The organism is Labilibaculum manganireducens (assembly GCF_002843385.1).
Lineage (GTDB): Bacteria > Bacteroidota > Bacteroidia > Bacteroidales > Marinifilaceae > Labilibaculum > Labilibaculum manganireducens.
In genome coordinates this window covers 1-89,879 of record NZ_MVDE01000021.1, presented here as the reverse complement: position 1 = coordinate 89,879, position 89,879 = coordinate 1, and the positions used below count along the sequence as shown (strand labels likewise).

The window sequence follows — 89,879 nt, the reverse complement described above, 5'->3', positions numbered from 1 at the left end:
CCAAATACCGATTCGTATTAATAAAAGCTGCGGTGCGCTGCACCTTTTTTAAAATCCAGCTTGTAATTTCTACAAATACTTCGCAGCGCTGCTGCTTTTCCCTTTCCTTGAATATTTTTTGAATACAAATTACCGCACGAGAATAAAGTGAAGAGCACCATGGTATTTGAGACGCAGATCTTTATGATTTTATAGGATCGGCACTGATTATAAAACATGAGAAATAAAGGTGCAGAGCACCGTGGTATTTGTAGCAACAGCCATTTTTATGATTTTTAGGTACAGAGTACCGTGGCATTATCTGTAAATACCAGTAAGAGCATGGCCAAATACCGATTCGTATTAATAAAAGCTGCGGTGCGCTGCACCTTTTTTAAAATCCAGCTTGTAATTTCTACAAATACTTCGCAGCGCTGCTGCTTTTCCCTTTCCTTGAATATTTTTTGAATACAAATTACCGCACGAGAATAAAGTGAAGAGCACCATAGTATTTGTAGCAACAGCCATTTTTATGATTTTTAGGTACAGAGTACCGTGGCATTATCTGTAAATACTAGTCATACCCTGACAAGAACGGCTTGCTTATAGTCAGAGCATGACGAAATACCAAATTCCCCATAATTAGCTATGCACAAAAAAGCACAGCCCAATTGTTGATTTCAATTTTTGGGCTGTGCTTTAATCTTAGTTTTTTTTAAACTTAGCTTTTAACCAAAACACCTAACACTTCGAGGCGTTGTGGTGTGTCGTAAAGGGCAAGTTTTGCAAGGATATCGAAATCTTCCATCCAATCGCTCAATTCGTGCAGCGCAGCATTCTTCGATTCGGTTGCAACCTGAGACTCTCCCATTTCTTTGTCGAACCCGGATCGAAGAACAAGCAGCGCATCGAGTTCTGCCAGACAGGTTGCAGCCAGCTCAGGAGTCAACTTAATTACTGCAAATTTTTCTTGAATAAGTGCATTGGCTGCAAGTGTTGTGTAGAACAATTTTACCTTATCGAAAAACTCGTTGTATTTTGATGGAAAATACCCTGTTACACCCAACCTTACTTGCGTATCAGGATCTTTGGTGCAGAGAATCCGGGTTAAATTGCGATGCCTTCTAAACTTTGCTTCCAACTCCCCATACGCGGTATTGTAAGCGTTTGAGGCAACACTTGTTTCTGCAACTTCTTTTGCATTTAATTCCCAAACGCTTTTGGCTTTGTTGTACACCGCCCAACCTTCGGCGAATTTTGCATCATCGATACCAAAAGGAATCAAAGCAGCTTTAATATCTGGATGCAATTCGGCATTGCTTAACGCGATACGTGAACGTTCTAAAAATTTTGATTCTGATCTAATAAAAGTCATTGATTTTAGTTTTTAAATTTATTTAAGTTTAATTAATCCGGCATTGAAACTACATAACAATAATTAAAAATCAAACTATTAAGTAAGATTAATTTAAATTAATACTGGAATACCAAATAACGCAACTCCTACTTTATAGTAAAACTGCAGGATGCAGACTAAAACAAGCGTTATGAACGCTGTAATACTTTCTGCATCATTATAAATGAACTTTGTATGCGTAAAAATGGGCTCTGCACACTCAAAATGCACATTGCAGAACTCTTAATGAACGTTGCAGGACTTAGAACGGACTTTGCAGGACTCCAAATAGGCTCTGCAAGCCTTAAAGTGAGCATTGCACGACTTGCAATGGATTATGTACAGGTAATTTTCACCATTGCAAAGCTTCTGCCTGTACTATTACCACTCGTGTTATGTAGAGCAGTTCTTTTTTAGAGAGGCAAAGTGCTTTCTCTGCCTAATTACTACTGTTTAGTGCATTTATTGCTTATTTTTAATGGCCTTTAGAGAAAGTTGTTGTTCTTCTGACTTATTGAAGGGATGGCAATAGTGCGGTTGCAAGGCACAAGACATACCATAAGACAATGTATTGTGCACCTTCCTACTGGCATATTAAAAATAAGTGCACTGGTGCATATTCTAACAAGTTATGGGCAAACATAAAAAACCAATTACGAACATATGATGATACTAAAATTACTTGCTCCAATAATTCTTTTTGCAATAGCCATTTTACAAGGGCTATTTGCTGAAAAGATTAATAAAATTAAGTGGCTAAAGATCACATTGATTTGCTTGCTTTTAGGTTCACTGACAGTCGGATTAATTATTATTTCACTAGATGAAAAAAATGCAAATAATTTTTCAAAACAACAAAAAGACAATATTGATTCTTTAAGAATTGAAAATGCTCAACTTAAAAATAATTTGGATAGTTTGCATAGAGCATTGACAAAAGGAATGGATGATAGAAGTTTGCAGGAAATTGAGCTTAATAAAAAAGTTAGCGAACTAAATATAAAATTAGAACCATTTGTAAAATTAGCATTAACAAAATATCCTGCATATGATTTGCAATCTGCCTTAAACAAAATCGCTCAAGATATTGAGAATGCAAAAAAGCTTGCAGAACCCCCGATTTTAATTCCAAATGCCCAAGAAATAAGTAGGGACAAAACTGGACTAAATATGCTACTTCAATTTAAATTATCAAAAAATCAATCATTAGGTCAAATAATTTTTTACGCCGAGATTGAAGATGGAAGCACTGCAAAAATTGTTGAATTTTGGCCATCTACAAAAGGAGGTGCTTTTAATTCTGGCCCAGACTCAAAAATGATTGCTCCAGATGGGAAATCTAGTAGGTTAATATATTCCTTAATTGGAGCAGGTAATCCAACTTTTGATTTAAAAGTTACAAAAGCGGTAACTGTCAGGATCACTAGCAATTACTTACCTGAACCTTTTATTACAAAGATTGAATAATAAAAGGTCAGACCATAACAAAAGCAACCGTTGCACAAGCAAATAATATTTCTTAAAAAATAAGATGGGAGCTTTAAAAGTTTGCTGCTTAGCGGGCTTTTAAAGCTTCTTTTTTTAGCTTAATAATCCCGAAGCTTTACATTAATGAAGGAGTAGAATGATGCTAAAGCAAAAGGCTAGGAATATTTTAAATTCAGTTGGCTAAAGCCAAACTGCAATAAATAACACACACTATTTACTGTTGTAAGTAGAAAATTAGAGTGTTTATTGCACTTATTTTCAGGCAACAGAGAATAGAAATGTAAATGATTGAAATGAAACGAATGCAAAACATCTATTGCAGTTTGGCTTTAGCCAACTGACCTTGTCAAATTAACAGAAAGGCTTTAGCCACATATAATAATTTGCATTTCATATTTTGAAGGTGTTTTCAATTTTTATGTATGCTTAAAACCGCTATATTTAAACCTTATTTGAGCAGTTTGATGAGTTTTTAGACAGACTGCCGTTATAGCTCATTCACCACATCAGCGTAACCAATTAATTACTGTTGCTAACGTCAAAAATAGTGAGGAAAAAAGAAGCTGAAATTATGAGTTTGCAGATTTTTTAAAACACTGAATATTAATAACAAAATTTGACGTTAGTCAGAATTAAAAAAAAGACACTACATGAAACGGGATCTCGACCTTGTAAAAAAAGTATTAGAGTACTTCGAAGAAAAAAATGCTTGGGGACATGAAAAAGACATGGAAATTAATGGTTTTGACAAAGATCAAGTCTCGTATCATCTAATCATATTATTTGAAGCAAACCTAATTGCTGGTGAATCGATCACCACAAATACAGGAAGAATTTATGACATAATTCCATTTAGATTAACATGGAGTGGACACGAATTTTTAGATAATATACGGGACAATAATAGGTGGAGTAAAATAAAACAAATAATTAAGGCAAAAGGAGGAAGCTTCAGTATGAGTCTAATAACAAAGCTTGCTACAAAATTAGCCGAGGATCAGTTATTTAGTTAAATAAAAATAATTTTCTAAGTCAATGGTTTAAGGATCGATGATTTACCGTATTATTCTAACAACTAATTGTAGGTAAATAAAAAAGAGCTATAACAAAGCTAAATTATCATGGGCGTTGACGAGATGTTTGAAAGTTTAGTACAATAAAGAAACCCCGCTAGTGTGCGATTGTATCGCGTTCTTCGATAAAAAGATAAAAGCCACACGAAAGGATTCGTGCAGTAGCGGGGCGATTTCAACTAAATTCATAATTTAAGAAAGAGACTTATCATATGGAATACTTGGGTTCTTGTTTATGCAAAGGAATTAAATTTAAAGTTATAGGTGACTTTGAGAGTTTTTATTTATGCCATTGCAGATATTGCAGGAAAGACACAGGGGCTGCTCATGCTGCTAATTTGTTTTCCACAACAGCTAAACTAGAATGGATAAAAACACAAACTGAAATTAAAATATTTCAACCACCTAAGAGTAATCATGTGAAAGCCTTTTGTACAAATTGTGGATCAGCTCTGCCCAATATACAAATGGACGGTAAACTTTTAGTTGTTCCAGCAGGATGTTTAGATACTAAATTAGAAAAACGACCCAATGCACATATTTTTATCTCAAATAAAGCAAGTTGGGATGAGTCGTTGGAAGAAATAAAGAAATTTGGACGTTTCCCTGAATAAGAAAAAAATACAAAGAAATTTGCTCCTGTTTTTTTGATATAAATAGACATCGAGAAACAACTTAAAGTAGTAATATCAAGGGTTGTATCCCACTTCAACTGCAATTAATAAATTTTAAAATTAAAAAAATGCCAAACACAAATGATCACTTTATTACAACTCTTAAAAGAGCCCATTTAGAATGGGGTTCACACCGACATACTTCTACAAGAGGTATTATTTATGGAGAGGGTTATTTACAAATTTCTGCACGTAATGCCAGAAATTTAAATCTAACAAATAGTAACTCTACCAATAACAATATTTATACTTGCAATTCAAGTGACGGTTTTCTTGTTAATGTTCAACTAAAATCAACAGGTAGTTCTAGAGCAGGTGCAATACATGCAAAGCAATTTAGCGGAAGAAGAAATCTTCGGTTATTAGGTAACTGGTTCACTCATGTTGATGCCAGAATTGGTGATCGAGTAGAAATTAGATTCATTAGTCCAACAGATATTCTTTTGACCAAATTATAATATCCATAAAATTTGAAATAGCAGATAACAAAAAAAAAGATGTTGCCAATTCGCAATATCAATTTTTATGTATCCTTAAAACCGATATATTTAACACTTAATTAAGCAGTTTGTTGAGTTTTTAAACAGACTGCCGTTAGTCGGAATGATAAAAAAACATCGTGCTAATCCACAAACTTCAGTCATTTATCCGATTTGGCTGATACAAAGATAGATTTGACTACATAACTATTGTTTAACTGTTTCACCTTTGTACTTCACCTAAAGAAATGGAAAATGAAACAAATATTAGTTACTGGTGCTACTGGAGAATTGGGGACTACAGTTATTGAAACCTTACTTAAAACGATGAAAGCTGAAAATATTTCGGTTCTCACAAGAAAAGAAGGCAGAAAAACCGAATTCGAACAAAAAGGATTAAAAACTTTTATTGGTCAATATAGTGATGTTGAATCGCTTGAAAAAGCGATGGAGAACGTAGATACCGTTTTACTAATCTCTTCGGGAGACCAAGGCGATAGAATGCAAGAACATAAAAACGTTATTGATACTGCAAAAAAGAAAGGTGTTCAGAACATTGCCTATACAAGTCGTTCCTTAAAAGACAAAAACACGTTAGTAAATAAACTAATGATAGAACATTTCCTGACAGAAGACTATATTAAACAAAGCGGATTGAAATATATCATTTTTAGAAATGCGTTGTATATGGATGTTTTGCCTCTTTTTGTTGGCAAAAACGTATTTGAGAAAGGGATATTACAACCTACCGGAAATGGAAAAGCTGCCTATGTTTTAAAAGCTGAACAAGCCGAGGCAATAGCTAATGTTTTAATGAAAGAAAATTTCGAAAATCAAACATTAAATTTTACGGGTTCTGATGCATATTCTTTTTATGATGTTGCAACTGCACTTACTGAACTTTCGAGCAAACAGGTAAATTACAAATCTATAGAAGTTGAGCCATTCAAAAAAATAATGTTAGAAAATGGAGTTCCTGAACCAATGGTCAAAAAGATAGTAGGTTTTAATCTTGATATTAAAAACGGACAAGAGGAAACGGTTACAAATGAATTGCAACAATATCTCGGACGTAAACCAAAAAGCCTAAAAGAAGGCTTAAAAATATTATTCAATTTATAAAAACAAACAAAATGAAAAACGAAATAAAAATTGCTTTAGTAACTGGTGGAAGTCGTGGATTAGGAAAAAATATGGCTTTGGAATTAGCAAAAAAAGGACTTCATATAATTTTAACTTATAACACCAACAAAGAAAAAGCTAATGAGGTTATCAAAGAAATTGAGCGTTTAGGACAACAAGCTATTGCGGTTCAATTAAATGTAACAGATTTCCAAAGTTTTGAAACATTCTTTGATACTGTTAAAAAGTCAATTAAATACAAATTCGGAGTTGATAAAATTGACTATCTCGTAAATAATGCAGGAATTGGAATAAACGCACCATTTGCAAAAACAACCGAAGAACAATTGGATACGCTTTATAATATTCAGTTTAAAGGCACCTATTTATTAACTCAAAGAGCATTGAACATTCTAAACGATGGTGGAGGAATTGTAAATGTATCAACGGGACTTACTCGTTTTGCCTTAAACGGATTTTCAGTTTATGCATCTATGAAAAGTGCTATTGAAACCTTAACTAAGTATCAGGCAAAAGAATTAGGTGAAAGAGGAATTCGGTCAAATGTGATCGCACCAGGAGCTATCGAGACAGATTTTGGCGGTGGTGCAGTTAGAGATAATGAAAAAATGAATAATTTTATTGCATCTAACACCGTTTTAGGGCGTGTTGGATTACCAGATGATATAGGTAGTGTCGTTGCCTTTTTATGTACCGACGATGCAAAATGGATAAATGCACAACGCATAGAAGTGTCTGGAGGACAAATGATTTAAAACAAAAAAAATGTCTATACTTCACATAAAAAATATCACCGAATACCATAGATTAATGCAGTTACCAAAACCACAGCATCCTTTGGTTAGCGTAATTAATTTTGCCGATATTAAAAGGAAAGAAAATATAACGGTTTCAAGGTTTACTCACGGTTTTTATTCAATTGCCTTAAAACAGGTGTTTAATGGTAAAATGAAATATGGACAACAGGAATACGACTTTGACGAAGGCGTATTAGCTTTTATAGCACCTAATCAAGTAATGCGTATTGAAGTAGAAGATGAACAAAAATTAAATCATTCGGGTTGGTTACTTATTTTCCATCCCGATTTTTTATGGCATACATCTTTGGCTAAAAAAATTGAGAAATATGACTTTTTTGGTTACGAACTAACCGAAGCACTGCATCTTTCGGACAAGGAACAAAATATGTTAACTGATTTGATGCAAAATATTAATCACGAATATAATTCAACTATTGATAAATTCAGTCAAGATGTTATCATTTCGCAATTGGAATTATTACTCACTTATTCAGAACGGTTTTATCAACGTCAATTTATCACTCGAAAAAAATCGAACCATAGAATACTTGAGCAATTCGAAACACTTTTAAATAATTATTTTAAAAGCAAAGACCTACAGGAAAATGGATTGCCAACAGTTAATTATCTGTCTGCTTCATTGAACTTATCACCCAATTATTTAAGCAGATTATTAAAAACACTATCGGGAAAAAGCACTCAAGAATTTATTCACGAAAAACTAATGCAATTAGCTAAAGAGAAACTTTCAACTACAGAGTTATCGGTAAATGAAATTGCATTCAGTTTAGGATTTGAACACCCTCAATCTTTCGGTAAATTATTCAAGAAAAAAACGGAATTGACCCCATTGGAATTTCGAAAATTATATAATTAAAAAAGAATTTAGGAAACCACTACAGCTAGTCAAGTATGCCAGGGGAATTTGACTTCGTCGATTTTCAATTCACCCCTAACTTCTCACAGAACCGTATCCCGAAAAAAAATCGGGACAGGCAGTGAATCTCTCAATTCATACGGCTCTTATTATGCAGTCAATTCAATTTTAGGTCAACTGATAATCCAATGTACAATGATAAAATAGATTGAGATAACAATTACAGATATGCCTTAACCATTTCACAGCTTTCATTTTGCTGCCCCGCTAGTGTGCGATTGTATCGCGTTCTTCGATAAAAAAAAATACCAGTTTAAAATATATGGAGATCCCAAAATAGATCATGCCCCAGCTTTATTTACAGTTCCATTTCAAATACAATTAAATCGCCTTTATCCGTTAATCTTGTGGCACTAATTGCTACAAAATTCCCATCAGCAGCTGTTAAATCGTTTAGTTTAATTCCTTGTGGTAAACTAAATTCTTTTTCTGATTGAATAATCCCTGTTTCATCGATATGGACTAGTTTGATTTTGTGATTAAATGTTCCTGCAATCACAAAACTATTATCCGGTAAAGTGATAATTTGTTCTATAGTTCCATTTCCAGAAGCAGGAATAGGAGATTCCCAAATTTTTTCCCCATTTGTATTATAGGCACTTGCAAACGCTCCAATAGTATTTATACCCGCAAAAACCAGTGTATTGTTCCCATTAATACCAACAGCGGTCGATTTTACATCTTGATCCAACAAAATATCCCATTGTAAATAACCTGCCTGGTTAACAGCAAATATCCAGTTGCCGGCAGCAGCATAAGTAATACCTGAGGTATCACCAGCTAAATTATAAACCTTGCCCTTGCTTGAGTAGGCACGTGACCACAACATTTTACCATTGGCATTGAGTTTTACCAAACCAGGCGTAAAAGTGGAATCTTTTGCGTTTTTGCTATAGCCTGCAACTAAAATTTTATTGTCGGGATCAACTACAAAATCAATTACTTCATCCATATCAATTCTCTGATTAAATATATTTTTACCATTGGCATCAAGCTTATAAAGCCAGGCTTGCCCCGCCACACTATCAACTATGGCATCAGTAATACCGGCAACATAAATTTCGTTCTCAGCACTTATGCTCACTTTATTTACAAGATCATCGAAACGGTTGCCCAACATCTTATTCCAAATCATTTTTCCACTGGTATCCAGGCCTAAAAGCCAAGAGTCATACATCTCTCCTTCTGCTTTGCGCGACGATGCAGCTACTACAAACTCTCCATTTGGGCGTTTGGCAATTCCACCACCAAAATCGTTAAACTGCTGGTTATCGAACCCTTTTACAAACTGGTAATTTTCCATCGGAAAATCCGTAAGGATCTTTTCTCCCAATACACTGGCTTTTAGGTTAAAAATATCGACGTAACGACTGCCTTCTGGGAATGCAGACACAAATTTGTTGTAAGCCTCTAAGCTATTTACACTTTTAGCCCATTCAAAAAGCAATTTCTGTTTTACAGCTTTAGCTTCCGACATTTTTGATGAATTGGGAAATTCTACCATAAAATGCTCAATAGCTTCAAGTGTATTTTTATCGTGTGCTTCTTTAAAAGCCATTCCTTCCATTAATTTCTTAATCTCTTCAACTTGAGCCGCCTCAGGATATGTTTCAACAAAATTCCGGAAACCAGCTAATGATCCCTCATTTACAGCAATTTTACAGGCTAATTGATTGCGCATCTTTATTGCGATATCAGCTTGAGCTGATTCGGGATAATCCTTTAAGAACTGATTAAATGCAGCAAGCGTATTTTTATTCTCGGCTTCACGAAACAGGATGTAATTCAAAATATGTGAAACATTGGTATAGTATTTCGAATCGGGAAATTCTTTTAAAAACCGCTTGGCATAATCTGTATTATTTTCCTCCCGCACATATTTAATCAACTTATCTTCCACTTGCTGACGCTGCCAGTCCATGTTTTTAATTACAGTTCTATTGCTGCGCTTTTTATCTTGTTTGGAAAACAAATCATTTAAAACATCGTAATCGTCTGCAGTAAACTGAGATTGTGCTTCATAAGCTTTCTGAAAGTATCCCCAGGCTTTAAAATAATCTTTGTCAGAATATTCATCATAGGAGTAAACAATGGCTAGTCCTAAATTAGCCATTGCTGATTCTGGTTCTTCCAGTAAAACTTTATCGAAATCTTCTTTAGCCTTACCAAGTTCTTTGTCAATATCGGCCTTTGCACTTGCCTCCATGCCTTTGAACAGATAATTATTGTATATTTTTTTAGGCTTCTGTGCTAAACTAATAAATGATAGCAGCAGTGAAATGATTAGTATATTTATTTTTCTTGAATTCATAAGTAAGAGTTTATTTTTTGAGTACTAAAAATTCCACACGACGATTCTTTGATCGTCCGACTTCTGTTTTATTGGTATCTAAAAACTTAGATTCTCCATACCCAACACCTTTGATTATTTGAGAATTGATTCCTCTGTCAACAAGATAGGTAACCACAGACTCTGCCCGTTGCTGACTTAAACTTTGATTTAATTCATCAGAACCCACATCATCAGTGTGCCCGCTAATCTCAATCAAACTAACTGTTCCTTCTTTTAAAAAACCGACTACTTTATCGAGTTCTTCGAATGAAGTTGGCAAAAGCGTACTTTTACCCGTTTCAAAGAAAATATTATTTAAAATAAGGGCACCTCCTTCTTCAATATTTCTTAATCCCTCGGTAAAAGCATCTTTAGGCAGCAGCGGCTCTTTAAAAACAACAGTACCCTCAGAGTGGCAATTGTTTTGATCACTTACATGATAAGTATATGTACCTGCTTTTAGGTTTTGAATTTTTTGTACATTTTTTGTTCCGTTACTCCAATCGATAGTATAAGGAGCTTCTCCTCCTGATATTTTTAAGCTAATAACACCATCATTTATTATTTTACTAATTTGACCTGTAACCGGATTCAGACCTCCTGTGTAAGAAGAATCAATAATCACGCTTGCTAAATCTTTAGGAACGGATGCACACATTTTACAATCAACCAGCGGACGAATCTCAAAATCGTCGAAAAAGTAGTAAGCATATGTCTTGCCTTTTTTATTCTTAGTATCACGACCAGTAACTACATAGTTTGTGTTATCATAGTTATTAAAGTTACCTACAACAAAGTATTCCTCACCTCCTTTAGCTGTATATACCTGACAGAACTGGATCCATTCTTCTGTATTGTCTAAAAATAAACCTTCTTTGTTCGTTAAATGCGCCTTTAAGTTTAAAAATGTTTTATTATCATTCGTTATTTCTGAATCTGTAAAATGCATGCTCAACTGATCAACAGCAAATTTACTTCCTGATGCTAATTTGTACCAAAATGAAACACAATATTTTTGACCTGCAAGCATAGAGCTGCTTAAGGTACCTTGAATGTATTCTCTGAAATCGCGGTTACTTCCACTTAAAATAGCTCCCACGTAAGCTTTACCAGATTTAGCCTTGCTGTATCCTGCAAAATTATCTGGTACTTTTACTTCATTAGAGCCACACTCATTGAAATAATCGGGAGTAGTTGCTGTTGGATAGGTCCAGTTAGGTATTAATTTATGTGTGTGGTCCATAAAAGTGTAACTTTCAGGACATTTTTCATACACTTCGAAACCAGGGTTAAGTACCATATTCTGAACTTGGGCATAGGATCCAAACCATGTGAAAATAACACTCAATGCCATGAGATATTTTAGGTAGATATTTTTCATTATAAAATGGAATTATGTTTGTGTTGCGTAAAAATAAATAAATATATTGAATTGGTACGTTTAATGATGAAACCGCAACATAAATTATAGTTTTTGCTAAACGATTTATTTTTTAATTTATTTTCTTTAAAAACTTACTAATGAGATACATTGTATTTATAATTATACTATTTCAGCATGGATAATAAACGGTTAAAACATGAAATTAAATAAATTAACCCCTCAGGAAAAATATCTTATAATTATCTGGTGTGCTCCCTCCCACTAAATGGGAACAGTTCACCCATTTGGTGTAGAGTCTGCTCTTTACCTTTTGCAAAGGATGTGCCTTAACGGGCAATGCGAAAATCACACAGAGAAAAGAATATCAGGCACAAAAGATGGGATTTGATTTTATAGTATCATCTTTGCATACAAGGTGAAAAAATATGCAGATGAACAAATATCTATATTCCTTTAATTGTGATAGCACCGAAAGGGAGTTGTGCACGCTCGAATCGAGATACATTTTTAATAAGGAAGAAAAGAACAAGCTGCTTTTTTCCGATATAAAAGTAGATCCTTCAAGCAGTGCTTTCATTAAAAACAGACTTGACATTATTTCCTATTCTGAAGATTACCCGACTTTACTAAATGAAATCGAAAAAGAATATATACGCGTTGAAGGTTTCAAAATTGAATATTTAGTTGTTTACGGTGATGCAACTGAGTATACTGACAGGCTAAATAAGTTAAGAGATATTGGCTACCGCATTGAAGGTGTTCATGATTATTACAACCCAACAATAACTTATGCTTTGTGTTGTTACGAGGACATTTGGTATTTTGGTGTTTCGGTTAAAAACAACATAGCCTGGCACAAACACAAGCAAAAACCATGCTCGTTCAGCAACTCAATAGGTGTAAATGTTGCCAAAGCTCTTGTTAATATTGCTGCAAAGGCAAATAAAGAGAAAATGATACTGGATGCATGTTGTGGTGTTGGCACAATCATGTTGGAAGCCTGTTTTGCAGGAAATAACATTGAGGGCTGCGACATTAACGGAAAGACATGTAAGAATGCCCGAAAAAATCTTTCTCATTTCAACTATACTGCAAATGTTTATCATTCGGACATTAAAGACATTAGCAAAAGGTATGAGGCTGCCATTATCGATCTGCCCTATAATTTGTTCACCAATGCAACAGATACTGATATCTTACACATTATTGAGTCGACAGCAGAAATCACAGACCGGCTTGTTATCGTATCTACCTCGGATATTACAAAGGTAATCAGCAGCACAGGATTCAGAATATCAGATCATTGCAGCGTTAGTAAAAATAGAAAGGGAAATTTCGCCCGAAAAATATGGGTTTGTGAAAAGAATTAAGAGGATAAAGCTCCTGCGCAGAGTGCAAGCTTCGTTAAAATAAAAAGAGGATGTCCGAAAAGTAAAGTTTCACTTAGAAACATCTGTTATTCAAATATACAGATTCTTCGTCCCGATTCTTCGGGATCAGAATGACAATAAAATTGAACTTTTCGGACACCCTCTTTCTTATGCTTTAGTTTTTGCTACAATCCAAAAAAGCTTGTGAATACTTTACGGATGTACACATTGTCTTTAACGCCACCCGTTTCGCGAACCGAGTGCATAGCAAACATGGGATTTCCGATGTCTACTGTGCGGATATCTACCTGACCGGTTGAAACGTTGCCAAGAGTGCTGCCTCCCACTAAATCGGAACGGTTCACAAACTTTTGGTAAGGAATATCTGCATTCTTACACAAGGTTTCGAATACGGTTCCCGAATCGCCGTCGGTAGTATATTTTTGGTTGGCGTGAATCTTAATTACCGGTCCTTTGTTGATGTACGGACGGTTGGTTGGATCGTGCTTTTCCGTACCATTTGGATGTACGGCATGAGCCATATCTGCCGAAATCATGAAAGAATTATAAACTGCCCGGTGAAAGGCTTCCATGTCTTTCCCCAATTTAAAAACAATGCGCTGCAGCAAATGGCGCAACACCGGCGATCCTGCTCCCTGCTTGGTTAAACTACCCACTTCTTCGTTGTCGAAAATAGCCAGCATTCGCGTTTTCTTCGATTCGCCTGAGGCCAATAACGCTTTTAATCCGGCATGCGACATGGCCAAATCGTCTAATTTGGGTGCAGAAATAAACTCCTCATTCAGACCCAGAATACAGCCTTTTTCCACTTCGAATAAATTAATATCAAAATCGATAATGGCTTCTGCATCAATCTTCAACTCCTCAGCCATCAGGTTTACCAAACAATTGTCCTTTTCCATTTCATCGGTGATCATGGCCAGCAATGGAAGCATGTCCTTTTGTTTGTTTAATGCACCACCTTCGTTCACCTCACGATTCATGTGAATGGCCAAATTCGGAATCACCATCAAGGGGCGGTCAATCTTCACATACAAATGCTCCGGATTCAACGGATCGTTTGATTTTACAGATACTCTGCCGGCAATGGAAAGCGGACGATCCATCCAGGTTCGTAAAATCGGGCCGCCATATACTTCTGTATTCAGCTTCAGATAATTTCCTTCTACTGCTATCTCCGGATTTGGTTTGATTTTAAATCCGGGCGCATCAGAGTGTGCACAAATCAATTGGAAACCTTCTTCTTCAATTTCCCCCTTACCAATTACAAAAGCAAAAAGAGCCGAACCATTTTTTGTTGTAAAGTACTTCCCTCCTTTTTCAAGAGTCCATTCTTCACGAAGATCCAATTCCTGAAATCCTGCTTCGTTTAATTCTTTACGGATATTATTTACAGCATGGTAAGTACTCGGGCTTTCATGAATAAAATCAATCAGTTCCTGTGCTTGTTGTTTGTCAAGGTTCATAAGTGTTTTTTTATTTTGTGTTTTCTATTTCTGAGTCTCAAAACTACATTATTTTTAAGAATTAGGAATTATAAATGATGAGTTATTAATGCACTTACATGTATACTTAAATTCATAATTTCTCATTCATAACTCATAATTCCCGTCATAATTTCTTCAATAATATTATATTTGTTACCAATCAAAAAAACTAAGCCAAATCAACCCATGACAAGCGACTCGATACTGGAACTTTACAAGCATCAATTTGCCGTTATTTCACTGGAAACTACCGGTATTTCACCTCAACACGGCGATCATTTAATCGAACTGGCCATTCAAACTGTAAATTGGAACGGCGAGCTTCTCGATAGTTACGAAACATTAGTTCACCCCGGAAAAGATATTGAAGGCTTCCAGATTCATGGCATTACGGATGAAATGGTAAAAAATGCACCTTCCATTTCGGAAATTGCACCAGATATTTTATCCCGTTTAAACGGCAAAACACTGGTTGCACATGACCTTGATTTTGCCATCCGTTTTTTACAACCTGCATTAAATGGAGAACTTGCTGATTTTAAAGGCATCTGCACCCTAAAATTGGCTAATTTGGTTGCTCCTGAATCCGGCTTGCGCCGCCTGGAACAGCTATGTACTTATTACGACATCGATTTATCTGCACGGCATACCGCTAAGGCTGATTCATTGGCAACAGCAAAGCTTTTCTCTATTCTTAAAAACCTGTACAACCAGCAATTTGAAATAGAGGATTTTGTAAAAGATTTTCTATATGTTAATACTATTGAAGATTGTCCGAAAGAACGGAACCTGTTTATTAAGCGCAAAGAGGCAAGAAACATTGCAAACATTCAAAAAACACGACTTTACGACTTATTAAACCGATTGACATCCAATGCCGGAGATTCGGTGCCTGTACGTCAATATTTGAATGTTCTGGACCGTGCTCTTGCCGATCGTATTCTTAGCGAAAGAGAAATCGTTTCACTGGTAGAACTGGCTTCGGATTACAAGCTATCCAAAGATCAGGTTATGGAAATTCATGAGGAATATTTGCGAAAGTTAATTCGCATTTACCTGCTCGATGAGATTTTGACCAATTCTGAAATGGAAGATATAAATCTGGTTTCTGAATTGCTGTGCATTCTGCCAAAAGATCTGAAATTGTTGATAGAATATGAACGGACTAAGATCCAAATCACTACTCCGGGCGTTCAAAAGCAGCTAAAATCATTAAAAGGAAAAAGTGTTTGTTTCTCTGGTCATTTAAATTGCAAAATAAACGGACAACGTATCGATCGGGAATTGGCTCAGCAACTGGTAAAAGAGCGTGGTTTGATCTTAAAACGGGTAGTTTCCAAAAATGTTGATTACCTGATTACCGCTCAGGTGGATTCTTTCTCGGCAAAAGGCCGCAAGAACCGAAAAGCCATGGAATATCATGTAAATGTAATGGATGAAAAGATTTTTTGGGAGATGATTGGAGTGGCTGTAGATAATGAATAAATAAAAATGAACAATTACTAAAATATGAAGGTGCGATTAATCACGCCTTTTTTTATACTACAAAAGAGGCAAATTAAACGCACCCTTTCGCCTGTCGGCACTTTCCCTTTTAAGGGAAAGATTCAATAATTAAGCAGATTTTCATAAAATAAGTTCAAAAGTATGATTCTCCCTTTTCAGGGGAGATGTCCGAAGGACAGAGGGGTGAGTTCTGTGAATACTTATAGATTCCAAATAGTATTTTGACAGGTTGAACAAACGCTGTCAGGTCTTTTCTGAAAAAGCTTCTTCTTTTTCCTTTTGAAAGGCTAAGGATTCCAATGCCTCTTTTAGTGCAGATCCGGCAAATACCAAAGGATACATATCCTCGAAATACCAAAGGGAAGCAAAATAAAGTCCGATAGGTGTGGCTTTAATTTCTGATAAATCTTTGGGTAAGTTTTGCTGCAGCCAATTAATCCCCTTGCTTATTTGCTGCCAGTTATCTGTACCACTCAAGGCTCTAATTGCCAGCGAAGTTTCTTCAATTGTTGAGATCAGAGAAGTATTTCCGCCCCATCCACCATCCTCATTCTGAGTTGAAAGAAGAAAATCAGCTGCTTTAATTTTCACTTCACCTGATCCAAATATACATACTGATTCAATGCAGGTTAAGGAATACAAAACAATGGAAGTTCCATACACAGGATTGTGATGTTTCGCATCATCTTCGTTCCCAAACCACAGTGGCAGCCAGGAACCATCCACTTGTTGTGTTGACTTTATATACCGCCAGGCTTTTCTGAAACAGGCGTGAATTTTTGCTCTTACTTCCGGATCCATTTCCTTGTTCCAAAAACTAATTGCTTTCATGGCATGAGCCGTAATATCAGGACAAGAGCAATCAAATGGCAATTTTCCCCAGCCTTTGCAGAATGTAGGCATTCCGCCATCCGAATTTTGCAATTTCAGCAGCCAGTTTATTCCCTCTTCAACCACTTTCTTTGGAATCTCCTGAAACCCTTTCAGTCGATGTAAGGCAACCAGTACCCCCGAAGTATCATCCGCATCCGGCACTCCCCCCTGCAGGTGTGTCCAGGCCCAACCGCCAGGTTCTGCTTTGGTAAAGGGATGTACTGCTTTCAATTGCTGATCGAGTAAACAGCTTACAGTCTTTTCTATTTCAGGCAAGCTTGCTAAATTGTCGTCATCCAATGCATTTACCGACAAGGAAGTCACCCAGGTGGCTAAATGTGTATCAATCGGCCAGCTTCCATCCTCCCGAATCGATTTACTCAAGAAATCAGACGCTTTAGAGCAAACCTCAAGCTCTTTCTCTCCCGATCCAACCAAACTCATGAGAACGAATCCCGTTAGCGGTGCGGCCTCTAAAAAGCCTCCGTTATCAGGTTGTTTTTCTGCCAGTACCTTCAACACCTTTGCTTTTACCGATTTATTTAAAGTCGCAATGGGTTTGCTTGCTTTGGTATTTACTGATTTCACCAATCCAATAGCTATCAAAGCCGGAATGGCATAACTTACTACAGAAAGGTTCAGCAATTTGAACAGTCGATCGGGAAAAACCGCCATCTGAAAAGGCAGTTGCGGCACCAAATCCCAGCCTTTTTCTCCCAGTTTGCCGGATAATGCACACATGGCCAAAATAGGAACCGAAAAGGTCTGATCTTTCTGATAATGATTGAGAATAGCGGTACTTATTGATTCCGGATCCAGTTTTTTCAATCGATCAGTCAACCAATTTTCAGCATTGTGAATGCAATCTGCATAAGTAGGATCATTTTTCACAATGGCAAAACAAGCCCAGGTTAAAAGTGTTGTGCTCAAGTTACTTTTGCTTCGAATGGTATCTCCCCATCCGCCATCCAAATTGGAATTGTTCGCCAACCAGTGTAATCCTTTTTGGATATGGAAATTGTATTTCTTTGGATCGTACTTCCACAATGCAAATACCGCAATTGCCGTTGACAGCGCACTGCTTGACAATCTGCCATCCCAGAATCCCTTCTCATTCCGAAGAGAAATGATGTAAGCATCCAATTTTTGTTTTAGGGATTGTATGTTGTCGTAGTTTGGCGTCATTTTTTAAATAAATATCAAGTAATAAGAATCTCTTCAAATTCAGCAGATTCCTTAGGACGGCTGTAAAACCCATAACTTATAATTCCTAACTCATAACTCATAAGTGCATCATCCTGAACAAAGTGAAGAATCTCTCCCTATTCAACAGATCCTCCGGTTCCTTGGGATGACAATGAAATCCGCAACTCATAACTCATAACTCATAACTCATAACTCATAACTTAAGAAAGTACTCCTAAACCCAAAAGCGCATAGTAGGTATATTCCACATCACAGGTCATATCCGCAATACTGCCAAAGAATCCACCGGACTCATCCCAGTGCAGATTGATGAAATTTACGGAATTTTCAGCATAATCCTGCATATTTTCTCCTGTTACCTGCAAAGCAAGAAGCGCTGTTGAAGTAGACAACAGATCAGCAAGAGGAACACCTTCTGCGGCTTTGAATCCCCCGCGTTTGGTTAGCATTTGTTTCAGCCATTCCTTTGTTTTCACCATTTCTTCCAACCCACTGTTTGAACTCATGATCAATCCTGCCGCAGTTGACGAAGTAACACCGTCAATGCTGTTCTCTTCATTGGCAAATGATCCGTTTTCAGCTCTTAATGATGTATTTGCATCTGTAATCTCATCCAAAACGTCCTGCTCGGTTTGCAAGTCCTGATAAAGTGTCCACATCAGATAATTTGCGTAAATGGTAGATTTGGATGCACCTTTTTTGTTGTGATTGTATCCGTTGTCGCTTGCTATATATTCCTCCAACTCCCATAACAATGCAGAGCAATTAATTCTCAATGATTTCACTACTTTTCCAAGAATTAGATCTTTAGCAAAACTAATGCTAAGGAATTTAGAAGCAGACAATCTGGATTTTTGCCGCAAATCAATCAGATGCAGCAAGAAATCGCATCGGACAAAACAAATTGAATGTACAAAATCAAGTTTCCCTTCCTGTTTTATCCTTTTTAGAAATTTTCGTTCTTCCAAAACATCCAGTTTAACATCTAAAATCAGAGCCAGAGTATAACCAAACACCGAATAGTATAAATCAGCATTTCCTGCCCGATCCATAAATCCTCCGTCATCACATTTCTGAGAAGCTAAAAAAGATTTGATCTGATTTTGTGCTTCATCGCTTAGTACTTCTATTGATTTTAAAAGTGCTTCGAGTATGGATTGATTGCAGCTTTTAGTGATTTGCTTATTTTGGAACATCTACTTGTAATATGGTTTAACTTTATTGTCCTCAAGCCGGACTGGCTTCTACTTTTTTCTACTTACCCCTAAATCCCCTGAAGGGGACTTTAAAAAACAATTTGTATATCATTAGACCCCATAAGGAGTTGGGGATTATTGATTCTCCGGAACAATTCGATTCACCAGCCGCGTCAATAATATTTTCAATGTTGGATTAATTAATGATCGTAAGGCTTTTAAAGCATTTCGCTTGTAAATATTCAGCATTTCTTCAGCCTCCTTCATTGCCTGTTTGGTCTCCGGCCATTGTAAAAACTCTGTAGTGATGCTTTCATCCCCATTCTTTGTTCGCTCGAACCATTCCTGCATCTTTTCCGGATGCTTTTGGTTCAAAAGAGTTGAAACCAAAGATGGCTGAACAGTATTAAATCCACTGACAATCCTTTTTTGCTTAAAATCATCCAAATCATCATTAATTTGATATGCAATACCCAAAGCCTTGCTATACTCCGATATGATATTTAAAACAGCTTCATCAGCATCTGCTAAAATTGCGCCAAATTGCAGTGCCACCTCAAATGCGGGAGATGTTTTGTTGCTAAAAATACGCAGGATCTCTTCCTTTGTAAGTAATCTCTTATTGTTTCTCCACAAGAGCTCCTCACCTTGTCCAAGCGACAAATCCCGATGTCCGTAAACGGCAATTTTCAATAATTTTCGAATGTGTTTTGCCTCCGATTCAGCGATTAACTGATAACCAAAGCCTAACAATAAATCTCCCACATTTAAGGCAACAGGAATATTATATTCTTTATGAAGAGCTGGTTTTCCATATCTCTCATCATCTTCATCAGCAATATCATCATGAATCAAGGAAGCTTTGTGAAAACATTCTATGGAAACAGCCAATTTTTTAATCGTTTCGTCATATTCACAGTTCTCTCCGCTTAAAGCATCGAAAACCGCAAGCATGATAATCGGCCGCCAGCGTTTTCCATCAGTCTCCATCCAACGAACTGCAATATCCACAGTATCATCATCCTGTCCAAAAAGAGACTTTAATTGAGCCGTTGAAAACCAATCTTTTACTACTGATTTTATGGAATCCAGATCAATCCATCCTTTCCAATTTGTTTCACTGCGCATGGAAAGCACTTCATCCAACCAAATTTTATCCACTTTAGAATCCTTACAATCATTATTATACAAAGGAATTGCAAGAGATGGAACAGCCTCTTTTACCGCCAAAGGAAACGAACGTTCAAAGGAATGCAGGCAACCTACACCAATCACACATTCTACCTGACCTGAAGACAAAAGCAAACTTGCCGAAGTAGTTCCTTCAGTAACAATGGTGTGATAGGCCAATTCATCGGCCTGAGAAATGATTTCAGCCAAATCGCAGCGACCGCATTGCTCACAAAGCAATCCGAGTTCATCGTACTTTGCCGGGCATTGAGTAGAATGACTAATGCACTTAGGCAATAAAAGAATTCTGCGGTTAAAAGGAATTCCGGCAACAATATGACTCCATGCATAATTGTTAATCATCACAGCCAAAAGCTTTTGGTACAAAAACAACTCGGGATGCTTGCTGATCAATTCACCGGAATGAAAAATGACTTCCTCTTCCTGCAAAGGCGGTATCAATTCGCATTCGGCAGCGTAATCTCTGATCAAATCACGAATCTGCTTCAACTTTTCAGGATGCTGAGGCAAATCGTTTCCGAAGCTTATATTTGGCTGGTTGTTTCTTACAATCATTTTTTACAATTAACAGTGATCAGTTAACAATTAGCAAGGTTTAGAACCTCATCTTAAATCTCTCTCCTAAAGCTACTCTTTATACCCAAATATTTACTTTCCCAGGCAATAGTTTGATTATAAACCTAAGCACCCTTCTGTTCTTCGAACATCTCCCCTTAAAATGGGAGAATCGTTCACAAACAGAATCTTCCCTTCTTGAGGGGAAGTGCCGACAGGCAAAAGGGTGTTGATTCCTGATATTATCCTTTTATACTTCTTGTTGGTTGAAAAAAATCAAGAGCAACAAGATTTGTATAAAGAGTAGCTCCTAAAGGAGAAGTACTTTAAAAACTGCAACATTTTTAATTCGTAATTATTAATTCCTAATTCTCTTATCCGTATGCTCCAAAGCCAAAGAAAGAATGCTTTTTGGCAAAGCGATAAACCCAACTTTTTTCAGGAATCTCTTTTCCCGGAATATGATGACCTGCGCAAGGCTTCATTTTATTTAATTCTTTAAATGAGGCATTCCTTTTAGATGAATCATAAGCACTTACATCTTTTAAGATCGTATGCAATTCCTGTGGATTATCTAATAAAATACATCCTTGAGTACACTCGTTGATGCCTTTTCGCAAGCCTCCAATGAATTTTGAATTCTCGATGATATTGGCAATATCAGAGCCATCGCCAACTGTTTCGCCTGCAAATTGAATTGGCGGACAAAATTCGATATCTCCATAAGGGTTGATGTGATGCGACAAGCCCAAAGCTCCGGGACATATGGCTTGTCCTTTCTCGTCCCAGTATGTATCGATAATCATTAAAGGAGCTTTCACCCGGATATCAACCATAAATTGCCGCAATTCCAAAATCTCTTCCTCAGATAAAGCCAAATCGGTATTTGGACGTTCACCTACAGGACGATAAATGTAAAACCACAGGTAGTGAATTCCTTTTTTGATGCAGGAATTCACAAATTCCTCGTTCACCAAATCCTTAAAATTGGACTTGCATACGCTTGTAGCAACACCAGTGAACAATTTATTCTTGGTAGAAGCCTCAATTCCATTCATGGTTCTGCCATATACATTGTTGGCACCTCTGCGGATATCACTCACATCCTGCAAACCTTCCACACTAATTAATGGCGATACATTGCCAAGTTTTCGAAGCTTTTGCGCCACTTCATCCGTCAGCAAAGTCCCGTTGGTGAACATCTGAAAATAACAATCGGGATGTTGTTCAATTACCTCCATTAAATGAGGATACATCAAGGGTTCTCCTCCCAATAAGCCAAAGAAATAAGAACCTTTCTTTTTACTGGAAACAATGATATTATTCAAAGTTTCCATATCCATTCCTTTGGATTGATTGTTGATGGTTACCCAACAGCCCTGACAATTTAGATTGCAGTTGTCTGTTACCGAAATCATCATAAAAGCAGGATACAACTCACCGTTTTTCAGACGTTTCTTGTGTTTCGAAACCGCTTTCATTCCCTTCCAGCCCAAATTATAGCCAAGTTTCCAAAGCAATCGGGCATCCACCTGTTTTAGTATTCTTGTTCCGAGAGAAAATATCATTTTTTTAGTAATTAGTACTGAGTAGTTAGTATTTAGTACTGAGTAAATAGTACACAGTAACTGGTACTGAGTAATTAGTACACAGCAATTAGTACACAGTAATTAGTACAATGTAATTAGTATTACTTGAAACTCATTTCAAGCTAAAGACTAGTTACCAATAACTAACTACTAGTTACTTTTTTTTTAACAACAGCTCGAGTTTGAATCACCATCTTTGCAATCGCAGTTACTTTCCGAATCATCCTTACAATTGCAGTCACAGTCACATTTCTCAGCTTTCTTTTCTTCTTCTTTTTTATCAGCTCCGCTGCAGCAAGCCCGGCGCTCCTCTTCAGCCATCTTAAACTGATCTTTTTTCAGTAAAGAAACCTGAAAATTCTTTCTTCTGGCACTTAAAACAGAATAAACATCATCGTTCTGAATTTGTTCCAAAATATCTGTCTTTTCATTTTCGGTACCATCACCTTCGCCACCATCTATTGGACTTTCGGCGTGCTTTGGGAAAATAATTGCATTCTGAGGACAAACACGGGCACAGGCAGGACACATGTCCTTACAATTCGCCGAAGCTGAAACCACAACAGTTCCGTCATCCTCAACAGAATAAACACTAAACAAACAAAAGTTCAGGCATTTGCGGCATCCGTTGCAACGCTCGTAATCAATTACCGGATACCATGGTTTCCAAGAATCGGAATATTTAATTTTTAAAGGTGCTCCGGTGTTCGATTCCAATGCAGAAATAAGCTCATCCCTACCTTCTTCCTCCACATGATGATATTCTGTGCCATTCCCATCTGCTTTTCGTCCTGAGTTGTCCACTAAATGTTGCATCGCACGAGTCTGACAACCAAAAACAATAGCATCTTTTGCATTGTACAAACTTTCCAAATCATCCGGATTCTTCAAAATTGTACCACACATGTCCTCAATATAGGTATAAGCTATATTTTTCTCCTCCAAAGTGCTCATTAGCTTCTGAACCGAAGATTTTTCGATCTTTCCATCCTTCTCGCACCCGCAAATAAATATTTGTTTGCTCATTTTTTTAGTATTTAGTACGTCGTAAGTTAGTACGCAGCTCTTAATTTACTAAACACTAATAGCTGGTTACTAATTACCTTTTTATTGATTCTCCCAATCAATTATTTAATTCTTAATTGCCTTAATATCATATGCCAGCAGAGCATCTCCATGACGGATGTATAAAACACCATTGTTGATTACCGGCTGAGCAAAATGCTCTTTGGTTCCTTTGGTCACTTTAAATTTACTTACCAACTCCATACTTTCAGGTGTTACCTTTACCAAGCCAACCTGACCTCTTTCGTTGTAACAGTACAACATTCCATCGGCAGCAATAGTTGATCCACGACCAAAACTTAATGTATCCCGAGTCTCTCCGGTCTCAGCATCAACACTCTTCCAAACCTTCTTGCGATGACCTGATGCGATGATTTTGCCATTTAATTTTACAGCACCCCCCATAATATTGTCTAAATCTTTATTTCTCCACACTTCCGTGATTTGACTTCCGTCTTCAGAAACTTTCATTTTTACGGTTCCATTACCACATCCGGTAACGTAATACAGGTAACCATCTTCAAAAATTGGTGTGTTTCCATTGATATCGCAAAGCGTATCCTGCAGTTCTGTCCACAATAGTTTTCCTGTTTGCGATTCGATACCCATTAAAGCATTGTCTGAGAAAGTTACCAAAACTTTTCGAGATGGAAATTCCAGTAATAATGGAGAACAATAAGCAGAAATCTCACCAACTCCCGGGTTAGTCCAAACCATTTCGCCGGTAAATCTATTTAAGGCAATAATATTGTTTTCGGCTCCGCCAGGTGCAGCAAACACCAAATCACCATCTACCAATAAAGATTGAGAATATCCAAAACGAGTATTCTTGCCTTCATATTTTTCCAACATATTTACTTTCCACTTCAATTCACCCGATTCAGCATGAATACAGGCAATATCACCCATTCCTGAGGCAACATATACCAAATCATCAACCACAGTTGGAGCTGAACGACTTCCAATAAAGTTTTCCATCCAATCTGTTCCAAATTCAGTTTCCCAAAGTATATTTCCCTGCAAATCAAGAGATATCAGGTAAGCAAGGCTATCAATTTCACCATTTAAATACATTGTATTCTCACAAATTACCGGTGAACCATAGCCATTGCCAACACTATCAATAGACCAAAGCAATTCCGGACCATCAGCAGGCCATTCTTTCAGTAAATTGGTTTCGTTATAAGTTCCGGAACGGTTCACACCTCTCCATTCACTCACTTTTTTCTGTTTGGCGTTACAAGCAAACAAGAGTACGGCAATAATTAGGATGCTTAAATTTTTCATGTGTTTATAATTTTAAGTTTTTGCCACATGGAACTTATCATGCTGGAATAATCATCTTCCTGTGTGCTATAATTACCTGGCATGGACGTTTCATTGGGTTAGTTTTAGTATGATAGTTTAGTTTTATTCATTCTTTAATGCTTCAACAATATTGTATTTTTTGATTTGTCGTGCAGGAATCCAAATCCAGATCAATCCACTGATTAAAATACCAAACAGCAATGTCAGGATATATCCTACCGGCATATGAAATGACGGAGATAACAGTGATGGAAGCACTCCAATTAATGCTGCACCCAGTCCACAAGCCAATCCGGCAAGCAATAGAAATAGATTCTCGTAAAACAGCAATTTGAAAATACTATTTTGCTGATAACCGATTGCAGAAAGCAAAGCCAACTCCTTTTTACGTTCCATGATGTTTCGCATCAGAACAATTCCTAATCCTATGGTTCCGATGATTACACCCAAGCCTCCCAAGAACATAAACATGCTTAAGTAGGTATTTTCAACCGAATAAAAAGCGGCCAAACGATCGGATGTTTTCATTCCTGAAACACCCAAGTCCTGAAGGTTATTTTCAAACTTTTGCATCAATTGGCCATCACTATCTTTCTGTGAATCAATCAACAATACTTTTGATCCGCTAATTGATGGAAAGTGTTTTTGAAACTGATTATCAGAGATTAAGATGTTCCCCTGAAAGATGGAATTGTTCAAACCTCCCATAAGAATCAATTTGATGTCTTTTCCGAATTCGTTTTGATAGATCAAGGTATCGCCAACTGCTTTTTTCAAGCCCCAAACAATAACTGTCTGATCGGCATAGGCAGGAATCACATTTTCTCCTAAATCTTTATTCAAGACTTGCCATGGATGCTCAGAATCGACATCGCCGGTGAGTTTTGCAAACGAAAAAGCACCTTTTCGATCCAGCAGCAAAGGATCGAATCCCAATATTTTTGGTTTCTGCACCTGATTTAGATTCAAACAACTGGCATCATCTCCTTCCAAGGCTCTGAACTGTACAAATTGTGTGGTGGAATCGAGATCGCCTTTCCAAAATCCGGCTTTCTCAAGTCCTTCTTCAGTATTTAGATCAAATAAAACAGGCATCGTGCTTTCTATCCAGTATTCATAACCACCTGTACCCGATTTGTCCGCATTTTCGGTATCAAAAAATGTTTTGCGGTTGGCTCCCGTAATCAGAACAGAGAATGTGCCCAGAGCCAATAATGCTACACTTGCTAAACTTCTCCTGCGGTTTCGTGCACTATTCTTTATTGCCAGCTGCAATAAAGAAGGTGTTTTACTACTTCTGGTTGAACTCAATTTTTGCAAGTACATGTAAACAAAAGCACAGGCTCCAATCATAAACAAGCCTCCGGCAGACAGCAATAATTCAGCATTTTGATCCAGAGAGGATGCAAATGCATAGGCAATCATACCGGCAGTACCTATCATTGATAAAATCCCTATTACTAAAGAAATCCGATTGCTTTTAGCAGAACTGTTTTCATCAATGGTATTTTGAATGAGCGCGCTTGCTGTTTTCTTTAGCTTTTTACGTGTAAGCCACCAAATACAAAGCACAGCCACCACCAAGCCAATTGCAAAACCTGCAAACAATGTCGTTCCGCGCAGATGAACACTCAGCATGTTGGTACGAACCACATCAGTCCACACCGAATTTAAAGCTTTTAACAGCAGGTGGTTGTATAAAACACCACCAAAAACGCCAACCAATCCTCCAACAACTACAGTCACTAATGATTCGTAAATTCTGATTCGCAGTATTTGAGATTTAGGGAAACCCAAACTCAGGAGAATCCCATTTTCCTGACTTCTGCTATCGAGATTTAAAGAATAAATTAGGATGGTTAACAATACTCCTGCAAAAATGATGAAGAAGCTGAGACTTAGGAACAACTCACCAAAATCGACCATATTATTTGCCGCCGAAACACCTTCACTATGAACATATACGAAGCTCAAATTAAGCAAGTTAGGACTCATCACCGAAAGCATGAGTTTCTCTAAATCGTTCTGATTCAATTCCTTTTCATTAAATCGGAACGCAGTATATTTTCCATATTTATTGCTCCACAATTCAACTGCTTTTGCCGGTGAAATAAATGCTTTGGGAGTTCCCTTGTACTGCTTCCAGTAGTCTTCGTCTTTCGGACGGATTTTGGAAAAATCAACAGGAACACCGGCTTCCCACTCGTTACAGCTGCCTGCATCTGATAATCCCGGAAAGGATGGCATCATGGATTGATCCAGCAAATCACTATCCAAAGGCAAAATTTCCTTGACCACAAATGTCTGCTTCTGTTCTTCCAGAGCTCTCAAGGCTCCTATCATAAAGTAATCGAGAGATATGGTATCTCCTGCTTTGGCATCCAGATCGTCAGCCAACCATTGATTGATAATCATTTCCCCATCAGACAGATTCGACAAGCGTGAATCACCATTGATGGCAGACACAAACGAGTAAGGAGTTTCTTTCTCCTTACTGCTGATGCGGTTCACAAAGTAAGTCAAGAGCGATTGCTGATCAATTGCGATTTTCTCTATTTCATCTGAAATTGGAGTATCGATAAACACACGATCCGAAATCAATTCCAACTGATCTTTTCTTGTAACAGAACGGATTTCAAGACCAGCATCTTGCAATCGCCAATGTCTTTTCAGGCATTCTTGAATTTCATTTTGCGTGTGATCGGATTTTCCTAAAAGAAGAAGATTTGCTTTTCCTTCCAATTCCATTTCTTTGTCCAGATAATCTCTTGAAAGAAAAACATTGTAGGGTGCAAGCTGATTATTTTTTAAGCTAAAGCGACCCAATTCCTGATTTTCTGCAATGGATTTTACCTTTACCCGCAAAGCGATTGTCTGATCTTCATCAGAAACAAAAGGAGCATTGGCGGGAATCAAACTGCCTTTTTCAACCCGCAGCAGAAACTCATCCCCAATTTTCAGGCTCATTTTATCTGCCAGATTCGAACTGACGGATGCTTCCCCATCTTTCAGGTCTGTTTGCTGAGCAGAAGAGAATTTCCAAAATTCCTGATCAACCCCATAAACCTGAATATTGTTCGTTCGAGTATTATTTTCTGGTTGAATTGCAATTCCTTTTACCTGTAAAAGGGCAGTAGCATTCCCATTTAAATCTGCCTGTATCTCTTTTGCCAATTCAGCACGAACATATCTGTCGCCGGTAGGCATGGCATATTCCACCTTACCCAAACGAAGGTTTACCAGATCGTGCAAGCTGTATTTTACCGAATCACCAATAATTAGCGCACCAGTAAGAACGGCAGTACTCACAATTGTTCCCAAAAAAACAGCAAAATGCTGCTTTCTGAAGAACCAAAGGCTTTTAATGATGTATTTAAAGATATTCATGTAATATCAATTAGTAATTAAGAATGAGAAATGAATAATTATTGTCTTTAATAAACCTCAATTTCTTTTATTAATTATTCATTACCAATTGTTAATTGTTTTAAACTTCCTTCTTCCAATTGATAAATCTTCTTCATCTTTTTTGCCAAATCCATTGAGTGAGTGACTACAACTACCGAAACACCTTGTTTCTGATTGATGCTCACCAATAAATCGCCCAATTGCTCTGCAGCTATTTTATCCAGCGAACCTGTTGGCTCATCGGCAAGAAGCAGATTTGGCTCGTGAATTAAGGCACGAACTACCGCTGCACGCTGGCACTCTCCACCCGACATTTGTCCCGGACGCTGGTAAATCAATTCTGATAATCCAACAAAATCCAGCAGTTCTAATGCTCTTTTTTCAGCTTCCTGCTTCTGCTTTTTATCCTTTACAGGGATAAATGGCAGCAAAACATTCTCAATCAGATTCAACTGAGGCAGCAAGTGATGCGACTGAAAGACAAAACCCAAATTCTGATTGCGAAAATTGGCCAATTCCTTCTCATTCTTCTTCGATAAATCTTCCCCGTCGAAAATCACACTGCCCGAATTGACTGTATCCAAAGAACTAATCACATTCAGCAAGGTACTTTTCCCCGATCCTGACGGACCAACAATAGCAATGCTATCCCCCTTTTCAACAGCCAAACCAAGATCATCCAATATGATTCTCTTTTTATCGCTACCTGAGTTTTGGTAGTATTTACTGATGTTCTTTAGTTCTACAATCATATCATTTTCCTAATTAAATTCCAGACCTGACAGGTTTTTAAAACCTGTCAGGTCTCAAAATATCAATATTTGCTCTTAATGGAGCATTTTTTCGTTCTATGCAGTTCCTGCTTCGTTAAAATCAGCCTGTCCTTCGATGTATTTTACCGTCCATCGGGAAAAATTGCCTTCCATCGCATAAAACAGACTCCCATCGGGGGAATTCCATCGTCCATCGGGCAAAACAGTCTCCCATCGCCTAAAGTAAGCCTCCCATCGGGAAAAATTGCCTTCCATCGGGTAAAACGGTCTCCTATCGCTTAATTCGGTCTCCCATCGGGGTAAGTAGCCAACCATCGCAAGGCTTTCAGCGTTTTTACTTTTCTCCAAAAGCATAAACACTTCCATCCATGCAGGCAACAACAATCATCCCTTCCACCACAGCAGGCGTTCCTACAATGGCTCTTCCAAGTTCGTAAGCCCAAACTTGTGTGCCCGTTTTTCGATCCAACACATATATTCTGCCATCTCCCGAACCAATAACAACCGAATTACCAGCAATTACAGGCGATGCTTCAATTTTATTTTTGCTTTTGAATTGCCATTGAATGTTCCCGTTTTCTTTATCGAAACAGTAAACCTGTCTGTTTTCAGCGCCAATAATTACCTGATCGGCAGATACCGAGGGAGAAGCCAGATAGGAAACCGCTCCCTCTTTCTTCCATTTCACTTGGTTTTTTGCATAATCCACACAGAAAAATTCACCATCGTGATTTCCGAAATAAGCCTGATTTCCATCCAAAGCAACCGATGAGGCAATGTAAGTGGCGATATCCAATTTGTTTTTTGCCTTCCCTGTTTTCACATCCACTTGATGCAGAAAACCATCGCAACCGCCAAACACGGCAATTTCACCATTGCAGGAAGCGGCTCCGTTGATGTAATTATCAGATTCATACTTCCACTGCAGTTGGCCTGATTTTGCATCAACACAGTGCAAATTAAAATCGTAGCTTCCGAATAAAATTTTCTTTTGTTTGCTCGATTTATCGGTAAACCAACTTGCCGATCCCGAAATCTGACCATCGGTCGTATATTTCCACTTCAACTCACCGGTTGTTGCATTTAAACAATAAAAAATTCCTTCCAGGGAACCAAAATAAACGTTTCCATCCAGATACAATGGCGATGCTTCCACCGATGTTTTGGCATCGAACTTCCATTTTAGTTCGCCGTTTTTTGAAATTGCGTACAATTTCCCATCATTAGAGCCAACAAATATGTTTCCGTTACTGATAATGGGTGATGATTTAATGGCATCGCCTGTTTTGAAGCTCCACAATAATTTAGGCGCTTTGAGTGCATTGGCTTCTGTTATCCCGCTAAGGCTTGAATTGCCACGGAAAGACAGCCAATTGTGCTTGTTTTGTCCGAATGAGGAGGCTGATGCACAAATAATCAAAACCAGCTGGAATAATAGCCTTTTAACCCGTCGATTGACAAGATGTGAGATGTGAGATATGAGATTTGAGAATTTCATAATTTCTAATTGTAATCACCTGACTCTTACAGGTTCAATAACGCTGTCAGGTCTTTCTTTTTAATTATAAATTGATAATTCGTAATTAATAATTTCTTTTAACCTCATCCCCCAGCCCCTTCTCCTAAAGGCAAAGGGGAGTTTAGCATTGAAAACAATTTCATGTTCCTCATCCTATTTTAATATTCTAAATTTCCCTCTCCTCGAGGAGAGGAATTAAGGGTGAGGTTTTAACTATTAATTCCTAATTTGTGCGAAGCGATATCGCCCCCGTAGGACAAGCCACTGCGCACTCTTTGGCTGCAATAGTCAATGCTTTATTAATATCTTGATTAAAAGGTACCGATACTTTAACGGTAAAACCCCGTCCGATATTGGTCAATCCTGTTTCTTCCTTGTGTTTACCGGCAATTTCGATGCAAAGTCCACACTTAATGCACTTTTCAGGCTCGTAAATAATACTCTCATGATTGCAATATTTCACCACATTATTTCGCTCACCAAATGAAAATCTTCTGCGATCGGCATTGTGTATGTCTGCACAAACACGAAGCTTACAATTGTCCAGTTTGCGGCAATCGCAATGCAAACATCTGGCAGCTTCCTGCATGGCCTCCTCTTTCGTAAATCCCTTTTCGGATTTTGCCTCCACACGATCACCCGAAACCGATTCTTTCAAATACTCACTCATCTCTTCTTTTCGCAGTGTTCCAAATCGTGAATTGAAAGTTCGTTTTGTTGCTTTTCCTTCTCCATTTCGTAAAAATTCATCGACTGACCATGCTGTTTCTTTTCCCATTGCCACGGCTTTCACAGCCATTTTTTGAGTACGGATTGCGCTGCCTGTTGCAAAAATTCCTATTTGATCGGTAGCGAAAGTGTCATTGTCTACCCATAAGCCAGTCTTCGCTGATTTTAAATCCAAATCTTCAATATTTTCAAGTGCACTTCCTGTTGCCAGAATTACAGCATCAAAACCGGATTTAATCTGTTCCCAGTTCTCTTTTTCAATTTTTTGATTGATATGAAAAACGACACCAAATTGTTTCAATATTTCTATTTCCTTTGTCAGGATACTTTCAGGCAACTCTCCTTTTTCGATGGCTTCAAGCAAACTTCCTCCCAAGCGGTTTTCTTTCTCGAATAGCTCGCAAGTATGTCCCTCTTTTACCAAATGATAGGCTGCCGATAATCCGGCCGGACCGGAACCAATAACCGCAACCTTTTTGCCACTTGCCTCTCTCTTCTCTGGCAAATAGAAAGACTCCTCTTCATCTGCAGAAATTCGTTTCAACAGGCAAATGGAAACTGCCTGATCGACATCCTTACGTCGGCAAACTTTCTCGCAGGGAGCGGAACAAACATGTCCTAAAATCCCCGGAAGGGCAATTTCCTCTTTTACAATCTTCAAAGCCTCATCGAATTTACCCGCAGCAATGAATCGGTTCATTTTCGGTATGTCCATATATGCCGGACAAGCCACCCGACAAGGAGCCTCGCAATCTCCAACATGATCGCTCAATAACAATTCAACAGCCTCCTTGCGTGCTTCAAACACCTCAGCATCATTACTGGCCAAATTCATTCCTTCGGTTACAATGGTAGCACAGGAAGGAAGCATTTGCTGATTCTTGTTGTTTCGCACCATACAAACCATGCAGGTTGGATGATTGCTGCATCCCTCCAAATAACACATACTGGGAATCTCAATCCCGATGGAACGTGCGGCATTCAAAACGGTCGTTCCTTCGGGAACATTAATGGCTATATTGTCTATTGTTAGTTTTGGCATTTTGTATCGTAATTCCTAATTGATAATTCGTAATTAGTATTCATCAATTCAAGACGCTGACAGGATCTTCGAGCGCTGTCAGGTCATCTCTTCTGCTTACTTTATCTCCACAGCATCTACCGGACAAATTTGTTTGCAGATATCGCATTTAATGCACAATTCATTGTCGACCTCGTGCAATTCGTAAGGTTTTGCTTTGATTGCATCTACAGGACAGCGTTGTGCACATTTAGTGCAACCTGTACAATTGTCGTTTATTTCGTAGCGAATTAAGTCCTCGCATTTCCCAGACGGGCATTTGCCATTAATATGCGCTTCGTACTCGTGCCGGAAATACTTTAAGGTTGATAATACTGGATTAGGAGCTGTTCTTCCCAAACCACAAATACTTCCTTTTTGAGTATTTATGGCCAACTGTTCCAGCAGATCCAAATCGCTCAATTTTCCTTTTCCTGTCTTTATCTTTTGCAGGATTTCCAACATACGTTGTGTGCCAATTCTACAGAATGTGCAACGTCCGCAAGATTCTTCCTGAGTAAAGGATAAAAAATAGTGAGCAATATCCACCATACAGTCCGATTCGTCCAAAACGATCAATCCTCCTGAGCCCATCATGGCTCCCACTTCTTTCAAAGAATCAAAGTCGATTGCTGTATCGGACATGGAAACAGGAATGCAGCCACCAGAAGGTCCACCAATCTGAACCGCCTTAAATTGTTTTCCATTGGCAATTCCTCCGCCAATTTCTTCTACAATTTGCTTGATCGTAATTCCCATAGGAACTTCAATCAATCCTCCTCTGTTAATTTTTCCTGCCAAGGCAAACACTTTTGTTCCCTTGCTTTTCTCTGTTCCGATTTTACTAAATGCTTCCGCACCATTTCTAATAATGTATGGAATCAAAGAAAAAGTTTCTGTATTGTTGATTAGAGTGGGTTGATCCCACAATCCTTTCTCTGCCGGATACGGTGGCCGCAGCTGCGGAATTCCCCGTTTTCCTTCAATAGATGCAATTAAGGCAGTCTCTTCACCACATACAAAAGCTCCCGCTCCTTCGAATACTTTCAATTCAAAAGAAAAATCAGAGCCTAAAATGTTTTTCCCTAACAATCCTTTACTTTTGCAGATCTCCAGACCTTCCTTAATCCGCTTTACCGCCAGTGGATATTCTGCTCGAATGTACAAACGACCTTCGGTCGCACCCACTGCATACGCACCAATTAGTATTCCTTCAATAATTCGAAACGGATAAGATTCCAATAACATTCGATCCATAAAAGCACCCGGATCTCCCTCATCACCGTTACAAATAATATATTTTAGATCAGACTTTGCATTCTGAACCATTTTCCATTTGATTGCCGAAGGAAAACCGGCACCACCTCGACCTTTTAACCCACTTTGCTCAATTTGAGAAATAATTTCATCCGCCGAAAGTTCATTTAAACATTTTTCTAAGGCTGTAAAACCTTCTTTTGCTTTGTATTCATCAAAATCGGAAGGCATAATTTCTCCACGATATTCTGTTGCTATATTAACCTGTCCTTTCAGGAACTCTGCAATTGGTGTATGTTCTTCATTCACATTGTATCGATTCGTACTTTTAGGAATATCAGAAAATGTAAGGTTTTCAGCATAATTGTAAAAGCGGTTTTTAAATCGACTCATCCAATTCTCCGATCGAAAATGCTTTTCAATGATTTCACCAACTTCATTTGCATTGATTTTCGTGTAGTAGGCTGCTTCTTCCCCATTTTTATGGATTTCCATCATGGGAACCTGATTGCAAACACCAACACAGCCAACCTGTTTCACATCTACTTTAATCTTGTTCTCAGCCAATGTCTTTTCCAGTTCCTCTTTTACTCCCGAACTACCGCTTGCAATGCAACAGGAACCTAAACCAATTCTAATTTCACCCTGAGAGATCCCTTCTTCAGTTACTTCTCTCACAATTTTTTCTTCGCTTGGCGCCAGATTTTTAAAATCCTCTATAATTTCAGCTACTTTGCCAGTTTCAACATGACCGTAAGTAACCGCATCAATCTGAACCACTGGTGCGAGTGTACAACACCCCAAACAGGCAACTTCTTCAACCGTAAAAAGCTTCTGAGAATCAGTATCCACACCTTTTTCCAAACCCAATTCGCGGCGAAAACCATCGTAAACCTGTTTGGCTCCTTTTACATGACAAGCTGTACCAACACAAACCCGAATAATATGTTTCCCCACCGGCTGATGACGAAACTGCGAGTAGAAAGTTGAAATCCCGGTGATTTGAGCTTCTGTAATGCTTGTAATTTCACAAACTCTTTTTAAAGCAGATTCGGGTAAATAGTTAAATTTCCCCTGAATTGCCTGCAAAATTGGAATTACCTTATCCGGCTTTTTTCCAATATCAGCAACAACTCCATCAACAAAATCGATCATCTTCTCCATATCTATTTCCCTATGCAATAAAGATTTTTCTCTCCACGAATGTACACTCTGCCATCTGCGAAAGCTGGCGATGCGTCAGATTTTTCGCCCAAAGCTGATGCTGCAATTTCCACATATTCCTTCTCTGCCTTAAAAATGTGCATTACTCCTTTTCTATCCATCAAATAGATTTTACCATCTGCCAATATAGGTGATGCATAAAATCCACCATCAAACTCCTTTTCCCAAAGTATTTCACCCGCTTTGGCATTGTAACAGGCAACAGCACCGTAACTGGTTACCACAAACAATAAATCGTTGTAAGCAATCGGACTCGGAACATCGGAAAGATAATCATATGCTTCCCAAAGTATCTCAGGCTTTTCTCCCGGTTTTATTGCCACCAAACTGGCGTATTCGTTTAAGGCAAATACAATTCCGTTTGCATAAGCAACCGAAGGGCCAACCTCACCCGTTATGCAATCTATTTTCCACAATTCCTTTCCTGTATGCACATCGTAAGAAGCAATGCAAGGATCAGCCGCGAGTATTATCTCAACTTGTCCTCCGTTATTTACAATCACAGGAGATGACCACGAAACTCTTACCTTACGCACTGTGCTCCACACTTCTTCTCCACTTGAGGTTGACAAAGCCATTACTTTCGAGTTTTTTTTCTGATCGTACTGAACAATCAGCTTGTCTTCAAAAACAATCAAAGATGATGAATGTCCGTAATGATTATCAGGGACACCTAAATTTTTCGCCCATTGCTTTTTCCCATTCATATCTACTGCAATCAGATCGCCATTTGAGAATATGGCAAAAACCGAGTTTCCATCTGTAGTTACCGTCGATGCAGCATGACCGGTATCCGGAGTAACTTCCGGTGGATTTGCCGGCGATCCTGAAATTTGATCCGCCTTAGCAGTCCAAAGTAATTTACCGTTGTTTCTATCGTAGCAATAAACTTCACGACTTGTTGCATTTGCTCCGGAAAGGAACAATTTGTTTCCCCATATTACAGGTGAATTATAAGCATGGATAGGAACTGGCTGTTTCCACAGGATATTTTTCCCGCTTGCTCCATCCCACTCATTTGGGATATTTTTTTGATAAGCAATTGCATTTCCTCCCGGTCCTCGAAAAGATGGAAAGTTTGCCATCATTTCTTTCGTTGGATATGTTCCTTTGTATGAATTGGTTTTCGCTTTTTCTGCTGCAACTTCTTCCTTCTTAGCAGCCGGAACAACAGTTTCCTCTTTTGGAGTCTCTTCCTTAAACTCTTCTTCAACTTTCTCTTCAACAACAGGCTCTGCTATTTCTTCTTTTACAACAACCTCAACAACAGTTGCATCCGCTTGATTCGTTTCAACTTGCTTGGCTTTCGTGATTGCAGTAGCCTCGGTAAATTGATTTCCCAACTCCTTATGTGTCAAAAACGCAAATATCATTGTGATTCCAACCATTCCAGAACCACCAATCACAATCCATTTCCTTGCTTTTTCTCGAAATAGAATGATATTCTCTTCTTCCTCTTCGGATATCTGAGGTAACTGTTGCTTCCCTGCATAAAATAACTGCAAAGCGATGGCTGTAACAATAATGCCAAACAGAAATAAATATCCTCCGGCTTTTACCTGCCACTGATTTGTGAAATAGGCTTTGCGCACCAACAAATCCATTTCACGGATTTGCTCCCGCAGTTGATCATCATTAGGATTATCATTCAGGCGATCAACCAAACTGTTAATCACTTCGGTATTTACCGGATCAATTCTGTTGATCTGAATGTAATTCACCAAAACCAACATGCAAATTATGAAGGAGAATGTTCCTGCCACCATTGCAATGCCTTTCCACAGAGATAGGTTGGTACGATTTATTTTAAATTTGTCAGTCATAGATCAATTTTTTACCACAAAATCTTATCATTCAATTAAACACTTACAGGTCTTCGACTCTGTCAGGTTTCTCTACCTGATTAATTCTTCTTTTTACTTTGTGCTGCTTAGTGCTATCCTTTGTTTTTCTTTGTGGTTAATCCTTCTTTTCACCACAAAATCTTATCATTCAATTAAACGCTTACAGGTCTTCGACTCTGTCAGGTTTTACCTATTATTTTTCTACAGGACAATATTTCAAACAGCGTGCACAACTCACACAAGCCCCTTTATCAGGCGAATAATCTTCACGATATTGGTATCTTGATAATCCGGATAAGGCCAAACCAATAACCAAACCAATAAAAGCGCCAAGAATCCAACCGCCGTAATAAAACTGCTTTACGATTTCGGCAGCTTCCAAATACAGTTGCTCAACTGGCTTTCCTGAAGTTCTGAATCCTTCAATTTCCAGACTTTCTTTCATCGTTTTTGAATCGAAATGAAGCATTTCATCTGCCAAACGAACTTTAGAATTTACTTTTGCCAGATTTTCATGAAAATTTGCACCTGTCCATCCGCCAACAATCATTAATGCAGGAATAATTAAACTCAATAGAATAAACCTTCGCGTAGCAGATCTCTTGTCTTCCATTTGTTTCACCACAACAGGTTTGTTGATGGCATCCAAAGGACATGAGTTCTCACAAAGTTTGCATTGAATGCAATTAGAAGGTGTTATGGTCAAATGATTTTTGGAAACTCTGCTCACTAAATTCAAAAGCACACCATATGGACAAAAAAACCGACAATAAGGTCTTGCTATAAAAATGCTGATTAGTAAAAAAGCTGCTCCTATAGCAAACATGAAAAATGTTGCATTAAATCTGAAAATCCCCACGAATGGGTCGTACCTGCAAATGATAAAATCGGTTGCTGTAGCTGCATATAAAACCGATAATCCCAAATAGATGAATGGAATTAAACCCAATGCTTTCTGCAACCACTTTTTCAAAGTTACAGGACGCATCAAAAAGACATCTTGCACTGCTCCGAGCGGACAAACACCGGCACAAAATGTTCTGCCAAAAAAAAGCGTATAAGCTAAAGGAATCACAAAAAAAGCCAAGGCAGATAAAGGAATGTGATAACCAGGATTGAATAAGGCCAGAACAACATTCTGAACAGAACCCACAGAACAGACACATCCTTCCCTGAAAAAACCAAAATATAAAATGGAAAAAATGGATACTGCAACGACTCCGGTTCTTGATCTTTTCTTTAAGATAAACCAGGTAATCAGACTAAGTACTGCAATTAACACCAATACATCCAATAAAGCAAACATTCCATCACGTGGCACCGGCATTGATGTAACCGGCTGTGCATAACCCGATTCAAATTCGGGTTTAGGGAAACGCTGCTGTTGTGAAAAGGCTGCAAATTCCATTCCCACAAAAAATATCAGTAAAGAGATAAAGGCTAAGCTTTTCTTCATTGTGATCGATTATATTTTTTTATTTGTTTTAAAACCGGCAAACTTATAAGCTTGTTCAATTGGCACTCTTGAAAATGCATCGGAAGGACAATCTCTGGCAATGGCGCACTGATTGCAATTCACACAAAGATCGTGACTAACCTGAAGCTGCAATGAACCGTTTCCAAATGCACCACAGCCCTTCACACATTTTCCGCAACCAATACACAGCTCATCAATAATTTCATATTTGAAAAACGGATCTTCCACATAAGATCGTTTGATTGCTCCGGTAGGACAAAGCTGATTTTCGGCACCGGTTGATAAATTCTTTACATTTGGACGAAAATATCCTCCACACAAATCACAATATCCGCACATATCGTAAACATGAATGCATTTCACTGCCGATGGTGTCACCACACAACTAGTAGCACAACGTCCGCATTGCGTGCATTTTGCAGGATCTAACTGCCAAAGAAAATCTCCTTTTTGGCTTTTTACTGCCAAAACTCCTGCAACACCCACAATACCAGCTCCCGCCACAAAACGAAAACAGGTATTGAGAAAGTCTCTTCTGTCTTTTTTCATCTTTTATTCAAAATCAAGTAACAAAACATTATTTGTCGCTCACACGACTCTGACAGTTTTTTTTTAACTCTGTCAGGTCTATTTGGATTCTTTAAATTTTACACCTTCCGGAAGTCGGCAAGCTTTTAGCTTATCGCAGCCTTTGCATAGAAAATCAAAATCGCAAGAAGCTTCTTCACCTCCGTAATTTCGAAGAATCAGAGTTCCGCTCATCACAGCCAAACTTCCTAAAAGCAAGCCTCTAAATCCATTTCTTAAAAATTCTCTTCTGTTGATCATCGTTTATTTTGCTTCAAATATTCGTATCATTTTCTGTACAGGATCCAAAACCAGAATCCTATCCTTAGAATCAACTGCAAGGTCAATACCAACTGTTCCTATTTCAAATAATTCAGGAGCTGCAACAACCGATTTAAAATCACCGGAAGGCAAATGAATTTTCACTCTTTCCAGCCCTTTCTCTGCCGTTACAAATGAACCATCAGAAAGCATTGCTGCATTGGAAGGATTGCAACAACCACTAAAACCATCCAAACTCATAGAAGTTCGTTCCCATGAGGAAATTTGCACTCCGCTGGAATTGTAGGCTTCGAAAGCATGTCTGCCCGGATTTACAACCCAAAGCTCACCTTGTCTGCCCATCAATAAATCAAAATACGGACTTGGAATTACAAAACCTTTGATTCCTGCCTCTGGATTTTTTCCACCAATTTCGTTTATTTTCTCTCCTTCAATATTGTAATGATGTACAATCTTTTGTCCTGCATCAGCTACGTAAACATTGTCTCCATCAATAGCAATTGAAGTAATGAATGCTTTTTCACCTGCAACTATAAAACTGTTTCGAAAACTTCCATCCGGTTTTCTGATATCGACACGATTGCCCAGACCAACCAAAATATTTCCATTTTCCGCTACCGTTAGGCATCGGGCATTTCCTTTCATTTTTAATGAGTTGATTTGTTTTCCATCTGAATCTAAAACCAATATATTTTCATCAGTAGTCACATAAATCTGATCTTTGCCATCAACTGCAATCCCATGAAGTTCATTGGCCTGAATCTTAATTTGTTTTACTTCTTTATGACTAATTTTTGATGAATCAACCTTTCGTAATTCTTTCAAATCGTATTCATAAACATTTTCCTGTGGTTTATTTTGACTGACAAACAAATCTTTTGCCATAATAGCAACAACAACAAGTAGTAAAACTACCAAAAGCCATAATATCAATTTATTTTTCATTGTAGTTCTATTTAATTTGCTCTAACATCAATACACAAAAGATGCTTGGAATCCCGCATTAACAATCTTCCATCGGTAACAACCAAAGGTCCCCAGGCATCGTGCCCATCCAAAACTTTCGTTTTATCCAACAGTTCAAACTTTTCAGTGCTTGCTTTGGCTATAGTCAAAGTACCATCATCTTTCAGAATAAAGAACTTACCATCAGCAACAATATAAGGTCCCAAACCAAAGCGATCATTCGTTCCGCTTGTCCATATAATTTTAGTGCAATCATTTGGATCACAGCAGACAAATCGATTTCTCATTCCTCCGGCATCCTTAGGTAAGATAGCAAACATACGATCTTTGTAAACGATAGGTGTTTGCTGCTCGGAGGCAACACCATCTTTCGGTTTGAATTTTTGAAGCGCAGCCACTTTATATGAATTTCCATTCTTTTTGACCTGAAATAGAATTGAGCCTGCACCATAACCAGCAGTCATGAATATTTTGCCGTTTTTCAGTACAACAGGCGATGGAGCAACTACGGATGGAGAAAAATCTTTTGTTTTCCACAGAATTTGTCCTGCATCATCGCCTTCGGCTGAAACACCAACAATTCCTCCAACAGCAGCATAAACCCACATCTTTTTCCCATCAAAAGTCATCGGCATAACCGATGAATGAGACATTTGCCAATTATCGGGGTTGGGTGTTTCCCAAAGCACTTTTCCTGTGGCACAATCGACAGCAATAAGCAGTGATTTTCCACCCGGAGCCAGAATAACAGTATTGTCATCCAAAATAGGACACTGACCTGTATACCAAAAAGGAATCTCTGACATATATTCTTTTACCAGATCGAGTCCCCATAGGAACTCACCTGTATTAGGATCGGTGCACATAACATGACAACGCGGTCCCATGGTAACAATATATTTATCATTGATTGCAGGAACCGTTCTTGACATTCCGTGATTTCGCTTGATATGAACCCGATACCATCTGCGCCAAAGCTCCACTCCTGTCTCCAGAGAAAAACAACGCAAGGCATCAGCCTTTTTCACTTCATCGTAATCAAGAACATAAACCTTTCCATTATACACAACTGGTGCAGCATGTCCTTCGCCCAATTCAACCTGCCAATCAACTTTTGGACCAGCTCCCCAATTATTAATTAGTTTTGTTTTATCAGTCGAAATGTTATCCGATTTTGCTCCTCGAAATTGAGTCCATTTCCCAGTTAAATCTGAAGAATATTCAGAATAAAAGTCAAATCCTTCTCCTATCAAAATTCTTTCAGAAGATTCACTCTGTGCAGGGCGATTATCCATTCCAGGGATATTGGCATGAATATCCTTTACAGGATTGTAAGCCAACCAACACACAAACAATATCCCTGCTACAACAACAGACAAGAGAATTAATCCTTTTTCGCTTCTTTTCGACAGCATATTCAGTTATAATATCAATTTGTTTTTTCGCAGATTCCATCAACATCTGCCAAAGTAAATTACGCCTTTTAGGTATCAGGTATTCACTATCGAATACACATACATTCCATTGGCATATCTAATATACATCTTCCCTTCTTTAATAACAGGATGAGCAATATGATCCCTCTTCACCCCCGGGACATGGAAACGACTCACTACCTCAAAACCATTCGCCATAGGTTGAATTAAAGCCAACTCGCCAGAATAAGCGTAACAATAAATCATACCGTCGGCAGCAATCACGGTACCAGGTGCCAGATCTTTCACAGTTTTCTTCACCTCACCGGTTTTCATATCAACACAAGAAAAACTCTTCGTCGTATAATCTGTTCCAAATAAATTCTCATCAATCAAAACTGCACCGCCATGCTCTAAATCGAATAAACCACTTGTCCAAACCTCTTCTACCGCTTGTCCATCGTCTTTTATCTTTAGCATTACGCTTCCAAATCCCCAACCATTCATAGTAAATACATAGTCATCCTTATAAATCGGCGTATTACCATGAATACCATGAGGATACTTTAATTCATAACTCCACATTAATTTGCCATTATCCGGATCGATGGATATCAATGACTTCGCAGTATTGGTAATCAAGTATTTTTTTTCTTTATGCGTGATTATCAAAGGAGAACAATAAGCACTTTTCTCACCCACTCCTGCACTCTTCCAGATAAGATCACCAGTATCTTTATTCAATGCAATTACATTTGCGTCAAGGCCGCCAGGCGTACAAATTAACTTGTCGTCATCAATTAATAAGTTCTCAGTAATTCCATAGAAAACATTTTGCCCGTCGAAATCACGAAACAAATCCTTGGTCCAAATAAAATCGCCCTTTTCTGCATCAAAGCAGATGAGTTTTCCTAATCCGGTCAGTAAATATCCTTTTCCATCATAAATCTGAGGTGTTGAACGTCCACCGGGGAAATTCTCTGACCATTCTTTACCATATTCCTTTTTCCAGATTAAATTACCACTTAAACCGAAAGAGAAAATATAGCTCATACTATCGATGGTTCCTGAAGTATATACCTTATCATCTGTAACAGCCGCGGAAGAATAACCTAATCCTAAATCCTCGAACTTCCACAAAAGCTCAGGCCCATTTTCAGGCCAAACTTTAAGAAGATTAGTTTCCGTATAAATTCCATTTCTATCCGGACCACGCCATTCGCTTTGCTGAGCTGCATTCTTACACTGAACTAGTAATAAAGAACTAAACGCGACAAAAAAAATATTTATAAGTTTCATGAGACTTGGGTTAGGGTTTACTATATTTTACTTTTCTTTAATAGAATATGCCATTATAGCAGTGGCATGACGAACATATAATACGCCATCATTAATTACCATGTGAGCCCAATATGGACCTTTTCCATATGGTACTTTAAACGAACTTATTACTTTAAATTCTTTCGGGTCTGCTTTTACCAGGGCTACATTACCATCTTTCTCATCATAGCAATAAAGCATTCCTTCAGCCGAAATGATTGAACCTTTATTTTCCCACTCAGTCTCATACATTTTCTTACCTGTTTCCCATTCCATGCAAACCCAATATCCATTTCTATTATTGATCCAATTTGCACCGTATATATAACCATCCCGCAGAACAGCGCCTCCATGATGAACATCCAATAATGAATCTACATACGAAAGTTCAACCTCCGAGGCTTCTTCATTTAAATCAAGCATTACTGAATGATGGTCATAACCATTGGTTATAAATATTTTTCCGTTTTTGTACAATGGTGTATTGGTATTGATATTGGCTTTCCATTCTCCGGCAGCATAACTGCCGTAATCAAATTGCCAGTCAATATTTCCATTTTCTGGATTAACGCCTATTGCATTGTTTTCTGTTACAGTTACGATTTGTTTCTTGCCATTTCTATCAATTAAAAGAGGAGAAACATAGGCGGATTTATCATCTAAACTTTTCGATTCCCAAACGGTTTCTCCGGTCATTTTATTCAACGCAATCATCGTTGTTTTCTTTCCGCAAGGAGTATAAAAAACCAAATCCTTATATAGAAGCAATGATTCAGAAATCCCCCATTCCCCGCACTCTCCTTCAAATATTTCATTGGCCTTTTTCTGCCAAATCATCTCTCCGGAAAGAGCATTTACACAGGCTAAATCCCCTCTTCCGCTCGACAGATAAATTCTTTCATCCTCAATAGTTGGAGTACAACGGGAATCAACAAATGATGCATCCCATCCACGGCCATAAGGAATTTGCCATTTTAATTTTCCTTCCATATTAATGGCCACCAAGTAATCCATAGAGTCCTTTAATCCGGTAAGGTAAACAGTATTATGAGCGATTGCAGCTGAAGAATAACCTGTAGGAATACCATCCAGATGCCAAAGCATTTTAGGGCCTTCCTCCGGCCATTCCTTTAGCAATCCAGTTTCAGCATAAACGCCAGATCGATTTGGGCCACGCCATTCGCTTTTTTGTATTTCTGTTTTGCACTGAGTCAGAACACTTATTAATGCAATACTGACAAGTAGTAGTCGATTCATACGTTTGATAGGTTTTGTATTGTTCTTAGTTTGCTTTAATTGAATAGGCCATCAAGGAACTTCCATGACGAACATATAGTCTTTTATTATTAATCACTAAATGAGCCCAATGTTGTTTTTCACCAAAAGGAACCCGAAACGAACTCACTTTTTCAAAACTTCCATTGCTAACATCAACAAGAGCAACTTCTCCGCTATCGCCGTAACAATACAATTTGCCATCAGCATAAACTACGTTCCCATTGCTTAACATTTTAGCTGAATGCAATACTTCACCAGTTTTCCAATCCAAACAAAACCATTCACGATTAGTGTGCCCGGAACCATATATCTTACCATCAAGCAGAACAGCTCCTCCCATCTGATTATCCATCAACTCATTTCGCCAAACCTCTTTTACGCCAGCTCCATCTTCAACGAGTTCAAGCATTACTCCTCCTTTACCATATCCACTAAAACAAAACAGATACCCATCTTTATACAAAGGAGTGTTTGGATGAATTGAATATTTATTGGGATGATCAAACGACCAAAGTAAAGTACCGGTTTCAGCATCAACTCCAATTATTGAACTACTTGTATGAGTAACCAATAAATTGCGGTTTGCCAACTTTATTAATGCAGGAGAACAATAAGCTGATTTCTCGCCATTTCCTTTTGCTTTCCAAATTAGCTGGCCCGATTTTCGATCTAATGCAATCATACTAACTTCTGAACCTCCTGGAGTACAATATAATTTATCTCCATCTGCAACAAGATTCTCTGTTATTCCCCAACGGGTATTTTCAGAACCAAAATCCGTTAGTATATTTTTTGACCATAGAATGTTTCCATCAGCAACACTCATGGCTGTAATTTTTCCCAAACCGCTCATCACATAAACGATACCATCATAAACCATTGGACTTGTGCGCACACCGTTATAAGAATCCATCCATTCTTTACCATAAACCTGCTTCCAAAGCTCTTTGCCAGAATGATCCAATGCAATTACAAAACCATTTTCAAGTTCTGTACCCCCTATATAAACAGCATCTTTAGTTATTGCGGCTGAAGAGTGTCCTTCACCTAAACCTTCAATATGCCATATTAATTCGGGTCCATCAACCGGCCATTTCTGCATCAATCCGTCTTCCTGATAGATTCCATCACGATTCACACCTCTCCACTGCGCATTTTCCTGAGCAAAAGAAGTACTGACAACAATTAACAATACAAGTAATACAAAATATTTTTTCATTATAACGGGCTTTATTCAATATTAAATTACATTCTAATTTTCTAAAGATACAGGCTATTCCATTGTTTTAGAAATTAACATAGCATTTCAACTTAAATCTATTTCAGGTCTAAATAAAAACAAGACATAATATGCAACACTTATCATGCCAGAAGAACCAAATATCTTAACATCAAAAAGGTGTTAAATTCATACTTATTTAGATTTAAAAAAAAACGCACGCTTACGAACAATCACTGTTCAAATGCGAACTTTAAAGACTCACAGGTCTTTTTTAATTTACAGTACATTTACTGTAAAATAAACTAAATCAAATAAATAAATTCGGCTGGAATAACGCAATTAAATTATTCAAACAACCAAAAACAAGGGACGTTTAACAACTTTTTAACGCCTCTTTAAAATCAAAATAAATAGACAACTGTATAATTCCTTATTTTTCTATTTGATTTCTATTATCTTTAAAACATACACTAATACAAAAAGCTACATGAAAAGATCAATATTACTGACGATTTTAGGACTTGCATTTTTTTCATTTGCATGTCAATCTAAAAAAACTGAAAATCAAGAAGCTACTCTCCCACTTGGAGTTAGTAAAGTTTTGGTAAAAGAAACATTTAATGCTGGTGGTTATACCTATATAAACGGGAATAACGATTTATGGCTGGCCGTTGGTCAACGACCAATAGAAGTTGGCAAAGCGTATTATTATAAAGGCGCATTGGAAATGAAAAATTTTCACAGCAAAGAATTAAACCGCGACTTTCCTGTTATTTATTTCTTAAACACCATTTCTGACACACCTATTGAAAACAATATGCCGATGCAAGCCTCTTCGATGAAGAAACAAAAGGCTAAAAGAATTGAAGTTTCAATAGAAAAGACGAAAGGAATAACAAGTATTTCTGATCTCTTCTCAAAAAAGGATGAATTTTCGGGTAAGCAGATATCTGTGAAAGGAAAGGTTACCAAATTCAATCAAAACATTATGGGTAAGAACTGGATACACATTCAGGATGGTTCCGATTTTGAGGGTAATTTTGATCTTACCATTACCTGTAAGGATGTTGCTTCTATAGGGCAAATTATTGAAGTGTCAGGAACAATTGCATTGGACAAAGATTTTGGAGCTGGCTATACTTATGATGTAATTATGGAAGAGGCTAAAATTCAGAACACAGAAAGAAAATAAATAACAATACGAATGAAATAAATATGTTTATATATTGTTTTACATTTATTTTCTACATAAATTTAATTAAACACTTTCTTTTAACTACATACAACTATTTATCACAACAAAAAAGCGGCTTTGGTCGCTTTTTTTTTAATGACACAATTATTTGACTTAATTGTTGCATTCAAGACTCATTCAAATCCCAATATATGTAATGATAACAAACTGCAATTCATCCATTGCTATTTTTTGAACAATTCGCATTCTTATCAACAACTTGTACAATATTATTTCTTAATATCTGTTATTAGTTTTCCATAATTTGTTACTTTTAAAAGCATATCAAAAACACTACAAATGAAAAAATGGTTTTTCATTCCATCCCTGATTTTTATTACAATTCTACTCTCAATTGTACTTTTAAATCAATGTAATCCTGAAGATTACATTTTGTATCAATCTTCAGACTTTACAGTATTCCCTAATCGAATAGAGCAAGGAGAACATACTGCTATAGCACACAACAATTCGCACATCAGCTCTAATTACCCGGGATTGAATAGTAAAGAATGGCAACTTAATACCAACTTAAGCAAATACCCCAAATACGAATCAAATCACGTTTTACTCAACGCAATTTATCAGCTTTCGCTTGAAGAGATAGAAAAGAATATTGCTCCCAACACAACTTTTAATACAGGTGAAAAATGGAATGGTGTTTGGACCCGCGACATCAGCTACAGCGTGATTTTAGCCCTTGCCATTACTAATCCTGAAATTTCTAAAAAAAGTTTGCTGAAAAAAGTTAAGCAGGGAAAAATTGTACAGGACACAGGCACAGGAGGTTCCTGGCCGGTAAGTTCTGATCGAATGATCTGGTCAACGGCAGCCTGGGAACTGTACAAGTCTACCGGAGACATGGATTGGTTGAGGAAAGTTTATTTCATCATTAAGAATTCTACTGAAGATGATCTGAATGTGGTTTGGGATTATCAGAAATATCTATTTAAAGGAGAATCTTCTTTTTTAGACTGGCGGGAACAATCATATCCAAAATGGATGGAACCAATTGATATTTACAACTCCTATAATTTGGGAACTCAGGCAGTACACTACCAAAGTCTGCAGGTATTGATGAAAATGGGAAAAATACTTGGAAAAGATGTTCAAAAATATCAGGATATTTCGGAGGCCTTAAAAAACAGCCTGAATGAAAAACTTTGGTTGCCCGAAAAAAAATATTTTGGACAATATCTTTACGGAAGAAAGAATCAATTGCTTTCGGATAAATCGGAAACTTTGGGTGAGGCACTTATGGTTCTATGGGATATCACCAATGAAGAAAGACAAAAAGAGATCATATCAAATACTCCGGTTACCAAGTTTGGAACCCCATGTTTCTATCCTCAGATTCCAAACATACCAGCCTATCACAATAAGGCAATTTGGCCTTTTGTTCAGGCTTATTGGAATTGGGCTTCAAGCAGGACAAATAATGTTGAAAGTGTTCAATGGGGAATTGCCAACATACTGCGGTCAAGTACACTCTTTCTCACCAATAAAGAAAATCTTTTAATTAAAAATGGTGATTTTAACGGAACTGAAATCAATTCTGACCGTCAACTTTGGAGTGTTGCCGGTTCCTTATCTACTTTTTACCGGATTCTAATGGGAATGAATTACACAGCCGATTATTTAGAATTCAGACCTTTTATCCCGAGAGAATACAAAGGCAAACAAAGTATCAAAGGACTTCGCTATCAGAATGCAATTTTAGACATCGAAATTTACGGCTTTGGCAACAAAATTAACTACTACTCCTTAGATGGAAAATATTACCAACGTCCCATCGTACCAAAAGAAATGGAAGGGAAACACAAGATTGAAATTAGAATGAACAATCAGTTGCCTGCCAAATCAGAAATAAATTTGGTAGATAATATGGTGTCGCCCGAAACTACTTCGCTCCGCTTTATTGAAAATCAATTGTTATGGGATAAAAAAGAAAATGCGGATCATTACCGTGTATACCGTAACGGAGAACTCCTTCTGCAAACCGAAGACAATTATATGTCAGAAGTACACATTAGCGAACCCAGCGAATTTCAAATTCAGACAGACGATGGTTTGGGAAATTTATCGTTCTATAGTGAGCCACTGTATGTATACGATTCCAATTATGAAAAACATATTGAAGCTGAACAATTTGACTCCAATGCCAAAACCTCCTATGTTGAATTGAGCAAGAAAAAAAATCGGGAATTCTATTTCAACATTCGAATTCCTAATGAAGGAAAGTACTATATCGATTTTTTATACGCAAACGGAAATGGCCCTGTAAATACCAACAACAAATGTGCAAATCGTAGTTTATGGGTAAATAACAGCTATGCCGGAAGTCTCGTATTTCCGCAACGTGGCGAAGGTGACTGGAATAATTACGGCTACTCCAACTCCTTTCTCATTGATCTGACAAACAGAAATAATTTCTTTAAAATTAGTTTTGAAGAATTTAATAAAAACATGAACCAGGAGGTTAACACGGTTCGAATAGATAAGATTCGAATAATTAGAATAAGATAAATATTTAAGGTTTATTACTATTCTTAAGTCTTTACAATTTAGTGCTCTCAATCAATTATGACTTTTAATAATGAACAATAAAAATATATGACTACATCCTACATAAACTCTGAAGAATTCGACAAACAATTAGCTAAAAAAAAACTAAAGGCTGAAGATATTGCTGAAATACTTAATCTGGAAATTAGTCTCGCAAAAAGTGTTTTTGCAGGATACAAATCAATCGGTGAGTTTGAAATACTTAAACTACATGAATTAGCAGGCTTCAGTTACCCCAAACTTATTACAAAAGAAAAAACTCTTGACAAAAACAGACCAATCAAAAAAGAACCAAATAAAAATGATTCAAATTTGAGGGATACCAAGCTTACTATTTACCGAAAAATGAATTGTGAAAAATGTGATTTTTTGATCTATAACCCAGTCAATTTTTGTCCGAATTGCGGAGAATTGCTTTCTCAGATTATTAAACAAGACAAGGCTGTTCCTGAAGATAATGAATCTTCAAACGCATAAGAATTTGAACTAAAAAAACCAAAAAAAATACACAATAATATGTTTTATGATATTCTAAACAATATGGATCTTCACGAGGCTACTACCTACGAATGGGAAGATATAGATGGAAAACCCCGTTACCGCTGGTACAAATACGCTCTTAACTCGGTTTATATGATTTCCAGCATTGATGACATTTGCGATATTGATGACATTAGTTTTGATGATCTTGGCACTTATTACGACAGCGTAGCCTGGGTTGCAAAAAACGACCCAAAAGCCTTGGTTTACATCATGAGGACGTTGGTAGAACCTGTCACAGATATAGTTAAACAAAAATTGCTAAGCCATCTGCTCGAACGAAAATATTACAAGTCTTGCGCCATTGTTGAAAAACATTTGGTCTCTTTTCCAGTTCCTGCCGAAAGAACTTTTACCCGTAAAAAGGCAAAGTCTATAAAAAATGTAAACAAGAACATCGCAAAACGGATATGTGTCCTCTCCAATCTTCTGTACGAGCTAAAAACAAAAGACAAAGAGAAACTATACATGCCTGAAATACAGGATCCCTTAAGTAACCTTTTGAACTTTGAATCTTTTTCGGCCGATCTTTTTCGTGAAGATCTCGACTCATTGGAGTGGTTGCTGCAAAATGCTCCCGATGAGATAAATGAAATGTTTACAACCAAAATATGTCAGGAAACCAAAGACCGACTTCTTACCTATCTGGCTCAAAAAGAACGCTATTCATTGTGTCAGTTTTTTAAAGAAACATTGCCGGTTTTCGAAATGCCGTTCTACTTCGAAATCCCACCCTACTCTAAAGAAATAGTAAATGAAAATGAGCTCTTCCTGCTTGATGAGGATGATTATTTTGATGAAGATGAAGAATAACGCTTAAGAATTGTCTGATTGTGATATCTCAAGGGTATAACGCAAATAAATTCAACAATTTATGAAAGATACAGATTTGAATAAAAATGCGGCTTTTTCTTTTAGGCTCATTATGACCAGCCTCAACGATTCTTGTATCTTGGGTAAATAATACGCACGAAACATTGATAATTATATTATAGATATTAGAATGGATGATAAATAAAATTGAGTAGAAATGACTTTCATCATTTAATTTAAAATGCCTTTTGGAACTATTACTTTTTAAGAGATTTCAGTATGTATTCAAATTCCGCTTTTAAATCTTCATAATTTTCACTTGAACAATCAAGAATTAACTCCATTCCAACTTCATCTTGAAGAGAATGTAGAACAATTGTTGTTCGTTCATTATCTTCTGAATCGGTATGGTTTCCTAAATAAGCTATACTTTGAGGAAGAAAAAACAGTTGTTTCTCTTTAGGAATAACTCTCTTTACATCAACAGAAAGACGTCTTCTTCTGTGCGAAGAGTAATCAATCAAACCAATATCTGATGGTACAGCCTCTAAGGAAATCAGACAAGATGCTAAATCTTCCGTATTCTCATCCTCATTCATTCCTAATCTGTAAAAAAGAAAACTTAATCTGTCGTCAACCTTGTACTTTTCCGATAAATACCAGACTCCTTCCGGGAAACTAATATTTACCTTAGCTCCATCAATAAAATAAGTGTTTTGATATAACTCCTCGGCAACAGGCTTGCCATCTTCCGAAAGGTATGTCCAAACTCCAAACTTAATTCCCTTTTTAAACTTTCCCATATGGGATATCCCGCCATTCGGATAATAATAAATAGCCGGTCCGTTTAAAGTATCATTCAAAAATTTCACACTTAAACTGGGTTCTCCACTTTCGAAAAACTCTGAGTAAATGCCATTCGCAATATTATTGACAGCAAAAAACTCCTTTTCTTTTTTTCCATTTTTCCACCAAAAGGTCACCATCCCTTTTTGTTGCCCATCCACATATTCAAATTCCTTCTTCTTGCGTCCTGAAGGATAATATTCCCTGCTTGTCCCATTTTCGATTGCATATTTATTAAAGCCAACCTCATAAAGTCTTTTCCAATCAATATTTGTTTGCAAACCCTTATAATGATAATCTGACAAAAGCACGTTATCAATTGTAAAGTCTTTTACCAAAAATTGATTCTCTGTAATTTTATTTATTGTAGAAAAAAACTGAGCGGTCTCTTTCTCAGCAACCAGCCAATCCTGATTAAAATATACAGTATCCTGAGCTATACTTTTAATCGGAAGCAACAGGATAAAAACAAAAAAACAACGGGTTAATTTCATAAGAATTCAATTTTGAAATAATTATGTACAAAATAGATAACTTTTTGATATTATGCGAAGTATTTACCTACAATTTCTGCTTCGTTCGTGAAACTTTAAATGCGACAAACCATTCAACATTCCTTCGTCGCTGTAATAATTCCAATAGGTATCAAAACCATGTTCAACGCCATGCAATATTTCAAAAGAGTGATCTATCTCATTTTCCTTTAAGAACTGATGCATTTCAAAACTAGCTCTGCGATTCTTAGTCCGGACAAAACTATCTTCGGTACCAATTTCAAGTTTAAGCGGTGTTGATTTACCTTTTAAAATCTCTAAATTGTTTTGCCCAAGTATGAAGTTGTTTTCCAGAGTATAATCACTTACATAGCCCATTCCAATAATCGACGAAAACAACCCCGGATATTTCAAATAGTAATGAATCGCTCCGGCAGCTCCGCGTGAATGCCCTTCAATTGAAATCTGTTTACCATGACCTCCTGCATTAAAAGAATCCTGACAAAACTGAATGAATTCACCACCCTGCTCTTTTACTAAAAGACGTTCATTTTTCTCTGAAAACCACTGAACGTTGTCACGATCATTATCTCCACGAATTCCTGCAATAACAACCGGCTCAATATCTCCATTACGAATCCAATCATTCAATTGTTCTGCCCGAACGTATTTCTTAAATGTACCTTCGTCGCCGCCTTGCCCATGCATAAACAAAACCAATGGATAGGTTTTATTCGGAGTCCAATTTGGAGGTAAATAAACAAAATACGGTACACAGGATCTTTCTTCAGTCTCAAATATCGATATACTTATTTCTCCTGCACAATCCTTAAAATCAGTAAGTTCTATTATATTATCAAATACCCGCATTTCTTTCTTATTTGTTAATCGGAGCTTTTCCCGAGACAGTTTAAATTTAAAAATATCCTCAACAATGCTGACAAGACAGTAAGATACTTTTATCCAAACTAAATTTGGCAACTTCTACAAAACTAAAAATTATCATTCAAATAAAAACTTTATGAGCCTTTATCCTCTACCTTCCATTGGATTTATCTGAAAGACTGAATAGTTAAAGAATCTATTAGTAATGATATTAATTCTCTCGATGCAGGTATAAAGATTATTGATTAATATAATTTGTGCCTTAGTCAAATCAATTCTACATTTGTAATCATTACAAAAAGCAAGATTAATAATCATTAAAACACAAAATAAAATGCAAACTTTAATTGGTAAAAAAGCACCATCATTCTCTGCCGGTGCTGTTGTTAACGGAAATCAGATTGTTGAAAATTTTTCATTGGATCAATTTGTTGGTAAGCAGGAAGTAGTATTCTTCTTCTATCCTTTGGATTTCACTTTTGTTTGTCCAACCGAATTGATTGCCTTTCAGGAAAAACTTGCAGAATTCGAAGCCAGGAACGTGGCTGTTGTTGGTTGTTCTGTAGATTCAGAATACTCTCACTTTGCATGGTTAAATACTGATAAAAATAAAGGTGGTATTAAAGGTGTTACTTATCCTTTGGTGGCCGATTTATCAAAAACTATTTCTGAAAACTATGGCGTATTAGCTTCAGAATACGATTACAATGAAGACGGAAATGCAGTATCTACAGGAGCACCTGTTGCCTACCGCGGATTATTCCTTATCGATAAAAAAGGAACTGTTCGTCACTCGGTAATTAACGATTTGCCATTGGGAAGAAGTGTTGATGAAGCAATTCGTATGGTTGATGCATTGCAGCATTTCGAAGAAAATGGCGAAGTTTGTCCTGCAAACTGGAACAAAGGAAAAGAAGCTATGCAAGCTACTGCCGATGGTGTTGCAGAATACCTAAGCAAAAACTAATAAAAAACAAAACAATCCTCTCATCCCTAATTTTACAGGGAATAAAATCAAAAAAACAAAACATGAAAATTAACAGGTACCAAGACATTAACACCATTGATGGTGAAGCTAAGAAAGATTATATCGACAGACATTCTGCATTTATTCACTGCGATGACTCAGCTAAAAAAGGTGAGAAATTTAAAGTGAAAGTGAAAATTGGTGATGCTTATTCTCATCCGGATGATTTCGATCACTATGTTGCTTGGGTTCAACTTTGGGATGGGGAAAAAATGTTAACACAAGCTACTTTTACAACAGGAATTTTAGGTGGTGAAGCCAATCAGGCTGAAGTTGATTTTTACATAGTACCATCACGTAAAATGAAACTAACCGCTGTAGCTTTCTGTACAAAACATGGCTTATGGCACTCAGATGAAAAATTGGTGGAAGTTGCAGAATAACTACTGATTCAAAATAATAAAACAGGGAAATCATTATTGGTTTCCCTGTTTTATTTTATAGCACCCTACCCTAATTAAACCATTTAATTCCAGGGTCTCTTACCCATATTTTTAAACAGATTTGATTTTAGTTGCATCAAACTGCGTTAAAATTCGCTTACTATCTAATATTCAGCCCTTCCATGCAAACGTTTGTTGTGTTTTTTCATCAATTATATGATTAAATAAAACCTGTAAACTTTTATTTAATCATAAATTATAGCATTCTTCTTTCATAAACAGAGAAGAAACATGTCATGACTATAAACGATTATTTAAATTAAAATCAAACATTTAAATTAACTGCTAAATTTTTGTTACTTATGAAAAAGAGAGACCTGTTTTACCTAAGTTTAACTCTCATACTTAGTTTGGGATTAATGTTTTCCTCTTGTTCCAAAGATGAGATTACTGAACTTCAGCCAGAGGTTCAAACCACTAAAACAACAAATTTAACCGCCAAAACCACTAGTAATGCCAGTGTACTAATGCAAGCCTTTTATTGGGATGTTCCTGCAGGAGGCGATTGGTGGAACACTCTTGATTCTAAGGTTTCTGATTGGAGCAATGCCGGCTTTAATGCCATTTGGTTACCACCAGCTTCCAAAGCACAAAATGGAACTTATTCTATGGGTTATGATCCTTTCGATTATTATGATTTTGGACAATACAATCAGATGGGATCAATCGAAACTCGTTTTGGATCAACAGCAGAATTACAAAATCTGATCAGTTCTGCTCATAACGAAGGTTTGCTTGTGTATGCCGATATCGTTATCAATCACAACAGCGGAGGAGCATCGGAACAAAATCCATACACCGGAACAGATACATGGACAGACTTTAATCCATTATCTGGTTTGTTCTATCGAAATTACAATGATTTTCATCCTAATGATATTGAAACAAATGATTTAGGTGCTTTTGGCGGATATCCTGACTTGTGTCACAGCAAGACTTATGTGCAGGATTGGTTGTGGAACAACTCCAATTCTGTAGCCAAATACTACAAAAATGTAATGGGCTTTGATGGTTGGCGTTTCGATTATGTGAAGGGATTTGAACCATGGGTTGTAAGAGAATGGAATGCTTCTGTAGGAGGATTCTCGGTAGGGGAATTATGGGACAGCAATGTAGATTATCTTAATTGGTGGGCCAATGAAGCTAATTCATCCGTATTCGATTTTGCCTGTTATTATGCAATGAACGATGCTTTTGATGGAAATGACCTGACCAAATTGAATAATAACATGATGTGGAAGCAGAATGCAACCAGAGCAGTTACATTCGTAACCAATCACGATACAGATGAAATTTGGAATAAAATGCTAGCATATTCATATATTCTAACTCACGAAGGATATCCATGCGTTTTCTATCGTGATTATGAAGAATGGCTGGACAAGGATAAAATGAATAATTTAATATGGATTCACAATAATCTGGCTAGTGGCACCACATCCATATTATATGATGATAATGATGAATATGTAGCACGCAGAAACGGATGGAATGGTCCGGGATTAGTTGTTTACATCAACAATTCAGATAGTTGGCAGGAAAGATGGATTGAAACCAATTGGTCAAGCACAACAATTAAAGATTACACAGGAAATTCAAGTTGGGAACCGGTAACTCAGAGTGGCAAGTGGGTTAAAATTCAGGCTCCGCCACACGGATATACCGTTTGGTCATCAAAATAAATTACTATTTAAGCCATGACTTTTTAACAGAAGTCATGGCTTCCACTTGATCTCTAAAAACTACACAGTTATGCTTATTCGACTATTATCAACTCTTTTTTTTATCCATCTTACAGCATCATGTTCCAATCAAGATAAATTAGTATTGCCCGGCAAACTGGAAAAACAATATCCTCTTAAATTTGAAGCCCCAAGTATAATAAACTCAAACGGAATTTTTGTTAATTCCGGCCTATGTGCTAATGCAAGCGGAGATACTTTATTATTTTACGGACAAATTCGAAATAATAGAAAATCGTCAATTGTAATTTCCCCCTACTTACTTCAAATTCAAACACTGGAAAATCACCGAAGCAATCCTATTTCGGTTAGAACCAAAACTGTACTACTTCCCGATAGCTCACAATCATTCGTCTATAAATTTACACCCATAAATAATAAATATTTATTCTCGCGAACAGAAAAAAGAGGCGATTTAGATAGTTGTTATTTTATTGATTTTAATTTCATTAGAGATACAAATGGTCATTCAATAACAAATCAGGTTATTAAATTCAATGCAAACGAAAAATTATTTTCGAATTATCTCAATAATTTTGCCCACGAACACTCAATCACGCTATACGAACTAACAAAAGAAAAACTTCAATCTAATTTTCAATTTTCTGAAACCGAAATTGTGATGAATGGAATTGTACTAACAACCAAATTTTACCAAGATAACGACAGCCTTTTCTTGAATCTAAAATTAATTAATCACAGCAGCGAATATTTAAAGTTTTCTCCCGATTCAATACAAATAACCAGCATTGATCCTGAGAGCGAAAAAGAAATAAGGCATCAGGTAGTAAGTGCTGTTACAAAATCCGAAGGACATAAATCTATCCTTAAAAAAGGTGACAGACTGCAAACACAACTTAACTTTGGATACTTTAAACATCCTCCTTTGAAAATAAAAGTAGATTTTTCCACACTAAAAATTCATCCTCAAAAAATAAAAGTATTTTCATTTAACCCAACATTTAGAATGATCAAAAAGGTATCTTAATACAAATTAAAAAGGGTGCTCATTTTTTTTGAACACCCTCATATTTTTATTCGCCGTTCCGCTTATTCAGCCACAGCAACTTCTTCTTTCTTTAAATATTTATCCAGGAAAACAACAACCTGTCCATACCCTTTAATTTCATTTTCCTTTTTACGGAAACCATGTCCTTCATCATCAAACACGATGTATTCTACCGGCACGTCATTCTTTTTAACAGCTTCAACAATCTCATCCGATTCTGCCTGCAAAACACGAACATCATTTGCTCCCTGCAGCACCATTAATGGTTTAGTTACTTTATCAGCAAAAAACAAGGGAGATTTATTGTATAAGGTAACCGAATCAATGGTTGTAGGGTCGCCAATTTCGGCATACAAAGCATTACGGAATGATTCCCAGTACGGAGGAATCGATTTTAAGGTCCGCAGCCAATTGGTCACTCCAAAAATATTAACTCCAACCTCAAATTCTTCAGGAGCAAAAGTCAAAGCAGCCATGGTCATGTAACCACCATACGAACCACCAATAATTCCAATTTTTGTTTCATCAACAACACCTGTCGAAGCCAAAAATTTCTTTCCCCAGATACAATCCTTTAAATCCTCATCACCATGCTTCTTATCATCCATTGCGTAAAACTTCTTGCCATAACCGCTGCTGCCACGATTATTCACTGCCAAAACAGCATAACCATGATTCACCATAAACTGAATTAAAGAAAAGTAACTCACTCTCGATTGTCCTCCCGGACCACCATGCACCCAAACCATAGCAGGTACTTTGCGATCTGCTGCTGCAATTTTAGGTTGGTAGTAAATGGCCGGAATCTGAACACCATCAAACGATTCGTAACGAACCACTTTCGCTTCCACTAAATTTGCAGGATCGATCTCCGGATTTAAAGTTTCAGTCAATTTTTTCGCTTCAGTATCTCCCAGTTCAAAAACATAAATGTTATTTGGAGAAACCGAGGTACCTACAACCAAACGAACACGGTTTTCGTCTTTTGTTAAACCAACCGATTTTATATCACCACCTTTAATCTCAGGCAACTTAACTTCCTCATTGGTTGTCAAATCAATCATCTTAACGTTTGTCTTTCCATCTTCATTAATCCCAATAATCCGATATTTTTCGTTGTATGAATCGTAGGCATACCAAACATCCCAATCGGCCTTAAAAACCATTTCCTTTTCTCCCGATTCAATGTCGTATTTATTCAGATAAACAAAATCAGAATCTTCATTACTTAAATAGTACAAATACTTGCCATCCAAACTAAAAAACTGTGGATTGTAAGTTGCATCACCGGAGTGCTCCGAAATGTGCATTTTCTTGCCCGATTTTCTATCGTACAAATACATTTCGTTGTTGTTTGTAGTAATACTTTGGGTTAAGGCAAGATATCGATTGTCCTTACTTTTGGCGGCAACATCCAATCCGTCGTTATTTTCATACAATAACTTCGCAGTAAAATCACCTTTTTCAATGGATTCCAGACCAATCTGATACAAATCCATAAACTTTGGATTGCGCTTGTTACTTTGGTAGTAAAACGATTTTTCATCACGATCCCAGCCCCAAAATCCAGCTCTTGCACCTTCAAAAGGGGTTAAATCAGTTATCGTACCATCCACATCTCTCATGTAAATATGATTGTTCTCGTTTCCCCCTTGATCATAAGACAAAAGCACCTTATCGCTGTTTGGGAAATAAGCCAATCCGAAAAAAGATTCCTTTTCCGAATTCGTCAGTTGTTTGGCAGGAGAACCATCTACAGGAATCTCAAACAGATTGTAGATACCTGTTTCATTACTGCTCACCAACAATTTACTACCATCGCCCGAGAACGAACCGCCGCTCACATTGGTGTTTTTATAAAACTGTTCAATACTGTAGGAAGGAATCTCAACAACTTTTTTTTTCGGCTGGCAAGCGGCCAACACGAATAAAAGGGCAAATAAAATCAAATAATTACGTTTCATAATTGTGATTTAATAAGGTTAGAAAATCTATTGAAGTACTTAAGAAAGTGGTGTCTATGTAAAAATAAGACAAAGTGACCGGCTTACAAAATATTATTTCACAGCAACTTAGCATCCTGCATTAGAATTTTGGGCGTTCCCCTATCCTGCGCACAAAGCATCACACGGGTCAGGCTTTCCGCTGCAACTCCTCACCTCCCTTTCACTCCGTTGCAGGAAGGTTTCGGGGTTTCTGCTGCAATCCTTAACGCAGCAACCTTATCACATAAGCTCCCACTCAACCCAAAAAAGTAAGTATAGTTTTCCAAATTCCTCTATCTTTGCCGGATCTTTAAAATAAAACATCCATTTATCCAATGAAAGAATCTGTTGTAATTCTGTGTGGTGGAGGTCCGGCTCCGGGCATCAACACCGTGATTAGTAGTGTAGGAAAAGTATTTTTAAAAAACGGTTACCGGGTAATTGGTTTGCACGAAGGCTACAAAGGTCTTTTCTCTAAGGATCGTAAAATAGTCGATCTCGACTTCGAAACTCTTGATGGAATTTTTACAAGAGGTGGTTCTCATCTAAAAATGAGTCGTTTCAAACCAAAAAATTCAGATTTCTCAACCGATTTTTTCGTTGAAAACAATGTAAAACTATTGGTTACCATTGGTGGCGACGATACAGCATCTACAGCAAACCGAATTTCAAAATATCTGGAAGAAAATAAGGTAAATATCTCGAACATTCACGTACCAAAAACCATCGACAACGATCTTCCTTTGCCGGAAGGATCTCCAACATTTGGATATCACTCCGCTAAAGACGAAGGAGTTAAGATTGCAACTACCGTGTGCGAAGATGCCAGAACATCTCAGAACTGGTTCGTGTTGGCCGCTATGGGACGAGAAGCGGGTCATCTGGCTTTCGGAATTGGTACCGCCTGTCATTTTCCAATGATTATTATTCCTGAAATGTTCAACAAAACAAGCATTTCAGCCGAAAAAATTGCTCAACTGGTCATCTCCTCTATCATAAAGAGAAGAATAATGGGCTTAAACTACGGAGCTGCGATCATTAGCGAAGGAGTTTTCCATTTTATGAGCGATGAAGAGATCAAAAGCACAGGCGTTAATTTCACCTACGATGCTCACGGGCATCCGGAATTGTTCAATGTAAGCAAAGCGCACGTTTTCAATATGGTAATTCAGCGCAAAATGAAAACCTACAATCTGAACATAGGAACCCGTCCGGTTGAACTGGGATTTGAAATCCGTTGCTGCAGACCAATCGGTTTTGATCTTAGCTTGTGTACCTTGTTAGGAAATGGTGTTTACACTTTGTTCAGGCAAGGTCATTCTAAATGTATGGTAACTGTCGATCCTATAGGCGATGCTTCTCCTTTATTCCTAAAAGATGTAGAAGACGAAAACGGAAAGGTGAAACCTCGTTTGGTTGATGTAAACAGTCAGCGTGTACAGTCTGTATTGAACTACAACCTGCATTATCTTACAGCCGAAGATGTTGAAACGGCAAAAGCATATCTTCCTGATACGGAAAACTATGTTTTCACCAGAATTTTGAATTGGGAGTAAACCTTAAGGTTGAAGGAGAAAGGTACAAGGAAGAAGGTACAAGTTTAAAGGTACAAGGTACAAGGCTTTGTCATCCCAATGATGATAAAGAATAAGTACAAGGGAAAAACATACAAGCGAGCTCAAAAAGCTCTAAAATTAATAACCCGGGGTAAGGAGCAATATCAACTTCAATCCCGGGTTTATTGTATTCTGTAAATCCGTTACACAAACAAATATTTGCTGTTACAATAAGCTTTCTGCCATTCTCATGTCACAATTTTAAAAAACACCTCACTCTATCTCTCTCCTCAAGGAGAGAAGAACACAGCTACAAGCTCCTTAATCATAAACTTGCCATAATGATCAATAAAAATAAAAGTTTAACCTCAAAGTAAACGAAGGATATCACAAAGAACACAAAGTAATATATAGTGTCTCTATTACAAATTCTCCCTTTTATAGGGGAGATGCCGACAGGCAGAGGGGTGTTAAAGAACAAAATCACCTCACTCTATCTCTCTCCAAAAGGAGAGAAGAACACAGCTACAAGCTCCTTAATCATAAACCTGCCATAATGATCAATAAAAATAAAAGTTTAACCTCAAAGTAAACGAAGGATATCACAAAGAACACAAAGTAATATATAGTGTCTCTATTACGAATTCTCCCTTTTATAGGGGAGATGCCGACAGGCAGAGGGGTGTTAAAAGAACAAAATCACCTCACCCTATCTACTTCCAAAGAAGAGAAGAACACGGCTACAAGCTCCTTAATCATAAACTTGCCATAATGATCAATAAAAATAAAAGTTTAACCTCAAAGTAAACGAAGGATATCACAAAGAACACAAAGTAATATATAGTGTCTCTATTACGAATTCTCCCTTTTATAGGGGAGATGCCGACAGGCAGAGGGGTGTTAAAAGAACAAAATCACCTCACCCTATCTACTTCCAAAGAAGAGAAGAACACGGCTACAAGCTCCTTAATCATAAACTTGCCATAATGATCAATAAAAATAAAAGTTTAACCTCAAAGTAAACGAAGGATATCACAAAGAACACAAAGTAATATATAGTGTCTCTATTACGAATTCTCCCTTTTATAGGGGAGATGCCGACAGGCAGAGGGGTGTTAAAAGAACAAAATCACCTCACTCTATCTACTTCCAAAGAAGAGAAGAACAAAGCTCCAAGTTCATAGTGTGCATAAGATTCATACAAAGAAAGAAAACAGTTTCAAAAGAGCTTATTTCGTTTTATACAATTATTAATTCATAATTTTTAATTAATAATTCTCTAAAATTTCTACTTTTGCATCACACACCACTTACCTAACGGGCAAATCGTTCCATATTGAAGCAAATTAGTAACTTGAACTTTAATTCACGGAATTTATCATTCCGATATCAATGAAATGACTATGTCTGAAAATAATGTAAACGCATTTTTACTCTTTACCTGTCCGGATAAAAACGGAATTGTAGCCAAAATCACTCAATTTATCTACAAAATAGGTGGTAACATCATCGATTTGGATGAACATGTAAACCAAAACCAGCAGTTTTTCTCTTTGCGGATTGCCTGGAACATGTCCAACTCGACAATTCCTGCTTCCAAACTTCACGAAACATTCGAACCTCTGGCCAAGGAGTTTGATGCACATTGGAGAATCGAGTTTTCGAATCAGAAGCAACGTGTAGCCATTTTCGTTTCAAAATACGACCATTGTCTTCAGGAAATTCTGTGGCGCTACAACATGAGCGAATACGACATCGAAATTCCTTTAATCATATCGAATCATCCGGATTTGAAACCAATTGCCGATGCTGCCGGAATTCCATACCATGTTTTTCCGATAACAAAAGAAACCAAACCTGAGCAGGAAGCCAAAGAGATTGCCTTACTAAGAGAACTTAATATCGATTTGGTAGTGTTAGCCCGCTACATGCAGGTTTTATCACCGAACTTTATTCGTGAGTTCAAAAATAAGATTATCAACATACACCACTCCTTTTTACCTGGATTTGTTGGAGGAAACCCATACAAACAGGCTTATGAACGCGGTGTAAAAATGATTGGAGCAACCAGTCACTTTGTAACCGAAGATTTGGACGAAGGACCAATTATTGAGCAGGATATTATGCGTATTACACACAAGGATACCATTAAAGATTTGATCCGTAAAGGTCGTGATCTGGAACGTATTGTACTGGCCCGGGCTCTTGCCTACAAATCGGAACACCGCATTATTGTAGATGGTACCCGTACAATTGTTTTTTAAAGGCAATTCTATCTGAAAAATAGTACAAATGCAAAATGGTCTTCCGGCAACATCTCGGAGGACCATTCGTTTATTTTTTTATTGAGAGATCTACTTAAAGTTAGGAGGCGCAAGTATATCCATTTGCTTTATTCTCTCAAAATAAATGTCTGACTGCACATGATCTTATCATCATAAATAATCTCAAAAATCCATTCCCCCGGCTGCATTTCCCAGTCCAATTCAAACGTGTAGAAGTCATAGCCTAACTCATCAGTATAGCTGTCTTTTTCTTCCACGGTTTCCATAAATTGTTCCATACTAATTGGATTCACCAACTTAGGATGTCTTATCCTGCACACAAAATCAACAAGTTCTGCTTCCTCTGAATCAATTTCGAATTGATAACTTATTCCAAAACTCAAACCTACCGTAGGATGAATAACATCGGTTTTTTCAACAAACTCCATGTCATCAGAATGCAAAAAGTATCCTGTTGTACTACCCGGAACAATGTCTTTCTTTGTCTCTCCAATCGCTTTACAAATTCCGTAATCAATTATTTTTATATTCATTATTGTTGTTTTAGACTAATTGATGGCCTCACTTTGAATAAGAACGGCAAAACTACAGTTTTTTTTGTCACAATTCCTAATATGAGTGGGCTTCAGGAAAAAGTATTCGGGATCAATATTCGTTTGTTTTAAAAACAATAGGATACAAAACAAGCAACTTTAAAATTTAAAGTTGCTTGTTTGTAGTTAGCGCAAATACACGCCCGTACTAGTGAGTCGAACTATACAATCTAAAATAACTGCAGTGATTAATAATCATTTCATGAAATTTTGTATCTGAATAATCCTCCTTCAGAGTTTTAAAACTTTTGTAGTTCGGCAATTCCAATTCATTATACTTACTAAAATTAACTTTAAAAGTATCATTACCTCCCTCATTGTAATAAGTATTCAATTCACATTTTGCCATTAAATAAAGACATCGGGCATTTAATTCCTTATCAGTTGATAATTCAATTACACGCTGATAAAACCCGAGGGACATTTCACTTAGCCCAAAATAAGTTTTGTTGTAGGAAGTGATATCCGAAAGGTTGAACCCTTTTCTGTTTGCAATAATATCAGCGCCGTTTTCACTGGATTGATAATCATCACCCGCATAATGAATGTAATTATAATCACAACAGTTGGAATCACCAATTAAAGCTCCTCTGTAATATCCTGTATTTGAGATATTATAGTAATAATTAGCTAATAAATAGTTCGCCAGTTTGGCTTTCCACTGTTTTTCGTTAGCGGTTAGTTTTTCCAGTTCAATCAAATAAACCGCCAGATCAGAAATAGAAAAGTTTGGTTTAATAAAAGAGAACAAATCTGCTTTATAAACTTCATCATCCATCACTTCCTCTTCATTGCAGGAAAAACATTCTATAATATTATTACTAAATATTTTATTTGATAAAGATATCGTGCCACTCAAATTGATACTCTTACTAAAATACTCCAATGCTGCTTCTGCATTTTTCTGATACAAATAATAAATCCCTTTCTGATAATTCAGATAATCAATAAACTTGTCGTTACTCCTCTTATTCTCCAAAAGTTCTTTTTCGTAGGCGCTTTTATCAGGTTTATTATAAAAAGCCTCCAAAGCATCTAACAACTCTAAAGAACTAATAGCTCCACCCGATTCCAATTGGTTATGAACGAGAAATGCTTTTGCTATTTGATTGTTTGCATAGTAAAGATTGGCAATTTTAGCTTTAATAAAACTCTTTAGATCTGAATTAAAATCAACTGGCCAAGTTCCCTTGTCAGGATATTTTGACAGCACCTGAGAAATAAAGTTCTCATTTTCAATGGAAATACTCTCCCAGGAAAAAACTTCATAAACTATTGACAGAATCTTTTTCTGATCTGCAAATGATTTAACTGCTTCCAGTTTTCTTTTTGCTTCGCGTATGTCTTTTCTGATAAAAGACAAATACGAACTGGCCATTCTCCAGAAATCAGTATTTTTCACCTTCTGATTAGAAAGCTGCAGTTCGGCAATATTTAATAATTCGTTGTAATCCTGCCCCTCTTCCAAATTAGGCAATCTGCTCTCTCCAACGCCAATACTTTTAGGCCATACATCACGTTCAACATTATTTAATGCACGCATAAATAAAAGCTCAACTCTTCGATCGTTAGCATCCAACCCAATAAACTTATTAATATTATCAGTTTCATTGGAGAAATTACGCAAACTTGTTATTAGGAGTAAATCTTTTTCATCTTCAATTCCATTTACAAAAGACCGCCCTTCAGCCTCAAAAGAGGTGCAAAAATTGAAACTTACAAATGCAGATTTTTTTCTGTCGATACTATTACTTACTATTTTTGTGAACAGGTAGGCTGCCTTCTCATAATTTTCGGTGGAATAATAACAACCGGCAACTTGATCTAAAATATAATAGTAAATCTCATTTTTTTGTATTTTATTTTCAACTTTTGCTTCATAAAAGCCTATGGCTTCACCCCAAGCTTTCGAATAATGCATAATGCGAATAATCTGATAGTAGTAACGCGCTTGTAACTGCGGGTCGGTCTCACTACTCAACAATGAATTAGCCTTTTCAAGTAAAACCTCTGTATCCACATCTTTCTCCTCTAAAATCTCATCGTAATCCCACGAGTTCCTTCTGGTTCTATAACTAAATGCTTCACTGCACCCTTGGGCAAAATCTACATAGAGTTTCGCTCTCTTTTCTGTTTCAGAGTCCTTATTGATCCAATTAAAATCTTCAGGCTTATAAACCGCCATTTCAATTTCTTCGGTACTCCAACCCGTAAGAATCTCTTTCCACAATTTTACATTCCCTTCAGGATATTCAGGATCCTTGGATTCTGAATAAGAATTTTCTCCATAAAAGGCATTGTAATCATCCCTTAAAAAAGGATAGAACTCTTTGGCTGAAATATTTGTTTGTGCAAACAAATTATAAAACCACATTCCTTCCCAATCACCTCCACCACATGCAAATACTGCAGATGATATAAATACTAATAAACCAGTTAAAATACTCTTCATAATTTCTCGACTAATTCGCTAAGATTGATATTCGAAAGAGACTTTTCATCCATATGATAAAATATAATCCCGTTCGTAATTAGTTTGCTTTCTTTTATTGTTTGGTACGAATTCACAATTTCAGCATCAGATAATTCTTCCAATTTGATTTCATAACCTTCACTCAAATAAAACCCCTTGCAGAGCGTATCCTTTACCACCTGGAAATTTTTTACATCAACTTGTTTAAAATGCGGATCGTTTTTAAATATTGTTCTCTCTGCATTCTTAATAATTTTAATTTCATTGTCCTTATTCTTAACCACTGTTTGCGAGAAAAGAGGCAAAGCAATATTCAAAGGCAAAGGATATTTGGTTTCAGAATCGATGTACTGTTTCACAATGCTGTTTTGCAGAATGGAATTCTGATTCATGTTTTTTAAGTCGCCAACGTTATACAACATTAAGGTACCTTTCTTCACGGGAGGAATTCCTGTTCTTTCTTTAAATTTAATTTGATGCAAACGAATGGTCACATCCAAATCAAATTCTTCACCTAAATTTTCCAACAATTCAAAATAAGCGTATTTGGTACTTTCTGTCCAATCACAATCAATTTGAATTTGCGAAATCTTCTTGTTAAAATGTTTCAAACTGATCTGATTCACCAAATCTCTTATCCTATTGGATAATTTCTGTATTTCCAGATTTGATACCTGAAAAACTCTATTGGTAATATATACCACCGGAACAATTTCAAACTCCTTGTACTCCTTTGCAACACTTTTCAATACATAAGTTGGCACAATACCATCATCATACCAATTGGGTTCGTGCTCCGATATTATATCAAAATAATGCAGATAGATTTTATTTGCATTTGCACTCTTTAAAGATTTCTGATATTGATTATTAAATTCAGCTTTCGATTTCCAATGATAAAAAGAGATTTCCTTCTTTGCGGTATCTTTTTGAGAACAGGAGGTTGTTATAAGAAGCAATAACATGCCTGACAACAAATGAGTTTTCACTTTCAAAATTTACAGTTTTATATTTTTATAGAAATTGAACAAAAATAGTAATTTTACTTAATTATAAATCATCATAATACCGAACATTCTCACTTTATTGCTCAAATAAATAGCGAAACTATTTAACTTCAAAGCCTAGTTCGATCTAATTCTTCAGCTAATGCCATCGCCTCCTTAATTACCAGCTCCGGAAAATCATTTATTTCAAGTATCCTGATTGCATTTCTGTTTTTCAGTTTCCCTTCCTTCAATTTGTAGTCAAAGTCCACTGATTTATCGCTCACAAGTTCACTGAAGTGATACAATTCATACTCCTTCTCCAACAAATCGGTTAATTCGATATCGTGAGTAGATACGAATACCCTATTGTTATTTTTTGCGAGCGCAGACAATACAGCCTTCCCGGCAGAAATACGTTCGACAGTATTGGTTCCTTTAAAAATCTCATCGAGCAGGAACAAACTGGCTTTTCCATTGCACGACTTGTCAATCATATTTTTAATGGTAAGAACCTCTTCAAAATAGTAGCTCCTGTCATTCATTAAATCGTCACTAATGCGAATTGCAGAATAGATACAAATTCGAGGAATCATCATTGATTTAGCAAAGCAGGTATTCATCGTTAATCCAGTAAGAACATTGATGCCAATGGCTCGAATAAGAGAAGTTTTACCCGACATATTCGATCCGGTAAGCAATATGGATTTATCGTTTACCTCAATATCATTTCGAACACAATTCACAATTAACGGATGATAAATCTCACAAGCCTTCATCCGACTGTTCTCCTCATCGATTTTAGGAATACAGCAGTCGCCGCCTTTTCGCAAGGAAGCAATAGATAATAGCACATCGATTCGTCCCACAAATATGAAAACCTTCTCAATTTCCTTTCTTCTGCAATCCAAACGTTTCAATACACCAAACAAAAGCAATGGCTCCAGTATGAATAGTATTTTAAAAAGCTCCAAAAAAGACCAAAATATCACTTGGAAATCACCTTCAATTTTCGACTCCAATTTAAAAAAGAGCATTCTATTTCGCACCTGATCAAGTATTTTTATGGATTCAGACAGTAAAGGATTTATCTTTTTTATTTCTTCATTGTGAAGCAAATTATTCGCAACCCGTTTTAAAACCATAAGCTGTGGAATAGAATCGGAATAACTGGACAGGTTTTTCTTGTTCCACAGATGAAAACAGATATTAACAATGAAAACTCCAATTAAAACAAAAAACATTTGAGCATTAAAAGGCAACAAAACAAGAGATAAAACACTTGTAAAGGATAACAATCGGAGTATAAAAAACCACTTTGGCTGTTCCAAATGTGCTTCTTGAAACAAGCTTGAAACAAAATAAGCCTCTCGTCCCTTTAGCTTCTCTAACTGAGTTTGCACTTCAACCCTAAAATCAGAATCATCTGTAAAGAGATGGATCAGTTTCTCATCCAAATCTACATTTATAGGTTTATTCGGAATTGCGCGTAATTTATTATACAAATATTGTTGCCCAGGTTTCGAATGGGTTCGATCCAAAAACATGAACATCTCCTCAAAATCCAAATCTTTACAGGTTTTATCGGAAAGCACCTGAAGAGTTTCAGTATGTTCTTTATTCCTGAAATATTTTTCGATCAATTCAAAATTATAAGATTCATCTTTCAGCTTCCCAAAGGAGGCTTTTAATTGTTCGGCTTGTTTTTTCTTGAAGTTAAAGATCATATTGTGCGCAATATTATATTCTTCTGTTTCAAACCCGACAGTATCCTTGAATCTGTCAGCGTTTGAATGTTTGTAAACAATTACTTCTTTTAATTTTATCAGAATATGAAAATGATTTGGCATCAACACCCATGCAAAAGTATCTGCAATAGGATCGATGTATTTTTCAACAGGTTTAGAAAATATTCAAAATTTTCTTCACATGTAAATAAATCGCACCCGTTTACACCTCAATTGTAAATATGATAGTATTGTCCTAATTCAAGAGCATCTGCTGCTTGCATATAGTTTTAGGTAAATTTTCAAATCTCTACTATATCATTTAACAATCCCAAAGCTAACAAATCTCACACAATTATCATGCGCAATTCCAATCATAATAAAGCATTAATTTAAGATCTTACATTTAGGCTTCCCCATCTGTAATCAGAAAACTAAGGGTGAATTTTAGGCAAACACAACTGCAAAGCCAATTTCATAGGTGAAAAAGGTCTTCGACAAGGCTGTTGATGCCAAATTAAAGGTCTAAAGTGTGTTCGAAGCACTTGTTGTTGCAAAATCGAAGGGAAATTGCAAGGCTGAGAAACTGAATTAAACAACAAAAAAGACGATACCGTACTTAATTATTGATTAAAGCTTTTAACACAGTTCCATGAATATATCCATCTCTCCTTGTTGATATCGACATTCGAATCATTATTTAACAGATCGTTATTGAAAGTTTTCATATGATACAGGACTTACAGAGTACACAAGGGTGGCATTTTCGAAACTCCGAGGCATGTGTGTGTTACAAAAATGGGCATCCACAAAAAAATACAGGTCTTTTGTGTGACTAAAACCGGCATTTTTGAAACTCCGAAGAGGTAGTGTGCAACAACAATGGGCATTCCCGAAAAAATACGGGCATTGTGAGTGACTAAAACCAGCATTTTCGAAACTACGAAGAGGTAGTGTGCCACAACAATGGGCATTTGTGAAACTCCGGGGCAATTGTGTGCGTGTGAAATGAACATCCACGAAAGTGAGAGGGCTTTGTATTTTGCTAAAATGGACATCCTCGCAAGCAGATGCCCATTTATATAAAGTAAAACAGCCATTTTCAAAACTGATCCTGCAAAGGTAATAATGCTCATCTAAATAATCAGAAGCCAGTCGGCAGGAATTTAGAATCGATTCATTTTCTCCCAGAAAACAGGAACCGGCTGTAGACAAAGTACAGCCGGTTCCATGTTGATATTCAAAATTCTTCCTCCTCTTTTCAAAATGATAAACTTCGCTTTGACCAATTAAGGCTTCCCTGATTTTATCATCCTTAAACTGACCTCCTTTTAGTAAAATTGAAATCCTTACTTACATGCTTTTATCATTTTTAACTGCGCATAAATTCCCGCACATGGTACAATGATCCTCTTCACTGCTTTCCGACTCCATTTTCCGTTTTCGAGCCAATTCCGGATCAATACTATTTGTAAACATTGTCTCCCAATCGAGATCGTAACGTGCTTTCGAAATCGTTAAATCCCGCTGACGGGCACCTGCCACATTATTCACTAAATCGGCAGCATGTGCAGCAATCCGGCTTGCAATTACACCCTCCTTTACGTCTTTAACATCGGGCAGGCACAAATGCTCGGCAGGTGTTACGTAGCACAGAAAATCGGCACCGTGAATGGCTGCAATTGTACCCCCAATTGCTCCCACAATGTGATCGTATCCGGGAGCCGAATCGGTAACCAAAGGCCCCAGCACGTAAAACGGCGCTTCGCTGCAAAGTCTTTTCATCAATTTCATATTGGCTTCAATCTGGTCCAAAGGCATGTGGCCGGGGCCTTCTACCATTACCTGCACGCCTTTGTCTCTGGCACGATCCACCAATTCCCCTAAAACCAGCAATTCTGCAACTTGTGCCCGATCGGTAGCATCAGCACCCGCTCCAGGCCGCAAACCATCTCCTAAACTAATGGTTACATCGTATTGTTTGCAGATATCCAAAACCCTGTCGTATTGCTCATACAGTGGATTCTCCTTCCCGTTTTCTTTCATCCAGCGCTTAAGCAAAGCTCCTCCCCGGCTTACAATCCCGCATACTCTTTTATCATTCTCCAAAAAGGAAAGAGAAACCTTTGTTATGCCACAATGTAAGGTCATAAAATCTACCCCCATTTTTGCCTGAATTTCAATTTCACGAAACAGATCTTCCGGATCGAGCTCTTTAATCTCTTTTCCTTCGGCCAGCAAACGTGTAGCTACACCATAAATGGGTACAGTTCCAACCATAACAGAAGACTCCTTAAGTATTCGTTGAAGAATAATATGCAGATCGCCGCCCGTTGACAAATCCATAATTGCATCGGCACCATATTGAACAGCCACTTTCATTTTTTCCAGTTCCTCTTCAAAATGGCAATGCTTTTCGGATGTGCCCATGTTGGCATTTACCTTAGTCCGCAAACCATTACCAATTGCTGCAGCCGGAAAATCGTGATTTTTGTTTTTGGGGATTACAATCCGCCCCAATGCAATCTCATTTCGCAGCCATTCAACATCAACTTTTTCGTTTTTTGCAACGATATTCATTTCTGCTGTAATAATGCCTTCTTTGGCTTTTTCTATTTGTGTAATCATTATTTCTTGTTTATTAAATTAGTAAACTCCAGAACTCTTTCATCAAACTGATCGGTTTGCATAAAATGCCGCACCATGGCAATGTTTTTTGCTCCGGCGCTCAAAATAGTCTGTATGTTTTCGGGAAAAATTCCTCCGATTGCCACCACAGGAATGGTCGCCATATTCAATACTTGCTTTAGTTGTTCAATGCCTACAGGTTGATCAGGCCTGGCTTTTGCATTGGTTGGATATACCGGGCCAAAACCTATGTAATCAGGCTTCTGAACAAGCGCTTCCTTTACTTGCTGAATGGAATGAGTTGACAAACCAATTTTCATATCACCAACAATTTTCCGGGCTTCTTCCATACTCATATCATCTTGTCCGAGATGTAAAAAATCAGCTTCGCAAATTGCTGCGATATCCGCTCGGTCATTCATCACAAAACTGGTTTCACTTCCTCTTGTAATGTCTCTGATTTCTTTTCCAAGCCTAATTAATTCCTTGTCGGATAAAGATTTTTCGCGCAGCTGCAGCATCTTAACGCCCCGCTCTACACACGATTCGGCAATAGAACGGTAAGAGGATTGCGGATTTGTGATGATGATGTATAAACCAAAGTCTTCCATCTTATTTACTTAAATTTTCAGCAATTAAACCAGCTAATTTTTCACCGGAAAGAAGCATTCCTCCAAAGATAGGTCCCATTCTAAAACCACCGCTCACACCATTCGATGCCATGCCCGATACATACAATCCAGGGTATACTTCTTTGGTATTTTCTACAGTAGTTCGCTCAGCTTCATCTATCGACAAAGAGTATTCCCCCATCACTTTACCTGTTTTTGTGTTTAGCTTCACGTCATTTTTACGTTCCAAGGTGCGGACAATGTCGCAATCGTGACCCGTGCCATCAACCACTGCTTTTGCCATGATCACCAAAGGATCGACATGCATTTTTTCCCGGCGAACCGAAGCCCAGTTTAGAACAACACCACATACCCTGTTATTTTGAAAAACAACATCTTCAATAGAAGAACAATTGAAGATTTTTACTCCAGCCTGGGTAGCATGGTAAATTAAAGCGGAAGTTGCATGCACAGAATCAAGCGTGTAATAATCTCCTTGATAGTTTGTGTAGGAAATATTTAATTCGTTAAGAATGTGCAGTGCATCTTTCTGAACTATTATTTCATTAAACATCATGGCACCGCCCCACATGCCTCCGCCAGGAGCCAGTTTACTTTCATACAAGGCTACTTTAAAGCCTTTCTTTGCGAGATAATAAGATGCCACTAAGCCTGAAGGTCCGCCTCCGACAATTGCCACATCAACCGATAAGTTTTCTTTGAGTTTTTTAAAATAGGAATCAACGATTCCGGCAGATACAATTTGCTCCATTTTATTGCTTATTAAGTGAATAATAGTAATAAACAGGGGCGGTCCTACTCCAAAAAAGCAGACTTTTCTTTACTTTCCTACGCAGGCATTATCCTGATCAGGTAAAGGGTATGATCTCAGCCTTAAAGTTAGGCACCCCTAGTTTATATAGATGCAAATGTAAAATAAAAAACCGGAACAGGCTCTTCACATTGGCATATTTTACGGATTAATTCCCGGGATAAATTATCTTTGCCTGCAAATAATAAGCTTGCAAACCATGTTAGATTTTAAGATAGAGGAAGATAAATGTATTGAGTGCGGTCTTTGTGCACAGGATTGTCCGGTTGGAATTATAGAATTGAATCCAAAGCCTGTAATCCGAAAAGAAAAGGAGATGAATTGTTTGAAATGTCAGCACTGTTTAGCCATTTGTCCTACGGCAGCACTTTCGATATTGGGAAAAAAACCGGAAGACAGTGTTTCGGCAAAAGGTGAAATGCCAAAGCCTGAAGCAATCAGCAGATTGATAAAAACCAGACGCTCGATCCGAAAATACAAAAAGGAAACCATCGATAAGAAATTAATTCAGGAACTGATTGAAACGGCCGCGCATGCACCAACAGGACATAACGACAATGCTGTTTTACTGTCGTTAATTGACAACAAAGAGGATTTGGACTTATTCCGGTTAAAAGTCTACGATTCACTGAAAAATGCCAGAGAATCAGGAACACTGGAAAAGCGGTTTCAATTCCTGCTGTCCTATCAGAAATTATGGGAAACCAAAGGTGTGGATGTTATTTTTAGAGATGCTCCGCACTTGATTATTGCTTCAGCCCCATCTGCTGATGCTTCACCAATGGCAGATTGTTTAATTACATTGAGTTATTTTGAATTAATAGCCAACTCACACGGAATAGGTACTCTTTGGAACGGAATGGTAAAATGGGCCATTGATGATATAGATCCTGAATTACGTACTCTGATTGGCATACCAAAAGATCATACGATTGGATATGTAATGCTGTTTGGTAAATCTGCCGTAAAATATACCCGGGGAATTCAATCGGAAGGCTTAAAAGTGAACCGGATAAAGCTTGAAAAATAAGATGCCTGTATTCCTCAGGGATTCTTACAATAGATTAATTCTATTAACATTTTATTAAAACAATTGTATTCAGTTCCTGCTTATTTTTGCACTTTCAATTGGTGTGAACCAATCAATTTTCCACGAATCTGAAATCATAAAAACAATAAAACTCAAAAAATGAAGGTAGTCGCATTTAACGGAAGTCCGAAAAAAGAAGGAAACACTTACCATGCCCTTAAATTAGTAACAGAGCAGTTGGAACTGCAAGGTATTGAAACAGAGATCGTGCCTGTTGGAAATAAAGGAGTAAAAGGTTGTACCGCCTGCGGTCAGTGTGCTAAAAACAAGGATGAAAAGTGTGTAATTAAAGGAGATGATGTAAACATTTGGATTCAAAAGATGAAAGAAGCCGATGGAATTCTGCTTGGCTCACCTGTTCATTATGCATCTTTGGGAGCAAATATGAAATCGTTTTTAGACCGCGCATTCTATGTGAGTGGTGCAAACGGCAACTTGTTTCGCCACAAAGTTGGCGCTTCGGTTGTAGCGGTTCGTCGTTCGGGAGGCTTGCCAACCTTTAACGAGCTGAACAATTATCTCAACTATTCAGAAATGATGGTACCGACCTCGAATTATTGGAATGTGATTCATGGAACTACTCCAGGGCAAGTTTTACAGGATGAAGAAGGCATGCAGATTATGAGAGTTTTGGGTAAGAACATGACTTATCTATTGCAATTAATTGATCAGGGGAAAGATAAGGTAGAAGCTCCTGTGCAGGAGAAAAAAATATATACCAACTTTATTCGATAGTAAAGTATCATCGACAAAAAAAGAGGGTGTCCAAAAAGTATAGTTCCATTGTCATTCTGAGCTTGCCGAAGAATCTTTCACTCTGAAAAACAGATATTTCGACTTTGCTCAACATGACAATCCGATACAAAATATTACTTTTTGGACACCCTCTTTTTTTTTAATCTATAATTTCAAATACTTATTCTTTTTTCTCATGCTCCAGCATCCAGGTATAAATATCTGAACTAAATGCATCGTAGTCTGCATTTTCTTTCCCCATTCCTGTTCCTTCGTAAGTGTAGGTCCAAGAGTCGTGCGCAACATCAGGGTACAATGTAATTTTAGCTTTTTCTGTCGGATTGATGTTGTTTATTGCCTCAATCATGTTTTTTGATTTGGACGGTGCAACCGTCGCATCACTTTCTCCGTGAAATGCCCAAACCGGAATGTTTTTAAATTTTACTGCCTGTTCTGTATTTCCTCCACCGCAAATGGGCACAAGAGCAGTAATATGAGACTCATCACCATAAGTTCCCACATAACTAAAGCATCCAAAACCGCCCATACTTATACCTGTCATGTATATTCTGCGTTCATTCACTTTGTATTTTTCTATGATGAATTCAACAAAACGCTTTATTTTGTCAGCTTGCCAGCCATCGTCATGACATTGAGGAGAAACCACTAACATAGGATATTTTGGTGACCAACTTCCATTTTCAATCATTTTTGGAGGTCCGTTCACAAGAATCCGCTCTAAATATTCAGGATGTTTGACGCTGTTGCCTTTTTCACCGGAACCATGCAGGAAAATCAATAAAGGATACATTGAATCCTTATCATCATCGTATCCTGCGGGTTGATAAACGTAGTAACCATAGGGAGCATTAGCTTCTGCCAATATGTGACTGGAATGAGTTCCGCCGGTATCTAAAGGCAAATTGGAAAGATTGTAGTAATCCGCTTTGGATAAACTATCATCACTGGAACAAGAAGCGGAACAAAACGAAATAAAAATACAAAAGGATACAAGAACACAGTTCTTCATGACACGAAATTATTTTATAATTATCAATAAATTTTAATTATGCAATAATACGAGATGAAATCACATTTAGACGAAAAGAATACTATAATAATGACTCTGTGTTAAATAATTCACACTTTTTAGCAGACCCCTGTATTTTAGGTTTACTGATTTAACCATTTCTTGAACTCAGTGCACCGGTCCTGACTAACAATGGCATCAATACATTCCGCGTGATTGGGTTTGAGATTTAATTTTATTCTGTTTTTTGAATAGTAGTGCATATCTTCAATGGCCTGATAGCTGACCATAAATTTGCGGTTAATCCGGAAAAAACGTTTCGGATTCAATTTGCTCTCCAAAGATGTCAGAGTTCCATCAAAAAGATAACGGTTCCCGTCAAATCCAAATAGATAAAGCGCCTTGCCGTCTGCCATAAAGTAAGCCACTTTTTCAACTTCCAATGAACTGAGTCTGTCTCCCCGGCTCACCATGAACCGTTCCTGATACTGATCCCCGGTCATTAAGCTGTTTAAAGATGTCTGAAGAGCACTAAAATCAAGAGATTCTTTCTCATGAAACATTGTCTCGAACTTTGTGATGGCTGCTTCCACATCTTCAAAATCCATTGGCTTTAGTAAATAATCAACACTGCATTGTTTAAAGGCCTGAATTGCATATTGATCGTAGGCTGTGGTGAAAATAACAGGTGTTGTAAGATCCAGTCTGTTGAATATCTCAAAACTGTTGCCATCCCCCAAGTGAACATCCATAAAAATCAAATCAAGCTTATGCCCGGACAGATATTGTACGGCCTGCTCAACATTTTCCAAATGTGCTTTAATTTCAATTTTATCCGGACGTATGGCCAGCAGCATTTTTTCCAGTTCACGCGCTGCCAAATGTTCATCCTCAACAATAGCTATTCTAATCATTTCTGTCCTGTTTTTACCCCTGCCAAATTACAAAAGAAAAGGGGCAATCCGTAATGGAAAACCCCTAATTTCATTTTATTGATATGCTAATTAACCTAATTACTCAAATTTGGATTGTTGTTTATGGCTTCATCCGGATAACGGAGCGTATAACGGGGATCGCCCTGATTTAGAGTCGCTGACTCTGTTTTATAGGCATGATCAATTGGCTCTTGAGTTGTTCTTCGTAAATCGAACCAACGATGTCCTTCAAAAGCAAACTCTCTATATCTCTCATTTGCAATTTCTGCAATTAATTCTGCTTTGTTTAATCCAGCAATACGAGTTACTTCTGTATTGTAAAAATCAGTAAGTAAACGTTTTGCTTTCAACTGATTTAAATAGTTTCGAGCTTGATCCAAATCGTCTAGTTTTGCAGCACACTCAGCAATTGTCAAATACATTTCAGATGTTCTGAATGTACATTTGGTAGTACTTTGATGCTCTTTAGTGATTATAAATTCGCCCGCTACATCATCTGAATCTTTAAAATACATTCTAAAACGATTATCGTTATCGTGATTGAAAGCTGCTTTCATATTGTCAGAAATAAACGACGCATTTTCAACCATTGATGAAATTACATCTTCTAATGCCAAAATGCTTTCAACAGAAGTATACGCATAAGGTAATACCGAAGTATCAACACTAATATCCTGCAAATCAGCTTTCACTTTTAGAACTTCCAGAGCAAATTTTCTTGCATTTTCAAAATCACCCATATACAAATAAACTCTTGATTGAAAGGCCAAAGCGGCCAACTTACTGAAACGATAATTCAATCCTGTTTCGTAAGTTTCAATGTTCAACTTCGCTATTCCATCTGTAATATCTGATACTATTTGTGTATAAACCTCACCCACACTACTGGCAAAATATTCAGCTTCCGTATCAATTTTTAATGAAAGAGGCACGCCTTTATCGGTATTAGCAGTGGCTGAATTGTAAGGCAAACCATAAAGATTTACCAAATTAAAATGCATTAAAGCTCTCAATAAGTAAGCTTCTCCAACAATTTGATCAATTTCTTCAGAACTTCCTTCAGTTGCATCAGCACCAGCATCTATAATGTGATTGGCATACATGATCATTTTGTAATATTGCTGCCATGAAAAACCCAATGTGTTTGATGATTGGTTGACATCATTCCATAAATAGATATCCTGAACTTCTGTAAGATCATATTTTGTTTCATTCAACTTTACTTCATCGGTTCTAAAAGCAATTCTTCCTTTATCGGCAGGAATTCCATTGTATGCACTTGTCAGTAAAGCCCGAAAATCATCTGTTGTTGTTGGAATCAACCGGTCTTTTGGCTTTACATCCAAATAATTATCGCAGGCAGAAAAGCTCACAACCGCCAACAACAGGGCAATGTATATATTTAATTTTTTCATTGTGTAAGTCATTAGAAAGTTAAATTAACACCTAAAGTATATGATTTTTGCTGTGGCTGAGCGTAAATATTACCATATGATTCCGGATCAAAATAGCCATCGTATCCATTGGAAATAACAAATGGATTTCGAGCTTCTAAACTGAATCGTACGTTTGATAATCTGATGCGCTTTAACATTATATTTGGCAAGGTGTAACCCAAACGAATACTACTGATTCTCATGTAATTTACCTTTTTCAACCAAGTATCCAAATGACGGTATGTTCCTGCATTATCAATGTTATCGTACCACTGTTTTTCCATCCAATAGGCACCGTCAGCCGACGTAGAGCCTAATAAATTTGGCAGGTTTTTATTGGTTCCATTAATTACATCCAATAATTTACGTGATGTGTTTCTTCCTCTGTCATACTCGGTCATGCTGTAATCCGGCTGAGCCAAAATATTCATCCCCAGGTTAAAATTCGCTGAGACAGCCAAATCAATATTTTTATACTTGAATGTATTGATAATACCACCGGAATATTTAGGATCTGAATCACCCGCATATGTGAAAAGCTCACGCACTTGCTCAGTTGTTAAATTTGAACCTGCATAATTGCCCGGCCAAAAATCAGCATATTGATCGTATAGATCGAAAAACTCTTTTCCTGTTACAGCAGTTCCATTCTTATCGAACAAAGGATATCCGTTCTCATCCAAGCCCTTTGTTTTAATTACCCAAACTGAATTAGCCGAATATCCTTCGCGGGATGGTAAAAACTGATTTGCCGGAATTTTTTCTTTTAGTACTTTGTTCTCGTTGTGAGCAATATTAAAACTGGTATTCCATTCGAAAGTTTCAGTCTTAACATTACGGGTGGCAATGCTCAATTCCCAACCCTTATTTGTCATTTCAGCCCAGTTTACAGACATGGCACTAAAACCAGTCTCATGTGGAAGATTCTGAGTCCCTATCAAATCTGTTCCTTTTCTTTCGTAATAGTCAAAACTCATACGAATAGCATGATGAAATAAAGAGAGATCAGTACCAATATTGTAGGTAGATGTTTTTTCCCAACGTAATTTATCGTTTGGCAAACCACTTACATCAATACCATCTTCGTTGGTTCCCGGAAGATTGGAAACTGTAGTAGGTGTACCAATAATGTATGGGGAACTTTCTTTATCAATATTTCCCTGCAATCCGTAAGATGCACGAAACTTCAAACGACTCAACCAATCAATATCACTTAAAAAACTCTCCTCGCTGGCATTCCAAGCTCCACTTAAAGCATATAAAGGCAAATATCTGTATTTTGGATCAACACCAAACAAATCTGAACCATCGAAACGAATACTCCCAAAAAAAGTGTAACGTCTGTCGTAAGTATACGAAGCTGTTGCAAAAAATGAAGCATAGCGGTTCTTTCTATATACTTTACTAAATAATGGGAACGATTTTGCATCAGCTTCATCTCTAAAAATAACTGGCTTGGAAGTCATTCTTTCGGCATTCCATCCGTAAGCTGCAGAATAAACCTGAGTAAATTCATTTTGGCGTAATTCATTACCAACCATCAATTCAACCTCATGTTGATCATTAAAAAGTTGATTGTACTCTATAATATTTTTCCAATTATAAGAACTGTTATCCGCTTCCCAATTTTGAAGAACTCCACCTTCAGGAATAAAATATAATGGTTCTCCTCCTGAAAAATAGCGGCTTTTGTGACGCTCTTTTCTGGCAAAGAAAGTCTCCTCTTCCGCTTCTTTTTTAGTATTTGTTTTGTCTATTTGAATTCCGTATTGAGTACGAAATTTAAGATGAGAATTTAAATCCCATTCTAAATCTAAAATAGCGTTAACACTTTGTCCTTTTAACTTGTTCTGTGTTCCTGCTCTCTCCTCTAAAATATTGAAAGGAATGTAAGCAATGTTATACAAGCCATCCTCATCAACATTATACACGTAATTATTATCTTCATCGCGTAATTTTAAATAAGGATTGGCTAAACGTACGTAGTTTGCAGGATTTGTTAATTTACTTGATCCGGTAAGGTAAGATTTACTATTGCGTTCGTTCGCAAATAAACTAACACCTAATCTTAAATTATCACGTAAGTTAAAATCGGTTTTTAAAGTTACATTGTAACGATTAAGCGATGTACCGATAGTTGTTCCTTTTTCGGTATGAGCACCGAGGGAAAAATAGTAAGTTGCCAAATCACTTCCACCGGAAATACTCAAACTATGATCTTGATTCACCGCATTCTGATACAATTCATCTTCCAGATTAGCATCTACACTTCTTAATGCATTTATAGCCGCTAATGATTCCGGTGCAATTGCTGAAACACCACCTGTTTGGTAATTGTCCCAATCATTATTTGCATTCAAAATTTGTGAAATGCTGCCATACTGACTGTTATAAGTTAAATCGGCACGACTGGCCAAAGCCATTTCCAAATCTACCTTCTCATTCGAATTCATTAAATTCAACTTGTCAAAATCAGGTCGTGAAATAAAAGAAGTATTACTCGTCAAATTCACTTTCATTTGTCCGGCTTTACCCTTTTTAGTTGTAATCACAATTACCCCATTTGCTGCACGGGCACCATAAATTGCAGTAGCCGCAGCATCTTTTAGTATTGTAATATCAGCAATATCCTGAGGATTTAAACCGCCAACAGAAGAATTGTACAACTGATCGATATTGTCTTTGTCGTTGTAATCAGGCACTTCGTTTCCTTCCAAAGGGATTCCATCCAAAACCCACAACGGATCTTGTGTGCCGTTTAATGACGCTGTACCGCGGATGCGGATTTTTGCCGGAGCTCCAGGTGCCCCACCTTGAACAATACTGGTTACACCAGCGATTTGACCACTCAACATCTGATCCACGTTTGGAACACCAGCTTGTCTGATATTGTCAGCATTCACTTTAACAACTGCCGAAGTCAGCTTGCGTTTTTCGATTTTCTGATAGCCGGTAACAACAACCTCACTCAATTCACTTGTTGAATTGCTAAGTTTAATTGTGATAAATGATTTTCCTGTAATATCAACCATTTGAGTTTCGAAGCCCAAAAAGCTGCAGGCAATTGTATTCAATTCTTTTGGAACTTCCAATGTGAAGTTTCCATCAAAATCGGTAATTGTTCCCAATGTAATGTTCTCAATAATCCCTTTTATATTGGTTTCGGCACCAATAGTTGACTTATCAATGTAAACCGAAGCACCAATTAGAACATCTCCATCGCTTTCCGAGAGAACCGTTCCTTTAATCTGCTTCATTTCCTGTGCCCAGCCAAAAGCGGGAAGCAAGATCAAAAGCAGGCTTAGCAGTCTTTTCATAAATTTGTATTTTTAATGGTTATTAAAATAGTGGTTAATTCATTCAAAAAAACAGACAGAGAGATTTTTTTTAATCTCTCCATCTGTTGGGTTTATTCTCAATATGTATGTAATGCTTCTTCAATGCGAAGAATCAGATCCTGATAATGAAAGCGTGTTGCTTCATCGGCGATCTTCACCTTCTTCAATAATAATTCTTTAATTCGCAGCAACTCACCGCGTTTCACCGATACATCATCGGATACCCGGTTCATTGTGGCGTAAAATAAGTTTCGGTTGGCATATCGGCTCGACACATCATCCTGCTCATGATCATGAAAAAGGGCTCGGCTTTTTACTCCATAGTCGCATAACAACGGCATGTGCTGATGCAACGGACAACATGCTGCCTCCTGATTTTGGAGAGACTTTTTACTTGTCTTCTCTAAAGTCTTGTTTTGAGAAATAATTAAAACATCAACAAAGTTTTTTTGTGACTGGCGTGTAAAAACATCCAACTTCTGATTTTTAATTGTTTTGCTAAATATTCCCTGATGCAGATCGCTCATCATCTCTGTTAAGGTATAAGCATTATCCCCATTTTCAGCTTCGTTTTGCTGCATGCGCAACAGTCGGTCTTTTTCCAGTAAAGAGTAAAAAATACGTGCATGCAAATCTCTAAACAAGGTTGTTGGAGCGTATTCAATATCACCAATTACCGATTCCTTTATTGGATATGATTTTTTATAAATCTCTGCATTGGCAATCCATTGAGGAATATTAATCACTTCATCAATCAAATATTTAACCGCGTCCTTCTGTTTTGCTTTTTCGACATGCACATAAGCTGATTTATTCTCGCCAAATACCGGTTGATCTAAATAGACACCCCCCACATTTGCCACAACATGATTCGCGTAAGTAAACCATTGCCCGATTACACCCATCATCATTTTACCTGCTTTCCCGTAACTTTCACCTTCCTCACAAGTCCATTTTTCTACTTCGGGAACAATTCGTTTCAAATTAGCCAGGCCGTAACGACTTGCTTTCATTGAATTGTCACCCAAGTCTTCGCTTTGCGCTGATGGATCGATGGTATTCTTTCCGTCTTGCTGAGGACCATAATGATACAATGGATCGTTCTCATGCTTTCTTATCATTTGACTCAAAACCTTCACTTCGTCCCAGGGAGTATCTTCCTGAATCCATCGATAAGCCCAGGCAATTGCATATTTATCGTACACACCAATCTGAGGCGTAATGTTTACCACTTCGTCGTTTGGCTGCGCTACGTAATTGAAACGGGCGTAATCCATAATGGATGGAGCCGTTCCGCCCATTTTATTTGTAAATGATCTGGAACGCAAAGAATCTACCGGGAAAGCCGCTGAAGCCCCCATATTGTGCATAAGTCCCAAAGTATGACCTATTTCGTGCGAGGAAACAAAACGAATGGCATGAGCCATGTGTTCATCGCTAAATTTATTGTCTCTTGCTTTTGGATCAATAACTCCGGTCTGAATACGTATCCATGAATGCAGGGCAGTCATTACATTGTGCCACCAAATAACGTCAGCCTCAATAATTTCACCCGACCGTGGATCCACAACCGAAGGCCCCATTGCATTTGCCTGATTGGATGCCGCATAAGTAATCATGGAGTAACGAACATCATCACCGTCAAAATCAGGATCGTCTGTTGGTGCATCTTTTGCAATAATGGCATTTTTAAATCCAGCTTTTTCGAAAGCAGACTGCCAATCGGTAATCCCGTCTTTTATTGCCTGCCGCCACTGCGGTGGTGTTGATGGATCGATATAGTAAACAATTGGCTTTTTCGGTTCCACCAATTCTCCTGCCAAATATTTTTCTACATCTTCGGATTTTGGCTCTAATCTCCAGCGATTCACAAACTCTCTGTTTTCAACGGCTTGCTGATCATCACTATAATAAAAATGTTTGGTTGTAAAGTATCCGATTCTTCGGTCTGCAAATCTTGGTTTCATGGCTTTCTCAGCTAACAAAACCATATTCGATGTAACTTCTACGGTTACAGTAATCCCTTCTGCTTTAGTGGTCAGCAATGACTTTACAACCAGATTTTTTTGAAAGCTTTTCACTTCGTTAATTTTCGAAAGATCTTTCACTGCAGCTCCCGGCATTCCAAGTATTCCAAACAAATCATTTAAACTTTTTTCCGATCCGTCGAATACCTTATTTACCTTAAATACATAGGTGGTTGAGTCTTTTCCAAAACAAGCCAAACCGAAGCATTCTCTTATGGAAGGCATGTAATTATCCTCTACCGACTGAGTAATTGCATCCCCTGCTTTCCCTTCGTAGTATGGATGGTAAGTTTTCACCCAAATTTTTTCCGTTAAAGTATCCACTTCAAAACGAATCAATAAATTTTGATAATTGATCCCTTTGTTAAAACCCAACTCATTAACCTCGGAAGGCACTTTAGAGATTTTATTGACCAAAAGAAAATCGCGGTTCAGCAACGAATCCGAAATTTCGAAATAGTAATCCTTTTTTACTCTGTGAATATCAATTACTCCTTTTTTGGTAATGGCATCCGAAGTAATTATTTCATCGTATTTTTTCAGTTTTGAATCTTTATCTTTTCCCTTCGTAGTGTCCGACTCGGTTTCTGTCTTTTTCTTTTTCCAGAAAGTAAAAATTCCATCTTCTGCAGCAACAGAAGTGCGTTGCGATGCTTGTGACGGCAAACTCATTCCCCCCAGAATACATGCCATCAAAAACAGTCGGGTAATTTTGTGATTTGGTGTGATTGTGCTTAAGTTCATTTAGTATATTTTGTTTGTAGTTGTGAGCATCGCCCCTACACGAATACTTACGTCACTACAAAATTCAGTTTTGTTCGTTTTAGTACTGCTTAATGAATTTCATCCGGCAATAATTCGAAACAAAAATGAATTAATTCTGATCTACAAGAAAAAAGAAGGGAGTGAACCGGAAAGATTAAGGAGTGAATGACAAAAAAACCGGTATGAAACCTTCGCACAGAATGGAAAAGCAATCTTTTGGGATTAAAACAAAGGCAGTTTTACCCTGAAAAACCCATTTTCAATACCATAAACAGGTTGTTTATCGCCCAAAAAAGCATACAAAGCCTCGAGCGTTTTTAATCCGGTACCCGGACTGTGACTCATATCGGTGCGGGGTTGGTAAGGATTTTCAACAATTAAATAATATTCGTCTGAAACAGATATACGAATAGTGAGTGGTTTTTCGCTTGTTATTACATTGTGTTTGATGGCATTTTCAACCAATGATTGTATGCTGACAGATGGCAGCTTTCGGCTTAATGCTTCGTCTTTAATATCATATTCTAAAAGAAGATTATCGCCAAAACGAATTTTCTGCAGGAAAAGATACTGCTTAATAAAATCGAGTTCCTGTTTTAAACTGATCAGATTGCTGTTGTTGCTATCCAACAAATAACGGTAAACCTTCGATAAGCTCAGAATAAACTTTCTGGCCAGTTTCGGCTCTCCCTCTACCAAGGCATAAAGAGAATTCAGAGAATTAAATAAGAAATGCGGATTGATCTGATTTTTAATATTCTTTAGCTGTGCTTTTACTTTTTCTTCTTCCTCTTCGAGAGCCCTGCGCCGCAATTCAAGGGTTTCGCTAATATCAAAGCAAAAACTGGAAACACCTACAACTTTTCCTTCTGCGTCGGATATGGCGTTAAATATCTGCTGATAATCGATACCGTGCCTTTGAAATTCCACTAAAAAATGATCTCCTGCCAATGCCCGGTCCAAATGCTTTTTCATTTGAATGCGGAAATCACCATAATAAGTATCTAATGAATTACTTCCCAGCCGAACGCTATCGCCCTCATTTTTCTCCAGATTTAATTTATGAACACTATTAAAACTTGTGTACCTGTAATTTTTATCTACTGAAAAAATCATGATCTGATCGGTACTCTCCATGATCGAAGACAGTTTGCTTACCTCATTACGATGCTTCCTTTCGGCCCTTTGTCTTTTGCTAAATTCAAGAAACCACCTGCGCTGGGAAAAGTAAAGAAATACCATTAGTAAAAGAGCCAAAACCAAACCAATCAGAAAGGTTGAATTGCGTATTTCCTGAACAGATTCTTTCACATTAAAAAGAGGAACACTAACAGTTACCAGCCATTTTTTATCCAAATTACCAATTTTAACGGGCTGATATACCCTCATAACAGGCACTTGTAAATAATCAGACTGCACTTCTTCCTGATATTTATTTCCTGATGCCAGAACTTCATGAATCCGGGCTCCTTCTGCCAAAGTATCAATTCGCTTGCCAATCAAATTCTCATCAGGATGAGAAATACAAAATCCTTGTTCCGAAATAATAGTTACATAAGCTCTTCCCAGTGATTCGTTGTCATAAAAATGCTGCTGAAAGAGATACAAATCCAAATCTGTTCCTAAAACCCCGACAATCTTATCATTTTTAATCACCGGCTCCAATACCGTTGCAAGCAAACGATTATCGGAACTCCAATAAGGTGCCGAAATCATCTCTCTTCCCTGAATCAGCAGCTTTTCGATTAAATCCAGCTGCTTATTTAAAAGTGGACTCTTAACAATTTCATTCCCCTTCTTCCTAAAATACACGTTCAATTTTCCCGGAACGGAAGTATCATTTTCATCAATTGATGAATACCAGCAAGCATTTAATTCATTTCGGATTTTTAATTCAGACTGCAGCGTTTTTACAATTACCTTTTCGTCCTGTCCGTTAAAATCAATAGACTCCACCAATGCGTTGGCCATTAAACCAGTGCGAAGAACACTGCCATCCAACTCGTTTTTAACGATTAAAAAACTGTTTTGCGCTTTGGAGACAGCCAGATCAAGACTCATTTTCCCGGCAGTAACGGCCATCTTCTCACCTATTAAATAAGCGACACCTCCAAAACTCAGAATAATAATTATCCCGACCAGTATAATTGATTTGTTACGAAACTTCATTCTGTAGTATAAGTAAAGCACAAATGTAGCAGATCAAAAGAGTAGTATCCAAATCACAGCAAAAAAAAGATCACAAATCTTAAAACCTATCTTAATTCCTATGAAATTTTATTTCTTTCTGTATAATCCATCTAAATAACATATTTCTCAACATATTTTCATCCGTCAGCTAAGTCATCTATAACCGGAACTTTTGTTTTTACAATATCGTTTGCGGTAAAAAATCACTATTAACAGGTATTGCGTGAGAAAACAGAAAAGAGTTTCTTTGCACCCTTACAGCAAAAAAGAGTTTTAACTCTTCTTCTTTTGCTGATCAAAAAAAACAAAGTAAGAGAAAACGTAATACCAAAATTTTAAGCGGACAAACACCAGGAGTCCTGCATTAATTCTGATTTTTAAAATCAATACAGGACTGATGATTGTTCCATTCAACCATTGAAATAAATCATTATTAGAATGAAAAGAATTCAATTTAAAGCCGGTGAATGGCAAAAAACGATTAACGTTAGAGATTTCGTTAGTAACAATTTAACTTCTTACACAGGAGATGCTTCCTTTTTAACAGGAGCAACCGAACGCACAAAAAAACTTTGGAATATCTGCAAAGAGGCTGTTAAAGAAGAATGTGCCAACAATGGAGTTCGCTCAATTGATACAGAAACAGTGTCGGCTATTGCTTCTCACGGAGCTGGATATATTGATAAATCATTAGAGATGATTGTTGGCCTGCAGGCCAATGAATTGCTTCGCAGAGCCATGAAACCTTACGGTGGCATTGCTGTTGTTGAAAAAGCATGCTCGGAACAAGGTCTTGAAGTATCAGATCGTGTAAAGGACATCTTCCGCAATTATGCAAAAACACACAACGATGGGGTTTTTGATGCTTATACCAGCGAAATCCGTAAATTTCGTTCCTTAGGTTTCCTTACCGGATTGCCCGACAACTATGCCCGTGGGCGTATTATCGGTGATTACCGTCGTGTAGCCTTATATGGTATTGATCGTTTGATTGAAGCAAAAAAGGAAGATTTGAATGGTTTAACCGGAACGATGACAGATCAATTGATTCGTCTTCGCGAAGAAGTTGCCGAACAAATAAAAGCTCTTGGCGAAATCAAAAAACTGGGTGAAAAATACGGCTTGGAATTGAATCGTCCGGCTGAGACAGCTCAGGAAGCCATTCAGTGGGTTTACATGGGCTATCTTGCTGCGGTAAAAGAACAGGATGGTGCTGCAATGTCGTTGGGTAATGTTTCAACTTTTTTGGATGCTTATATCAACAGAGATTTGGAAGCAGGTTATATTACAGAAGAATTTGCTCAGGAAATGCTGGATCAGTTCGTAATGAAACTGCGCATGGTTCGTCACCTTCGTATGAATGCTTACGATGAGATTTTTGCAGGTGATCCAACCTGGGTGACTGAATCGATCGGTGGAAACACCATTGACGGCAGAACCAAAGTAACCAGGACATCCTTCCGTTTCTTAAATACACTATATACTCTCGGAGCTTCACCGGAACCAAACATGACAGTTCTTTGGTCTGAAACATTGCCTGAAGGATTCAAGAAATTTTGTGCTCAGGTTTCTATCGATACCTCTTCTATTCAGTATGAGAATGACCAGTTGATGTGTGATACGCGTAAATCGGATGATTACGGAATTGCCTGCTGTGTCTCCTATCAGGAAATCGGAAAGCAGATTCAGTTTTTTGGTGCACGCTGCAATCTGGCTAAAACTCTTCTTTTGGCATTGAACGGCGGAAGATGTGAGAAAACAGGAACTCAGCTGATCAACGGCATTCCTGCCATGAGCAGCAATGAATTGAATTTCGACGAAGTAATGAGCAACTATATGATTGCAATGAAGGAAATGGCTCGTGTTTACAACGATTCAATGAACATCATTCATTACATGCACGATAAATATTACTACGAAAAAGCTCAGATGGCTTTGGTCGATACCAATCCGGCTATCAATCTTGCTTATGGGATTGCCGGTCTTTCGATTGTTGCGGATTCTTTATCAGCAATTAAGAATGCAAAAGTAACTGCTGTTCGTAACGAAGAAGGTTTGACCTGCGATTTCAAAATTGAAGGAGATTTCCCATACTATGGAAATGACGATGATGCAGTAGATTGTTTTGCTGTTGAAATTCCAAATCTATTCAACAGCCTGTTGAAAGAACTGCATACCTATAAGAATGCCGAGCCAACCATGTCGATTCTTACCATTACCTCGAACGTAGTGTATGGATTAAAAACCGGTGCTACTCCTGATGGCAGAGCCGCTGGTATTCCTTTTGCTCCGGGTGCAAATCCTATGCACGGACGTGATTCTCACGGTGCCATTGCTTCTTTAAACTCTGTGGCTAAAATCAACTACGAAGATTCATTGGACGGCATTTCGAATACTTTCTCTATTGTTCCTAAATCGTTGGGAGCAACAGCAGCAACCCGTCAGGATAATCTGGTTACCATGATGGATGCTTACTTTACAAAAGGTGCTCATCACCTAAACGTAAATGTGTTGGACCGTGCCATGCTGGAGGATGCTATGGAGCATCCTGAAGAATATCCTCAGCTGACTATCCGTGTTTCGGGTTATGCAGTAAACTTTGTACGTTTAACCCGCGAACAGCAGCTGGAGGTGATCTCCCGCAGCTTTTTCGAGAGAATGTAAAAAAAGAACAAATTGTTCTTTTAATTAACAATGAGCAATTAAGAATTAATAATAAGGTCGTTGGTGTAAGGCCGGCGACCTGGATTATTTGTACGACTCACTCACAATCTCAATAACTTTTGAGATGCACATTAACCACATTTATTTAAACAAGTATGTTAAACGTTCATTCTTTTGAATCATTAGGTACTTACGATGGCCCGGGAATCCGACTGGTCGTATTTCTGCAGGGATGCGCCTTTAAATGTTTGTATTGTGCCAATCCCGATACCATTACTTTCGAAGGAGGAACACCGACTCCGCTTGAAGAAATCATGAGAAAAGCACGCAACCAGCGTCCTTTTTTTGGGAAAATTGGCGGCGTAACCATTTCGGGCGGAGAACCGCTTTGGCAGGCAAAAGAACTCAAAATTCTTTTCAGGCAGCTGAAAGAGGAAGGTTTTAACACTTGTATCGACAGCAATGGAAATGTTCTTACCGATGATGTTAAAGAATTACTGAAGTATACGGATTTGGTTCTGCTCGACATCAAACACATCAACCCAGACTGGCATCAAAAGATAACCGGTAAACGCAACAATACCACCCTTAATTTTGCAGCATACCTACGCGAAAAAGAGGTGAAAGTGTGGATGCGTTATGTACTGGTTCCCGGATACTCCGATCAGCCTGAATATCTGCACGAAATGGGGAAATATTTTCAGGAATACGAAAACATTGAAAAGCTGGAAATTCAGCCCTATCACAAACTGGGCGTTCACAAATATGAACACTTAAACATGGAATACAAACTAAACGATGTACCTGAAAACACACTGGAACAACTGCAGGTGGCAAAGGATATCTTTCTTCAGTATTTTAAAGAAGTCATAATTAATTAGGAATTAGGAATTAGGAATTAGGAATTAGGAATTAGGAATTAGGAATTAGGAATTAGGAATTAGGAATTAGGAATTAGGAATTAGGAATTAGGAATTAGGAATTAGGAATTAGGAATTAGGA

Annotated in this window: 66 protein-coding genes and 1 riboswitch; of the genes, 23 read left to right on the top strand and 43 right to left on the bottom strand. The window is 37.4% G+C overall.

Annotated features, from left to right (window positions below; genetic code table 11):
* Positions 1-342: 342 nt before the first annotated feature.
* Positions 343-507 (bottom strand): hypothetical protein, encoded by a 165-nt coding sequence (locus BZG01_RS21570; RefSeq protein ID WP_180327325.1) that lies wholly within the window; start codon positions 505-507, stop codon positions 343-345.
* 193 nt (positions 508-700) lie between these two features.
* Entirely contained in the window at positions 701-1,354 is a 654-nt protein-coding gene (locus tag BZG01_RS13990; protein ID WP_101310463.1) for a PQLLE family protein, read from the bottom strand.
* A 684-nt stretch (positions 1,355-2,038) separates the two neighbouring features.
* Here BZG01_RS13990 and BZG01_RS13980 point away from each other — a divergent pair.
* The 7 genes from BZG01_RS13980 (at position 2,039) to BZG01_RS13950 (ending at position 7,909) form a co-directional block, all read left to right on the top strand.
* The gene (locus BZG01_RS13980; protein WP_101310461.1) at positions 2,039-2,842 is read left to right on the top strand and encodes a hypothetical protein; all 804 of its coding nucleotides are present in this window, start codon (positions 2,039-2,041) and stop codon (positions 2,840-2,842) included.
* A gap of 671 nt (positions 2,843-3,513) precedes the next feature.
* A complete protein-coding gene (locus BZG01_RS13975; RefSeq protein WP_101310460.1) occupies positions 3,514-3,876 on the top strand; it encodes a DUF2513 domain-containing protein in 363 nt (120 codons plus the stop codon).
* Positions 3,877-4,148: 272 nt separating this feature from the next.
* The gene (locus BZG01_RS13970; protein WP_101310459.1) at positions 4,149-4,550 is read left to right on the top strand and encodes a GFA family protein; all 402 of its coding nucleotides are present in this window, start codon (positions 4,149-4,151) and stop codon (positions 4,548-4,550) included.
* 128 nt (positions 4,551-4,678) lie between these two features.
* Complete coding sequence (locus BZG01_RS13965; RefSeq protein WP_101310458.1) at positions 4,679-5,068, top strand: hypothetical protein; 390 nt, start codon at positions 4,679-4,681, stop codon at positions 5,066-5,068.
* A 276-nt stretch (positions 5,069-5,344) separates the two neighbouring features.
* Positions 5,345-6,211, top strand: a complete 867-nt coding sequence (locus BZG01_RS13960; protein ID WP_101310457.1) for an SDR family oxidoreductase — start codon at positions 5,345-5,347, stop codon at positions 6,209-6,211.
* A gap of 11 nt (positions 6,212-6,222) precedes the next feature.
* Entirely contained in the window at positions 6,223-6,987 is a 765-nt protein-coding gene (locus BZG01_RS13955) for an SDR family NAD(P)-dependent oxidoreductase (protein WP_101310456.1), read from the top strand.
* Between the two features lie 10 nt (positions 6,988-6,997).
* The gene (locus BZG01_RS13950; RefSeq protein ID WP_101310455.1) at positions 6,998-7,909 is read left to right on the top strand and encodes a helix-turn-helix domain-containing protein; all 912 of its coding nucleotides are present in this window, start codon (positions 6,998-7,000) and stop codon (positions 7,907-7,909) included.
* 358 nt (positions 7,910-8,267) lie between these two features.
* Here the strand turns inward: BZG01_RS13950 and BZG01_RS13945 are convergent, their stop codons facing one another.
* Both BZG01_RS13945 and BZG01_RS13940 read right to left on the bottom strand, forming a co-directional pair.
* Positions 8,268-10,280 (bottom strand): hypothetical protein, encoded by a 2,013-nt coding sequence (locus BZG01_RS13945; RefSeq protein WP_101310454.1) that lies wholly within the window; start codon positions 10,278-10,280, stop codon positions 8,268-8,270.
* A gap of 10 nt (positions 10,281-10,290) precedes the next feature.
* Positions 10,291-11,682 (bottom strand): OmpA family protein, encoded by a 1,392-nt coding sequence (locus BZG01_RS13940; RefSeq protein ID WP_101310453.1) that lies wholly within the window; start codon positions 11,680-11,682, stop codon positions 10,291-10,293.
* 434 nt (positions 11,683-12,116) lie between these two features.
* Between BZG01_RS13940 and BZG01_RS13935 the strand changes: the two genes are divergently transcribed.
* A complete protein-coding gene (locus BZG01_RS13935) occupies positions 12,117-13,055 on the top strand; it encodes a TRM11 family SAM-dependent methyltransferase (protein WP_180327324.1) in 939 nt (312 codons plus the stop codon).
* Positions 13,056-13,240: 185 nt separating this feature from the next.
* On the opposite strand, the gene BZG01_RS13930 is transcribed toward BZG01_RS13935, so the two are convergent.
* Positions 13,241-14,542 carry a M18 family aminopeptidase gene (locus BZG01_RS13930; protein WP_101310451.1) on the bottom strand — a complete coding sequence of 434 codons (1,302 nt, stop codon included), beginning with the start codon at positions 14,540-14,542 and terminating at the stop codon, positions 13,241-13,243.
* Positions 14,543-14,749: 207 nt separating this feature from the next.
* On the opposite strand from BZG01_RS13930, the gene BZG01_RS13925 reads away from it, so the two are divergent.
* Positions 14,750-16,048 (top strand): exonuclease domain-containing protein, encoded by a 1,299-nt coding sequence (locus BZG01_RS13925; RefSeq protein ID WP_101310450.1) that lies wholly within the window; start codon positions 14,750-14,752, stop codon positions 16,046-16,048.
* Positions 16,049-16,312: 264 nt separating this feature from the next.
* On the opposite strand, the gene BZG01_RS13920 is transcribed toward BZG01_RS13925, so the two are convergent.
* The 21 genes from BZG01_RS13920 to BZG01_RS13820 all read right to left on the bottom strand — a co-directional run bounded on the left by BZG01_RS13920 (position 16,313) and on the right by BZG01_RS13820 (position 45,390).
* Positions 16,313-18,127, bottom strand: coding sequence for a prenyltransferase/squalene oxidase repeat-containing protein (locus BZG01_RS13920; RefSeq protein WP_101310449.1), 1,815 nt, complete (start codon positions 18,125-18,127; stop codon positions 16,313-16,315).
* 221 nt (positions 18,128-18,348) lie between these two features.
* Positions 18,349-19,344, bottom strand: a complete 996-nt coding sequence (locus tag BZG01_RS13915; protein WP_101310448.1) for a prenyltransferase/squalene oxidase repeat-containing protein — start codon at positions 19,342-19,344, stop codon at positions 18,349-18,351.
* 135 nt (positions 19,345-19,479) lie between these two features.
* Complete coding sequence (locus BZG01_RS13910) at positions 19,480-21,090, bottom strand: polyprenyl synthetase family protein (RefSeq protein WP_101310447.1); 1,611 nt, start codon at positions 21,088-21,090, stop codon at positions 19,480-19,482.
* Positions 21,091-21,464: 374 nt separating this feature from the next.
* On the bottom strand, positions 21,465-22,658 hold the full coding sequence (locus tag BZG01_RS13905) for a radical SAM protein (protein ID WP_101310446.1): 1,194 nt from the start codon (positions 22,656-22,658) through the stop codon (positions 21,465-21,467).
* Between the two features lie 186 nt (positions 22,659-22,844).
* Positions 22,845-23,705, bottom strand: coding sequence for an ATP-binding protein (locus BZG01_RS13900; RefSeq protein WP_101310445.1), 861 nt, complete (start codon positions 23,703-23,705; stop codon positions 22,845-22,847).
* Positions 23,706-23,810: 105 nt separating this feature from the next.
* Positions 23,811-25,031 carry a PQQ-binding-like beta-propeller repeat protein gene (locus tag BZG01_RS13895; RefSeq protein WP_101310444.1) on the bottom strand — a complete coding sequence of 407 codons (1,221 nt, stop codon included), beginning with the start codon at positions 25,029-25,031 and terminating at the stop codon, positions 23,811-23,813.
* 123 nt (positions 25,032-25,154) lie between these two features.
* Positions 25,155-28,439, bottom strand: coding sequence for an FtsX-like permease family protein (locus tag BZG01_RS13890; protein ID WP_101310443.1), 3,285 nt, complete (start codon positions 28,437-28,439; stop codon positions 25,155-25,157).
* Positions 28,440-28,513: 74 nt separating this feature from the next.
* Positions 28,514-29,212 carry an ABC transporter ATP-binding protein gene (locus tag BZG01_RS13885; protein WP_101310442.1) on the bottom strand — a complete coding sequence of 233 codons (699 nt, stop codon included), beginning with the start codon at positions 29,210-29,212 and terminating at the stop codon, positions 28,514-28,516.
* Positions 29,213-29,308: 96 nt separating this feature from the next.
* A complete protein-coding gene (locus BZG01_RS13880; protein WP_143470918.1) occupies positions 29,309-29,548 on the bottom strand; it encodes a hypothetical protein in 240 nt (79 codons plus the stop codon).
* Between the two features lie 19 nt (positions 29,549-29,567).
* The gene (locus BZG01_RS13875; protein ID WP_101310440.1) at positions 29,568-30,731 is read right to left on the bottom strand and encodes an outer membrane protein assembly factor BamB family protein; all 1,164 of its coding nucleotides are present in this window, start codon (positions 30,729-30,731) and stop codon (positions 29,568-29,570) included.
* Between the two features lie 244 nt (positions 30,732-30,975).
* On the bottom strand, positions 30,976-32,523 hold the full coding sequence (locus BZG01_RS13870; protein ID WP_101310439.1) for a 2Fe-2S iron-sulfur cluster-binding protein: 1,548 nt from the start codon (positions 32,521-32,523) through the stop codon (positions 30,976-30,978).
* A gap of 96 nt (positions 32,524-32,619) precedes the next feature.
* Positions 32,620-34,962: an NAD(P)H-dependent oxidoreductase subunit E gene (locus tag BZG01_RS13865; protein ID WP_218973115.1), complete on the bottom strand. Its 2,343-nt coding sequence runs from the start codon at positions 34,960-34,962 to the stop codon at positions 32,620-32,622.
* Between the two features lie 2 nt (positions 34,963-34,964).
* Entirely contained in the window at positions 34,965-36,845 is a 1,881-nt protein-coding gene (locus BZG01_RS13860; protein WP_101310438.1) for an outer membrane protein assembly factor BamB family protein, read from the bottom strand.
* Between the two features lie 214 nt (positions 36,846-37,059).
* Positions 37,060-38,322: a 4Fe-4S binding protein gene (locus BZG01_RS13855; RefSeq protein WP_101310437.1), complete on the bottom strand. Its 1,263-nt coding sequence runs from the start codon at positions 38,320-38,322 to the stop codon at positions 37,060-37,062.
* 9 nt (positions 38,323-38,331) lie between these two features.
* Positions 38,332-38,892 (bottom strand): 4Fe-4S dicluster domain-containing protein, encoded by a 561-nt coding sequence (locus BZG01_RS13850; protein ID WP_101310436.1) that lies wholly within the window; start codon positions 38,890-38,892, stop codon positions 38,332-38,334.
* Between the two features lie 78 nt (positions 38,893-38,970).
* The gene (locus tag BZG01_RS13845; protein ID WP_101310435.1) at positions 38,971-39,171 is read right to left on the bottom strand and encodes a hypothetical protein; all 201 of its coding nucleotides are present in this window, start codon (positions 39,169-39,171) and stop codon (positions 38,971-38,973) included.
* Between the two features lie 3 nt (positions 39,172-39,174).
* A complete protein-coding gene (locus BZG01_RS13840; RefSeq protein WP_101310434.1) occupies positions 39,175-40,137 on the bottom strand; it encodes an NHL repeat-containing protein in 963 nt (320 codons plus the stop codon).
* 11 nt (positions 40,138-40,148) lie between these two features.
* Entirely contained in the window at positions 40,149-41,573 is a 1,425-nt protein-coding gene (locus BZG01_RS13835) for an outer membrane protein assembly factor BamB family protein (protein ID WP_101310433.1), read from the bottom strand.
* 75 nt (positions 41,574-41,648) lie between these two features.
* Positions 41,649-42,872 (bottom strand): outer membrane protein assembly factor BamB family protein, encoded by a 1,224-nt coding sequence (locus BZG01_RS13830; RefSeq protein ID WP_101310432.1) that lies wholly within the window; start codon positions 42,870-42,872, stop codon positions 41,649-41,651.
* Positions 42,873-42,899: 27 nt separating this feature from the next.
* Positions 42,900-44,150 (bottom strand): outer membrane protein assembly factor BamB family protein, encoded by a 1,251-nt coding sequence (locus tag BZG01_RS13825; RefSeq protein WP_101310431.1) that lies wholly within the window; start codon positions 44,148-44,150, stop codon positions 42,900-42,902.
* A 25-nt stretch (positions 44,151-44,175) separates the two neighbouring features.
* A complete protein-coding gene (locus BZG01_RS13820) occupies positions 44,176-45,390 on the bottom strand; it encodes an outer membrane protein assembly factor BamB family protein (RefSeq protein ID WP_101310430.1) in 1,215 nt (404 codons plus the stop codon).
* 490 nt (positions 45,391-45,880) lie between these two features.
* Between BZG01_RS13820 and BZG01_RS13815 the strand changes: the two genes are divergently transcribed.
* From BZG01_RS13815 to BZG01_RS13800, 4 genes are all read left to right on the top strand, one after another.
* Positions 45,881-46,585: a hypothetical protein gene (locus BZG01_RS13815; RefSeq protein WP_101310429.1), complete on the top strand. Its 705-nt coding sequence runs from the start codon at positions 45,881-45,883 to the stop codon at positions 46,583-46,585.
* Between the two features lie 342 nt (positions 46,586-46,927).
* Positions 46,928-49,153, top strand: a complete 2,226-nt coding sequence (locus tag BZG01_RS13810; protein ID WP_101310428.1) for an alpha-L-rhamnosidase-related protein — start codon at positions 46,928-46,930, stop codon at positions 49,151-49,153.
* 87 nt (positions 49,154-49,240) lie between these two features.
* Positions 49,241-49,669, top strand: coding sequence for a hypothetical protein (locus BZG01_RS13805; RefSeq protein ID WP_101310427.1), 429 nt, complete (start codon positions 49,241-49,243; stop codon positions 49,667-49,669).
* Between the two features lie 39 nt (positions 49,670-49,708).
* The gene (locus BZG01_RS13800) at positions 49,709-50,545 is read left to right on the top strand and encodes a hypothetical protein (protein WP_101310426.1); all 837 of its coding nucleotides are present in this window, start codon (positions 49,709-49,711) and stop codon (positions 50,543-50,545) included.
* A gap of 257 nt (positions 50,546-50,802) precedes the next feature.
* Here the strand turns inward: BZG01_RS13800 and BZG01_RS13795 are convergent, their stop codons facing one another.
* Together BZG01_RS13795 and BZG01_RS13790 are read right to left on the bottom strand one after the other, a co-directional pair.
* Complete coding sequence (locus BZG01_RS13795) at positions 50,803-51,885, bottom strand: toxin-antitoxin system YwqK family antitoxin (protein ID WP_101310425.1); 1,083 nt, start codon at positions 51,883-51,885, stop codon at positions 50,803-50,805.
* Positions 51,886-51,948: 63 nt separating this feature from the next.
* Positions 51,949-52,755: an alpha/beta hydrolase gene (locus tag BZG01_RS13790; RefSeq protein ID WP_143470917.1), complete on the bottom strand. Its 807-nt coding sequence runs from the start codon at positions 52,753-52,755 to the stop codon at positions 51,949-51,951.
* A 349-nt stretch (positions 52,756-53,104) separates the two neighbouring features.
* Between BZG01_RS13790 and BZG01_RS13785 the strand changes: the two genes are divergently transcribed.
* The 4 genes from BZG01_RS13785 (at position 53,105) to BZG01_RS13770 (ending at position 56,970) form a co-directional block, all read left to right on the top strand.
* Positions 53,105-53,737 (top strand): peroxiredoxin, encoded by a 633-nt coding sequence (locus tag BZG01_RS13785; protein WP_101310423.1) that lies wholly within the window; start codon positions 53,105-53,107, stop codon positions 53,735-53,737.
* A 62-nt stretch (positions 53,738-53,799) separates the two neighbouring features.
* The gene (locus BZG01_RS13780; protein ID WP_101310422.1) at positions 53,800-54,180 is read left to right on the top strand and encodes a desulfoferrodoxin family protein; all 381 of its coding nucleotides are present in this window, start codon (positions 53,800-53,802) and stop codon (positions 54,178-54,180) included.
* A 362-nt stretch (positions 54,181-54,542) separates the two neighbouring features.
* Positions 54,543-55,922 carry an alpha-amylase gene (locus tag BZG01_RS13775; protein ID WP_101310421.1) on the top strand — a complete coding sequence of 460 codons (1,380 nt, stop codon included), beginning with the start codon at positions 54,543-54,545 and terminating at the stop codon, positions 55,920-55,922.
* A gap of 70 nt (positions 55,923-55,992) precedes the next feature.
* Complete coding sequence (locus BZG01_RS13770; protein ID WP_101310420.1) at positions 55,993-56,970, top strand: hypothetical protein; 978 nt, start codon at positions 55,993-55,995, stop codon at positions 56,968-56,970.
* Between the two features lie 62 nt (positions 56,971-57,032).
* On the opposite strand, the gene BZG01_RS13765 is transcribed toward BZG01_RS13770, so the two are convergent.
* On the bottom strand, positions 57,033-58,955 hold the full coding sequence (locus tag BZG01_RS13765; protein WP_101310419.1) for an alpha/beta hydrolase family protein: 1,923 nt from the start codon (positions 58,953-58,955) through the stop codon (positions 57,033-57,035).
* 356 nt (positions 58,956-59,311) lie between these two features.
* On the opposite strand from BZG01_RS13765, the gene BZG01_RS13760 reads away from it, so the two are divergent.
* Together BZG01_RS13760 and purU are read left to right on the top strand one after the other, a co-directional pair.
* Positions 59,312-60,532 carry a 6-phosphofructokinase gene (locus BZG01_RS13760; RefSeq protein WP_101310418.1) on the top strand — a complete coding sequence of 407 codons (1,221 nt, stop codon included), beginning with the start codon at positions 59,312-59,314 and terminating at the stop codon, positions 60,530-60,532.
* A 1,403-nt stretch (positions 60,533-61,935) separates the two neighbouring features.
* Complete coding sequence (purU, locus tag BZG01_RS13755; RefSeq protein WP_218973114.1) at positions 61,936-62,796, top strand: formyltetrahydrofolate deformylase; 861 nt, start codon at positions 61,936-61,938, stop codon at positions 62,794-62,796.
* Between the two features lie 128 nt (positions 62,797-62,924).
* Here purU and BZG01_RS13750 read toward each other — a convergent pair whose 3' ends face one another.
* The 8 genes from BZG01_RS13750 to BZG01_RS13715 all read right to left on the bottom strand — a co-directional run bounded on the left by BZG01_RS13750 (position 62,925) and on the right by BZG01_RS13715 (position 72,607).
* Positions 62,925-63,350 carry a DUF3859 domain-containing protein gene (locus BZG01_RS13750; protein ID WP_101310416.1) on the bottom strand — a complete coding sequence of 142 codons (426 nt, stop codon included), beginning with the start codon at positions 63,348-63,350 and terminating at the stop codon, positions 62,925-62,927.
* Positions 63,351-63,558: 208 nt separating this feature from the next.
* Positions 63,559-65,862: a hypothetical protein gene (locus BZG01_RS13745; protein ID WP_101310415.1), complete on the bottom strand. Its 2,304-nt coding sequence runs from the start codon at positions 65,860-65,862 to the stop codon at positions 63,559-63,561.
* A complete protein-coding gene (locus tag BZG01_RS13740) occupies positions 65,859-66,878 on the bottom strand; it encodes a hypothetical protein (RefSeq protein ID WP_143470916.1) in 1,020 nt (339 codons plus the stop codon). Before BZG01_RS13740 ends, BZG01_RS13745 begins: the two co-directional genes overlap by 4 nt.
* A 122-nt stretch (positions 66,879-67,000) precedes the next feature.
* Positions 67,001-68,719, bottom strand: a complete 1,719-nt coding sequence (locus BZG01_RS13735) for a MutS-related protein (RefSeq protein WP_218973113.1) — start codon at positions 68,717-68,719, stop codon at positions 67,001-67,003.
* Between the two features lie 588 nt (positions 68,720-69,307).
* On the bottom strand, positions 69,308-69,937 hold the full coding sequence (locus BZG01_RS22120; RefSeq protein ID WP_425436105.1) for a bifunctional hydroxymethylpyrimidine kinase/phosphomethylpyrimidine kinase: 630 nt from the start codon (positions 69,935-69,937) through the stop codon (positions 69,308-69,310).
* 12 nt (positions 69,938-69,949) lie between these two features.
* Positions 69,950-71,224, bottom strand: a complete 1,275-nt coding sequence (gene thiC / locus BZG01_RS13725) for a phosphomethylpyrimidine synthase ThiC (RefSeq protein ID WP_101310412.1) — start codon at positions 71,222-71,224, stop codon at positions 69,950-69,952.
* A complete protein-coding gene (gene thiE / locus BZG01_RS13720) occupies positions 71,224-71,835 on the bottom strand; it encodes a thiamine phosphate synthase (protein ID WP_101310411.1) in 612 nt (203 codons plus the stop codon). Before thiE ends, thiC begins: the two co-directional genes overlap by 1 nt.
* A gap of 1 nt (position 71,836) precedes the next feature.
* Entirely contained in the window at positions 71,837-72,607 is a 771-nt protein-coding gene (locus BZG01_RS13715; protein ID WP_101310410.1) for a sulfide-dependent adenosine diphosphate thiazole synthase, read from the bottom strand.
* Between the two features lie 57 nt (positions 72,608-72,664).
* A riboswitch (TPP riboswitch) is annotated at positions 72,665-72,757 on the bottom strand.
* Between the two features lie 109 nt (positions 72,758-72,866).
* On the opposite strand from BZG01_RS13715, the gene BZG01_RS13710 reads away from it, so the two are divergent.
* Positions 72,867-73,697 (top strand): nitroreductase family protein, encoded by an 831-nt coding sequence (locus BZG01_RS13710; protein WP_101310409.1) that lies wholly within the window; start codon positions 72,867-72,869, stop codon positions 73,695-73,697.
* Between the two features lie 159 nt (positions 73,698-73,856).
* Entirely contained in the window at positions 73,857-74,492 is a 636-nt protein-coding gene (locus BZG01_RS13705) for a flavodoxin family protein (RefSeq protein ID WP_101310408.1), read from the top strand.
* A 181-nt stretch (positions 74,493-74,673) separates the two neighbouring features.
* On the opposite strand, the gene BZG01_RS13700 is transcribed toward BZG01_RS13705, so the two are convergent.
* From BZG01_RS13700 to BZG01_RS13675, 6 genes are all read right to left on the bottom strand, one after another.
* The gene (locus tag BZG01_RS13700) at positions 74,674-75,522 is read right to left on the bottom strand and encodes a carboxylesterase family protein (RefSeq protein ID WP_101310407.1); all 849 of its coding nucleotides are present in this window, start codon (positions 75,520-75,522) and stop codon (positions 74,674-74,676) included.
* A 143-nt stretch (positions 75,523-75,665) separates the two neighbouring features.
* Positions 75,666-76,436: a LytR/AlgR family response regulator transcription factor gene (locus tag BZG01_RS13695; protein WP_218973112.1), complete on the bottom strand. Its 771-nt coding sequence runs from the start codon at positions 76,434-76,436 to the stop codon at positions 75,666-75,668.
* A 95-nt stretch (positions 76,437-76,531) separates the two neighbouring features.
* The gene (locus tag BZG01_RS13690; RefSeq protein ID WP_180327322.1) at positions 76,532-77,872 is read right to left on the bottom strand and encodes a RagB/SusD family nutrient uptake outer membrane protein; all 1,341 of its coding nucleotides are present in this window, start codon (positions 77,870-77,872) and stop codon (positions 76,532-76,534) included.
* A gap of 11 nt (positions 77,873-77,883) precedes the next feature.
* Positions 77,884-81,210, bottom strand: a complete 3,327-nt coding sequence (locus tag BZG01_RS13685) for a SusC/RagA family TonB-linked outer membrane protein (protein WP_101310405.1) — start codon at positions 81,208-81,210, stop codon at positions 77,884-77,886.
* Between the two features lie 98 nt (positions 81,211-81,308).
* A complete protein-coding gene (locus BZG01_RS13680) occupies positions 81,309-84,002 on the bottom strand; it encodes a zinc-dependent metalloprotease (protein WP_101310404.1) in 2,694 nt (897 codons plus the stop codon).
* A gap of 243 nt (positions 84,003-84,245) precedes the next feature.
* Positions 84,246-86,192, bottom strand: coding sequence for a histidine kinase (locus BZG01_RS13675; protein ID WP_101310403.1), 1,947 nt, complete (start codon positions 86,190-86,192; stop codon positions 84,246-84,248).
* Positions 86,193-86,651: 459 nt separating this feature from the next.
* Between BZG01_RS13675 and pflB the strand changes: the two genes are divergently transcribed.
* Together pflB and pflA are read left to right on the top strand one after the other, a co-directional pair.
* Positions 86,652-88,877 (top strand): formate C-acetyltransferase, encoded by a 2,226-nt coding sequence (gene pflB / locus BZG01_RS13665; protein ID WP_143470915.1) that lies wholly within the window; start codon positions 86,652-86,654, stop codon positions 88,875-88,877.
* A 155-nt stretch (positions 88,878-89,032) separates the two neighbouring features.
* The gene (gene pflA, locus BZG01_RS13660; RefSeq protein ID WP_101310400.1) at positions 89,033-89,758 is read left to right on the top strand and encodes a pyruvate formate-lyase-activating protein; all 726 of its coding nucleotides are present in this window, start codon (positions 89,033-89,035) and stop codon (positions 89,756-89,758) included.
* Positions 89,759-89,879 lie beyond the last annotated feature (121 nt).

Bases quoted from the DNA above. Each gene is read 5' to 3' on its own strand.
- BZG01_RS21570 (WP_180327325.1), bottom strand. From the start codon at position 507: ATGGCTGTTGCTACAAATACTATGGTGCTCTTCACTTTATTCTCGTGC.
- BZG01_RS13990 (WP_101310463.1), bottom strand. From the start codon at position 1,354: ATGACTTTTATTAGATCAGAATCAAAATTTTTAGAACGTTCACGTATC.
- BZG01_RS13980 (WP_101310461.1), top strand. From the start codon at position 2,039: ATGATGATACTAAAATTACTTGCTCCAATAATTCTTTTTGCAATAGCC.
- BZG01_RS13975 (WP_101310460.1), top strand. From the start codon at position 3,514: ATGAAACGGGATCTCGACCTTGTAAAAAAAGTATTAGAGTACTTCGAA.
- BZG01_RS13970 (WP_101310459.1), top strand. From the start codon at position 4,149: ATGGAATACTTGGGTTCTTGTTTATGCAAAGGAATTAAATTTAAAGTT.
- BZG01_RS13965 (WP_101310458.1), top strand. From the start codon at position 4,679: ATGCCAAACACAAATGATCACTTTATTACAACTCTTAAAAGAGCCCAT.
- BZG01_RS13960 (WP_101310457.1), top strand. From the start codon at position 5,345: ATGAAACAAATATTAGTTACTGGTGCTACTGGAGAATTGGGGACTACA.
- BZG01_RS13955 (WP_101310456.1), top strand. From the start codon at position 6,223: ATGAAAAACGAAATAAAAATTGCTTTAGTAACTGGTGGAAGTCGTGGA.
- BZG01_RS13950 (WP_101310455.1), top strand. From the start codon at position 6,998: ATGTCTATACTTCACATAAAAAATATCACCGAATACCATAGATTAATG.
- BZG01_RS13945 (WP_101310454.1), bottom strand. From the start codon at position 10,280: ATGAATTCAAGAAAAATAAATATACTAATCATTTCACTGCTGCTATCA.
- BZG01_RS13940 (WP_101310453.1), bottom strand. From the start codon at position 11,682: ATGAAAAATATCTACCTAAAATATCTCATGGCATTGAGTGTTATTTTC.
- BZG01_RS13935 (WP_180327324.1), top strand. From the start codon at position 12,117: ATGAACAAATATCTATATTCCTTTAATTGTGATAGCACCGAAAGGGAG.
- BZG01_RS13930 (WP_101310451.1), bottom strand. From the start codon at position 14,542: ATGAACCTTGACAAACAACAAGCACAGGAACTGATTGATTTTATTCAT.
- BZG01_RS13925 (WP_101310450.1), top strand. From the start codon at position 14,750: ATGACAAGCGACTCGATACTGGAACTTTACAAGCATCAATTTGCCGTT.
- BZG01_RS13920 (WP_101310449.1), bottom strand. From the start codon at position 18,127: ATGACGCCAAACTACGACAACATACAATCCCTAAAACAAAAATTGGAT.
- BZG01_RS13915 (WP_101310448.1), bottom strand. From the start codon at position 19,344: ATGTTCCAAAATAAGCAAATCACTAAAAGCTGCAATCAATCCATACTC.
- BZG01_RS13910 (WP_101310447.1), bottom strand. From the start codon at position 21,090: ATGATTGTAAGAAACAACCAGCCAAATATAAGCTTCGGAAACGATTTG.
- BZG01_RS13905 (WP_101310446.1), bottom strand. From the start codon at position 22,658: ATGATATTTTCTCTCGGAACAAGAATACTAAAACAGGTGGATGCCCGA.
- BZG01_RS13900 (WP_101310445.1), bottom strand. From the start codon at position 23,705: ATGAGCAAACAAATATTTATTTGCGGGTGCGAGAAGGATGGAAAGATC.
- BZG01_RS13895 (WP_101310444.1), bottom strand. From the start codon at position 25,031: ATGAAAAATTTAAGCATCCTAATTATTGCCGTACTCTTGTTTGCTTGT.
- BZG01_RS13890 (WP_101310443.1), bottom strand. From the start codon at position 28,439: ATGAATATCTTTAAATACATCATTAAAAGCCTTTGGTTCTTCAGAAAG.
- BZG01_RS13885 (WP_101310442.1), bottom strand. From the start codon at position 29,212: ATGATTGTAGAACTAAAGAACATCAGTAAATACTACCAAAACTCAGGT.
- BZG01_RS13880 (WP_143470918.1), bottom strand. From the start codon at position 29,548: ATGGTTGGCTACTTACCCCGATGGGAGACCGAATTAAGCGATAGGAGA.
- BZG01_RS13875 (WP_101310440.1), bottom strand. From the start codon at position 30,731: ATGAAATTCTCAAATCTCATATCTCACATCTCACATCTTGTCAATCGA.
- BZG01_RS13870 (WP_101310439.1), bottom strand. From the start codon at position 32,523: ATGCCAAAACTAACAATAGACAATATAGCCATTAATGTTCCCGAAGGA.
- BZG01_RS13865 (WP_218973115.1), bottom strand. From the start codon at position 34,962: ATGGAGAAGATGATCGATTTTGTTGATGGAGTTGTTGCTGATATTGGA.
- BZG01_RS13860 (WP_101310438.1), bottom strand. From the start codon at position 36,845: ATGACTGACAAATTTAAAATAAATCGTACCAACCTATCTCTGTGGAAA.
- BZG01_RS13855 (WP_101310437.1), bottom strand. From the start codon at position 38,322: ATGAAGAAAAGCTTAGCCTTTATCTCTTTACTGATATTTTTTGTGGGA.
- BZG01_RS13850 (WP_101310436.1), bottom strand. From the start codon at position 38,892: ATGAAAAAAGACAGAAGAGACTTTCTCAATACCTGTTTTCGTTTTGTG.
- BZG01_RS13845 (WP_101310435.1), bottom strand. From the start codon at position 39,171: ATGATCAACAGAAGAGAATTTTTAAGAAATGGATTTAGAGGCTTGCTT.
- BZG01_RS13840 (WP_101310434.1), bottom strand. From the start codon at position 40,137: ATGAAAAATAAATTGATATTATGGCTTTTGGTAGTTTTACTACTTGTT.
- BZG01_RS13835 (WP_101310433.1), bottom strand. From the start codon at position 41,573: ATGCTGTCGAAAAGAAGCGAAAAAGGATTAATTCTCTTGTCTGTTGTT.
- BZG01_RS13830 (WP_101310432.1), bottom strand. From the start codon at position 42,872: ATGAAACTTATAAATATTTTTTTTGTCGCGTTTAGTTCTTTATTACTA.
- BZG01_RS13825 (WP_101310431.1), bottom strand. From the start codon at position 44,150: ATGAATCGACTACTACTTGTCAGTATTGCATTAATAAGTGTTCTGACT.
- BZG01_RS13820 (WP_101310430.1), bottom strand. From the start codon at position 45,390: ATGAAAAAATATTTTGTATTACTTGTATTGTTAATTGTTGTCAGTACT.
- BZG01_RS13815 (WP_101310429.1), top strand. From the start codon at position 45,881: ATGAAAAGATCAATATTACTGACGATTTTAGGACTTGCATTTTTTTCA.
- BZG01_RS13810 (WP_101310428.1), top strand. From the start codon at position 46,928: ATGAAAAAATGGTTTTTCATTCCATCCCTGATTTTTATTACAATTCTA.
- BZG01_RS13805 (WP_101310427.1), top strand. From the start codon at position 49,241: ATGACTACATCCTACATAAACTCTGAAGAATTCGACAAACAATTAGCT.
- BZG01_RS13800 (WP_101310426.1), top strand. From the start codon at position 49,709: ATGTTTTATGATATTCTAAACAATATGGATCTTCACGAGGCTACTACC.
- BZG01_RS13795 (WP_101310425.1), bottom strand. From the start codon at position 51,885: ATGAAATTAACCCGTTGTTTTTTTGTTTTTATCCTGTTGCTTCCGATT.
- BZG01_RS13790 (WP_143470917.1), bottom strand. From the start codon at position 52,755: ATGCGGGTATTTGATAATATAATAGAACTTACTGATTTTAAGGATTGT.
- BZG01_RS13785 (WP_101310423.1), top strand. From the start codon at position 53,105: ATGCAAACTTTAATTGGTAAAAAAGCACCATCATTCTCTGCCGGTGCT.
- BZG01_RS13780 (WP_101310422.1), top strand. From the start codon at position 53,800: ATGAAAATTAACAGGTACCAAGACATTAACACCATTGATGGTGAAGCT.
- BZG01_RS13775 (WP_101310421.1), top strand. From the start codon at position 54,543: ATGAAAAAGAGAGACCTGTTTTACCTAAGTTTAACTCTCATACTTAGT.
- BZG01_RS13770 (WP_101310420.1), top strand. From the start codon at position 55,993: ATGCTTATTCGACTATTATCAACTCTTTTTTTTATCCATCTTACAGCA.
- BZG01_RS13765 (WP_101310419.1), bottom strand. From the start codon at position 58,955: ATGAAACGTAATTATTTGATTTTATTTGCCCTTTTATTCGTGTTGGCC.
- BZG01_RS13760 (WP_101310418.1), top strand. From the start codon at position 59,312: ATGAAAGAATCTGTTGTAATTCTGTGTGGTGGAGGTCCGGCTCCGGGC.
- purU (WP_218973114.1), top strand. From the start codon at position 61,936: ATGTCTGAAAATAATGTAAACGCATTTTTACTCTTTACCTGTCCGGAT.
- BZG01_RS13750 (WP_101310416.1), bottom strand. From the start codon at position 63,350: ATGAATATAAAAATAATTGATTACGGAATTTGTAAAGCGATTGGAGAG.
- BZG01_RS13745 (WP_101310415.1), bottom strand. From the start codon at position 65,862: ATGAAGAGTATTTTAACTGGTTTATTAGTATTTATATCATCTGCAGTA.
- BZG01_RS13735 (WP_218973113.1), bottom strand. From the start codon at position 68,719: ATGCCAAATCATTTTCATATTCTGATAAAATTAAAAGAAGTAATTGTT.
- thiC (WP_101310412.1), bottom strand. From the start codon at position 71,224: ATGATTACACAAATAGAAAAAGCCAAAGAAGGCATTATTACAGCAGAA.
- thiE (WP_101310411.1), bottom strand. From the start codon at position 71,835: ATGGAAGACTTTGGTTTATACATCATCATCACAAATCCGCAATCCTCT.
- BZG01_RS13715 (WP_101310410.1), bottom strand. From the start codon at position 72,607: ATGGAGCAAATTGTATCTGCCGGAATCGTTGATTCCTATTTTAAAAAA.
- BZG01_RS13710 (WP_101310409.1), top strand. From the start codon at position 72,867: ATGTTAGATTTTAAGATAGAGGAAGATAAATGTATTGAGTGCGGTCTT.
- BZG01_RS13705 (WP_101310408.1), top strand. From the start codon at position 73,857: ATGAAGGTAGTCGCATTTAACGGAAGTCCGAAAAAAGAAGGAAACACT.
- BZG01_RS13700 (WP_101310407.1), bottom strand. From the start codon at position 75,522: ATGAAGAACTGTGTTCTTGTATCCTTTTGTATTTTTATTTCGTTTTGT.
- BZG01_RS13695 (WP_218973112.1), bottom strand. From the start codon at position 76,436: ATGATTAGAATAGCTATTGTTGAGGATGAACATTTGGCAGCGCGTGAA.
- BZG01_RS13690 (WP_180327322.1), bottom strand. From the start codon at position 77,872: ATGAAAAAATTAAATATATACATTGCCCTGTTGTTGGCGGTTGTGAGC.
- BZG01_RS13685 (WP_101310405.1), bottom strand. From the start codon at position 81,210: ATGAAAAGACTGCTAAGCCTGCTTTTGATCTTGCTTCCCGCTTTTGGC.
- BZG01_RS13680 (WP_101310404.1), bottom strand. From the start codon at position 84,002: ATGAACTTAAGCACAATCACACCAAATCACAAAATTACCCGACTGTTT.
- BZG01_RS13675 (WP_101310403.1), bottom strand. From the start codon at position 86,192: ATGAAGTTTCGTAACAAATCAATTATACTGGTCGGGATAATTATTATT.
- pflB (WP_143470915.1), top strand. From the start codon at position 86,652: ATGAAAAGAATTCAATTTAAAGCCGGTGAATGGCAAAAAACGATTAAC.
- pflA (WP_101310400.1), top strand. From the start codon at position 89,033: ATGTTAAACGTTCATTCTTTTGAATCATTAGGTACTTACGATGGCCCG.